Raw genomic sequence first — 115,343 nt, 5'->3', positions numbered from 1 at the left:
GGCCGACCTTGTTCTGCAGGCGGCCGGCGGTGTCGATCATGACGACATCCACTTCCTGCTCAATGCCGGCCTTGACGGCTTCATAGGCGACAGAAGCCGGGTCCGCGCCGTCGACGTGCGACCTGACGGTTGCGACGCCGACACGCTGGCCCCACGTGGCGAGCTGCTCCGCAGCCGCTGCCCGGAAGGTGTCGGCTGCGCCCAGCAGGACGTCCTTGTCTTCGGCGACGAGAACGCGCGCCAGCTTGCCGACGGTGGTGGTCTTGCCGACCCCGTTGACCCCGACGACGATCATGATGGCCGGGTGGGCTCCCTTGCGTTCCACGTTCAGGCTGCGGTCCATCGTGGGGTCCACGAGCTTGATGAGTTCCTCGCGCAGGAGTGCCTTGACGTCCTCTGGACTGCGGGTGCCTTGCACTTTTACCCGTGCACGCAAAGCATCGACCAGCTGCATAGTGGGCTCGGTGCCGAGGTCGGCAAGGAGCAGCGTTTCTTCGACTTCGTCCCAGACGTTTTCGTCGATCTTGTCGCTCGAAAGCAGGGCCAGGAGTCCCTTGCCGAGAATGCTGTTGGATTTGACCAGTCGCGCCCGAAGCCGGTTGAGGCGGCCCTCGACAGGCGCGGGGGTCTCCACCTGGATAAGTTCCAGTCCCGCGGCGTCGTCCGGAACGTCGGTCTCCGGTACAGCAAGCTCGGCGGGTTCGACGACGGGTCCGGGCGCCGTGCGATCCGGCGCGGTCCCGGGGGCGTCGTCGACGATCGTTCCGCCGCCTGCCGGCGCCTTGTCAGCGGGGTCGTTGGCGTCGCGCGTTCCAGCGTAAGTCGAGGAAGACTTCCGCGCCTTGAGCAGGACAGGAATCAGCCCTCCGACCACCACGATGGCAGCGACAATGGACAAGATAATGGGGAGGAGATCGTTCACTCCCCTAGCTTCTCACAAAGCTAGACCTCGGCACCGAGCCTCTGGCTGATGACGGTGGACACGCCGTCGCCCCGCATTGTCACTCCGTAGAGGGCGTCCGCGACTTCCATGGTCCGCTTCTGGTGCGTAATGACAATCAGCTGGCTGGACTCGCGCAGCTCTTCGAAAATCGTGATGAGCCTGCCCAGGTTCGTATCGTCCAGTGCGGCTTCCACTTCATCCATGACGTAGAACGGCGAAGGCCGCGCCTTGAAAATCGCCACGAGCAACGCGACAGCCGTCAGCGACCGTTCGCCACCGGAAAGCAAGGACAACCGCTTGATCTTCTTGCCGGCAGGCCTTGCCTCCACCTCAATGCCGGTGGTCAGCATGTCATCGGGGTCCGTCAGCACCAATTTGCCTTCCCCACCGGGGAAGAGCCGCGCAAAGACGTGGTCGAACTGCTTGGAGGTATCGGCGAAGGCCTCGGCAAAGACCTGCTGGACGCGGTTGTCCACTTCCTTGATGATGTCCAAAAGGTCTTTGCGACTGGATTTGAGGTCTTCCAGCTGCGTGCTCAGGAATTGGTGGCGTTCTTCAAGTGCGGCAAATTCCTCAAGCGCCAAGGGGTTCACTTTGCCAAGGGCTGCGAGATCCCGTTCGGCCTTGCGGAGCCGTTTCTCCTGCTCGGCCCGGACAAAGGGAACACCCTCGACAATGGTGTTTCCGTCCTCGTCCACCGGTGCACGAAGTTCGGCCCACTTGTCCACGGTAGCGGCAGGCACGGGAACGGGCTGCTCCGGACCGAAGTCAGCCACGAGTTGTTCCGCGGACAGGCCGAGCTCCTCGATGGCGCGGGTCTCCAACGCTTCGATCCTGAGCCTTTGCTGGGCTCGCGCGAGTTCGTCGCGGTGGACAGAATCCGTCAGTCCCGCCAGCTCCTGGGCCAATGTCTCGTTACTGCTCCGGACATCGCCGAGTTCCTTTTCGCGCTGCTCCCGGACGGCCTCGGCGAGGTCGCGGGCGCGGGCGGCCAGGTCCACTGACACGTCAACGAAACGCACAGCCTGTTCGACGGCGGAAGCGACGGCGGAGGCCCGCCCGGCTTGGGCTTTGCGTCGCATGGCCCGGCGCACAGCTTCCTCGCGTGCCCGCCGTTCGCTCGCGGCGGCCCGTTCCAGGGATGCGGCCCGGTTAGTGGTTGCGGCGAGCTGTTCCTCGGCACTCCGCAAGCCCAGCCTGACCTCCATCTCACGGGACCGGGCTTCGCTGGCAGCCCTGGCCAAGGCATCGCGGTGCTCCGTGGAAGGCTCTTCCTCCTGGGGGGCTTCTTCTGCCGCGGCCAGCCGTTCCGCCGCAAGCTCAAGGGATTCCTCTGCCACGGCGATGTTCAGTTCGGCCTTGGCCAGGGACTCCGCCATTCGATCGCGTTCCGCGACGGCGCTGCGCAACTGGGAATTCAGGTGGCCAAGCCGTTCCGCGACGGCAGCCAGGCGGGCATCCGAGTCGTGGAGTTTGTCCAGCGCCGCGTTCGCCCGTTCCTGGGCATCGGCCCGGCGTGCTTCGGCTCCAGCCAGGGCGAACTTTCCCCGCTCGAGACGGGTGGTGAGCTCCAGGAGCCGGGTGTCGGCGTCGTCCACTGCGGCTTGGACTTCAAGGAGCGACGGTGCCGTGGCCGATCCGCCGTCCACCGTCAGGGCCCTGAAGACGTCGCCTTCGCGGGTCACCGCGGTAAGCCCCGGGTTGCCGGCAATGAGGCTTGCCGCCGCGTGCAAGTCGTCGACGACGGCGGTGGACGCCAGGAGGGTCCTTGCGCCACCCGCTTCGGGGGCGTCAGTCGCCACCAACTCGGCAGCCCAGCGCGCACCGTCAGGCAGCGTCGGCAACTCCTGCAGGCCAAGCTCCGGACCCGCTGCGGGTACCGCGCCCGCCACCAAAAGCGAGGCGCGTCCGGCGTCGGCGTCCTTCAACAGCTGCATCGCGGCAACGGCCCCGGCACTGTCCGCCACCACGACGGCGTCGGAGGCACTGCCAAGTGCCGCGGCCACGGCCGTCTCATACCCGGGCTCCACCGTCAGGAGGGAAGCAAGCGAACCCAGGACTCCGGGGTGGTCCGAGGACAGAAGCCGCGACGAGCCATCCTTGCGGTTGAGTCCAAGCTGCAAAGCATCGCGGCGGGCGGTGAGCGCATCGCGTTCGCGGACTTCATCGCGTTCGGCAGCTTTCAACGCTTCGATCTCGGCGTTGATCTCGTCAAGAAGGGCGCTGGCGTCCTCGTATTCGGCGTCGAGGCTTTCCTCGCCGTCTTCGACGCCGGCCACTTGTGACTCGAGGGCCGTAAACTCACTTTGCGCGTGTCGGCGGCGTTCCTCACCGGCTGCCAGCGAGTCCCTGAGCCTGCCCCGCTCAGCCTCGGCTGCCTCGGCCCGGGAGCGTGCGGCAGCCAATTGACCTACGAGTTTCGCGAGGCCTTCACGGCGATCGGCGGCTGCCCGCAACACGGCCGTCAGGCGTTTGTCCTCGGCCGCGGCCAGGTTCTCGGCTTCCTGTTTGGCTGCCGTGGACTCGTTGAGCGCGGCTTGCTTCGCCAGGATGTCGTGCTCAAGCTCCGACTGTTCCTGCCGGACCCGGGCGGCCTGCCGGTCCAGATGGTCCGGGTCGCGGCCTGAATCCGGGGCAGCATCGGAGGCACCAAGGAGGCGGCGGCGCTCGGTCGCGAGGGATCCCAGGGCGCGAAGCCGGTCCCTGGTTGCCGACAGCTGGTACCAGTTGTCCCTGGCGGCATTGAGCCTGGGTGTGGCCTCAGCTGCGAGTTGCTCAAGTCGGATCTGGCGTTGACGGCCTGCGCCGAGCTCCGCTTCGACCAGCTCGCGGCGCTCTTTCAACGCGGCTTCGTCGGCGACGTCCTTTTCCAACGCCTGGGTGAGCTGGAGGAGATCATCGGCCAACAGCCTGGACTTGGCGTCACGAACGTCGAACTGCACCGTCTGGGCGCGGCGGGCGACTTCGGCCTGTTTGCCCAGCGGTGTGAGTTGACGACGGATTTCCGCCGTGAGGTCACCAAGGCGTTGCAGGTTCGCCTGCATGGCTTCCAGCTTGCGGACAGTCTTTTCCTTGCGACGCCGGTGCTTGAGGATGCCTGCGGCTTCTTCAATGAATCCCCTGCGGTCCTCGGGGGTGGCGTGCAGGACACGGTCCAACTGTCCCTGCCCCACAATCACGTGCATTTCCCGGCCCAGGCCCGAATCCGAGAGCAATTCCTGAATGTCGAGGAGGCGGCATGGCGAGCCGTTGATGGCATACTCGGATCCGCCGGTCCGAAACAGCGTGCGGGAAATGGTGACTTCGCTGTATTCGATCGGCAGGGCGCCGTCGGCGTTGTCGATCGTCAGGGCAACGTGCGCGCGGCCCAGAGGGGGCCGCCCCGATGTGCCGGCGAAGATGACGTCTTCCATTTTGCCGCCGCGCAGGGTCTTGGCACCTTGTTCGCCCATGACCCAGGCCAGCGCGTCAACCACATTGGACTTGCCCGAACCGTTGGGGCCGACAACGGCGGTGACGCCCGGCTCGAAGTCGAACGTCGTGGCCGACGCGAACGACTTGAATCCCCGGACAGTCAAACTTTTCAGATGCAAGGTGTTTCGGATCTCCTGAGTGGCTGATTTCCCGTTCTCAATCTACTGCCCGACGGCGGAAATCCCCGGATTTGCGGGGCATACCCGCGAATCCGTGCTACCAGCGGCCGTTGCGCGGCTTCGGCTGGCAGATGGGGCAAGTGTACGAGGAGCGGTTCATGAATTGCTCGCGTTTGATCACACCCGGAAGTCCAACAGCGGAACAACGCCTGCACGGCTCGCCCGCCCGGCCATAGGCATCCAAGGACCGGGCGAAGTATCCCGAAGCTCCGTTGACATTGACGTAAAGCGAATCGAAGCTCGTCCCACCGGCCGCGAGGGCGTCGCTCATGACTTCCTTCGCGGCGTCGACGAGCCTCACGGCATCGGCCCGCTTGAGGGTGTCTGTCTGCTTGGCATAGTGGAGTTTGGCCCGCCAGAGGGCTTCATCGGCGTAGATGTTGCCTATCCCGGAGATGACGCCCTGATCCAACAGGGCACGCTTGAGCCCTGTCTTCCGGGCTTTGACCTTGCGGTAGAACTCGTCAAAAGAAAAGTGCGGATCCAGCGGATCGCGGGCGATATGCGAGGCTTCTTCGGCAATTTCCGGAAGGGGCGTCCCGCCCTGGCCGCCGGGACCGCCGTCGGACGTCGGTACAAGGGACGTGACAAACAGTCCGCCGAAGATCCGTTGGTCCACAAACCGCAACTCCTCGGGCATGCCGTCGGAACTGCTGAGGCGGAGACGGACTTTGAGGTGCTTCTCATCGGGAACCCGGGGTCCTGCATGAGGAGCTGTCCGCTCATGCCAAGGTGCGCCATCAGCGCGACGCCGGGCATCGCCTCGGCGGTACCGCCAGTGCTGCGGGTTTCCTCGGTCCGCAAGGGCATCCACAGGAACTTACCCCGGCGGACGACATCCAAAACGGTGGAGTGCTCAAGGTTGCCGATAAAGTCTTCCGTGCCCAACGCGTGGCGGCGGATGGAACGGGCGTCCAGGACCTCCACGGAGGTAATGGTCCGGCCACGCACCCAACGTGCCAGGCCGCGGCGGACCACTTCGACTTCGGGCAGTTCCGGCATGTGGAATCAGGCGCTGTGCGCAGGATCAGCCGGAGAGTCGGCCTTGCTGTTCAGCGTGACCTTGCTGTTAAGGATGCGCCACGCATCCGCGGCGGCTTCCTGCTCGGCTTCCTTTTTGGAGTGGCCCGTGCCTTTGCCGTAGGCGGTGCCGCCGATCTGGAGCACTGCCTCAAAGCTGCGCGCGTGGTCCGGTCCTGAGCCTTCGACGGCATAGTAGATGGACCCGAGCTGCCGGCTCGCGGCAAGCTCCTGCATGCTGGTCTTCCAGTCGGTGCCGGCCCCAAGGGCTGCGGCGTCCTTCAGCAAGGGACCAACGAGCCGCATGACGAGTTGCCGCGCGGTCTCAATGTCATTGGAAAGATAGGTGGCGCCAATAAGCGCTTCCATGGTGTCCGCAAGAATCGAAGACTTGTTCTTACCGTCGGTGAGCCTTTCGCCCTGCCCGAGGTAGATGAACTCGCCGATGCCGAGGTCCCGGCCGATACCCGCCAGTGCGCGGGTGCTGACGACGGCGGAGCGTCGCTTCGCGAGTTCGCCTTCCGGCAGTGCCGGGTTGTCGCGGTAGAGCGGATCGGTCACGGAGAAGCCCAGGATGGAGTCGCCCAGGAATTCGAGGCGCTCATTGGTGGGAATCCCGCCATTTTCATACGCGTATGAACGATGTGTCAGAGCAAGACGAAGCGTCTCGGCGTCAATGGAGACACCGAGACGCTTCAGAAGCTCTTCAGTTGAAGACATCCTTGTCAGCCTTGTGGCGGATTTAGACGTCTGCGACCTTGCGGCCCTTGTATTCAAGGAACAGCGCAGTCCCGGCAGAGTCGGTTACGACCTTTGCCTGGTGCGGCAGGCTGTAAACAACCTGTCCGTTTTCGATGGTCTTGACCAAGTTGGGGGCAGTTGCCTTCCACTGGGCACGGCGGGCGCGTGTATTTGCGCGAGACATTTTCCGCTTGGGAACAGCCACGGCTATCTCATTTCTCTTTTAGTCAACACTTACTAATCAGTTTGCCGGTCGGTCTTAGCCAGTTCAGCTAGGGCAGCCCAGCGAGGATCCAGGTCCTCGTGGTGGTGCCCCGGCTCGTCTTCCAGACGCACTCCGCAGATTGAGCAAAGGCCCTGGCAGTCTTCCCGGCACACCGGCTGGAACGGCAGCATGGTTACAACCGCGTCCCGCAACACCGGTTCAAGATCGATTAGATCGTGCTCGACTCGACGTTGCTCTTCATCGTCTTCTTCGTCCGAAAGCTCGACGCCCTCATAGAAGAAAAGTTCTTGCACATTGACCTCAAGGTCATACGCAAGGGGATCCAGGCATCGTCCGCATTCGCCCTTGACTTCAGCGAATACGGTTCCAGATACCAGAATTCCTTCGTGTACGGCCTCAAGCCTCAGGTCGAGCTCGATATCCGAGCCTTCCTGAACGCCAATGAGTGCCACGCCAAGGTCACTTGGCGCGGGTACATGTTCCGTGAGCGTCCGCATGCTTCCTGGACTACGTCCGAGGTCCTTGACGTCCAGCGTCAAAGGCGAACTTGCATCTCGCTTAATGAGAACTCCTGTAGAACATATGACCGACGTACCATCTTAGCCTGAACGCGCGAGCGGACTCAAACCGGGCAAATTACAACGCGTTCTGCCCGAGGTACCGATCCAGCTTACCCGTTGCGGGGCTACTCCATTGCCGACCCGCCAGCGAGGAGCCTCTTGAGCACCGATTTAGGCACGAAATCGGAGACATCTCCGCCCAGGAGGGAGATTTCCTTGATGAGCGTGGAGGACAAATGCAGGTAGTGGGCCTCCGCCGGAAGAAAGACAGTCTCGACGCCGGACAATTGGCGGTTCATGGTGGCCATGGGAAGTTCGTAGTCAAAATCCGAGGATGAGCGCAGGCCCTTGACGATGGCCGAAATTCCCCGGTGCCTGCAGTATTCGGCCAGCAGTCCCTCGCCCATGGGCTCCACAATGATGCCCCGCAAGGAAGCAAGGGTCTGCCGGGCCATTTCCATGCGTTCTTCGAGGCTGAAGCGGTACTTCTTGGCGTAATTGGTGGACACCGCGACGACGACTTCATCGAACAAGCCGGCGGCCCTTGCGATGACTTCCAGATGTCCGTTGTGGATGGGGTCGAAGGAGCCAGGGCACACTGCGCGTCTCATGGTTCGAACCTACCGCATCCGGGGCCGCGGGCACTATGGCGATACCATGGCTGAAACGGCGGGCCGGACGAGCCGGAAGCCAGCACCCAGGAAGGCAGCCCCACAGTGACGAGCCCGGCCTCTCTCAGCCAGAACACGTCCGTCGCCCCTTGGCAACGGGCCGCCAGCGGAGCCAACCTGCTTTCGGCCGACGGCAGCCTCGGAGTGACCATCTTCGAAGAGATGACCACCCTGGCGATATCCACCGGCGCCATCAACCTGGGCCAAGGATTCCCGGACGAGGACGGCCCGGCGGAAATCAAGGCAGCAGCGCAGGCAGCCATCACGGCGGGAGCCAACCAGTACGCGCCTGGCAAAGGCATCCCCGAACTGCGCGAGGCCATCGCCGCACACCAGGAACGCTTCTACGGACTGACCCCGGACCCGCAGACCGAGGTTATTGTGACTACCGGGGCCACCGAAGCCATCGCCGCCTCATTGCTCGCATTCATCGAACCCGGCGACGAGGTGCTGACCTTCGAGCCCTTCTACGACTCTTATGGCGCCATCATCGGACTCGCCGGGGCCAAGCACGTGACCGCTCCCCTGCTGGCGCCGGACTTCCTTCCGGACGTGGATGCCATGGAATCGGCATTCAGTGAGCGCACGAAGGTTGTGCTCCTCAACAACCCGCACAATCCCACGGGCGCGGTCTTCCCTCGCGAGGTGCTGGAACGCGTCGTCGATCTCGCCCGGAAATACGATGCCGTGATCCTCAGCGATGAAGTCTACGAGCACCTTACCTTCGGTGTGCAGCACCTTCCGGTCGCCAGCATCCCCGGAGCGGCCGAACGAAGTGTCACGATTTCCTCGGCCGGCAAGACGTTCTCGTTCACCGGCTGGAAGATCGGCTGGCTCAGCGGACCGGCCCACCTTGTGGCGGCGATCCGCACAGTCAAACAATTCCTCAGCTACAGTTCCGGCACCCCCTTCCAAAGTGCGATCGCGGTAGGCCTTGCCCTTCCCGATGAGTTCTACACCGGCATCGCGTCCACTCTCCAGCACAAGCGGGACATTCTGGCCGAGGGACTGCGGGCCGCCGGCTTCGGCGTCTACACGCCCCAGGGAACATACTTCATCAACGTGGACACCGCGCCCCTCGGCATCAGCGACTCCGTGGACTTGGCACGAAGGCTGCCGGGGCTCGTGGGAGTGGCTGCCATCCCCGTTCCCGTGTTTTGCCACCCGGAAGGCGCGGAAAGGACGCGCAGCCTTCTCCGATTCGCGTTCTGCAAGAAGACCGAAGTGCTGGAAGAAGCGGCCGCCAGGCTGGCCACCCTGCGGGACAAGCTCTGACTGTGTCAACCGGGCAAAACCACGAGGGACGGCGTTTCCTGCGGACCACCGGCCAACATGCCGCGATCGAAGCCGACACGCTGATTGACGGCGCCTACATCCTCCGCATCGGTGACGCCGAGCAATCCCACGTCAATCTCGCGGAACCCGCGGAAGTCTTCTACGAGTACCTGCGCAGGATCGGCCATGTGGTGGATCTGCTCGCGCCAGGCGGGCAAGCCATCACTGCCCTTCATCTCGGCGCAGGGGCCTTGACCCTGGCCCGCTACATCGAGGCGACAAGGCCCGGTTCGGAACAGCACGCCGTCGAACTCGAACGTGAATTGCTCGACTTCGTGCTGCAGAAGTTGCCCATGCCGGACGGCACCCGCTTGGAGACGCATATCGGCGACGCACGCGAAACCCTCGCCGAGCTGCCCGCGGAACTCGGGTTCGACGTCGTGATCCTGGACATCTTCTCCGGTCCCGAGGCACCGGCACATATCGCCTGCCAGGAGTTCTATGAAGAGGCCGCGGCGCGGCTCCGGCCCGATGGGGTGCTCATCGTCAACGTCGGCGACGAGGCAGCCCTGAGCCTGGTGCGCAGCCAGGTCGCCGCGATGCGCCGGGCGATGCCCGACGTTGCAGCCTTCGCCGAGAGCGGCATGTTCGCCGGCCGCTACCCCGGAAACATCATCCTGGTGGGGACGCGCCGGCCGTGGCCGGCCGAGTGGACGGCGGAACTGCTCGCCCGTGGGCCGCACCCCGCGGCGGTGCTGAGCGGAGTGGAGTTGGACCGCCTATCGGGCTAGCGCCGCAGCTCCGGCCAGGCATGCGCTAGACGGGTTCGGCGAACCAGAGCTTGGTCTCGCCGTACTTCTTGTCGGCAAACCGTTCGAGGGTGTCCGGCCAGTCCGGCTCCGGGGACCTAGAGGAACGCTCGACGACCACCACGGCGCCTTCATCCAGGTGGAAGGCAAGCTTGGCGAGGACGGCCTTCAGGGAAGGCTCATCCAAAGGATAGGGCGGATCCAGGAACACCAGGTCCCAGAGGACGTCATCCGCCGCGCGTTCCAGGAAGGACTCCACCTTGGAACGATTGACAGAGACAATCCTGCGTCCCAGCACCTGGTTGGCCATGTCTGCATTACGCTGGCAGACCTCGGAGGCGCGTGCATCAAATTCCACGAGTTCGGCCGAGCGCGCGCCCCGGCTGGCACTTTCGATGCCGAGCGACCCCGAACCCGCATAAAGATCCAGGACCCGGGCATCGTCGATGGCGTCGAGGGCCTCGAGCCGCGAGAACAAGGCCTCTTTGACGCGGTCCGTCGTGGGCCTGGTGGCGTTTCCGGGGACGCTGACCAGCGGATTGCCGCCGACCACGCCGGCAATGATCCGGCTCACCGGCCAACTCCGGGGGCAGCACAATCAGGCGTGCCTTCGGGCGTGGATTCCTTAGCCGCGTTCAAGGAACGCCTCCTTTTCGGGGTTCAGATATTCGTCAATCGCGGCGGCCAGTGCCTGTTGGCCCTCCAGCCCGGGATCGTCCGCAACGAGCCGCTGGGCATCGGTGCGGGCGCGGGCGATCACGTCCTCATGCTCCAGGACCCGTAACAGCTTAAGGGTGGAACGCCCGCCGGATTGCGAGGCGCCCAGGATATCGCCTTCGCGGCGCAGCTTGAGGTCTTCCTGGGAAAGTTCGAAGCCGTCGGTAGTCGACGCGACGGCGTCAAGGCGCCTGCGGCTGGGATGGCCGGGCTCAAGCGTCGTGACCAGCAGGCACGTGCCTGGAAGACCGCCGCGGCCCACCCTCCCGCGCAGCTGGTGGAGTTGCGAAATGCCGAAACGGTCAGCATCAAGGATCACCATCAGCGTGGCGTTATGGACATCCACACCCACCTCGATCACCGTGGTGGACACCAGCAGCTGGGTCTGGTTGGCAGTGAATGAGGCCATGGTTTCGGACTTGAGTGCCGGATCCTGCCGTCCGTGGAGGGGCTCCACCCGGACGCCGCGGAGGGCGGGCTCCTGGCTGAGCGTTTCGACGACGGCGGTCACCGAAGCGAGCTCGCGTGCGGGGCCCTCCTCCGAAAGTTCGGCGTCGCTTGGTTCCGCTTCGCCCGGGCTGAAGTCGCCGTCGTCGTCGTCTCCGATCTTGGGGCACACGACGTACACCTGGTGGCCGGCGTCGATCTCTTCCCGGGAGCGTTTCCAGATCCTGCCCGCCCAGCCCGGGTTTTCCGCGAGCCCGACGACGTGGGTGGAGATGGGCGCCCGGCCTGCAGGGAGTTCGTCCAACACGGACGTTTCGAGGTCGCCGAAGACGGTCATGGCGACGGTGCGCGGAATCGGAGTAGCGGTCATCACGAGCAGGTGGGGCGGCCGGTTGGCCTTGGCACGCAGGGCGTCGCGCTGTTCCACCCCAAAGCGATGCTGCTCGTCCACCACGATCAGGCCGAGGTCCTGGAACGAGGTTTTGTCACTGAGCAGCGCGTGGGTGCCGATCACAATGCCGGCGTTGCCCGAGGCCGCGTCCAGCATGGCTTGTTTGCGGGCAACCGTCGGCATGGAGCCTGTCAGCAAGGCGACCTGGACCGACCCGGGGCCATTCCCGGGGTCGCTGTCCAACAATCCGGCCCCGCCCAGCATCCCGGCACCTCCGAACAACCCGTCGCGGGCCAGCGGGCCCAGGGTCCTCCGGATGGAATCGAAGTGCTGTGCCGCGAGGACCTCCGTGGGGGCAAGCAGTGCCGCCTGCCCGCCGGCATCCACCACTTGCAGCATGGCCCGCAAGGCCACGATCGTTTTTCCGGAACCAACTTCGCCCTGCAGCAGGCGGTTCATCGGCGAGTCCTGTGCCAGCTCGTGGGAAAGCGTCTTTCCGACGGCGGCCTGGCCGGCAGTCAGCGTGAACGGCAGCTGCCGGTCGAAGGCAGCAAGGAGCCCTTCGGGCACGGGGCGGCGAGCGGTTGCCTCTTCGGCAGCCAGCTGGGCCCGGCGCCGCGCCAGCGCAGTCTGCAGAACCAGTGCCTCCTGGTAGCGGAACCGGTCACGGGCACGCTGCCAGTCCGCCGCCGTTTCGGGCGAATGGATCAGCCGGTACGCTTCCCCGACCCCCGGAAATTTCTCCCGGGACGCAATTTCGGCAGGCAGCGGATCCTCGATGCTGTCCACATCGATGGTATCCAGCAGCGTGGTGATGACCTTGTGGATGGACCAACTGGTGAGCTTCGCGGTGGCCGGATACACGGGAATGGGCATGGCCGCGAGCTTTTCCGGATCGACGGAACCGGCCAGCTCCGGGTCCTCGTCGAGCAGCATGAAGTCCGGATTGGTCATGCCCAAGGATCCGCCGTAGCGGCTGACCTTGCCGGAGAACATCACGCGGCGGCCCGGCTGAAGCTCAGCGCGGGCACGGAAGCCGTTGAAGAAACTGATTTTCAATGTTCCGGGAATCTGCTCACCGCTGGCCTCGTCCGTGACCACGACGTCCGTCAACGATCCCCGCCTTGCACGCATTTGCCGGGTTGAATTGGACAGGACCCTGGCGATGAGGGTGGCCTCTTCATCCAGCGGCAGTTTGCTGATGGGGGTCAGCTCCCCACGGCTCAGGTAACGGCGGGGAAAGTAGTTCAGCAGCTCCCCGACGGTGTCCAGGCCAAGGTGCTTCTCGATGACGGACGCGGAGCGCTTGCCGATCCTCCGCTCGAGGGGAAGGTGAAGCTCAGTATTCATGCCCGTGCTGGCCTGCCGGAAGGCCTGGGTCGCGCGGCATCGAGAGCTGGCTGACGGAGATGTCGGTGGGCTCGCCGAGTGAGCGGATGACTGCCACGGCGGGTTCAGCTTCCGGAACGTGGACATGCACGCGCCAACGGTAGCTGGCTTCTACGGCGTCCCCATCGTCATCGTCGTCCCCGGCATCATCCGGCCCCGACAGGCCGCCCACCTGGCTTGCGCTGCCGACCTGGCTCATGATGACGGAGTCGCCGAGTTCGTCCAATCGCTGACGGAGCGTGGCGGCGGCCAGCGGTGAAAGGCTGATGGTGCACATGACCTCGACGCCGTCGTCGTCCGGCATTCCGGCATGGATGTGCGGATCCTGCAGGTCGTAGCCGTGCAGCCCGTCCAGGAGCTCATCCTGGAGTTCTTCGCCGAGCACAGCCGAACGCAGGCAGTCCAGGATCAACAACATGCCCACCCCGCCCGCGTCCACTACATGGGCGGCGTGCAGCGGGGCGAGTTGGTCCTCGGTTCGCACTACTGCATCCAGCGCGGCATTGACAGCGGCATCGAGGGCCAGTCCCAGCGCCTGGTTGCTGTCATCGCTGTTGTGCGCAGTATCGCATTCGCCCGCTGCCCTGGCGGCGGCTTCGAGAACGGAGAGCATGGTGCCCGGTACCGGCTCGCTCAAGGCCGACCAAGCCCTGATCTGGGCCCGGTTGAGGGCTGCGGCCAGCAGGGGCGCACTGAGGCGCGTGTGCCCGGCCAGCGGCTCAGCCACTGCGCACAAAAAGACGGCAAAAAGCGTTCCGGAGTTACCCGGGCCTGCTCCATGGCCGCCCGTCCTGCCGCGGCCAGAACGGCGCCGACGTCGTTTACCGGCTCGTCCGCCGTGGAACGATCTGCGAATACTGCCGCAGCGGCGCGGACAGTGAGGTAGAGGTTGGTGCCGGTGTCGCCATCTGCCACCGGGAAGATGTTGATGGCGTTGAGGCGGTCGCTGTGGTTCCCGAGCGTCGTCTCCGCTTTGCCCAGCCACCGCTTCATGGCGTGCGTATTGGCGGCAATCTTAGTCTGCAAAGTGATCCCATCCCACGGTGTCAACGGGCATTCCCGCTATCCGGACGCCGCTGTGCTGTCCTTCGGCAACGGCCTGGATCGAGCCTATCGCAGTGAAGCCGGAAGGTCGCTGAACATTGGCTGGAAATGTCGCCAGCAGGCCATGGTCCTCTCCGCCCCCCAGGATCCAGTCCATGGGATCGCGGCCAAGGGGAGCCGAGGCAGCTTCCAGGGGAGTGGCAAGGGCCTTGAGCGCGATGGGGTCGAGGTCGAGTGCGACGCCACTGGCTTCGGCGAGGCGGGCGCCGTCGCGCAAGAGCCCGTCGGAGACATCCATCATGGCCGTTGCTCCTGCCTTGGCACCCTGCGGTCCCGCGGCGAGAGGCGGCTGCGGCCTGCACTGGCTGTCCATGAGTCCGCGCTGGGCAGCGTTCAGCTTGCCTAGGGGTATGGTGCTTTCAAGCAGGGCCAGGCCGGCTGCGGCGCGGCCAACACTTCCAGCAAGGGCCAGGATGTCTCCCGGACGGGCCCCGGAGCGCAACACAGCAGGGAGCCCGTGCATTGTCCCGACGACGGCGACGGTCACCCCGATTTCGCGGCCACGGCCCAGGTCTCCCCCGGCAACCGAACAATCGGCAGCCCCCAAGCCGACGATGCCGGCCGTCAGGCCATCCGCAAAGTCCTCGACCCACTGCACCGGAGTGCCGGGCGGCATGGTCAGGCTGACGACGAGGGACACTGCGGTACCACCCATCGCGTTGATGTCGCTGAGATTCTGCGCTGCCGATTTCCAGCCGACGTCATAGCCCGTCGTCCGGTATCCGTTGTTCCATTCCAGGCGGAAGTCCTGGTCCTGGGTCTGGGTGTCGATGGAAATGAGGGTCCGGCCATCCGGGGCGGCGACGACGGCGGCGTCGTCCCCGGGCCCGAGCAGCACGCTGCTGCTGTGGTTCAGGCGCGGAAAGATGCGCGCGAGCAGCTCGCCTTCGGAGAGTTCCCCGACAGTCTGTTGTTCTATGGACACAGCTCTACGCTATCGCGAACCGCCGACAACAAAGGGCTGTCCCTTGGCGCCAGGGGCTTGCCGCAGCCGCGATAGGCTTGATCAATGCAACAAACGAAAGCCGCTGTGTACGTCCGCGCCCTCTGTTCCTTGACAGCCGCGGCGGTTTCGGTCCTTACCCTTGCAGCCTGCTCTCCCGTCGTCGACGTCAAGCCCGCGGCTGATGCCGCGAATGCTGCCTGCGCGCCCATGATGGTGTCGCTCCCGGACTCTATCGGCGGCGCCGCCCTGCGGAAGACCAACAGCCAGGCCACGGCGGCATGGGGGGATCCGTCTGTGTTGATTCTGCGTTGCGGCGTCAACGTGCCCGGCCCCACCACGGACCGTTGCGTCACCGTCAACGACGTCGACTGGGTCATCAAGGAAGGCGACCCGGTGTGGACCCTGACCACGTACGGGCGCGAGCCCGCCACTGAAATCCTCATGGACCCGAATAAGATCAGTTCCGCCACGGTCCTTGCCGATCTGGCTCCCGCCGCAGCGAAAATCAAGGCCGTTCGCAAGTGCATCGGGCAGCCTGAGCTGCTGCAGAACCTGCCCACGAGCACCCCTGGCAAGTAGCGTACGCAGCGCCGGCCGGTTATCAGCGCAGGCCGGTTATCAGCGCAGGCCCGTTTTCCGGTTGAGGGCCAGGTAGATGAGTTCGTCGATCAACTCGGCGTAGCCCAGCCCGGAAGCCGCCCACATTTGCGGATACATGCTCTTCGGGGTGAATCCGGGCATCGTGTTGATCTCGTTGATGATGAGTTCGCCGACCGGAGTGTAGAAAAAGTCCACGCGGCTGAGGCCTTCTGCACCCACAGCATCGAACGCGGCCGCAGCGAGCTCACGGACGCGCGCAATGGCCTCGTCCGGAATATCGGCCGGGCAGCTAAGGGCGGCGGCGCCGTCCTCCACATATTTGGCGTTGAAATCGTAGAACTCGTGTTCGCCCGGAGCGACGGCGATTTCCCCCGGCATGGAGGTTCGCGGGGCCGCAGTGCCGCGTCCTTCAAGGACCGCACACTCGATTTCACGGCCAACGATGCCGGCCTCGATCACCAGCTTGAGGTCGTGTCGCCGTGCTTCTTCGATGGCGGCATCCAACCCGTCCATGGAATCGACTTTGGAAATCCCCATCGAGGAACCGGCGCGGGCGGGCTTCACGAAGACCGGAAAGCCGAGGCGGTCCACGCGTTTGCGCACGGCTTCGGCGTCGTTGATCCATTCACGGTCAGTGACGGCGACATACGGTCCCACCGTAAGTCCGGCGGCCTCGAAAACGACCTTCATGAAATGCTTGTCCATGCCGACGGCGGATGCGAGGACTCCGGCTCCCACGTAGCGGGTGTCCGAGAGCTCCAAGAGCCCCTGGACAGTGCCGTCTTCGCCCCAAGGGCCGTGCAGGAGCGGAAACACGACGTCCACGGAGCCCAGTTCCTCGGGCACCGCATTCGGTGCTGTGACGATCAATTGGTGGGCTCCACCCACTTCAGCGAGGGTTACAGTCTTTCCCGAAGGCAGGACCTCAGGCAAGGCCGAGGCGCTCAGCGACCACTGGCTGATGTCAGCGGAGGGGATCACCCACTGCCCCGACTTGGCTATCCCGATGGGGACGACGTCGTACTTGCTCTTGTCGATAGCGCCCATGACGCCCGCCGCCGTCACACAGCTGACGGCGTGCTCGCTGGATCGGCCGCCAAAGAGTACGGCGACGCGAGGCCGCCGATGTTCGGCCGGCGTCGCGGACTCGGCAGTTCCGGCAGACAGGGATTCTTCGGTCACAGTTAGTAATCGCCTTCGGACTTCAGGGAGCGGGCCAGGAGTCTGGGCCCAAGTTCATCAACGGATAGTTTGCCTTCGAGGACGGCTACCACGGCCGCGGTGATCGGCATGTCGACACCGAGTTTTCCGGCTAGTTCGTAGACAGCGTACCCGGATTTAATGCCTTCCGCCGTCTGCGTCATACGCTCGGTGACCTGATCCAGGGTCAAACCTTCGCCGAGCAATCGTCCCGCCGTATGGTTCCGGGACAGGGGCGAAGAGCAGGTAGCCACGAGGTCCCCCAGTCCGGCAAGGCCTGCCATCGTGCGCGCGTCGCCACCCAGGGCAAGGGCCAGCCGAGAGGTCTCCGCGAGCCCGCGGGTGATCACCGAGGCCTTGGTGTTGTCGCCCATTTGCTTGCCTTCGCAGATACCGACGGCCAGGGCGATCACGTTTTTCACGATCCCCCCGATTTCGACGCCGACCACATCGTTGCTCGTGTAGGGGCGGAAGTACGGCGCGGTGCAGTAGAGCGCGAATGATACAGCCGTAGCTTCGTCGCTGCAGGCCACCACGGAAGCCGTCGGTTCCTGGCGCGCAATCTCCATCGCCAGGTTGGGTCCCGAAACAACGGCCACCCGCTCCTGCGGAATATCGAGTTCCTCGGAAATGACCTGGCTCATGCGGGAATCCGTACCGAGTTCAAGGCCCTTCATAAGCGAAACGACCACGGCGCCAGGTTCCACCAGTGGTTTCCATTTGCGCAGTTGAAGCCGAAGCGACTGCGCCGGCACGGCCAGAATTACGATTCCGGCGCCCGCAAGGACCTCCGCTACATCTGTTGAGGCCGTGATGGAATCGGGCAGCGCAATGTCCTTCAAGTACTGGGCGTTGCGGTGTTCCGCATTGATCTGGGCAACCACTTCGTCCCGCCGGCCCCAAATGCGGATACTGCGCTCCGCACCGGTGGCAAGTGCAGCATCCGCCAGGACCTTTGCGAACGTCGTGCCCCAGGATCCCGCGCCAAGCACGGCGACAACACCTGTGTCGGCCATGAGTTCTTCCCCGGAGGTCACTTCTGTCCGTCCGTGCCGTCGGTGCCCGAGGTTCCTTCAGTAGCTTGGAACCGACCGTGCTTCGACTGGTTGTGGGCGGCAGGGTCCCAGCGTTCCTTGGGCGGTTCTTCCCCCCGCAATGTAGCAAGAAGCTCCGTGATGGCACCCATGATGATGTCCGTAGCCTCAACCAAGGTGGCCCGGTCGAGTGCCCGGCCCTGGAAAGCGCTGAGGTCCACGGGATCGCCTACCAGGATGCGGGAGGTCTTCCGCGGGAAGACGTGCAGGCGCTTGGCGTACCGGGGGAACACCTCATGGGCACCCCAATGGGCAATGGGTACCACGGGGGCACCGGTCTGGATTGCCAGGCGCGCAGCTCCCGTGTGGCCCTTCATCGGCCACAAATCCGGATCGCGCGTCAGGGTGCCCTCCGGATAGATGATGATGGCGCCGCCGGCATCCACCACTTCCTGGGCGGCTTGCAACGAGCGGTTCGCCCCCGTCGTCGAGCGCTCCACTGGAATCTGGTTCGTGGCGCGCAACAGGCTACCGAGGACGGGGGCCTTGAAGAGGCCCGCTTTCGCGAGAAAATGCGGTGGACGCTTCATGTTGTAGAGCATGTGCCCCACGACGATGGGGTCGATCTCGGTGCAGTGGTTCGGGGCGGCGATGAAGCCACCCGCGGGGAGCTTTTCGGTCCCCTCCCACTTCTTTGCCATGAGGATGTTCATGAGCGGTCGCGCAGCTCCCGCAAGAACAGCGAACATGGCACGGCTCTGGGCCGATTCCTTCAAAGTGTCCCCCGTTACTTGGATTCGGTGAGGTCGAAATCGGCGCCCAGCCCGGCAAGCTTTTCAGTGAAGCGCTCGTAGCCGCGGTTGATGATGTCGATCCCGGTCACCCTGGACGTGCCGGTCGCGGCGAGCGCCGCAATAAGGTGGCTGAATCCGCCACGGAGGTCGGGAATGTCGATGTCGGTGCCCCTCAGCGGAGTGGGTCCTGAGACGACGGCGGAATGCAGGAAATTGCGCTGGCCGAAGCGGCACGGCACGCTCCCAAGGCATTCGCGGTGGACCTGGATGGTTGCGCCCATGCGGGTCAGGGCGTCGGTGAAGCCGAACCGGTTTTCGTACACGGTTTCGTGGACAATCGACACGCCTTCAGCCTGCGTCAAGGCGACCACCAGGGGCTGTTGCCAATCGGTCATGAAGCCCGGGTGCACATCCGTTTCAAGGACGAGCGGGCTCAGCTTTCCGCCGGGGTGGTAGAAGCGGATGCCGTCCTCGCGGATATCCATTCCGCCGCCCACCTTGCGGTAGGTGTTGAGGAAAGTCATCATGTCCCGCTGGGAGGCACCCTCCACGAAGATGTCTCCGCGGGTCACCAGGGCAGCGGAAGCCCACGACGCCGATTCATTGCGGTCTGCCAGCGCGCGGTGGTCGTAGCCACCCAAGTCCCGAACGCCTTCGATCCGGATGGTTCGATCGGTCTGGACGCTGATGATGGCACCCATCTTCTGCAGCACAGCGATGAGGTCGATGATCTCCGGTTCGGTCGCGGCACCGCTGAGTTCGGTGATGCCCTCGGCGCGCGTGGCACTCAGCAGGACTTGCTCCGTGGCTCCCACCGACGGGTACGGGAGTGAGATCTTGGCGCCGTGGAGACCCTTGGGAGCGGAAATGTGGATGCCGCCCGGGCGCTTTTCGACGACGGCACCAAACTGGCGGAGCACGTTCAAGTGGTAATCGATCGGCCGGTCGCCGATCTTGCAGCCGCCGAGATCGGGAATGAATGCTTCACCGATTGCATGGATCAACGGACCGCACAGCAGGATCGGGATGCGGGAGTCCCCGGCATGGGCGTCGATCGCGGTACTGGACGCAGTCTTCGCATTCTTGGGATCCAGGGTGAGATCACCGGTGACGGGATCCTTCTGAACAGTCACGCCATGGAGCTGCAACAGGCTGGTGACTACCTCCACGTCCTTGATTTCCGGGACGTTCCGCAGCACCGAGGGTTCGTTGCCGAGGAGGGAAGCCACCATGGCCTTGGGAACAAGGTTCTTGGCACCTCTGACGGTGACGCGGCCGGTCAAAGGGACGCCGCCGCGGATTGTCAGAACACTACTCATCTATACCGGTTTCCTCACGAGTTGATGCCCCCACACTTACGAAGGCTCAAGCTAAGCATAAAAGCTGGCGTTACCGATTCGAAATGGGGAGGCGTGGCGAAGGCGGGTTTGCTGGTGCAGTTGGTGGCCCGAGCGCGCGCCGGAATCAACTCCGCACCCAGAAAGGACCGGCGCTCCTGGTAGTTCAGGTGCCATGGTCCATAGCTGGTGCAGTTGGTGGCCCGAGCGCGCATTGCGTGGCGCGTTCGTTCCCGTTTTCGCAGGACTTTTCCACATACGACGACGGCGGGCTGGCCGCCGGACGCGGTGCCCCTAAGGCTGGAGGCATGCCACCTTTCCGGCCCGATCCATGGATAACCCCGCATTCCAACCCCAACGATGACCACGGAGGGCGGACGGTTGCAAGAATGGCCCTGCGCAATGAACTAGTACGGATTCGTCGGGGTTTGTACCTTCCGGTCAGCCGATGGATGGAGCTTGAGCCGTGGGAGCAGTTCCGCGTTAAAGTCCAAGCCGTGAACGACGCCGCCCGCAAGCCGCCGGTCTTCTGCGGCCAATCAGCAGCCGTGTTGTGGGGCCTGCCGCTGATCGAGGTGCCTGAGGAAGTCGAGACACTGGTCATGCCGGGACCGGGCGGCGGCAGGTCCCGGAATGGCATAAGGCGCCGCTTGGCCGTCCCGGAGGATTGCGAAGTTGTGATGCTGGACGGCCTGCGGGTTACCTCCATGGACCAGACCATCAGGGACCTCGCCGCCATGTTGCCCCTCACGGGATCGTTGCCGGCCGCGGACCGCGCAGCCTCGTTCTGGAGTCAATCGGGGCGATCCCCGGAGGAATTCGGCGAAAGAGTCCTCTCTCAACTCGGCGGGCTGAGCAAAGTCAAACAACGGCGAGTGCAAAGAGTACTTGCGGCGGCTGATCCCGCGTCCGGTTCGCCGGGCGAATCATTGAGCCGCGCTGTGATGATACTGGCCGGTGTTCCGAAGCCCGAACTGCAGGCAGCGCATCGCGACGCACAAGGGCTGATCGGTTACTCGGACTTCCATTGGCCGGAATACGGCGTCGTGGGCGAATTCGATGGCTGGGCGAAATACAGTCGGGGCGAATATCTGGCCGGACGCAGCCCGGAAGACGTTCTGAAGGCCGAAAAGATCCGGGAGGACCGCCTGAGGGCAACGGGATTGACCCTAGTCCGCTGGATGTGGCCGGAAGCGAAAGACGGCGCCGAACTCTTGTTGAAGCTGCACAACGCCGGGATCAGGCCATGAACACATCCGGCGAAACGCGTCACGCACACGAAAAGGACCGGCGCACCCGTTCCTTCGGGTGCGCCGGTCCTTTCAAGGTGCAGAAGCTAGCCAGGCAGCCGCCCGTCCTCTTCGGCTGATCTACTGGATTCGCGCCGGCAGGGTTTTCGGCTTGAAGGAAGGCCTTGTGGCCTCGTAGGCCGTGATGTCTTCCTCGTGCTGGAGCGTGAGGCCGATGTCATCCAGGCCTTCCAGGAGGCGCCAGCGGGTGTAGTCATCGATCTCGAAGGGTGCCACGACGTTTCCGCACTCAACGGTTTTGGACACGAGGTCCACCTTGACTTCGGTGCCTGGCGCGTTTTCGAGCACCTTCCAGATGAGTTCGATGTCGTCCTGGGCAAGCTCGGCCGCCAGGAGGCCTTGCTTTCCCGAGTTGCCGCGGAAAATATCCGCGAACCGGGAGGAGAGTACGGCTTTGAACCCGTAGTCCTTCAGTGCCCAGACTGCGTGCTCGCGGGATGAACCGGTACCAAAATCGGGTCCCGCCACAAGCACGGAACCGGCGTTGAAGGGTTCCTGGTTCAGGATGAAGGACGGGTCCTTGCGCCACGCTGAGAACAGCGCGTCTTCGAAACCGGTGCGGGTAATCCGCTTCAGGTAGACCGCGGGAATGATCTGGTCCGTGTCCACATTGCTCTGGCGCAGCGGGACACCGATGCCGGTGTGGGTGGTGAACTTTTCCATGGGGCCCTCCTAGGCGGCGTCGGTGGTGGTGGAGGCGGAAACAGAGGCGGGCTCCAGGTCCGAAGGCGAGCTCAGCGTTCCGCGTACTGCCGTGGCTCCTGCGACTACCGGCGAAACCAAGTGGGTGCGGCCACCCTTGCCCTGGCGCCCCTCGAAGTTTCGGTTCGAGGTGGACGCGCAGCGCTCCCCCGGTTCCAGCTGGTCCGGATTCATGCCCAGGCACATGGAGCAGCCGGCAAAGCGCCATTCAGCACCGAATTCCTTGAACACCTTGTCCAGGCCCTCTGCTTCGGCCTCAAGGCGGACGCGTGCCGAGCCGGGAACCACGAGCATCCGGATCTTCGGGTCCTTTTCCCGCCCGCGGATGACATCGGCGGCGGCACGGAGATCCTCGATGCGGGAGTTGGTGCAGGATCCGAGGAAGACCGTGTCCACCCGGATGTCCTTCATGGGCGTGCCGGCTTCGAGGCCCATGTACTGCAGCGCGCGCTCGGCCGCCAGTTTGGCGTTCTCGTCACCGAAGTCCGCGGGGAACGGTACCGCTTCGTTGAGCGAAATGCCCTGGCCCGGGTTGGTCCCCCAGGTCACGAACGGCTCCAAGGTATCGGCGTCGAGGTCCACCTCGACATCGAAAGCGGCGTCGTCGTCGGTGTGCAGCGTGTTCCAGTATTCGACGGCGGCATCCCACTCAGCGCCCTGCGGGGCGTGAGGGCGGCCGTACATGTAGTCGTAGGTCGTCTGGTCCGGAGCCACCAAGCCAGCGCGGGCACCGGCTTCGATGGACATGTTGCAGACGGTCATGCGGGCATCCATCGAGAGCGCCCGGATGGCCGAGCCACGGTACTCCAGGACGTAGCCCTGGCCGCCTCCGGTTCCGATCTTGGCGATGACCGCAAGGATAATGTCCTTCGCCGAAACGCCCGGGCGCAGCGTGCCTTCAACGTTGATGGCCATGGTCTTGAACGGCTTGAGGGACAGCGTCTGCGTGGCCATGACGTGTTCCACCTCGGAAGTGCCGATGCCCATGGCGAGCGCACCGAAGGCGCCGTGGGTTGAGGTGTGGGAATCGCCGCAAACAACCGTCATGCCGGGCTGGGTGAGGCCCAACTGCGGGCCGACAACGTGCACAATGCCCTGTTCGGCGTCGCCGAGCGAGTGCAGGCGGACTCCGAACTCCTTGCAGTTGTTGCGCAGGGTCTGGATCTGCGTGCGGCTGGTCAGATCGGCAATCGGCTTGTCGATGTCCAGCGTCGGCGTGTTGTGGTCTTCCGTCGCGATAGTGAGGTCGGGGCGGCGCAAGGGGCGGCCGGCCAGGCGCAAACCCTCAAAGGCCTGCGGGGAGGTCACCTCGTGCACGAGGTGCAGGTCGATGAACAGAAGATCGGGCTGGGCGTTGGCTCCTTCGCCCTCGCCCTTGCGCACCACGTGCGCATCCCAAACTTTCTCGGCCAGTGTCTTTCCCACGGCCTACTCCCTTCACTGCGGTTGGCTTGACTACTTCCACTGAACATCAGCGATCCGAACTGCGCCAGTGAAACAACTTGCATCTCAGATATTGAGACGGCAATATCATTACATGGACAATTCTAGTGGAGTCGGCGTCATCGATAAAGCGGCCCAAGTGCTCGACGCACTTGAGGCGGGGCCAACCACCTTGGCTCAACTTGTGGCAGCAACAGGGCTGGCCCGCCCCACCGTGCACCGGCTGGCGCTGGCACTCGTCCACCACCGCCTCGTGAGCCGTGACATCCAAGGCCGCTTTGTCCTCGGCAGCCGCCTTGTTGAGCTTGCTTCGGCGGCGGGCGAAGACCGGCTCATCGCTTCTGCCGGCCCGGTCTTGATCCAGTTGCGCGACGCCACCGGGGAGAGCGCCCAAATCTTCCGACGCCAGGGCGACTGGCGCGTCTGCGTTGCCTCGGCCGAACGTCCGATCGGCCTGCGCGACACTATTCCCGTGGGCACCCAGCTTTCCATGAAGGCCGGCTCCGCCGCCCAGATCCTGCTGGCATGGGAAGACCACGACCGTCTCCTGGACGGACTCCAGAACGCCCGGTTCACGCCGACTGTCCTGGCAGGAGTACGACGCCGGGGCTGGGCCCAGAGCCTCGGCGAACGCGAGCCTGGGGTCGCCTCGGTTTCCGCACCCGTCCGTGGTCCTTCCGGCCGGGTCATTGCTGCGGTGTCCATTTCGGGCCCCATCGAGCGCCTGACCCGCCAGCCGGGACGCCTGCATGCCGAAGTCGTCTGCAATGCCGCCCGGGTATTGACCGAAGCCCTGCGGAAGAACAACGACTAACCGCTTCCCATCTGCTTCCCTTAGGCACCCTCCCGTAGACGCGCGCAGGTAGGGTAGGCGCATGAACAGCTTTGCCGTGTTCCTGCGCGGGATCAACGTGGGCGGGATCAACATCAAGATGGCCGACCTCAAGGCAGCCCTCAAGGCGCACCCTTTCACCGACGTCAAGACCCTGCTGGCCAGCGGCAACGTGGTGCTCCGGAGCGAACTCGACGCGGCGGGAGTCAAGAACGAGTTTGAAGAGTGCTTGAGGGAAGCATTTGGTTATGACGCCTGGGTGGTGGTCCTGACTGCTGAAAGGGTTGCCGAATTAGTGGAAGCCTGCCCTTATCCGGCCGACGACAAAACCACGCACAGCTACATCACCCTCGCCTCGGATGCGGCCATGTTGGACGAACTGTTCGACGCCGGCACGGCCCTCGGCGCCCCCGGGCAGGGCGGCGTCGAGCAGGTCCGGCTGGGTCCCGAGGCCTCCGCTTGGCTCGCCCCGGCGGGAGGCACCTTGGACAGCCCCTTCAGCAAGCTCTCCGCAAAGGCCCGCTACAAGGCGAGCACCACCACGCGGAACCTGCGCACGCTCATCAAGGTCAAGGACGCCGCAGAGGCCCTCCAGAAAGAAGAATGAGCGGCCGCCGTACAGTTCTCCCCTCTTTTGAAATGGGAAAGCGCTTGCGACACGGCGAGTCGGGTCACTCCTCGGCTTTCTCGCGGCAAACAGGGGGAGAAAGGTACGGCGTACAAGGGTTCGGGGGTCATACTTGATGCAAAGAAAAATCCCCCGGAACCTGTTGGTTCCGGGGGATTCATTTTGTGACCCCAGCGGGATTCGAACCCGCGTTACCGCCGTGAGAGGGCAGCGTACTAGGCCGCTATACGATGGGGCCTTGCACTTTGATTTCCTGCATTCTGAATACCGCTTCCGGCATTCAAGCTGAATGAGTATTTCATACATTCACCTTTGTTTCAAATCGGCGAACCGCTTTGAAACTCCGAATTCCCACACAAACATGCGGATTATTCAGAGCTGGGATACCAGGACTCGAACCTAGAATGACGGTACCAGAAACCGTAGTGTTGCCAATTACACCATATCCCATTGGCACTTTTAGGCCGGATTCGATGGCGTAAACCTTCGCTCCGTGCCCCTCAGCACGAGTAATTACTTTACCCGAGACTTTCGATGCACACAAATCGAGCGCGCAGGCCCGCGCCCGCCCGGCGCGGACCCTCAGCGATCCGCCGACGTCGATGCCGACATGAAAAAACCCTTGCAATCGACGGTACCTTAGGTTTACTCTCGGTAATTTACCAATCGGTAACCAACGCCACGCACTTGTTTCGTGGCACAGCTGCAGGCCGATTAGCTTGTTAGCTGCGTCACATGGGGGGATCCCTGGCAGCAGCGCCGCTGTCGGGAAGTCATCGAGAGGAATTGCCCATGACATCGAACCCTGCAATTGCCACCAGAACACGAAGCCGTGCCCAGATAATCGCTATTGCCGTGCTCGCTCTCCTGCTCATCGCGCTCCTCGGCTTCTACACCTTGGTCATTGGGAAGATCGCGGCAGGGTCGGCGCAACTCAATGACGGCGCAGGCCAGGCATCCGCCGGCGCCGGCCAGCTCAAGGACGGCGCTGCACGGCTCGCAGGCGGAGCTGCGGAAGCCGGAACAGGTGCTGCCAAGCTCGCGGATGGCGCGTCAAAAGTCCAAAACGGAATCCAAGGCAAGCTGGCTCCGGGAGCCCAGCAGTTGAAGGATGGGGCCGACAAACTCGCTACAGGGGCCGTGAAAATCCAGAATGACGTCAACGCCAAGCTAGCGCCCGGAGTCTACAAGGTGGACGACGGCGCACAGAAGCTCGCGGCCGGGGCCGTGCAGCTTTCCGCGGCGCTGACCCCGACGCCGGGCGGCAACGCTGAAAACAATCTCGGCGACGGCGCAACTCAACTCAACAACGGCGCGAACCAGCTCAACAACGGAGCCGCCCAACTCGACGCCGGTGCCGCCCAACTCGACGCGGGCGCTGCCCGGCTCGCCGCGGGCACCGATCAGCTCAAAGGTTACCCGGGAGCCGGAGACGATCCCACCAAGGGAACGGGCTCCGCAGCGTTGGCCCAAGGGCTCCAGCAACTCGCCGACGCCGCCAACGGCATCCAGGGCGTGGTGCCCCTGGCAGCGTTGAAGGCCCAGATCAATGCGCTCAACGATGGCGCGCACCGCCTTGACGCCGGAGCCTCGCAACTGCGGGCCGGGGCGGGCCAGCTTTCGGCCGGAGCGGCGCAACTGCACGACGGCACCGGACGGCTCGCCGACGGCACCGGGAAGCTCGCGGCAGGGACCGGCAAGCTGACAGCCGGTTTCGCCACCCTCGCCCAGAAGCTCAACAGCCAGGATCCGGCGTCCCCGGGCGTCGTTCTGGGGACCCAAATGCTCGCCGATGGAACCGCAAAGATCCGCGTGGGCATGGACGGCGTACCTGGCGACCCTGAGCATCCGGGGCTCCTCAAGGCCACGGCCGGCATGACGGACGGAACGTCCCGCCTGGCTGCGGGCACGGACACGTTGATGACGGGAATCAAGGGCAGCCCTGCTGACCCCTCCTCCCCCGGTCTCCTGGACGGCTCCACTGCGTTGGCAGCGGGCGCCTCCAAGTTGTCCGATGGAAACGCCAAACTGGCCGCGGGATCGGCCCAGTTGTCCACCGGTGCCGACAAACTCGCGGACGGAAATGCGCGAATCGCGGCGGGCACAGCGGAACTGCATCAGGGAGCTGCGGCGGTATCGCCGTCGAGCATGGCCGAAAAGTCCGATACCGGCACGGCGCTCGGGCTTGTGGGCGTCCTGGGGGCGGGTTCCGTCGGAACGTTCGTTTTCCTGCGGAAGTTCCGGCTGGGCGCGTAGCGGCAGAAGCCTCAGGCGAGCAGTCGCGTCAAGGAGTCTATTTCCCGGACGGAAAAGTCGGAGGCGTGCTCGCCGGTGCGGTTCAGCCAGATGCCCAGCAATCCGGCGGCCGTGGCGCCGTCGGCGTCGAGAAGGCGGTTGTCTCCCACAAAAAGGGTCTCGGCCGGGGTGGTGCCCAAGCGACGGACCCCTTCCAGGTAAATGGCGGGGTCCGGCTTGGGCACGCCTACGGTGTCCGTTCCGACAAGGACCGAGACCCTGGCGAGTCCCGCACTGTCGAGCTTGACCCGCTGGTAGTCATGGACGTTGTTACTCACGGCGCCATAAGGGATGCCCGCGGCGTCCAGTGCATCAAGGACGGGCAGGACATCGCTGAAGGCCCTGACATAACTGGGCTGCAAGCGCGAGTAGTCATTGAGCCACGTGTGGGAGTCCTCGCCTCCCAGTTCCACGCCGAAATGCCCCAGGGCTGCGCGGCCACGCAGGAGGCGCTGCTCGTTGAACGTCAATTCACCGGCGAGATACCGGTCATAGAAATGCGTGGTTTCGTGCGTGAAGATCCGTCCGAACTTCTCCCACCCGGTCTGGTCCAGGCCGGGCAGGAGGTGTTCGCTCACGTCACGCAGGGCCGTGGTCATGGCGTACTCAAGGTCCACCAGGGTGTCGTCAATGTCGAACAGGACACCCCGGATCGTGCCGAATGACTCATGAAGTGCGTTGATCACGGCGTGCCTGAACTAGCCGCGGAACGCGCGCAGGCGGGTGAGCGAGGAATCCTTGCCCAGGATGACCATCGATTCGAACAGCGGCGGCGAGATGCGGCGGCCGGAGATTGCCGTGCGCACTGGGCCGAACGCGAGGCGCGGCTTCATGCCAAGATCTTCCACCAAGGCCTGCTTGAGTGCTGACTGGATGCTTTCTGCTGTCCAGTCGGCGAGGGGTTCGAGCGCAGCCAACGCGGCGTCCAGCACCTCGCCCAGGTTCTCGGGGAGTCCCTTGCGGGCGTCGTCGGCGACGTCGATCGCGTCGTCGTTCTTGAACAGGAAGGCGAGCATCTCGGGAGCCTCGCCCAGCAGGGTGATCCGTTCCTGGACCAGCGGCGCGGACTCGGCGAGGATCTCTTCCTGGCGCGGAGTCAGGATCTCCCCCACGAAGCCGGCGGCACGCAGGTACGGCACGAGCCGCTGACGGAAATCCTCCGGAGTGAGCATGCGCACGTGCGTTCCGTTGATGGCTTCGGCCTTCTTGATATCGAAGCGCGCCGGGTTGCCCAGGACGTCGTGGATGTCGAAGTTGGCCACGAGCTGCTCCACGGTGAAGATGTCCTCGTCGGCGCTCAGGGACCAGCCCAGGAGGGACAAGTAGTTGAGCAATCCTTCGCGGATGAAGCCGCGTTCACGGTGCAGGAACAGGCTGGATTCCGGATCGCGCTTGGAAAGCTTCTTGTTGCCCTGGCCCATGACGTAGGGAAGGTGGCCGAATTCGGGCATGTACTCGGCCACGCCGATGGCGTAGAGGGCGCGGTAGAGGGCGATCTGCCGCGGAGTGGAACTGAGCAGGTCTTCGCCGCGGAGGACGTGCGTGATGCCCATGAGTGCGTCGTCAACCGGGTTCACCAATGTGTACAGCGGAGCTCCGTTGGCACGTACCACGGCGAAGTCGGGCACGGATCCCGCCTTGAACGTGATTTCCCCGCGCACAAGGTCGTTGAAGGTGAGGTCGTCGTCCGGCATGCGCAGGCGCAACACGGCATTGCGGCCCTCGGCCTTGTACTGGGCGAGCTGTTCCTCGGTGACGTGGCGGTCAAAGCCGTCGTAACCGAGCTTCGGATCCCGGCCGGCGGCGCGGTGCCGTGCTTCGATCTCCTCGGGAGTGGAGTACGACTCATAGATGTGACCGCCGGCCTTGAGCTTGGCGATGACGTCCTGGTACATGTCGCTGCGCTGCGACTGGCGGTACGGTTCGTGCGGCCCGCCAACCTCAACGCCCTCGTCCCAGTCGATGCCGAGCCATTTCAAGGCGTCAAGCAGTTGGTGGTAGCTTTCCTCGCTGTCGCGGGCCGAGTCGGTATCCTCGATCCGGAAAATCAGTTTGCCACCGGTGTGCCGTGCGTAGGCCCAGTTGAAGAGAGCCGTACGGATCAACCCAACGTGCGGAGTTCCCGTGGGTGAGGGGCAGAACCGGACGCGGACCGGGGTTTCGGCGTTCACGGCGGGAATGGCGGCAGAGTTCGGCGCGGCAACAGTAGTCATAATGGTTCCAACTTTACCCCGTGGCGGTGGGCGGAATGCCCAGTGACCGTGGGCGGAAGCGGCTGACGGGGTGGCCCGCCAAACCCCTACCGGCGGACTACCGGGTTGGACAAGCGGCCGATGCCTTCGATCTCGATCTCGTATCGGTCGCCCTCGTGGACCAGGCCGACGCCGGCCGGAGTCCCGGTCATGATGACATCACCCGGAAGGAGGGTGAAAGCCTGCGAAACGATCGACACCAGCTCACGGACGCTGCGGATCATCTGGTTGGTGCTGCCGTCCTGGCGGAGTTCACCGTTGAGCCAGCCCTTGATGGCGAGGTCTTCGGGGTCGAGCTCCGTCTCGATCCACGGTCCGAGCGGTGCGGAGGTGTCAAAGCCCTTGGCACGCGCCCATTGCAGGTCCGTCTTCTGGACGTCGCGGGCCGTGAGGTCGTTGCCGCAGGTGTAGCCGAAAATGACATCGTCCACCCGATCTTCGGGCACATCCTTGCAAATGCGGCCAATGACCACACAGAGTTCCGCCTCAAAGGAGACTTCCTCCGAGAACTCGGGCAAGATGATCGGATCGTTGGGGCCAACGACGGCGGTGTTCGGCTTCAGGAACAGCAAGGGGTGCTGCGGGACCTCGTTACCCAGTTCCCGGGCATGCTCCGCGAAGTTCCGTCCGACACCGATGACTTTGCTGCGCGGAATGATCGGTGCCAGCAGTCGCACGTCTTCCAGCTTGTGGCGGACCGAGGTCCGCTCGACGCCGTTGAAGAAGGGGTCGCCATGGATGACAGTGATGACTTCACTGCCGGGCTCACCTTCGACAACGCCGTAGACGGGATCAGAATCAACTACAAACCGGGCGATACGCATGGTTTCTAGGGTACCGTCCGCAGGCGGCCAGTACGCGCGCGCTGTGGAGGTGTCCGCTAGCCGCGCAGATAGTCCAATTGCGCCGCCACCGAGGTTTCAGCTGCCCACCGCACGGAAGGATCGACGTCGGGATAAACCGCATCGGTGACGGCCTGGACCTCGGCTTGGCCCCCGAGCCGCGCCAAGGCTTCGCGGATCTGGTCCAGCCGCATCTCCCTGTGGGCCCGGTACTCGCGGCATACGGCATCGACGGCCGGCAGCACGGGTCCGTGCGCGGGCAACAGCGTTGCCTGACCAAGGCTTTCGAGTGTGTCAAGGCTGGAGAGGTAGTCCCCCAGCCTTCCGTCGGGATAGTCCAGGACGGTGGTTCCGCGTCCCAGGATGGTGTCTCCCGTGAGCACTGAGCCATGCGTTCCGTCGCCCGGAAGGTGGAAGCAGACTGAATCCGAAGTATGGCCCGGCGTGGCAAGCACGCGGATCTCAACGCCTGCAGCCTCGATGACCTCACCGCCCCGCAACGGTTGGCCTCCGTGGCAGTGCGCCGGATCCGCCGCGCGGACGGGCGCGCCGGTGAGTTCGTGGAAGCGGGCAGAGGCCTCGGTATGGTCCTTGTGGCGATGGGTGATGAGAACGAGTTCAACAGTTCCCGTGGCAGCCAGGGCCGCGAGGTGCGTTTCGTCGAGCGGCCCGGGATCGACGACGACAACCCCGGCGACGTCCGGTGCGGCAATGACGTACGAGTTGGTGCCGTCGAGGCTCATCGGACCTGGATTTGGCGCGAGCCGCGAGCGGGTGAGGGGACTGCTGTTCTGGAAAGAGGCGTCACTGACCGGATTCACTTCTCCATCTTGGCACACGCCAAGGGCCGGAGCCGGGAACCGGAAGCCCGATGCCAAGAGGCAAGAGGCAGGCCCGGCACACGACGTAGCATGGTGCCAAGGAACTGGGACGGATACATATGGACAGTTGCGGAGGAGGAGTCGAAGTGTTGCGGAGTCACACCCGACGAAGAGAACTTCTCCGGACGACGACGGCAATCGCCACCGTCTGCCTTTCCGTCCTCGCAGTCCTCAGCGCTTGTTCCTCCGACACCGGACCCCGGTCCGCCCCGGCCCAGCCCACCGTGGTGATCATCGGAGACTCCCTCAGCACAGGTCACGGCACCTCGCCTGACGATGCCTGGCCCAAGCTGGTGGAGAACGATCCCGGCTTTCAACAGTTCCAGGCGACCATCGTCAATGCCGCGCATGATGGCAGCGGCTATGTCAGTGTTGGCGAGGACGGATCGACCTTCGGTTCCCAAGTGGACACAGCGGTAACCGACGAGACCCGCTTGGTGTTGTTCTTTGGTTCCGAAAATGACATGGGCACCGCCCCCGGAGAAACGGAGGCTGCGGCCGCACGGGCGTTCGCCTCAGTCAAGTCCCGCGCTCCCCAAGCGGACATCCTGGTGGTCGGGCCGCCGTCGTACACGAGCTCGCCCGAAGCGGAAAGGCTCGACATCCGCGACCAGGATAAGGCCGCTGCCCTGAAAGCCGGCGCCGACTTCGTCGATCCGATCGACCTCGGCTGGATCATGGACGATGCCGCGGACCTCATTGGTCCCGACGGCGATCACCCGTCCGCGGCGGGCCAGCAGTATCTGCAGGCCAAGATGGAAGCGCTGATCGGGCCGCGGATCCGGCAAGCCAGCCCCGGTAACACCCCGCTCACTGGTTAAACGGCGACGGCGACCCGCCCACCCAAGTGGGAGGCCGCCGTCGGGCGCTCTGCTGAACCTTAGGCCAGGCGGGTGAGCCAGCCGTGCTTGTCCTCGACCGTTCCGGTCTGGATGCCGAGCAACTGCTGGCGGATGGCCATGGTGGTTTCGCCTGCCTTGGCATCCTCGGAGCCGATGAACTCGGTCTTGTCCTTGAGCACGCCGATGGGTGTGATGACAGCCGCGGTTCCGCAAGCGAAGACCTCGGCGATTTCGCCGGAGGCCACGCCGTCGCGCCATTCAGCGAGGGTGATCTTGCGCTCGGAAACCTCGCGGTCCATGTCCTTCGCTACCTGGATGACGGAAGAACGGGTCACACCTTCAAGGATGGTTCCGGTGAGTGCCGGAGTGACCAGTGAGCCGTCCTTCATGACGAAGAAGACGTTCATGCCCCCGAGTTCCTCGACGGCGTCGTCGTTGAAGTGGTCCAGGAAGAGGACCTGCTTGCAGCCGTTCTCCTCGGCTTCCATCTGGGCAATCAGGGATGCCGCATAGTTTCCACCGCACTTGGCGGCACCGGTTCCGCCACGGCCGGCGCGCGCGTATTCACGGGAGATCCAGATGGATACCGGCTTGAGTTCGCCGCCAAAGTAGTTGCCGGCCGGTGAAGCGATGACCCGGAAGGAGACCTCGCGGGCGGCGCGGACACCGAGGAACGCTTCCGTCGCGATCATGAACGGGCGCAAGTACAGGGCTTCGCCGTCGCCGGACGGAACCCATTCCTTGTCCGCCTGCACGAGTTCGCGGATGGCACCGAGGAAGTATTCCTCGGGAAGTTCGGGGAGGGCCAAGCGGCGGGCCGACTTGTTCAGGCGGGCGGCGTTGGCCTCGGGACGGAACGTCCAAATGGAGCCGTCAGCGTGGCGGTATGCCTTGAGGCCTTCGAAGATCTCCTGGCCGTAGTGCAGCACTGCCGCCGAAGGATCAAGGGAAATCGGTCCGTAGGCCTCGACGCGGGCACTGTGCCAGCCGCCCTTGCCCTCTGTGTCCACGCTGTAGTCGACAATGGCAGTGTTGTCGGTGAAGTAGTCGCCAAATCCCGGGTTTGCCAGGATAGCTGCACGCTCCTCAGCAGGCTTCGGGGTCTCCGAGAGCTGCTGGCTGAATTCGACGCCGTGGGCAGTCTGAGTCATGTTTCCTCCAGTCGGCTACCAGGCAGAGCGAACCATCTCTTGGAGGATATGGTTCAGCGACGGACCACGGCAGCAGGTAAATAATTCAAGTAAAGCTTACGCCCGGGCAGTGGTCCTAAAGTGCGGCCGCGATAGCGTCGCCGATGGCCGCGGTGCTGCGGCTGTCGCCATTGCGGCTTTCGATGTCGGCGACGACGGCGGCTTCGATCCTCCGGGCGGCAGTCGTGTAGCCGAGGTGGTCCAGCAACAAGGCCGCGGACAGGATGGCGGCGGTTGGATCCGCTTTCTGCTGTCCGGCGATATCGGGAGCGGAACCGTGGACGGGTTCGAACATGGAGGGCGCAGTGCGGTCCATGTTGATGTTGCCCGAGGCTGCCAGACCGATGCCGCCGGTGATGGCCGCGGCAAGGTCAGTGATGATGTCTCCGAAGAGGTTGTCGGTGACGATCACGTCAAAGCGGGACGGGTCGGTCACCATGAAGATCGTCGCAGCGTCGATGTGCAGGTAGTCGTGAGTGACCTCTGGGAATTCCTTGGCCACGGCTTCAACGGTGCGCTTCCACAAGTGGCCTGCGAAGACCAGGACATTGTGCTTGTGCACAAGGGTGACGTGCTTGCGGGGACGCTCGCTGGCACGGCGGAAGGCGTCCCGGACCACGCGCTCGACGCCGTGGGCCGTGTTGAGCGACACTTCGGTGGCAACCTCGTGCGGGGTCCCGCCACGCAACGTACCGCCGTTGCCGACGTACGGACCCTCGGTGCCTTCGCGGACCACGATGAAATCGATGTTTCCGGGGTTGGCCAGCGGGCTGCCCACCGTGCCATAGAGCCGCGACGGGCGCAGGTTCACAAAGTGGTCCAGGCTGAAGCGGAGCTTAAGCAGCATCTCGCGTTCAATGATCCCGGAAGGAATGCGGGTGTCCCCGGGGCGGCACCTACAGCGCCGAACAGGATGGCATCGCGGGTGCGCAGATCGGCCAGGACCGCGTCCGGGAGGGTTTCACCGGTTTCAAGCCAGTGCTGGGCTCCAAGCTTGTATTCGGTCTGCTCCAAGGTGACGCCCTCTTCGGCGACGACCTTTTCCAGGACCTTGAGGGCTTCGGCAATGACTTCGGGGCCAATGCCGTCGCCGGGAATGACAGCCAGGTTGATCGTTGCGGCGGGTTGCGTTGCGCTCATGTTTTCAGACTGCCAACGCATCCACATGTTGGTCAAAATCGTCTCACCATTTGAGCGCCCGGAGGTCTGTGAGGAGCGCCCTTCGCGAGAAGCTAGTGCCCGGGGACAGGTGAAGCGACCACGGCCACATTTTTGCCCCAGAGATCCTGCGTATAGCAGCTGATCAGGACCAGTCGATTGGGCACCGCTGTCCAGACGGGACTGTCTTTCAAAGTCGATTTTGTGTACGTCGTGACGGAATCGACCTTGTATGTCATCGTTCCCGTTGCCGTGACGACTTTGAACTCATCCCCAGGGGCTGCTGCATAGCTGAGATGGTTGAACGGCGCGTCGAGTCCTTCCCAACTGTGCCCGATCACGTAGGTGGTATTCGTCGAGCCCGCTCCGGGGGTTCCGAACGGACTGAGCCAATATCCATCCATCGTCTCCGGCGGCTCAATGCTCTGCCCGCCAGCGGGGTCCGGTCGCAGCGGGTGAACCACCACATTTAGGCCAACCGCCGGGTACGTAATCTGCAATGGCGCCGACGCCGCAGGCAGACTCGTTCCCCGCCTAGTGGCAGGAGCGTCCACCGCCGCACGGTAAGGCTCGGGCTTGATCGCAGGAGCCGCAGACGAAAGCGCCAGCTGCCCTACGTCCAAAGCGGCCGGATTCCCTGGACCGTATGCGCCATAGACCAGCCAGGACGCAAGCAGCCCCCCGACGCAAATCGCCAACAAGAGAAGATCCCTGGAACTGATCAGCAGGCCACGGATGCCGGCTGCGCGAGGCTGCCGCACGTAACGGTGACTGGCCATGATCACTCCCGGAGACGGCGAAGAAGGTGGATGGGTGCCGAACATCGTATGGCGGCACCCACCGGGGTTTGCCTAGCGGTCGGCCTTCCGGGCCCGCACACCGCTCCTCACGACGACAAACGCGGCCACTGCACTGAAGAGAGCAGTCAGGCCGGAAAGCCAACCGGGGATCCCTGCGTCCGCCTTCCCGCCGACGGCCGTCTGCACGTTGTAGCCCACGTTGGTTATCGAGGGGTCCGGCGCCGCTGCGGCGCCGGCAGCAGCTTCGGCCGCGGCGGGGGTGGCGGCTGCAGGCGCCGGCGCTGCCGGAGTGACGGCTGCAGGCACCGGCGGACTCGTCACCGGCGGACTGACCACCGGATCCACCGCGGGACTCGTCGCCGCCGGGCTCGTCACGGGAGGACTGACCACCGGATCCACCGCCGGGCTCGTCACCGGCGGACTCGTCGCCGGATCCACCGCCGGGCTCGTCACCGGAGGGCTGACCACGGGATCCACCGCCGGACTCGTCGCCGGCGGGCTGACCGCGGGAGGGCTGACCACCGGATCCACCGCCGGGCTGGTCGCCGGCCGGCTCGTCACGGGAGGGCTGACCACCCTGCAGCCGGCGTTAAGGATGGCGATGTTTTGGGGGGTGAGGTTTTGCCCGTTGGGCATAAAGTCGCCTGCGTTTGCAGGAACAATATCGTTGGTGTCGGCGACATGCCCAGACAGTGCCGACAAGCTGATTGTCACTTCTACGTATGGATTCGACGCCGAATGCGTGGCATGGCAGATGGTGATCTTGTCTGAGGGAGCAGCATTCGCCGTCACCGTGGCACCCAGCAATCCCAGGCCCACGACCCCCAGGGTCGCAATAGTTCGTTTCATTTCGGTCCCTCCAACCACATCGGGTTCGAGCTGACCAGACTTTGCGGAGTAACCGTCTTCGAGACCCAGGAAAGACAAGTACAGGAGACCTCAACAAGCGGGATGAATCTTGACAGTTACTCCCCAGAAAGTGTCATCAGTTCGCTTGCTTTTCAGGCTAGGTTTCCGTCTACTAATTAACGCGAGTGGCGGCTACGCGTTTACAGGTAGGAACCGGTCTGCCTTGCCCCGGCCGCTACCTGCCCCGGGTGGAGTTCCACTCGCCGGCGCGAAGGTACCACTTGGAAGTCCAGCGACCCGCCGGACCCGCCTCCGGGCACCGGAGCGGTCGTGGGACGGAAAAGGAACACCCCCTCACCGGTGAGGTGAAGGGGTGTCACGCACCGCCAAAGTGAGCGAGCGTCAGCCCAGAAGGCAACGTAAGTGAGCGGGCGTCCGCGTCAGGCACCATATAAATGAGCGGGCGTTCGCCCAAAGGACGGCATATGTGAGCGGGCGTCTAGGCCTCGGCGGGCTCCTCGTAACGCGGGAAGACCGGGGCCGGGGCCGGGAGCTCCGTGCCGGGGACGATCGGCGTGGCAATGGCCGCGAACTGGCGGGCCTCGCCTTCCGGCTGTCCCAGCACCTCAAGCAGCTTGGCGGCCGACGTCGGCATGACCGGCTGGGCGAGGATCGCCACGATGCGGACAACCTCCAGCGTGACGTACAGGACCGTGTTCATGCGCTCGACATCGGTCTTACGCAGCACCCACGGGGCCTGCTCGGCGAAGTACGCGTTGGTATCACCAAGCACAGCCCAGATTGCCTCAAGGGCACGGCTGAATTCCTGCTTCTCGAAAGCCGCGCGGGCCACGTCCAGCAGTCCGCCGGCCTGGGCCAGCAGCGCGGTGTCCTCGGCCGAGAAATCGCCGGGAACCGGCACCTTGCCTTCGCAGTTCTTGGCCACCATGGACAGCGAACGCTGGGCCAGGTTGCCGAAGTTGTTGGCGAGGTCTGCGTTCATGCGACCCACGATCGCCTCGTGGTTGTAGCTGCCGTCCGCGCCGAAGGGCACTTCGCGGAGGAAGAAGAAGCGTACCTGGTCCAGGCCGTATTGCTCCACAAAATCCTTGGGGGCCACGACGTTGCCGAGGGACTTGGACATCTTGACGCCGTTGTTGGTCAGGAAGCCATGGATCATGACGCGCTTGGGCAGTTCCAGGCCGGCGCTCATCAGGAAGGCGGGCCAGAAGATCGCATGGAACCGTGAGATGTCCTTGCCGATGACGTGGACGTCCGCGGGCCAGAACTTACTGAACGCCTCCGAACCGGCATCCGGGTAGCCGACCCCCGTCAAGTAATTCGTCAGGGCATCAACCCACACGTACATGACGTGCTTGTCGTTCCCCGGCACCGGGACCCCCCAGTCGAAAGTCGTCCGGCTGATGGACAAGTCCTGCAGCCCCTGCTTGACGAAGCTGATGACCTCGTTGAAACGGTACTGGGGGGCGCCGAATTCCGGCTGCTCCTCGTACAAGGCCAACAACCTGTCCTGGTAGGAGGACAAGCGGAAGAAGTAGCTCTCCTCGGCGGTCCACGTCACTTCGGTGTCGGTACCGCGCGAGTAGCGGACGCCGTCGTCCTTCAGTACGGTCTCGTCCTCGGTGTAGTAAGCCTCGTCGCGGACCGAGTACCAGCCCTCGTACTTGGACAGGTAAATGTCCCCCTTGGCTTCCATCTTCTTCCAGATGGCCTGGGAAGCGGCGTAGTGGTCGGCGTCCGTCGTGCGGATGAAGCGGTCGTAGGAGATGCCTAGGGCAGCATGGGCGGCCTTGTAGACTTCGGCATTCCGGTCCACGAGTTCCTTGGGCGCGATGCCTTCCTTCTCCGCAGCCTGGGCAATCTTCATGCCGTGCTCGTCCGTACCGGTCAGGAACATCACGTCATAGCCATCGAGGCGCTTGAACCGGGCCATCGCGTCGGTGGCGATGTACTCGTAGGCATGCCCGATGTGCGGCTCGCCGTTCGGATACGTAATGGCGGTGGTGATGTAGAACGGGGGTTTATCTGGAGACGTCACTCTACGAAGTTACCTTCTCTTGGAGATGGAAAGACCGGACCGGCCGCATGTGACGGCCGGTCCGGAGGCATCGGCTACTAGTTCAATTCAGTCAGCGTATCGCTGAGCCTGACAAGCTCGTGGTCGTGCGACGCCACCAGCACGGCAATCCCGTCTTTGGTGGTGTCCTTCAGGATGCTGATGATGCGGTTTGCCGAGGTACGGTCCAGGCTGGCCGTTGGCTCGTCGACCACCAGGACACGGGTGCCCAGGATCAGGGCCCGGGCGATCGCGACACGCTGGCGCTCACCGCCGGACAGCTGCGCCGGACGGTGGCGCATGCGCCGGCCCAGCCCCACCAGGTCCAGCAGGTCCTTGGCCATTTCGGTGCGCTGTTCCACTTCGCCGTCGGGAACGGCCGGCAACAACACGTTCTCCAAGGCGCTCATGCCATCGATCAAGGCGCCGCCCTGGTCCACGTACCCGATGAGGGCGCGGCGGCGGTCGGCGATTTCGTCGTCGCCCATCTTCTCGAGGGAGTCGCCCTCCCAGAGGACCCGGCCCGACGTCGGAAGCGTGAGTCCCGCTCCCACCGTCAGGATGCTGGTCTTGCCTGAGCCGCTTCGCCCGGCGACGCAGTGCATCTCGCCGGCGTGCAGGGTCAGGTTGAAGTCCTCGACGACGGTGACCGGCTCCGCGCCACCCTTGTCGCCGCCATAACGGATGGTGATGTTGCTCAACTGCAGGGGCATGCCGTGGTCCGCAGCCCGCACGATAGTGTTGGCGCGGGTCTGGAACGACTCGTCGGTGGATTCCGTGGTCGCGGTCAGATCGGGTTGGAGATTGTCAGTCATTTGACCACTTTCGTTGCAATGGGAATCCAGCAAATTACGGCCAACACTCCGGCCAAGGCGGCCCATAGTGCGGCATAAGGAGCGAGCAACAGGCCCAGGCCCAGCGCCCCCAGGACGCCCAGGATCAGGGCCACGGCTCCGACCAAGGCATTTTCGAAGAATCGGACCTGGCCCAGCATGTCCGGGTTCCAGCCCATGGCCCGGAGCGTGCCGAGCTGTTCGCGCCTGGACTGGAGTTCGAACCGACCCGTGACCAAGGTCAGCACGAGGCCCACGAGCACCCCGCAGACTGCCAGGATGACGCTCGGCAGCGCGACGGTGGCGGAGGCGAGCCCGCTGAGGGCGCTGGCTCCAGCTGCGCGCGGGATATCAATGAGCAAGGCGATCAGGGCACCAACGGCCGCCCCGAACACGCCCACCGCCACGGCCAGCGCCACTGAGCTGAAACGGTGGGTGACCAGTTGGCGGTACGCAAACGTCAGCGGTGAATCCACCGCGATCAGGCGTTCATCGTGTTGGGGCTCCTGGTCGACGACGTCCCGGTGCCGCAATTGCTGGGCCGCGATGTAGGCGGCAGCGCAGTAAATGAGCAACACCGACGCGGAAACAATGACCGTAGCCAGGTTCCAGCTCAGAAGGCTCAGCGCAATGCCCGCCACGGCAACGATCCCCGCACCGATGCCGAACTCCTCAAGGACCCAACTTCGGATCTTCCTTTGGGTCCAGCCCATGGCGCGGAGGATCCCCGCCTCACTGCGTCGTTGGCGGATGTAGCTGACTGTGGAAGCGCCGGTCAGGAGGGTGGCTCCGCACAGCGTCAGGAAGAGAAGGGTGATGTTGGTGCCCGTGAGGGAACCGGAAACGGCATCGGCGGCATCCTGCCGAACCCACGACTGCTGGACGGTGCCCAGCGCGGATTCCTTGCCGGCGTCGTCCTTGGAGTAGCCCGGGACGAAGATGTTGGCGTCTTCACGCGCGGAGCCGGCCACCACAGTGGCTTCGAGACCCATGTCGCGGATCTGGGCTGCGAGCTTGTCGACCTCGGGTTGGGCCTGCTTCCAGTTGCCTGGCGCGCTGGCGCGGACCCGGACGGCATCGATCACGTTGGCGTTGGAATCGTAACCGCGCGCGGCGGCAAGTCCGTAGTAGTCGGTAATGGCGCCGGCGGACTGGCTGACCAGCCCCGTGTCGCTCAGCGAGGGCTTGAGGCCCTTTGCTGCGGTGTCATTGCCCGAAGCGTCCTTCTGGAGCGTCATCGGGGCCGGGTCGTAGCCACCCAGCGGCAGCTTGTTGACGTCGCCTGCTGCTTTCTGGATCGCGGCCGGATCAAATGTTCCGTAGACCATCGGCAGTGGCGTAGCGGGCTTCGATCCCGTGGAAAGGTTCTCCCGGTACGAGCGCTCGTCGACCGGCTTGCGCTGGCTCTGGTCCACAATCGCCCCGAAGGCCGACTTCTCGGGCAGCTTGTTGACGGTAACCCAGTCCCCCGGTGTGGCGGACTTGGCGACGGCTCCATTCGCGGAGGTTTCGCCGTCCTTGTACTTGGGTGCGGCGGCGAAGTCCGTGCTCCACTGGGCTGGCTGGTACAGGCCTTGGCTGAAGTTGCCCATGTTGCCCAGCAACTGGCTGTGGTCCGTGGATCCTGGCCATGACAGGGCGAACGGCGACTTTGAGACGAAGGGCAGGTAGTCCTTGTCCAAGGAACGCGAGACAGTGCCGACGTCGTTGACGACCTTGCCCGAATCATCGATTTCCTGGATCTTGACCGAGTACTTCAGGTCCAGTGAGGTTCCCTGGCGGACGATCAAAGGAATGGCCTGCGAAGCATCCGTGATCTGGCCGGAAAGCTTTGCCTGCTGGTACTGCGTCATGAGGGGTGCCCAGTATTTGAGCTTGACACCCATGAAATCCGGGCCTTGTTCGAGTTCCTGCTGAGTAGGGCTCTTGGCGAAGAGTTGTTCGAAGTAGCGGCCGATGGCACCGGCGTTGCGGGTGTCGGCCGGCGGCGCCTTTTGCAGCGGTGCGAGGAAGTCTCCGGCCGAGCCCAAGAGGGCGCGTTCAGCGGTCGGATCGACGGCGACGACCGACTCGGTGACCTGTGGAGCCATGGGCAGCGCCACAGAAAGGTTGAAGAGGTTGTGTTCCGAGCCACCGGCAGGAGCGGGGAACTTAATGCCGGTCTCCCCTGCGGGGCCGGCGATGCGGATGCTCTTGCCCCCGGCAGTCTGCTGCTCTACGACCTGACCCTTGCCGAGCGTGCCTTCAGCACTGGTCTGGAAGAGGGTTTGCTGGGACACTCCGTCGGAGCTCACGGCAGTCGCGGTGAGGCGGTACTTCTTGGGCTGCGCGGGAAGCACGGATTCCGGCGCGGGCCAGCTCTTGGAGTCCGTTCCGGTCGGATCTCCGGCGGTGGCTCCTCCCGCCAACCCCGCGTTGTAGCCGAGGTAGTCCATTGCATCGAGCCGCGGGGTTTCCAGGTTCTGCGTCACCCTTGAAACAAGGCTGATGGGCGCCGCGACGGACGCACCGCTCAGCCCACGGATCTTCTCGAGTTGCGGGAAGCTGATGCCGCCCTGGCCGTTCGCGATGTCCGGCTGGAGGAGTGCCCCGCCGTCCTTGGTATTCGCGGACTTGGCCTGGACCAGGATGTCGTACAGTCCGCGTGAGTTCTCATCCACCGTCCGGTTCAGCGCGGCCTGCGACTGGCTCTGGATGAATACGGACAAACACATGGCGACGATCAAAATGGCCGCGGTCAACAGAAGCACACGGCTTCGGATGAACCTCTGGACGGCGTTCATAGGGCTCCCTGAGTCCTGGATTGCGGGTGTGCACACTGCTGTCCCTGGAACCATGCCGAGGCAATGGGAATCCACCGGGTGCGTGCAGAAGTTATTGGCCGGCCTGCCGCCGGTTCCGAATTTCGGACCAAGCCATTGTAGGCAGACCGGCCAATAATATGTGGCCGGTGTGAACTGCGGCACACTTTTCTAGCTCAAACGGTGAGGATGCTAGTCCTCCAGATCCACTTCACGGACCATGTCGGCGCCGATGCCGGCCTTGATGGCTTCAAGGACCTGCTGCGGCACGGAAGTGTCGATCGTCAGCAGCGCCAAGACCTGGCCACCTTCGCTCTGGCGGGCCACCTGCATGCCACCGATGTTGATGTTGTTCATACCCAGGATGTGGCCGATGGTGCCGATGACACCGGGACGGTCCGCGTAGGAAACAACCACCAGGTGCTCGCTGATCGGGATTTCGACGTCGTAGCCATTGACGCCCACGAGCTTCTGGACCTGCTTGGGCCCGGTGAGCGTGCCGGCCACGGAGATCTGGGAGCCGTCGCTCAGTGCCCCGCGGATGGTCAGGACGTTGCGGTAGTCCTCGGCTTCCGGCGTCGTGATCAGGCGGGTGTTGATGCCGCGCTGCTCGGCGATGACGGGCGCGTTGACGTAGGAGACCTGCTCGGTCACGACGTCGGCGAACACGCCCTTGAGCGCTGCCAGCTCGAGGACCTTCACGTCCAGGCTGGCGATTTCGCCCGCGACCTCGACGTCGATCTGCGTCAGGGATGCGTGGGTCAGGGCCGTGAAGATCCGGCCGAGCTTTTCGATCAGCGGGATTCCGGGGCGAACGTCGGAAGCGATCACGCCACCGGCAACGTTGACAGCATCCGGGACGAGTTCGCCGGCGAGGGCGAGGCGCACGGACTTCGCCACGGAGACGCCGGCTTTTTCCTGGGCTTCATCGGTGGAGGCGCCAAGGTGAGGCGTCACGATGACGTTGTCCATGCCGAAGAAGGGAAGGTCGGTGCTCGGCTCCTTGACGAACACGTCGACGGCGGCGCCGGCGATCTGGCCGTCTTCCAAAGCCTCGTGGAGGGCTTCCTCGTCGATCAGGCCGCCACGGGCGACATTGACAACGTAGGCCGTTTCCTTCATCTTCTTGAAGGCATCGGCGCCCAGCATACCCACGGTTTCCGGGGTCTTCGGCATATGGATGGTGATGAAGTCCGACTTCTCGAGCAGCTCGTCCAGGGTGACGAGCTTGACGCCGAGTTGCGCCGCGCGTGCCGAAGTGATGTAGGGGTCGTAGGCCAGGATCTCAGTCTCGAAGCCCTGCAGACGGGCAGCCACGAGCGCTCCGATGCGTCCGAGGCCGATGATGCCGATCTTCTTCTCGAAGAGTTCGATGCCCGTGTACTTGGAGCGCTTCCACTCGCCCCCCTTCAGTGCGGAGCTGGCCTGCGGGATGTGGCGGGCGAGGCTGAGGATGTGGCCGACCGTAAGCTCGGCAGCGGACACAATGTTCGACGTCGGGGCGTTGACCACCATGACGCCGGCCTGGGTGGCGGCCTTGATGTCGACGTTGTCCAGGCCGACACCGGCACGCGCGATGATCTTGAGGTTCTTGGCTGCGGCAATTGCCTCGGCGTCCACCTGGGTGGCTGAACGCACGAGGATGGCGTCGACGTCGACGATTGCGGAGAGCAGCTGGGAGCGGTCCGCGCCGTCGGTTTGGCGGATCTCGAAGTCCGGACCAAGGGCTTCGATCGTGGCGGGCGAAAGTTCCTCAGCGAGGAGTACTACTGGCTTGGTGCTAGTCACCGGTGACCTCTTTAGCTCTCTTTTTCAGGTGGGGTTTTGGTGAAACGATTCTTTGACGACGAAGGCCGGACCCGGTATACCGGGTCCGGCCTCCATGCCGGGCGGCTTCATTTCGAGCCTATCCCGAACGGCGTTCTGTGTTGAATTGCTACGGCTCCTGCCGCGGCTTCAACGGGTGCCTTGACTAGCGGGCTGCGGAGCCTTCGACGTAGTCCTCGTCCTGCTGCTGCCAGGAGAACAGGGAACGCAGCTCGCGGCCGACACCCTCGATCGGGTGCCGCTCTGCCTTGGCCCGCAGTTCCTTGAACTCGACTGCGCCGTTGTCCTGGTCGTCGATGAAACGCTTGGCGAAGGCACCGGACTGGATGTCGGCGAGGACGCCGGCCATGTTTTCCTTGACCCGGGGGTCGATGACGCGCGGGCCGGAGACGTAGTCGCCGTACTCCGCGGTGTCGGAAACGCTCCAGCGCTGCTTGGCGATGCCGCCCTCCCACATGAGGTCAACGATGAGCTTGAGCTCGTGAAGAACCTCGAAGTAGGCGATCTGCGGCTGGTAGCCGGCTTCGGTCAGGGTCTCGAAGCCGTACTGGATCAGCTGGGAGACACCGCCGCACAGGACAGCCTGCTCGCCGAAGAGGTCGGTTTCGGTTTCTTCGGTGAAGGTGGTCTTGATGACGCCGGCGCGGGTGCCGCCGATTGCCTTCGCGTAGGACTTGGCCAGTTCCCAAGCGGAACCGGAAGCGTCCTGCTCGACGGCGATGATGTCCGGGATACCGCGGCCGGCTTCGAACTCGCGGCGCACGGTGTGTCCGGGAGCCTTCGGGGCGATCAGGATGACGTCAACGCCCTCGGGCGCCTCGATGTAGCCGAAGCGGATGTTGAAGCCGTGGGCGAAGGCAAGGGCCTTGCCGGCGGTCAGCTTGTCCTTGATGGAGTCGTTGTAGATCGCGCGCTGGTGCTGGTCCGGTGCCAGGATCATGATGACGTCGGCCCATTCGGCTGCGTCGGCAACGTTCTTGACCGTGAAGCCTGCGTCCTCGGCCTTGGCGATCGACTTCGAGCCTTCCTTGAGCGCGATGACAACCTCGACGCCGGAGTCGCGCAGGTTCAGCGCGTGGGCGTGGCCCTGGGAACCGTAGCCGACAATGGCAACTTTGCGACCCTGGATGATCGACAGGTCTGCGTCGTCGTCGTAGAACATTTCAGTCACTTGCGTAACTCCTCTTGAGTGGTTTTGTAGATATTGTCTGTGGTTCGGTATCGGGCTACTACGCAGTACCTAGGACAGTGCCTAAGCGCTGCGCAAAGCCCTGTCACTCATGGAGCGGGATCCCCGCCCAACGGCCAAGGTGCCGGACTGCACTATTTCGCGGATGCCGAACGGCTCAAGCACTGAAAGCAGCGCTGCGAGCTTTTCCGGGGTACCGGTTGCCTCAATGACCACCGAGTCTGTGGAAACGTCAACCACTGAGGCACGGAACAAGTCTGCAGCTTGGGTGACCTGCAGGCGTGTCGCGGCATCCGCACGTACCTTGACCAGGATGTGGTCACGTTGCACGGAAGATTCTGAAGTCAGCTCGACAATCTTGATCACGTTGATCAGTTTGTTGAGCTGTTTGGTGACCTGTTCGATGAGGTCGCCATCGGCGTCGACGACGACGGTCATCCGGGAAATCCCGGAGACCTCGGTGGGGCCGACGGCCAGGGAGTTGATGTTGAAGGCCCGCCGGGCGAAGAGGCTGGCCACGCGGGTCAGCACGCCGGGCTTGTCTTCGACCAGAACGGACAGTGTGTGGCGGCTCATGGCTAGTCCTCCTCTTCCCATTCCGGGGTCATGTTGCGGGCAACCTGGATCTGGTCATTCGAGACTCCGGAGGGGACCATCGGCCACACCATGGAGTTCGGGCTGACCACGAAGTCGATGACCACGGGACGGTCATTGATTTCCAAGGCCTTCTGGATGGTTGCGTCGATGTCCTCGTCCCGCTCGCAGCGGAACGCGGCACAGCCGTAAGCGTCTGCCAGCTTGACGAAGTCCGGGATACGGACGGTGTCGTGGCCGGTGTTCAGGTCGGTGTTGGAGTAGCGGCCTTCATAGAAGAGGGTCTGCCACTGGCGCACCATGCCCAGCGAGGAGTTGTTGATGATGGCAACCTTGATGGGAATTTTGTTGATGGCGCAGGTGGCCAGTTCCTGGTTGGTCATCTGGAAGCAGCCGTCGCCGTCGATCGCCCAGACCACGCGGTCGGGTTCGCCGACCTTGGCGCCCATGGCTGCCGGCACGGCATAACCCATGGTGCCGGCGCCGCCGGAGTTGAGCCAGGCATGGGGACGCTCGTACTTGATGAACTGGGCGGCCCACATCTGGTGCTGGCCAACGCCTGCAACGTAGATGCCTTCCGGACCCGTGAGCGCACCAATGCGTTCAATGACCCGCTGGGGGGCACTGAGTCCGTCTTCCGGTTCGGTCCAACCCAGGGGGTAGGTATCGCGGAGGTTGTTGAGGAACGCCCACCAACCGTCGAGGTCCGGGGTGCCGGATAGTTCGAAAGCGGCCCTGACGGCTTCGCTGAGTTCCGGAATGATCTCCTTGACGGAGCCCACGATCGGAACGTCAGCGGTGCGGTTCTTGGAAATCTCCGCGGGGTCGATGTCCGCGTGGATGATCTTGGCGTGCGGAGCGAAGGTGCTGAGGACGCCCGTCACCCGGTCATCGAAGCGCGCACCAAGGGTGATCAGCAGATCGGACTGCTGCAGTGCGGTGACCGCGGAAACCGTGCCGTGCATGCCCGGCATGCCGACGTGCTGCGGGTGGGAATCCGGGAAGGCGCCGCGGGCCATGAGGGTGGTCACCACGGGTGCGCCGGTCAGCTCTGCGAGTTCGCGCAGTTCGGCCGAAGCGTGCGCCTTGACCACACCGCCACCGACATACAGGACGGGCTTGCTTGCCGCAGCGATCAGCCGGGCAGCCTCGCGCACCTGCTTGTTGTGGCCACGGACCACCGGCCGATAGCCAGGCAAATCGATCTTGGGCGGCCAGGAGAAAGTCATGGTGCCCTGCTGGGCGTTCTTGGCAATGTCCACCAGTACCGGACCGGGACGCCCGGTGCTGGCAAGGTAGAAAGCTTCGGCCATGACATGCGGAATGTCATTGGGATCCGTCACCAGGAAGGAATGCTTGGTGATCGGCATGGTGATGCCGACGATGTCTGCTTCCTGGAAGGCATCCGTGCCAATAACAGATGCTGATACCTGGCCGGTAATGGCCACGAGGGGCACGGAGTCCATGTGGGCATCCATGATGGCGGTAACGAGGTTGGTGGCACCGGGGCCCGAGGTGGCGATGCAGACGCCAACCCGTCCGGTAACCATGGCGTAGCCTTGGGCTGCGTGGCCGGCTCCCTGTTCGTGACGGACCAGGATGTGATTCATCTTGGAGGCCATCAAAGGGTCATAGGTGGGGAGGATCGCGCCACCGGGCAAACCAAAAATATCGTCCACGCCGAGTTCTTCGAGCGAGCGGACAATAGCTTCCGAGCCGGTCATCACCGTTGGGGGTACAACGTTGTTCGGCCCGAGTACAGGAGAGGGAGTTGCAGCATTGTCGACGACGGCGTCAGCCGGACGGTCGACCTTTTCCGGAGCTTTGGGGGCTCCAGCGGACTTTGCAGCCATCAGCGAGGGGCTGATCGGCGATCCTTTGCTCATCGGACTCTTCCTTTGGGGATCTTCAATTAGTGAAAGTTACTGCGTGGGTACTGCGTTCATGCGGGTTCTTGCTTAATGCGCCGTCCCTTGCGGGAAATAAAAAAACCCCTCAGCCTTGCGGCTCTTCGAGGGGTTGCGCGTGACGGTTCGTTACCAGTCGGGCTAGGAGGCCACGCGCTTGGTAAGTACGACAGTGCCCACGGTGGCGCCGACAGTAACGAATGCGATCATGCGTTCAGTGTTCCCTCTTAGTGAGATAGGTGTCAAACGATGAAGATGTCATCTCACTATATGGACCCCATTGTCCACGGACTGGTCCTACCCCAGACGCCCAACTGACTCGCAGTTGTTGTCGTTATGAGGCGTCAAAACGACAACGAGTGCGAGCCAGTTGGGCCGGAACCCGGAACTAGCCGCAGTAGGCGCCCGTGGAGGCGCTGTGCACCAGCTTGGCGTACTTGGCGAGGACGCCCTTGGTGAACTTGGCCGGGAGGGGCTCCCAGCCGACCTTGCGGGACTCGAGTTCGGCTTCGTCCACCAGGAGGTCGAACGAACGGGCGGCGATGTCCACGCGGATCTTGTCGCCGTCCTTGACGAAGGCGATGGGTCCGCCGTCGACGGCTTCAGGCGCAACGTGCCCGATGCAGAGACCGGTGGTACCGCCCGAGAAGCGACCATCGGTCAGCAGGAGCACATCCTTGCCGAGGCCCGCACCCTTGATGGCGCCGGTGATGGCGAGCATCTCACGCATGCCCGGGCCGCCCTTGGGTCCTTCGTAACGGATCACGACGACGTCCCCGGCCTTGATCTCTCCCTTGTCCAAAGCGTCGAGGGCGCCCTGCTCGCGCTCGAACACGCGGGCGGTTCCTTCGAAGACATCGGCGTCGAAGCCGGCGCTCTTCACGACGGCACCTTCCGGCGCCATGGAACCGTGCAGGATGGTGATGCCGCCGGTCTTGTGGATCGGGTTGTCCAGGGCACGCAGGATCTTGCCATCGAGGTCCGGCGGGTTGATGGAGGCCAGGTTCTCGGCCAGGGTCTTGCCCGTGACCGTCAGGCAGTCGCCGTGCAGCAAGCCGGCGTCGAGCAGCGCCTTCATGATGACCGGCACGCCGCCGATCCTGTCGACGTCGGTCATGACGTAGCGGCCGAAGGGCTTAAGGTCACCCAGGTGCGGGATCTTGTCGCCGATGCGGTTGAAGTCGTCGAGGGTCAGTTCGACCTCGGCTTCCCGGGCGATCGCGAGCAGGTGCAGGACGGCGTTGGTGGAACCGCCGAAGGCCATCGTGACGGCGATGGCGTTCTCGAACGCCTTCTTGGTCATGATGTCCCGGGCGGTGATGCCGAGGCGGAGCAGGTTGACCACTGCCTCGCCGGACTTGCGGGCAAAGTCATCACGACGGCGGTCTGCCGAGGGCGGGGCAGCCGAGCCCGGCAGGGACATGCCGAGGGCTTCGCCGATGCACGCCATGGTGTTGGCCGTGTACATGCCGCCGCAGGCGCCTTCACCAGGACAGATGGCGCGTTCGATGCGGTCCAGGTCTCCGCGACTCATCTTGCCGGCGGCGCACGCGCCCACGGCTTCGAAGGCGTCAATGAGGGTGACTTCCTTTTCCGAGCCATCCTCGAGCTTGACCCAGCCCGGCATGATGGAACCGGCGTAAAGGAAGACGCTGGCGAGATCCAGGCGGGCGGCTGCCATCAGCATGCCCGGGAGGGATTTGTCGCAGCCGGCGAGCAAAACGGAGCCGTCAATGCGCTCGGCCTGCATGACGGTTTCAACGGAGTCGGCAATGACTTCACGCGAAACAAGGGAGAAGTGCATGCCCTCGTGGCCCATGGAAATGCCGTCCGAAACGGAAATGGTGCCGAACTGCATGGGGAAACCACCGCCGGCGTGAACGCCTTCCTTGGCGCCCTGGGCGAGTCGGTTCAGCGAGAGGTTGCACGGCGTAATTTCGTTCCACGAGCTCGCGACACCGATTTGGGGCTTGGCGAAGTCGTCATCGCCCATGCCTACGGCCCGGAACATGCCTCGCGCGGGGGCGGCATGGATGCCGTCCGTTACGACCCGGCTGCGTGGCTTGATGTCCGGCTGGTTGTCTGTCGCAATTGGGGTGTGGTCACTCATGGGCACGAGTCTATGACTCTTGGGCTGTGGCCAACGAACATGATCGGCGGGTTAAGGCGAATTTAGCGCTATTTCATTCAATATTTCATTCAAATAATGGACAGTCGTCTCGATATGTGAGACATCGGTCTCATTGTCGGCCGCGGTTCCATCCGACAGGATCGCGGGCGCGCTGAAGGCCGCGAATCGATTGACTAACCTAGACAGCCCCGTGACACGGACGTAACGTCAAATCACGACCACTGCGCCACTCGAACAGACAGAAGGGCTCTTCCCATGGATTGGTTGATCTGGGTCATCGTCATCGTGTTGATCGTCGCGATTGTTTGGTGGATACTGAGCCGCAATAGCGCGAAGTCCTCCCCGGGCGCCATGGCCCCGGCCTCACCCTCGCCGACCGCCTCGTCACCGCAAATGGACGTCTCTTCCGCCGCTCTGACAGGCTCCGCCCCTTTGGTCGCGGCGACCGCGACCGCCGATCAAGACTTAGCCGAGTCGCGCGCGGCCGCACCCGAGGCCGAACCCGAGCCGGAGCCCGAAACGGCAACCGAGGCGGGCGGCGTCGACGTCGACGACTGGGAGCGCCCTGTCCCTCCCCTCGAAGCCGGATTGGCTGCCCCGGAGGAGTCCCCAGCGTCCGGAACCCCTGTGGAGGAGCCGGTGTTCGAGGAGCCCACGCTTTCGGAACCCGTGCTGTCCGAGGACGCAGTTTCCGAGGCCGCGGTTTCCGAAGCTGCGCTTTCTGAAGCTGTGGTTTCCGAGGCCGTGGTTTCCGAGGCCACCGGGCCGGTTGCTGCCGAGCCCGAACTTGAAGGGGGCGTGACGGCCGACGACGTCACAGCGGCCGACGCCGCCGAGTGGGAAGCCACCTGGAGCGAAGGCGGCGCGCCCGCGGCCCCCGCTCCGATCCACCACCGCGAGTACACGGACGCCCATGCACCGACGCTACCGGGTGCGGAATCCGCCGCCGCGGAGGCAGCCGACGCTGCTGCGGAAGGGGTGCAGGAAGACCGGGCTGAAACTTCCGATGCGGTCCCCGCGGCTGTTGAGTCAACCACCCTGGCCCAGGATTCCACCGGCGCGTCGCCGCTGGGCGGGCATCTCGCCGCCGAGCAGCCGTACGGTGAAGGCTCGGCTGCGGCCGGCGCTGACGGGAGCGGCCCCGCGGGCTACACAGTCAAAGGCAACGCGGACAGCATGACCTACCTCGATGAAGACAGCCCGTCCTACGACGAGGTCAAGGCCGAGGTCTGGTTTATTTCGAGCGCCCACGCCGAGGCAGCCGGTTTCCGGCCGCCTCGCAGGAACCGCCGCTGAGAGCCCCAAGGACCTGAGGACCCAGGGCGGCAAGCGGCCCTGCAACCAGGACAACTAATGAACCAGGCAAAGGCGGGTTCCGGGAGCGTTTTCCGGTCCCGCCTTGCGCTTGTCCGGGCTCCGATTGTAGTGGCCTGCCTCATGGCTTTGCTGCTGAGCGCGTGCACAGGGAGTTCCCCCGGTCCGGGGCCTACCCACGGCAACGGACCGGAGTTGCTTCGAAAGCTTGACCTCAACCTGACACTCCCGTGGTCCATCGTGTTCCTCGGCGACGGTACTGCCATCATCTCCGAACGCGACACCAAGCTGATCAAATCGGTCCGGAACGATCGGGCCACGACGGTAGGCGAGTTTCCCGGCGTCGTACCCGGTGGCGAAGGCGGACTGCTGGGGCTGGCACTCTCCCCGACATTCGCCAGCGACCGCCTGCTCTACGCCTATTTCACCGCTGAATCGGACAACAGGATTTCGCGCACCCGCCTGGAGCGGGCCGCGGACGGGCGGTTGAGCCTCGGCACACCAGAAGTCATCTTCTCCGGCATTCCCAAGGCCCCGACCCACAACGGCGGGCGCATCCGGTTCGGCCCCGACGGGTTCCTCTACGTCGGCACGGGAGATGCGCAGCATCCGGAGCGGGCACAGGACCGCAATGCGCTTGGCGGGAAGATCCTGCGGCTTACCGCCGAGGGGAAAGCCGCGCCGGGCAACCCGTTCGCCAACCCCGTTTACAGCTACGGACATCGCAATGTGCAGGGTCTGGCCTGGGACAGCTCCGGCAGGCTGTGGGCAAGCGAATTCGGACCCGACGTCAACGACGAACTCAACCTCATCGAAGCGGGCGGCAATTACGGTTGGCCGCAAGTGACCGGGGCGCCCGGCCGCGCCGGCTACATCGACGCCAAGGTGGTCTGGCCGTCGACGGCGGATGCCTCGCCGAGCGGGCTGGAAATCGTGAACGGAACGGCGTTCACGTGCGCGCTGCGCGGGCAGCGTTTGTGGACGGTACCGCTGAACGGGGAAACGACGGGGAATCCCGTGGCATACCTCACAGCTGGCTACGGACGACTGCGGGACGTTTCGCTCGCGCCGGACGGCACACTTTGGGTCCTCAGCAACAACCAAAACCCTGACTTTGCACTGGTCCTGAAGCCTCCCCGCCAGTGACGCGCGGAGGGCCCGTGCCGATTTCACACTTCGGCAAGTGTCGTGTAGAGTTACATGTCGTTGCGGAGATCAACGAGGGAAGAAAAGCCCTCATCTGATCGAAATCGACAAATGCACCTCTAGCTCAATTGGCAGAGCAATTGACTCTTAATCAATGGGTTCCGGGTTCAAGTCCCGGGGGGTGCACCAAAGGGAAGGACCCTTGAGCGGCAGCAGCCGCTCAAGGGTTATTTCTTTGCGTTGCGAGCAACAAACAATTGCACCTCTAGCTCAATTGGCAGAGCAATTGACTCTTAATCAATGGGTTCCGGGTTCAAGTCCCGGGGGGTGCACCAAAGGGAAGATCCCTGGATGGCTGAATGGCCGTCCAGGGATCTTTTGCTTTTCGGCCTGCTTCAGCCGGACCGGGCTGAGGAAGCTTAGTGGGAGGCTTCGCCCGGCGCCGCGACTGAATCCGCAGCGGCCACAATGTCGTTTACGACTGCCGAAGAATGATTGTTCGCCAGTTCGCGTACCAGCGACTGGAGCTCCCGCCGCAGTTTGGCGGTGTCCACGGGCACAGGTGCAAGCACTTCGCGTTCCAGCTGCGTGGCTAGCCCGAGGGTGTGCTCCCCCGCCTCGGTCAAACTGACCACTTGGCTCCGGCGGTCGGACACGCTGCGTGCGCGGCTGACGTGGCCGTGGGCCTCCAGCCTGGTGAGCGTCTTCCCCATTGTCTGCGCCTGAACCCGGACGATCTGCGCGAGCATCGACTGGGTGGTCGGTCCGTTGACGGCGAGTACTTCCATAACAATGACCCCGGCATGGGTCAGGTCCATACCGCGCAGTTTCTCGTTCCAGGCATGCTCCACGAGTCGCGCGGCCGTGGAGAGCAGGCGCCCGGTGGGCCACCGTTCCATATCAGGCATAAGGGCCAGTATATAGACCGCTGCGCGCGGATCAGGACCGGGGTTCAATTCGTGAAGCGGTCGGCCCATCACTAAGCTGAGTGATCGCGAACGCTAGCAAGGAGCACAACATGGCCGAACGACTCATTCCAGGCGACACTGCCCCGGATTTCACCCTCAAGGACCACACGGGTCGCGAGGTCAGCCTGGCCTCGCACCGCGGCCGCAAAACAGTCATCTACTTCTACCCCGCGGCTTCCACGCCGGCATGTGCCAAGCAGGCCTGCGACTTCCGCGATTCCCTCGCAACCCTCCAGGCTGCCGGTTACGACGTCCTTGGAATCTCTCCGGACACGGTGAAGGACCTGGAAAAGTTCGTGGCCGAAGAATCACTGACCTTTCCGCTGCTGTCCGACGAAGGGCACCACGTGGCTGAGGCCTATGCGGCTTGGGGCGAAAAGAAGAACTACGGGCGCACCTACCAAGGGCTGATCCGCTCAACGATCGTGGTTGATCCCGACGGCAAGGTGGCCCTGGCCCAGTACAACGTGCGCGCCACTGGCCACGTCGCCAAACTCCGCAGGGACCTCAAACTCGACAGGTAGCCGCCGACTGGCCATATAGGCTCGGGGCCGCATAGGCGAGGCTGGAACAGCTGGCGCAAAACCGCGGGTACAATGGAGGCCGGTATATGACCGGAGCGGGAATCCCTGAATCCCGCTCCGGGTACCAGCACCAGCGCGAGTGGTGAAATTGGCAGACACGCAGGATTTAGGTTCCTGTGCCTTCGGGCGTGGGGGTTCAAGTCCCCCCTTGCGCACATTCAGGAAGTGCCCCGGTCCTTGGCCGGGGCACTTCCCGTTTCCAGCCGGGACTCAGGGCCCTGAACTAGACTGGACTGCGGTCCGGCTGCCGCGGGCCCCAGCCCGTCCGACTGCCTTGAGGGGACAAGAGTGGTAAGCAGCAAGCTACGCGGAGTCACGCTACAAATCGGCGCAGGCCTTCTGGCCGTGGCCTTGACCTCGTGCACGGTAAGCCCTGGACCGGCACCGTCAACATCGGCCGCGGACGGCGCTTCGGCAGAGCCGAGCAAGACCTTCAACTTTGGCACCCCGTCGATGCCGCTTGGGCTCGATCCCGCCGTGACGAACGACTCCGAGTCGTATCGAGTCACCCGGCAAGTGATGGAAGGCCTCGTGGGGGTCGACGCGTCCACCGGCCAACCAACTCCCCTGCTTGCCACCTCTTGGTCCCAAGGGAATGACGGACTCAGCTACGACTTCAAGTTGCGGTCAAAAGTCACCTTCCACGATGGAACCGTCTTTGACGCCGCCGCCGTCTGCAGCAACTTCAACCGTTGGTTCAACTTCCCGGCTACCGTGCGCCAGCAGGCACCGGGCATCGCATTCAAGAGCGTCTTCAAATCCTTCTCGGACGACGCTTCGCTTTCGCTCTTCAAGAACTGCAAGGTTGTCTCTGCCGACCACGTCCAAATCAACCTGGCCAAGCCCTTCACGGGCTTCCTGCAGGCGTTGACGCTGCCGGCGTTCGCGATGTCATCCCCGAAAGCGATGGCCGACGGCAAGGCCGACGTCCTGGACAAGAAACTGTCAGGACAGCCGGCGTCGGCCTACGCCTCGCACCCCGTGGGCACCGGCCCTTACGTTTTCTCGTCATGGACCCAGAACGGCATCACTCTCACGAGCTACAAGGGCTACTGGGGCGACCGCGGAGAGATAGCCACGGTCAACTTCATTCCGTTCGACTATCCACAGGCCCGGCTCCAGGCCTTGCTCGCAGGAACCATCGACGGGTACGACCTTGTGACCGCCGGCACCTTCGACCAACTGGTCAAGAAGGGCATGCAAATCGTCCAACGGGATCCGTTCTCCGTGATGTACCTGGGCATGAACGAGTCCGTGGCGCCCCTCCAGAATCTTGGGGTGCGCCAGGCAATCGAGATGGCCATCGACAAAGACACCCTTATCCACAAGTTCTTCATCGACAACACCTCACCGGCCACCCAGTTCGTTCCCCCCAAACTGAGCGGCTTCAACAACAACGCACCGTCCTTGGGATACGACCCGGACAAAGCCAAGCAACTGCTTGCCAAGTCCGGTTACAAAGGCGAGGAACTCAAGTTCTACTACCCGCTCAATGTCACGCGCGCCTACCTTCCCACTCCGGAGAAGATCTATGCGGAGATCAGCGCGGAACTTACCGCCATCGGGCTGAACATCAAGCCGGTACCCGTGAACTGGGACGACGGCTACCTCCAGAAGGTCCAGTCCCCCGGTGACCATGCGCTCCATTTGCTCGGCTGGAATGGCGCCTACTCGGACCCGGACAACTTCGTGGGCACGCTCTTCGGTGAGAACAACGGCGAGTTCGGCTACAGCGATCCACAGGTGTTCTCAAAGATCGACAGGGCCCGGGGACTCCCCGACGGCGCTGACCGCAACTCCCAGTACCAGACCATCAATGCCCAGATCGCTGCCACCGTCCCGGCAGTACCCATCGCCTTCCCCATCTCGGCTTTGGCCCTTTCGGACCGCGTCGAGAAGTACCCCGCGTCGCCTGTCTTAAACGAAGTTTTTACAAACGTTCGGCTGAAGTCTTGACGTCCCGCCGCAATTTCAGTTATGCGCCCACGCGGGGATATTCTGTGACAGCCAGTGCCGCCGCTATCGGAGATTGATCGTGACCTTCATTTCCAAGACACACCACGCTGACGTCGTCCTTATTGGGGGCGGGATCATGAGCGCAACCCTGGGTGCGTTCATCAAGCAACTCGAACCCAGCTGGACCATCTCCCTCTTTGAGCGACTCGACGAAGCCGGCCTGGAAAGCTCCGGACCGTGGAACAACGCGGGAACCGGGCACGCAGCGCTCTGTGAGCTTAATTACTCGCCTGCAGCGAAGGACGGCTCCGTTGACCCGTCCAAGGCCCTCCACATCAACGAGCAATTCCAGCTCTCCCGGCAGTTCTGGTCCCACCTCGTGGACAACAAGTTGATCGGCTCCCCCAAGGGCTTCATCAACACCGTTCCGCATATGAGCTTCGTCATCGGCGACAAGCACGCTGACTTCCTCAAGACCCGCTACGAGGCACTCAAGCCCAACACTCTCTTCCGCAGCATGGAATACACGGAAGACCAGGCACAGATCGCCAAGTGGGCTCCGCTCATCGTCAAGGGCCGCGACGCCAAGCAGCGCGTTGCCGCCACCCGCGCAGCGGAAGGCACCGACGTCGACTTCGGCGCCCTGACCCGCGAACTGACCGGTTACCTCGCTGCCAACGGCGTTGAAGTCAACTATGGCCACGGTGTCACCAATGTGAGCAAAGCCTCCGACGGCGGCTGGGACCTTTCGCTCAAGCACCCCGCTTCCGGCGAACACGGCCAGATCCACGCCAAGTTCGTCTTTGTCGGCGCCGGCGGCGGAGCACTCCACCTGCTCCAGGCATCGGGCATCCCGGAAAGCAAGGGCTACGGCGGTTTCCCGGTATCCGGGCAGTTCTTCCGCTGCACCGACGCGGCCATTGCCGGCCAGCACAGCGCCAAGGTATACGGCCAGGCCTCCGTCGGCGCACCGCCAATGTCCGTGCCGCACCTTGATACCCGCTACGTTGACGGCAAGCGTTCCCTGCTTTTCGGCCCGTACGCCGGTTTCTCCACCAACTTCCTCAAGACGAGCAGCTACCTTGACCTACCGCTGTCCATCCGCCCGGGCAACATCATCCCGATGCTGGCCGTGGCCAAGGACAACATGGACCTGACTGCGTACCTGATCAAGGAAGTCGCCAAGCGCCACGACGCCAAGGTGGAGTCCCTCCGCGAGTACTACCCCCAGGCCGACGGCGGCAACTGGGAGCTCATCACCGCAGGCCAGCGGGTGCAGATCATTAAGAAGGATTCCAAGAAGGGCGGAGTGCTGCAGTTCGGCACCGAAGTCATCACGGCTCGTGACGGCTCCATCGGAGCGCTGCTTGGCGCCTCCCCCGGAGCCTCCACCGCTGTCCCCATCATGATCGAGATGCTCCAGCGGTCCTTCCCGAAGAACTTCAAGGGCTGGCAGTCCAAGCTCAAGGAAATGATGCCAGGCTACGGCGTCAAACTGAACGACAATCCGGACCTTGCGGCCGAGTTGGAAGCGAGCACTGCCCATTCGCTCCAACTTGAGCCTGCTGACGCCGTTCAGCACTAGCAACCGTCCGGGCTGCGGCCGGTTCGAGACAAGAAACAGACCGTAGATCCCAGGAGACAGTGCAATGTTCCGTCTGGCAAAGCTTTCACTGGCGAACAGGGCACTGATCGCGCTGATCACCGTCTTCGCGGCGGTGTTCGGCGTGATCACCATGTCTTCCCTCAAACAGGAACTCATTCCCTCGATCGAGTTCCCGCAGATCTCGGTGATCACGGCCATGCCGGGCGCGTCCCCGGAAGTTGTCGACAAGCAACTCAGCCGCCCGCTCGAAACAGCGCTGAACAGCGTCGAGGGCCTGGAATCGACCACGTCGACGTCGCGGAACGGTGTTTCGCAGATCACCATGGTGTTCACGTACGGTTCGAACCTGGACCGCGCGCGCAACCAGATCGATCGCGCCATCTCCAACGCCAAGCGTGTCCTGCCGGCCGACGTCGAGCCCCGGTCTTTTGCAGGCAGCATCAGCGACTTCCCGATCGTGTATCTGGCGGTGTCTTCGGACAAGCCTCTCAGCGAGCTGAACACGGACCTGCAGCGCTTGAGCGTTCCCCGGCTCCAGAAACTGGACGGGGTCCGCAGCGCTGACGTGACGGGTGGGGCCACCCAGCACATCCTGATCCAGCCCAAAGCCCAGGCCATGGCCGCGAACGGCGCCACGGTCCAGTCGCTCACGAGTGCCCTCAAGAACAACGGGACGCTGGTCCCGGCCGGAACCATCGAGGATCAGGGCAAGACGCTCTCCCTGCAGATCGGCAGCCCGGTGGACTCCCTCGACGTCATCAAGGGCTTGCCGCTCACCGGCGCCAAGGGCGGAACCACGATCGGCACCGTAGCCGACGTGAGCATCAAAGACGACGCCGCAACCTCCATTACCCGGACCAATGGGAAGCCGACGCTGGCCCTGTCCATCACGAAGAAGCCCGACGGCGATACCGTCGCCATTTCGCACGCTGTCAAGGACTCCATTCCCCAGATGGAAGCCGAACTCGGCTCCAATGCGCACTTCACCCCGGTGTTCGACCAGGCCCCGTACATCGAAAAATCCATCAAGGACCTCACCACGGAAGGCCTTCTCGGACTTGGCTTCGCGGTGGCAGTCATTCTCTTGTTCCTGATGTCCGTACGGTCCACGCTCGTGACGGCGGTATCCATTCCGTTGTCGCTCCTGATTACGTTCATCGGAATATCGGCGACCCACTACTCGCTCAACATCCTCACGCTTGGCGCATTGACCATCGCGATCGGCCGTGTGGTGGACGACTCGATCGTGGTGATCGAGAACATCAAACGGCACCTCAGCTACGGCGAGCACAAGCTCGCTGCCATCCTCAATTCGATCCGGGAAGTTGCCGGTGCCATCACGGCGTCCACCCTCACCACGGTTGCCGTGTTCCTGCCGATCGCCTTCGTGGGCAACCTGGCGGGCGAACTGTTCCGGCCCTTCGCCCTGACGGTGACCATCGCCCTGTTGTCCTCGTTGCTCGTGTCCCTCACCATCGTTCCGGTGCTGGCGTACTGGTTCCTCAAGTCGCCGGCCGCGGCCGGGGACGCCCTTGCCGCCGAGCGCGCCGTTGCCGCGGCGCACGAGGCAGAGCGGCGGAGCCTGCTGCAGCGCGGCTATTTGCCCATCCTGGTCAAAACCCAGAAGCACCCGATCGTGACCATCGTCGCCGCGGTCCTGGTGTTGGGTGGAACTGCAGCCATGTCCCCGCTGCTGGCGACAGACCTGCTGGGCAACTCCGGCCAGAACAGCATGACCGTGCGCCAGGTTCTTCCCGCCGGTACAAGCCTGGAACAGACCGGGGCCGCTGCTGCCCAAGTGGAATCGGTCCTTCGCGGGATCGACGGGATCAAGGACGTACAGGTCACTTCAGGCAATGCCCAGACAGGTTTCGCCGCGCTCACGTCAACAGGTTCGTCGAACTCGACCTTCACCGTGGTAACGGATGATAAGGCTGACCAGCAGAAACTGCAGGACACGGTCCGGTCCCGGCTCGCCACCGCCGCGGCCGCAGGAAAGGTCACTGTGGGGGCCCAACAGGGTGGCCTGGGCACGTCTTCCAGCGTGGACATCACCATCAACGCCGCCAACTCGGCGGATCTCAAGACCGCAAGCGACGCCGTAGCGAAGGCCATGGACGGCGTGCCCGGGAGTGCCGAGGTAGCCACCAACCTGGATGCCAGCCAGTCGGTGGTCCAGGTAAAGGTTGATCGTGCCAAGGCCGTCGCCGCCGGGCTGAACGAAGAACAAGTCGCCGGCGTCCTGGCGTCCACGGTCAGTCCCATCCCCGCTGGCACTGTCCGTATCGACACCACGGACTTCCCGGTACAGATCGGCGAAGGCACGCACTTCAGCAGCATCGCCGATGTCAGGGGCATCAACCTCCCGACGCCGGCCGGGCCCGTTCCGCTGTCGAGCATCGCTTCCGTAGACCAAGTAGACACCCCGGTCTCCATCACCAGCAGCAACGGCCAGCGAAGCGCGAGGGTGACCGTCACGCCGTCGGGCTCCAACCTTGGTGCCGTCAGCACGGCAGTCAGTGACCGGCTGGCCTTGGTGCAGCTTCCGGCAGGCGTTACCGCCACGATCGGCGGCGCCACGACGCAGCAGGCGGACTCCTTCCGCCAGCTCGGCCTCGCGCTCCTGGCCGCAGTCGCCATTGTCTATGTCATCATGGTGGCTGCGTTCAAGTCCCTCATCCAGCCCCTCATCCTGTTGGTGTCCGTGCCTTTTGCGGCGACGGGTGCCATCGCTTTGCTCCTGGTCACCGGTGTTCCGCTCGGACTGCCTTCCCTGATCGGCATGCTGATGCTGGTGGGAATCGTCGTGACCAACGCGATCGTGCTGATCGACCTGATCAACCAGTACCGCAAACCACACGATGGCAGCCCCGGAATGAGCGTGGCGGATGCCATCACGCACGGCGCCAGGCAGCGACTTCGTCCCATCCTCATGACGGCACTTGCTACCGTGTTCGCCCTGACACCCATGGCTCTGGGCCTCACGGGAGGCGGCGGGTTCATTTCGCGGCCGCTCGCAATTGTGGTCATCGGCGGCCTTGTTTCGTCCACGGCTTTGACGCTCGTCCTCGTGCCCGTCCTCTACAAACTGGTCGAAGGCCGGCGGGAGAAGAAGACGCTGCTCAAGGCACTCACGCAACTCCCCGACGTCGCGAAGGATGGCATCGCGGGCCACGGCGAGGGCGACCACCTGGACTGGACCACCGGAATGATTCCCAAAGTCACCGGCCGCCGATCCGCTCCCGGCCCGGCCGAGTAGGGCTATACACCGGGAACAAAATGATGCCGTACCCTGTTGCAGGCAGTGATACATGCAAATGCATCTATCTTGGGATAGACTGTTGGCAGAGCCCGCACACCAATCGGGCAGGCAGAAAGGCACATCATGGAGATCGGCGTATTCAGCGTCAGCGACATCACCACTGACCCCACCACGGGCCACACCCCCACGGAGAACGAGCGCATCAAGGCCGCCGTGGCGATCGCCAAGAAGGTCGAAGAGATCGGCATGGACGTCTATGCGATCGGCGAGCACCACAACCGCCCCTTCTTCTCATCGTCCCCCACCACCACCCTGGCGTACATCGCAGCGCAGACTGAACGCATCACGCTGTCAACGTCCACCACGCTGATCACCACGAACGATCCCGTCAAGATCGCCGAAGACTTCGCGATGCTCCAGCACTTGGCGGATGGCCGCGTGGACCTCATCATGGGTCGCGGCAACACCGCCCCCGTCTACCCCTGGTTCGGCAAGAACATCCAGGACGGGATCGAACTCGCGGTGGAGAACTACTCCCTGCTCCGCCGGCTCTGGGATGAGGACACCGTCAATTGGAGCGGCAAGTACCGCACCCCGCTGCAGAACTTCACCTCCACGCCCCGCCCGCTCGACGGCGTCGCGCCCTTCGTCTGGCACGGCTCCATCCGCAGCCCGCAGATCGCGGAACTCGCCGCGTACTACGGCGACGGCTTCTTCGCCAACAACATCTTCTGGCCCAAGGAGCACTACCAGCAGCTGATCGGCCTGTACCGCGAACGCTATGAGCACTACGGCCACGGCAATGCAGACCAAGCCATCGTGGGCCTCGGCGGGCAGTTCTTCATGCGCAAGAACTCCCAGGACGCAGTGAAGGAGTTCCGCCCCTACTTCGACAATGCACCGGTGTACGGCCACGGACCCTCGCTCGAGGACTTCACGTCCCAGACGCCCCTGACCGTTGGCAGTCCGCAGGAAGTCATCGAAAAGACCCTGACTTTCCGCGAGTACTTCGGCGACTACCAGCGCCAACTGTTCCTGGTGGACCACGCCGGCCTGCCGCTCAAGACCGTCCTGGAGCAACTGGACCTCTTCGGAGAAGAAGTCCTGCCGGTCCTGCGGAAGGAATTCGAGGACCGCAAGCCGGCCCATGTGCCTGACGCACCCACCCATGCATCCCGGGTGGCAGCGTCCGTGATCGCCTCGGCCAGGGACGACGCAGCCGATGCTGTCAGTGACGGCGTGGGGTGACCCCGTGACCACGACAGCGCCCACCTCGTCCGCCGTGCGCCTCGCCGCCGAAACCTGGGAGTCCTTGTTCCGCTCCCAGGTGGCGGTGATGCGCCGCCTCCAGGCCGGGCAGGCGTTCAAGAAGCTGCCCATCAAGGAGTACGACGTCCTGTTCACTCTTTCCCGTTGCCCGACGGGCAAGCTGCGGCTGAACGAGATCAACGATCACGTCCTGCTCAGCCAATCCAGCCTGAGCCGGCTGGTTGACAGGTTGGAGAAGCGCGGGCTCGTGGAGCGCAGCATCGCCCCCGACGACGGACGCGGGATCCTGCTGGGGCTCACCGCGGCCGGGCAGGAACTTCAGAAAGAGATCGGCCGCGAGCACATCCGCGACATCGCCGAACTTGTGGCTCCGGCCCTGACAGCCGAGGAGCAGCGTGAGCTTCTCCGCCTGACGGAAAAGCTGCAAGCGTTCGTCGCACACAAGCAGCCGCGCGAAAGCTAGCCCGAAGTTACGTCCGTGATGACGTGCGAAATCCCCGCCTCGGCGGGGATTTCGCTGTTTTCGGGGGCTGGGGTTCTGTCTACTTGATGTGGATGGGGATGGGCTCTCCGATGAGGTCGAAGGCTTGGCGTTGGATGGGGGTCGGGATCGCGAGGGTTGGAATGACCGGGAGGTCCTGGGCGGTGCCGTAGCGGATGTCGTTTCGGGTCAGTGTTCCGAGGTGCTCGAGCAGAGCGCGGAAGCTGTAGGCAGGGTGTCCGTCGCTGGATGTGCGGGTGGATGCTTTCTTGTCCGCCGCTTCCGAGCGGTTGGCCGGGGCGACGGGGTCAGCCGGTGCCGGGCGGTCTTCGTCGGTGAAGGTCAGGGGCGCCCAGGCCCGGCGCAGGTGCCAGACGAGGTAGGCGGCGAGCATGCAGATGAACACGTGGGCGCGGACCCTGGTTTCGGTCCAGTGGTGGATCGGGCGCAGGGACAGGTCGATGGACTTGATCGAGCGGAAGTCGCGTTCGACGCCGGCCAGCGACTTGTAGGTCGCCACGACCCTTGCCGCGTCCATTGCGGCAGCGCCGACGGACGTGCGGATGATGTAGATCCCGTCCAGGGCGGCCTCGGCTCTGATCTGCTCCTCGTTGCGGGCATAGCCGAAGGCGTTGTCCTCGATGGTGAGGGTGTGGTGCTTTTCCATGTTGTACTTGCCGATGACCTTGCCCGCCCTGACCCCGATTTTCCCGGCTCCGCGGATCCGGCCGGCCTCGGCAGCGGCGGCGATTTTCGCCAGCTCGGCGTCGGTGGCCTCGAGCAGCTCGCGGCGTTTGCGGGTTCGTTCGGCGGCCAGGGCCGGGTTGCGGCAGGCGATGAGCCGTTCGCCGGGATAGTCCGGGTGGGTGATCTCGGCCAGGTTCGTTTCATCGAACAGGGACATCTGCAGGGGCCCGTCATCGGCGGCCAGGGCCTTGATAGACGGGGCCCGCAGCGCCGTGACCCAGCCGAGGCCGCCGAGTTCCTTCAGCGCGGCGATACGGGCCGAGGTGATCATTCCGCGGTCCCCGACCATGACCATTTCCTGAAGCCCGAAGGTCGTCTTCATTTCCTGGGCGATAGCTTCGAACGCGGCCGGGTCCGCGGTGTTCCCGGCCACGACCCGGACCGCGACGGGCCGGCCGTCCGGCTCGGTGAGCAGCCCGTATTCGATCTGCGGCAGGCCCTTCTTCCCGTCGCGGGAATAGCCCCGGGCGGCCAGCTCGCAGTGGTGCCCGGTGACCCAGGAGGAGGACAGGTCGAACAACGCCAGCTTCTTCGGGTTCGCCTCCGGGGACAGGTGCCTGGTGGCCAGGGTCTTTTCGATGCCCTGCTGCCGGGCCGCCAGCCAGTCCATCGCCGCGTAGACCTCGTCCGTGCCGGCACCGTCCACCCCGAGGTCCTGGGCCAATGTCGTGTCCGCCCACCACCGGGTCGTGGCCAGCTTCGAACCAGGACGGCACACCCTGGCGATGATCAGGGCCAGGGCCAGGTCCCGCTGCTTCGAGGCCGGGCCCAGCAGTCCCGGGAACCCCAGCGCCCCGGCCTGCGCGGCCACCGCGGCGACGTGCCCGTGCGGCAGGGACCGTGTCACCGTGGCAGCGCTGCCGGCCGGAACGAGCTGTTCGCCCTTGAGCCCGGCCTCGATCAGATCGACCACGTGCTCGGGCAGGGCAGAGAGGTTGGCCACGGTCTCATTGCGGACCTTGCCTTCCTGGCGGAAGGTCCGGCGCAGGTAGGCCGACCGGTAGTCACGGACCTGGCCGTGCTTGTCCGTGTGGGACTTCCGAACTCTGACTACGTGAACAGGCATGTCTCGCTGAGTCATACCAAGACAATAGCGTGATTTTCCTCAAGTATCGGGTATGACTCGCCCAATATTCTGTCTACACATTCCGGCAGAAAAGAGGCCTTCCGCCCGGAAACACAACAAATCCGGGCAGAAGGCCTTCGTAACTTCGGGCTAGCGGAGGACGACGAGCTTTGCCGGATCTTCATTCGGCAGCTCGTCGGCCACCACCGCGGTGACCTTCAAGCTCTTCAACGACAGGCTGCCCCCTACGGTCGACAGGAACGCGGTGTCCGAGGAATCGCGTCCGGCCGTGATGCGCAGCATGGACTCACGCGGAGCCAGACCGGTGGCATCGATAACGTACCAGGCTCCGTCGATGTGAGCCTCAGCCACGGCATGGAAGTCCATGGGGCTCAGCCCGGGCGCATACACCGCGGCGAGCCGGGCCGGGATGTCCTTGGAACGCAGGAGGGCAATGGCAAGGTGGGCGAAGTCCCGGCAAACACCTTTGCGGTGCAGGAGCGTTTCCACCGCTCCATCCGTCCCCCGCGAGGAACCACTGACGTACCGGAGTTCGTCGTGGACCCAGTTCCGGACGGCCTGCAACAGTTCTACGCCGTGCAGCCCGCCGAACTCGGCATACGACGTCGGAAGGAGCCGATCGGACTCGGCATAGCGGCTGGGCCGCACGTAGCGGATGAGCTCCATCCAGGAGGATTCATCGGGGACACCCAAGCCCTCCACCGAGGCGCGGTAATCAACAGTTACCTCGCTGGGTTCGGCGAATTCCATGTACTGGAAACGTCCACCGTGATGGTCCGCCAGCTCGGTGAGCGGAACAGCTTCGCCTTCCACCGTGACTGACAGCTCTTCGGTCAACGATTCATAGCCAGGATTGCTGGCCACGGCTATTGCCATGGCCACCTTGGTGTTGGCTACGGTCTTGAAAACGAGCTGGGCAGCAACGTTGCGTTCCATGGATCTCCGGAGTGTTGCGGCTGGACAACCCACTAATTATGCAGAGTTGGCGCCGACGAGTTTCTGTCAATCGTGGTTCTACAGATTGACCTTCAGAGACAATAGCATCCGCTGGACGTTGGCGAATTCCGAACTCTGGTCAACGTATTTGGCGGCTTGGTCCAAGGTGTCAAAGGACTTCGCGGGAGCAACTACTTCGTCCGTGGCGAAGGCATGCACGGTGGGCATGTCCCCGAAGTAGTAGTTGCCCTTTCCTGCGGGCCCCACTACAAGGTTCCGCAGCTGGCAGGCCTGGCCATCAGATCCGGCCATCAAGTTGGTGATGCCATACGAACCGAAGAATTTGTACCCCTGGATGACCCGGAACACCACGTGCGGGGGGATCATGGAATCACCGTCCGCATGGGGCAGGTCAATGGGCACGCTGCTGACCACCGTGTAGGGGCGCTTGGCGGCTGGATTGCAGTCGGCCGGACTCGCCGAGGGAAGTCCCGTGTGAAGGGTCGCAAGATACCCTCCCTTGGCGTCTTTGACCTCGATCTTCAGGGCGCCCGGCATGGAACCGGCGTCGGGCGTGACCGATTGCGCAATCCAGTCACTTGGAAGATCAAAGCTGACCTTCTTGGCCGCATCCGAGTACGTCTTCCACGCCGAGGCGGTCGCCCCCGCCGTCGCGGTGCTTGCTGCGGAGGGGCTTCCCGAAGCGGTGGAACCTCCCGAGGGCGGGGCCGTTCTGGAGCCCGACGGCGTCGCGCTCCCGGGTGCCGCACTGTTGGACCCGGCTGTCCAGACGGGTCCGCCCTTGCCCTCGGAACTGCAGCCAGCCGTGGCGACCACGATGAGCGCACCGAGGACGGCGACTGAAAACTTCAACGGGATCCGCTTTGCTCTCATGCGCACCAGCCTAGCGGCGCCGGGACGCCGTCTGCCCTTCCGGATCGGCGTTTCGCTCGTTCAAACCCAGCCGATGCACGCCGGGCAGCTTCGGCCTGCGGCGTAGGACTAGGCTGGACGCATGGCTCCCGATCAGCTTGATGAGGACGAAAACAATGTGGCGGACATCTCCGCACTGGACATCGCGGACTGGCGATTGCGGACGTTTGCCTTGTACGACGACGTCCGCAAGATCGCGATGGACGATCCCTTCCAGGCCCATGTCTACTGGCGCCAGGAACGGGACCGCATGTTCGGAACCCACCCGGCCTCGGCACTGACTCCCGCCAGCAAGCAGGCTTTCTCGGGCCTGCGCACTGCGGACTACGACTCCCGGTTTCGCCGCTACGCCTCCCTTTCTCCGGAAGGCGCGGGCCAGGAAATGAACGTCGAGACCGGAACCGACGGCGTGGTGCCGTTTGTCCGCCTCGGCACCTTCGACCTCGACGAGCTTGGCTCGCTGGCCGTGTGGCGCCTGCGCAGCTACGGCGGCGGCATCTTCGTGCCCTTCCGCGACGCCACAGCCGGCAAACCCGGCGGAAGCTACGGAGCCGGCCGCTACCTGCTGGATACCATCAAGGGCGCCTTCCATGGCCTTCGCGGATCCGGGCAACAAGAGTTCGTGCTCGACTTCAATTTCGCCTACAACCCGTCCTGCGCCTACAACGAGGCCTGGGCCTGTCCCTTGGCCGGGCCCGCGAATCGCCTGGCCGCGGATGTCCCCGTGGGGGAGCTCTACCTGCCCGTCTAAGCGAGAGCCTCTTCAAGCATTGAGGACGTAGGATGTCTTAATGACTTCCTCACCTGCACGCCGGATCGCCCGGGTCCGCCCGCTCTCCCCCACCTCACCGGACGAACACTTCTTCGTGGCGAACGACGCCGTCGACTTCGCTTCCGCAGAAGGCCGGAGCTGGACCGTGGTGGACAGCCCGTTCCCAGGCTCGCCGGCGAATGGCAGCGGTGCCGGCCGTCCGGGGTGGGTTAGGGGCACCGAAGTTTCCGAGGACGCGTTCACGTTCCTGGCGCCGTCTGTTCCCGCGAACGTCTTCGGCATGGCGCACAACACAGGCCAGCCGGGCCGCGACCTGCCTGCACAGGCGTTCCACAAAGCCGCCACAAGTGTCATCGGACCCGGCGACGCCATCGAACTCGCCTCGGACGTGGGGTACGTGGACCCTGAAGCGGAACTGACCGTCGTCGTCGGACGCAAAGTCCGCGGGCTCACGCTCGATAACGCGCGTGACGCGATCCTCGGGTTCACGATCGGCAACGACGTCTCGGCGCGGGACCTTCAGAAGACCGACGATCTGTGGATCAGCGCGAAAAGCCAGGACACATTCACTCCTGCGGGACCGTGGATCGTCACGGACCTCAATGAAAGCGATCTTTCGATCGGCATAGTGCACAACGGCAGGGAATTGCGCACGGCCAGCACCTCCGACCTCGGATGGAAGGTGGACGAGATCCTTGTCTACCTCACCTCATTCATGACCTTGCACCCCGGCGACCTGGTCCTCACCGGCTTCCCGGCCGAGTGCGCCAGGATCGAGCCGGGGGACATCGTGACCTGCCGCGTTGAGGGCATTGGCGAGCTCAGCAACCCCGTCATAGCAGCATCTTGGGAGAATATTCCCAGCTAGATATGACAGGCTTGAGCCATGGAGCCTTCTGCCGTGCCGGCAACCGAGACGCGGCAGACGTCCCTTTTCAGGCCAACTACAAGCAAGCGCCGCAAGGGCCTGCTGCGCTATCCGGTGGTCAGGCAGCTCATCCGTTTCACCGGCGTCGGAATCATCTGTACTGTCACCTCGCTGGCGTTGTACGCGCTGTTCCGGCCGTGGATCGGACCCCAACCTGCCAACGCCGCAGCACTGATCATCACCTCGCTCATGAACACTGCCCTGAACCGGCGGCTGACCTTCAAGATCAGCGGCAACCGGAAACGAACCCGGGACCACCTGAACGGGCTGATCGTGATCGCCGTGGCGCTGGTCATCACGGGCGGGAGCCTGGGCGTACTGCACGCGTTACGTCCCGAAGCCACCCTCGCCGAGGACCTCTGGACCACCACGCTGTCCGGATTCGTCGCGACGGCCGTGCGCTTCACGATGCTGCGCCACTGGATTTTCCGCCGGGCCCGCCACGTTTGATTGACTGCCGGATTCCCAACTAACTAGCAGTAGGTGTCGTTTTGAAGGCTCAAAACGACAATAAATGCGAGCTAGTTGGGGTGGGACGGTCAGCGGCGACCGAGCCCCTGCACGCTCCCGACGGCGGCAGCCACGGCTTCCGCGGCTTGCTCCAGTTCCGCTGACGTCACCGTGGAGTCGAAGCTGAAGCGGACAGCGGTGTGGGCCACCTCGGGCTCGATTCCCAAGGCCAGCAGGACCGGCGACGGAGCGTCGGATCCTGCAGCGCAGGCCGATCCGCTCGAGCACACCACGCCAAGCCGCTCAAGCTCAAGCAAGACCGACTCCCCACTCGTGCCGGGGAAGCAGAAGGACGCGACCGACGGCAAGCGCTGCGAGGGGTGGCCGGTCAGCATGGCACCGGGCACAGCTTCAAGGACAGTGCGGATGAAGGCATCCCGCAACTCCGAGACACAGCCGGCGAGCTCGGACTGCCCAGCGTGGGCGAGGGTCAGCGCAGTGGCAAGGGCGACGGCACCTGCCACGTTTTCGGTCCCGGAGCGCCTGCCCCGCTCCTGGCCGCCGCCATGGACCAGCGGTTCAAAGCGCAACCGGCCCTTGGCATAGAGCACGCCGCTGCCCTTGGGCGCGCCGAGCTTGTGGCCCGAGATACTCAGGGCGTCTACTCCCAGTTCCTTGACGCCTATGGGTAGCCAGCCCGCGGCCTGGACGGCGTCCGTATGGAACGGCACGCCAAGTTCCGCGGCCACCTCCGCGAGTTGCCGCACGGGTTGCACGGTCCCGATCTCGTTGTTGGCATACATGATGCTGACGAGGGCTGTCGCTGAACTCAGCACAGCCCGGAGCGCCTCGGCCGTCACCACACCGTGCCGGTCCACGGGGACCACGTCCACCTCGAACCCATGGACGCGTTGCAGGTAGAGCGCGGATTCCTCGACAGCGGGGTGCTCTATGGCGCTGATGACAACGCGGTTCAGGGCAGGGTCCGCCGCACGTCTCGCGAGGGCGATTCCTTTCACTGCCAGGTTGTCCGCCTCGGTACCGCCGGAAGTGAAGGTGATCTCGCCGGGCCGGCAGCCCAGAGCCTTCGCTACCGCCGCGCGGGCTCCTGACAACGCGTTAGCAGCTGCTTCGCCGAGGCTGTGATGGCTTGAGGGATTGCCGAACTCCCCCGTCAGATACGGCCACATCGCTTCGAGGACTTCCCTGCGGACGGGCGTCGTCGCCGCGGCGTCGAGGAAGATCATGGCGTCAGCCGAGACCCTGGTACGGGTCCGGTGTGACGTCGAGCGTCACGTCCAGGCCCAGGTCCAGCGCGTTGACGCTGTGCGTGAGTCCGCCGATGGAAATCACATCAACTCCCGCGGCGGCGATGTCCGCCACAGTGTTGACGTTGACGTTGCCGCTCGCCTCGACGACGGCGCGGCCAGCCACCTGCTTCACGCCGGCACGGAGCTCCTCAAGGGAAAAGTTGTCCAGCATGATTGTGTCCACGCCGGCCGCGAGTACGGGTTCGATCTGCTCGGCACTGTCCACTTCCACTTCGAAGTGCGTGGTGTGGCCCAGCTGGGCTTTGGCGGCCTTGAGCAGTGCGGTGAGCTTGGCGGAATCGCCACCGGTCATCACGGCCAAGTGGTTGTCCTTGGCCAGGACGGCATCGGACAGGCTGTAGCGGTGGTTGGCTCCCCCGCCGCAGCGCACGGCGTAGCGTTCCAATACCCGCAGCCCGGGGGTTGTTTTCCGCGTGTCCGTGATGCGGGCCTTTGTGCCGTCGACCAGCTTGACGAACTCCGCCGTCTTGGTGGCAATGGCGCTCATGCGCTGGGCAAGGTTGAGCCCGACGCGTTCGGCAAGCAGCACCGAGCGGGCGCGGCCGCTGACCCGCGCCAAGTGCGTTCCTGCGTCGAACGCTTCACCGTCCGCGAGCAACAGCTCCACTTCGGTGTCGGGGTCGATGAGCAGCATGGCGTCACGGAACACCGTTCCGCCGCTGAACACCCCCGGAACCCGGGCATTGAGCACGGCGGTGGCGCGGGCTTCGGCGGGAATGAGCAGCTGCGAGGTGATGTCGCCGCTCGGCGCGTCCTCCGCGAATGCCCGCTCCAGAATGTCCCGGACGGGTGCTGCGGGGAGGGTCAGGCTAGTCATTGACGAGGCTCGCTTTCCGGCGGATCGTGTATCTCTGAACAATTTCTTCGCGTTGGGTTTCGACGGCGTCACTCCGGTAATGCGCCCCCAGCGACCCCCGCCGCGCCCCCGCAGCCTGCACCAACAGCTGCGCAGCCAGGAGCAAATTAGCATCCTCGTGCACGCGCGGATCCGCAGAGTCAGGCACATTCTCAGGAAGCACGACGTCGGCCCAAGCGCCGAGTGCCTCAGCGGCCTCCCGCAGCAACCCCCCGGTCCGAAGCACCCCGGCCTTAGCAGTCATAAGCCGCCGAAGCGCGGTGCGGCCGAAGGGTTCGGGGACAAGCTCAGGTTGCCACGCGAGTACTCCGGCCGGCTCGGTGGTTCCCGACGGGCCAAGTATGAGTGTGGCGTCGAGCTGCCGTCCAGCGTAGGTGCGCTGAGCGCCGTCGTGCGGTATCCCGGAAGCGTGCGTCAAGGGGAGGCCGCCCGCGGCCGAGACAGCACGCGGAGGGGTGCCGTTCGGCGGCGCCCACCCAAGGAACCCCTCGCCAAGGAACCCCTCAACAGCCCGCCGCCCGAACACGAGCCCTTCGAGCAAGGAGTTGCTGGCCAAACGGTTCGCACCCTGGACCCCGGTGCAAGCAACTTCGCCGGCCGCAAGCAAGCCAGGAACGGAGGTACGGCCGAACAGATCGGTGACAACGCCGCCCATCCAGTAGTGCGCGGCAGGGGCAACCGGAACGGGCTCAAGGGCCCAGTCGATGCCGGCTTCGCGGGTCCGGGCGCTGAGCGTCGGGAAGCGCTTCTCAAGGAAGCCCGCCCCGTTTTTCGCTTCGACGACCCGGGCGTCAAGGAAGACGTGGCCGTTCGGATCACCAAGTGAAGCAAGGTGGAGGGCGATGCTGCGGGAGACGACGTCGCGCGGCGCCAGTTCGGCGTCGGGGTGGTAGCCAGGCATGAACCGCTCGCCGCTCGCATCCACCAGGATGGCGCCTTCGCCGCGGACCGCTTCGGAAATGAGGAGCGGATCGGCGCCGAGGGGAGCCGGTTTTCCGGCAGCGGAGAGGACCATGCTCGTGGGGTGGAACTGGAAGAACTCCAAGTCTGCGAGCTCGGCGCCCGCCCGCCATGCGAGCGCGAGTCCGTCGGCCGTTGCGACCGAGGGGTTGGTGGTCTGGGCAAACAGCTGCCCCGCCCCGCCGGTGGCGAGCAGCACGGCATCGCCGAATACGCTCTCGAGGCGGCCGTTGCGCAGGAATTCAACGCCTGTCACACGCCCCTCGGACTGGATCAGGGAAGTCGCCTGGGCATGTCCCAGCACCTGGATTTTCCCGGCGTCCTGCGCGTCAAGGACCGCCAGGATGAGTGCGTTCGCGACCCCGGCACCGGTGGCGTCTCCGCCGGTGTGCAGGATCCTCGGCGCGGAGTGGGCGGCTTCGAGCCCCAAGGCGGGATCGCCGTCGTCGTCCGCGTCGAAACGGACACCGAAACGCTCAAGCCCCATGATGTCGAGGCGCGCTTCGGTGCACAGCACCCGCACGGCCTCCTCATTGCAGTGGCCCGCGCCGGCTTTGAGGGTGTCCGTGATGTGCGCGGCGACGGTATCGCCGGGGGCGGGCGCGTCCAGCACAGCCGAAATCCCGCCCTGGGCGAAGAAGGTGTTGCTGTCCGCGAGCGCGCCTTTGCTGAGCAGGACGACGTCCGCACCGGCCTCGGCGGCCAGCAACGCGGAGTAGAGGCCGGCGATGCCGCTTCCGACGACGACGAGCCGCCGCCGCGCGTGAGCGCCGGGAATGCGTTCTGCAGTCATGTGAGGCTCGATTCGACTGGTTGGTACGGGGTGTGGCCTAGACCGGCCGTGCTGCGAGCATGCGTTCGAGGGCGATCTTGGCGTTGTCCTTGACGGAGTCGTCCACCGTGATGCGGTTGACCAGGCGGCCTTCCACCAGTTCCTCGAGTACCCAGGCGAGGTAGCCGGGGTGGATGCGGTACATCGTGGAGCAAGGGCAGATCACCGGGTCAAGGCAGAAGATGGTGTGCTGCGGGTTCTCGGCTGCCAAGCGGTTCACCATGTTGATCTCGGTACCGATCGCGAAGGTGGTGGGTTCGGTTGCGGCGGCGATGGCCTTCTTGATGAAGTCGGTGGAGCCTGCGCCGTCTGCCGCGTCGACAACCTCCATGGGGCACTCGGGGTGCACAATGACGGTCACGCCCGGGAATTCGGCGCGGGCCTTCTCGATCTGGCCCACGTTGAAGCGCTTGTGCACGGAGCAGAAGCCGTGCCAGAGGATGACGCGGGAATCCAACAGGGTCTGTTCGTCGTTTCCGCCGAACTCCTTGCGCGGGTTCCACATGGGCATCTGGTCCAGCGGCACGCCGAGGGCCTTGGCGGTGTTGCGGCCCAGGTGCTGGTCGGGAAAGAAGAGGACCCGCTGGCCACGTTCGAATGCCCATTCGAGCACCGTCTTTGCGTTGGAGGACGTGCAGACGATGCCGCCGTTGCGTCCGCAGAAGGCTTTCAATGCGGCCGAGGAATTCATGTAGGTAACCGGGATGACCGGGGCACGGCCTTCGGAATCGGGGGCGGTCCCGAAGAGCTCCTCGAGCTGTTCCCAGCATTCCTCCACCGAGTCCTCGTCCGCCATGTCCGCCATGGAGCAGCCGGCGGCCAGGTTCGGCAGGATCACGGCCTGGTCCTCGCTGGACAGGATGTCGGCAGTCTCGGCCATGAAGTGCACGCCACAGAAGATGATGGCCTCGGCGTCGGGCTTGGTCAGGGCAGCGTTGGCGAGCTGGAAGGAGTCGCCCACGAAATCCGCGTACTGGACAACTTCGTCGCGCTGGTAGAAGTGGCCCAGGATGACGGCCCGGTCCCCTAGCGTCTCCTTGGCGGCGCGGATCCGGACGTCGAGCTCGGCGTCACTGGCCAGCTTGTACTCTTCGGGCAACTGGCCTTGACGGGGCGTGGCCTTCGGGGCGTCGTCGGAGCTGGAAGCGCCGGGACCGTAAGCCGGGATGCCGGCGAGGTCTTCAGCGAGGTCGTACTCCCACGGGCCGCTGGCCAGATCGGGGCTGCACGTTGAGCCGGCCGCGGAACGGCCGCTTTCGGCTTCTTCCCGCGTGATCAGCTGGATAGCTGTGTTGACGCTGCTCATGGTGTACTCCTGTTGTCTGGCCCGAGTCCGGGCGTGCCGGTGAAGCGGTAGAGGCGGGGCGGGCGGTGTTTTCCGCCCTGGAGGTATTCACCGGTTTCCTCGATTTCCGGTGTTCCCTTGATTTGCCGGCGAAAGTTCGCCGGATCCAGCTGGCGGTCCAGGACAGCCTCGTAGACTTCGCGGACCTGTGCCAGGGTGAAGAATTCTCCCAGCAAGTGATAGGCGATGGACCCGTAGGCCATCTTGTTGCGCAGCCGCCACAGGGCGTAGTCCACAATCGCGTTGTGGTCGAAGGCCAATTCCGCGAGCCGGTCTGCCCGGAACCAACGGACATTCTCGGATTCGTCGGCCAGGGCGGCTTCCGTGGGCTGCACCAAGGCCCAGTAGACGATTGAGACGACCCTCTGGGCAGGCGAGCGGTGCACGCCGCCGAAGGCGTAGAGCTGCTCGAGGTATTGGGGAGCCAGCCCCGTGGTCTCGCGCAGGTTCCGGGACGCGGCATCTTGGAGTGATTCGTCGTGCTGCAGCGGGCCTCCGGGCAGTGCCCACATGTCCTTGAAAGGTTCGCGGATGCGGCACACCAGCGGCAGCCACAGCGTGGGGCGGCCGGAGCTTTCACTCGGGCGGAGGGCGAAGATCACCGTTGATATGGCCAACGACGGCGGCGCGAGCCTGCGCTCTGCGACATTGGCGGAGGTGGCGTACACGGTGTTCACCCCGCTTCTTTGCCGTTGGGACCAGAAAGTTAGTTATAGTCAAAATGACTAGAACTAATGGTACGACTGTCAGTGGACAGTGTCCAAATGTTTCAGCCCGCATTCTCCTTGGCCGCAGCTTCCAGGAGGGGCAAGGTGCGCCCTTGGAAATGCGTATTCAGCACTATCACCGACGACGAACGGAGCACGGTCTTGGTGGCGATGAGCTTGTCCAGCACGCGTTGCAGGTCCGAGTTCGACTTACCCACCACGCGCACCATGAGATCCGAACTGCCGGAGACGGTGTGGACCTCAATGAGCTCGGGAATGGCGGCCAGAGCTTCGACGACGGCGTCGTGCCCCAGGTCCTGGTTGATGGTCAGGGAGCAGAAGGCGACCACGGGATAGCCGAAGCCGGAGGGATCGGGCTGCGGAACCCAGGGAGCCACAACCCCGCGCTCGGCCATCCGGTCCAGCCGGGACTGGACGGTGGCGCGGGCGACCTTCAAGACCCTGGATGCCTCGAGTACAGACGCCCGCGGGGAGTCGGTGAAAAATCGGACAATCTTGGCATCCAACTCGTCGACAACCATCAGTTTTTCCTACTTCCGCCCATGAGCTGTACAAATCGGCACTCCATGCCGAGATGTCACACCAGCTTGTAACCATCCTCTCACGAGTGTTTTTCGCCACTTTCGTTCGGAAGCGGTAAATTCGATAAGTCCTACAAGGACCAGCTGACAAACCATCCACAAGAAGGCAAACACGAATGACAACGAAGTCCACCGCTGTTCGACCCTCCATTCCTTCGCAAGGCCTCGGCCACTCGATGAAGCCGCGCCAGCTCACCATGATGGGCCTGGGCAGCGCGATCGGAGCGGGACTCTTTCTGGGATCGGGTGCCGGAATCCACGCGGCCGGCCCGGCAGTACTCATCTCCTACCTCGTGGCGGGCACCCTGATCATCGTGGTGATGTGGGCGCTGGGCGAGATGGCAGCCGCCAACCCCAACAGCGGCGCCTTCTCGGTCTACGCGGAGAAGGCCATGGGCAAGACGGCCGGATCCACGGTTGGCTGGCTTTGGTGGCTGCAGCTGGTAGTGGTCATCGCCGCGGAGGCACTCGGCGCCGCAGGGCTGCTGTTCTCCGTCTGGCCGGTCATTCCTGTGTGGGCTCTGGCCCTGGTGTTCATGGTGGCCTTTACCGCGATCAACCTCGCCGGAGTCCGGAACTTCGGTGAGTTCGAATTCTGGTTCGCCATCCTGAAGGTCGCGGCCATTGTCGCCTTCCTCGTCATCGGCGCGGCCTTGCTGTTCGGCTGGTTGCCCGGCGTAGCTTCCCCCGGCCTCGGAAACCTGACCGGCAATTTTGCACCGTCCGGATGGTCTGGAATTGCAGCGGCGCTCTTCGTCGTGATTTTCGCCTTCGGCGGCACCGAAATCGTGAGCGTGGCTGCTGCGGAGACGCAAAACCCCGCACACAGCGTCGGTAAAGCCATCCGCACGGTGGTGTGGCGCATCCTGGTTTTCTACATCGGTTCGGTCTTCGTCATTGCAGCAGTGCTGCCCTCCGACTCCGAAGGCTTGAAGTCGCCGTTCGCCGGTGTCCTCAACCTTGCCGGTATCCCGGGAGCCGGCACAGCCATCACCCTCGTTGCCGTCGTGGCCCTGCTTTCCGCACTCAACGCCAACCTCTACGGCGCCTCGCGCATGGTCTTTTCCCTGTCTGAGCGCGGCGAAGCGCCGGCTTTCCTGTCGCGACTGCGCGGCGCCCAGGTGCCCATGGCCGCCGTCGGGGTTTCCGTTGCTTTCGGTTTCATCGCCACTGTCCTGGAACTGCTCTTCCCCGACCATGTGCTTCCCGCCTTGCTCAACCTCGTAGGCTCCACTTGCCTCGTGGTCTGGGGAACGGCACTCGTGTCCCAGTTCATCCTGCGCCGCCGCGCCGACCGCGAAGGAACCGAACTGCCGCTTCGCATGAAGGGATTCCCCTTCCTCACGGTATTCGGCCTGGCGCTGCTTGCCCTGATCTTCGTGGTGGGCTTCTCGAATGCCGAGAGCGCAGGCCAGCTGATCGGCACGTTCCTGTTGATCGCGTGCATCGCCGTGGCCTGCAGGATCGGCGCGAAGGTCAAGTCCGCACGAGGCGCCTAAACAAACCCAACTGTCCCCACCGCCACCCTCGCCTCGCAAGCTCGGCCAGGGAACCCTGGCGGCGTGGGCCCCAGCAGTTGTTGTCGTTTTGAGCCCTCATAACGACAACAACTGCGAGTCACTTGGGAGGTGCACAAACTGCTAGGTATTTCCACAAGAAGACTGGCAGTCCATGGCAGTTTGACTAGGTCTAAATAGGCGGATTGCCTATGATCCAAACAGTGACTACGGTCACGTCCATGGACTCACTTCTTCCCGCCGTGGCCGCAGCCGACGCCGCGCCCCTGTCCCCCGGACAGCTCAGGGAGCTCTATTCCCTGATGGCCGCCGTCCGATACCTGGATACCTCGGCCGTCGCCTGGCAGCGCCAGGGAATCATCCCCGGCTACGCTCCGGAACTCGGCCAGGAAGCCGCCCAGGTCGGCAGCGCCTACGCCCTCGACACTGCACGCGACTTCGCCTTTCCGACGTACCGCGAAATGGGCGTCGCCAGGACCATGGGCGTGGACATGGTGGCGTACATGTCCACCCACAAGGCAACGTGGCATGGCGGCATGTACGATCCCCTGGCAAGCCGCCTCGCGCCCATCCAGGCCGTCGTGGCAGGCTCAGTGCTCCATGCCGTCGGCTGGGCCCACGGCCAGACCCTGAGCGGTGGGCAAGGAGTGGCCCTCAGCTACTTCGGCGACGGCGCTTCCTCCCAAGGGGACGTGCACGAAGCCATGAACTTTGCCGCCGTGATGAAAGCACCTGTCGTCTTCTTCGTCCAGAACAACGGCTGGGCGATTTCCGTGCCCACAGAGCGGCAGGTGGCCGGCGGCTCGGTAGCCGCACGAGCCGCGGGCTATGGGATCCCGGGCATTCAGGTAGACGGCAACGATGTGGTCGCCGTGTATGAGGCCACCCGCAACGCCTTCGCCCACTGCCGCGCAGGAAACGGTCCGGTTGTTGTCGAGGCGATGACCTACCGCCGCGGGCCGCATTCCACGGCCGACGACCCCGGCCGGTACCGGAGCCTCGACGACGAGCGCATCGACGCCGGCGAGGACCCGCTGGAACGCCTCCGCGAGCGTTTGCTTGCCGAAGGCGTAGCCGACGAGGCATTCTTCACCGCTGCCGACCTGGCAGCCTGGGCAGAGGAAGAAGGCATCCGCACCGGAATCGAAGCCCTCGGCCCCCGGCCCGGCAACGAAATGTTCGATTTCGTCTTCCAGGAAACCACCCCCGCCCTTGAAAACCAGGCCACCCGTTGGCGCGAGGAGTCCGAACATGTCTGAGAGCACCACCGCCATTCTTGAAGCCGGGGCACGGAACGAACAATCCGTAAAGCTTTCCATGCAGCAGGCCCTCAACCGCGCGTTGGACGAAATCCTCTCCACGGATCCAAAGACGGTGGTCTTCGGGGAGGACTGCGGCCAGTTGGGCGGAGTCTTCCGCATCACCGACGGACTGCAGGCCAAGCACGGAGAATCCCGGGTCTTTGACACCCCGCTCGCAGAATCGGGCATCCTGGGCATGTCAGTGGGTCTGGCCATGGCCGGCTTCCACCCGATTCCGGAAGTACAGTTCGATGGCTTCGCGTATCCCGCGATCAACCAGATCGTGTGCCAGATCGCCCGGATGAACTACCGGAGCCGCGGCACCTTGCCGATGCCGATCACGCTCCGGGTGCCCAGCTTCGGCGGTATCCGCGCCCCCGAACACCACGGCGAAAGCCTCGAGGCACTCTTCGCGCACGTTCCAGGGCTCAAGGTTGTTTCGCCGTCGGACCCGCGCGATGCCTACCACCTGCTCAAGTACGCGGCTTCGCGGCCTGACCCGGTGATCTTCATGGAACCGAAGTCCCGGTACTGGCAAAAGGGCGACGTCGACACAGCCGACGGCGGTACCCTCACCGGCGCCCGCATTGTCCGGCCGGGCCGCCACCTGACCCTCGTGGCCTGGGGTGCCATGGTGGCCAGGTGCCTGCAGGTTGCCGAACTCGCCGCGGAGGACGGAATCGACGTCGAGGTCCTTGATCTGCGCTGGCTCAAGCCGATCGACGCCGAAGCGCTGGCGACTTCCGTCGGAAAGACGCGGCGCGCCGTCGTCGTGCATGAAGCCCCGCTGACCTCCGGGCTGGGGGCCGAAGTGGCCCAACTCATCACGCAAAGCTGCTTCGACACGCTCAAGGCGCCCGTCGAACGGGTCACCGGCTTCGACGTGCCGTATCCCTCCGGCGACCTGGAGGACGAATACATTCCGAACATTGACCGCATCCTCCTGGGGATCCAACGAGTACTGGAGTATCGACGTGGCTGAAATCAGCTTCCCCCTGCCCGATCTTGGCGAAGGCCTCATCGAGGCGACTGTGTTGGACTGGCTCGTCTCCCCCGGCGACCAGGTGGAACGGAACCAGCCGCTCGTGGAGCTGGAGACGAGTAAATCCGCCCTCGAGTTGCCGAGTCCGCAGGCGGGTAAAGTGATCCGTATCCACGGCGCGCCGGGCGAGACCATCAACGTCGGTGAGCCGCTGGTGGTGTTCGAGGTGCCGGACAATACTGCCGGCATCGTGGGCACCGTTCCCAAGGATGACGCACCGAAGCGCCGGGTCCGCCTGAGCGCTGTACTTGATGAGGACTGACACCATGAGCGGCAGGCACACGGAAGAGCACATCCACACGGTGGAGGGAACAGATCCGCATCTGTTCGTGGAAGTCCATGAGCCTGCCGAAGGCACCGACGCGGGGCTGCGCCCTGTCCTGCTGCTGCACGGCTTCTCTTCGTCCACCAAACTCAATTGGGGCGACACCGGCTGGATTTCCACGCTCAAGTCCGCAGGCCGGCGTGTCATCACGGTGGATCTTCCAGGACATGGCCAGAGCAGTTCGCCGGAGGACCTGGACTCCTACTCCCCGAGCCGGATCCGTGCGGACCTGCTCCAGATAGTCGCCGACGCCGGTGCGCGCCCTGTGCGCGCCGGTGACCCTACCAGCGGGCTCGACGTCATCGGCTATTCTTTGGGCTCCCGGCTCGCCTGGGAATTCGGGGCAACCCAGCCCGAACTCGTCCACCGGCTGGTGTTGGGCGGCCCGAACAAGGAAGACCCCCTGGCGTCCTTCGATCTCGCTGCAGCACAGCGCTACCTCGCGGACGGCACGCCCATCGAAGACGAGTCCACCGCAGGGTTGCTCAAGATGGCACAGCTCTTGCCGAGCAACGATCTTTTTGCGCTCTTGTCTCTCATCGAGGCCATCAAGGGCGAACCATTCGATCCTGCCGAAGCCGTGCCCCATATGCCGATGCTCCTGGTGGCCGGAGAGAAGGACGAGCGCGCCGTCACCATGCCGGAGCTCGCTTCGATCGCTGCCCACGCCGGCGGCATGGTTGAACAGTTGCTCGTCCCGGGGCGGAACCACAGCAACGCGGTGACCAGCCGGGTTTTCAAGGACGCTGCGCTGGCGTTCCTCGGCGTCTAAGTGGTGGCCGAGCGGCGGCGTTAGCCCGCCAGCCGCTCCGCGTTGAGCGTCATACGCTCCAGCACGCTGACGGCCATGGCGTATTCGTCGATACCGATCCCCATCGAGAGGTCCCGGCGGGAGTCTTCAACGAGCCTTTGGGCTTCCTCGTGTTTTGCGTGGCCCAGTTCGCTGAGGCTGATGCGATCGTCCACCATGATGATCATGCCGCGGCCTACGAGCGCGGCGAGTTCACTTTCGCGACGTCGCGTGTCGCCGCCCCAAAAAGGGCTGAGTATTCCGTCAAGATCCTCGGGGCCGAGGGGTGTCTCGGCCAGGACATTGAGGGTCTGCCACTGCCTCCGGCTGAGTTTCAACCTCGCCAAAGTGCTGTCCAGATGTGCCTCCAATGCGGCATCCAGCCGTTTGGTCCAGTAACCGATGGGCTTGTTCACATGGCCCATCGTGGCAGCGCAGAGCGGTCCCGGCAAGAAAGGTAGGCTTGATTCAGCGCTGGATTACGTGGAAGTGAGACGGATGGGCATGCGCTTCAAAGACCGTGCGGACGCCGGACGCCGCGTCGCAGCAGGGCTTCCGCAGCTCCGGCAACGGCCGGACACCATCTTGTTGGGCCTCGCCCGCGGTGGGGTCCCCGTGGCGGCCGCTGCCGCCGTCGAGCTCTACCAGCCTTACGGCGCCATTCTGGTGCGCAAACTCGGCATTCCGGGGCGTGAAGAAACAGCGTTCGGCGCCCTGGCCTGGTCCAACGGCAGGATCGTCCGCATACTCAACCGGCCCCTCGCCGAACGCATGCTGCGGCACGGAATCACGCAGGCTTCTCTTGATGCGGTGGAGGTACGCGAGCGGGGAGAACTCCTGCGGCGCGTGAAGACCTATCCGGGTATCCGCTTCGATCTCTCGGGCAAGACCGTGGTCCTTGTCGACGACGGACTCGCCACGGGCGCAACGATGCGTGCGGCCGTCGAGGCCGTCCGCGCGGGTGGGGCCGCGACTGTAGTGGCCGCCGTCCCCGTGTCATCCCTCGAAGCCCAAGCGTCCATCAGCCGGGTGTGCGATTTCATGATGTGCCTGCACACGCCGGGCAAGTTCCACGCCGTGGGCGCCTTCTACGAGCACTTCGAACAACTGACCGATGACGACGCGGTGCGGCTTTTGGAGCAGGCGGGGTAGTTCCCAAGCCGCTTGTCCGATCCCACCTAGCTCACTTGCATGCGCCGCCGTACATCGGCACGGATACATTGGATGTCGCCCCTGCCACGGGGTCGCTGACCCTTATAACAACGCAGGCGGGTCCACGGACAAGAATCATGCCCGGAAACTCTGTTCTGCGGCTCTGGCACCCTTTGACGGAATAGGATCGGTGAAGAACCACGTCCCCCTCCCGCAAGGAAGGATTGGTTCCCCAATCCTTGCTGGAGACAACCATCAGAGCAGCGTCGTCCGGCCCTTCAATGCTCACAACGCGCTCACCGATGCCCGGCTCCAGGGTCAGAGGCGCTTTCCATCCGCCGTATTGAATGCCCGCGATGGTGACCGCAAAGCCGCTTAGATTGTCCTTGATCGGCCACCCATAACCCGGCGGGCTGCCGGACCAAGATCTCGCCGATACTCCTAGCGCTCGGGGCGTGTCTGGTGCAGGAGGTTCCGGCTCGTGATCCGCGTCTGCGCTAAACGCATCGGGACAGTCGAGGTTCGACGCCAATGTGAGCGTCTTAGGCGAAGCTTCCGTCGGTGGCGATGTGTTTGAGCCCTCGCACGCGGAGAGCCCCAACATCGCGGATAGCGCGAGCATCATCCCTTGACCCGATTTCACGCGATTTATCTCCCTCATCGGCGGGCGGCGAACGGTCTCTACATCAAGATCAGCACACCGGTCGCTGCGCCCGCAATGCCTTCGACATTTGAAACGGTGACCTGGGTTCAGTCCTTCCGCTCGAGGAACTCCCGCACCCGGGCGCGGGCCGGCTCGCGGTCGTAGCTGTTGACGAGGGCGGCTGCCATGCGGACAGGGTCACCGAAGAAGAAGTACTCATACAGGGCCTGGCGCCCGGCGAACGCTGAAATGCTGGCATCGAAAGCGAGCTTGAAGAGGCGCACGCGCTCCGGCCCGGTCAGCGTCTTCGCCTGCAGGTAGAGCTCGATGTCCGGCAGTGCCTCACTGGCCACGTCTGCTTCACCCGGCAAAGCCATGAGTCCGGACGCCGAGAACTTCCGGATGATGGCCGGGAAACGCTGGGCAACCTTGGGGTACCAGTTGCGTGCCGCATTCAGGGTGGGCCAGTGGGGCAAGAACACGCCGTCCGGGCTTGGAGCCGCCTGGGCTTCCGCCGCCACCATGAGGGCTTTGCCGATTTCAACGGTTTCAATCAGCTCCGCGAGGTCTTCCTGGATGTGCTGGAAACCGTCAATCCCGATCGACGCCGCAATCTCCGAGGCCAGGCCAAGGAAGAACTCGCTCTTCGCGATGGTCCGTGTGACCACCTGGTGGGTCATGAGGGCCCCGGCGCCGGTCTCGGAGTAGAAGGCATTGCACAGTTCAGGATGGCCGAGCATGAAGATGCGCTCGTTGGGAACGAATACATGGTCGAAAACGACGACGGCGTCCATCTCCTCGAAGCGGCTGGCGAGCGGCTCGTCGTGGGTGCCTCCGCCGTTGTAGAGCGAGGTCCGGCATAGGTAGCGCATGCCGGGCGCATCATTCGGAAGGGCGAACGCGTAGGAGTACGGAGCATCTTCCGGCGTCGAGCGCAGGAGCGTCGACGGGAACACGAGAAGCTCGTCCGCGATCGGTGCGATCGTGGCGAGCATGCGCGCGCCGTGGACCACGATTCCGTCTTCGCGTTCTTCCACGACCCTCGCCGAGAGTTGGCCGCCGAGCTGTTCGGAACCTGACACCGAACGGTTAACCTGCGGGGGGATCAGTGTGTGCGTAGCCAGGAGATCGTTCTCGCGGCAATGCTCGTAGTATTTGCGGATGTTTTCGCCGAACATCGGATCGGCCTGGGCAAACCATTTTTCTGCGGCCGCGAGCGCCGTGAGGGCACCGTTCATGTAGTCACCCGTGCGGCCCAGGAATCCAAGGGAGTACTCGGCCCAGGTGCGGATGGCCGCACGCCGATGTTCGAGGTCTTCTTTGCTGCGCGGTACCAGGAACGAGGCACTTACCCGGTCACCCGTCGTCGGGGACTCGTAGGTGAGGGCGTCCGCATACTTCGGATCATGCTGCATGTCGAAGAGCTTCGCGTACGTGCGGGCCACGTTCCTGAAGGACGGGTGGTCGGCGATCTTCTCGGTGACGATTTCGCCGTCGATCAGGACGTGGGGGTTCATCGAGTTGAGCTTGTCCAGGTACTGCTGTCCGGTCCGGATTCCCATGGTTGTCTCCAATGATGGTTGAGCTGAAACGGCATTGCGTGGTGGATGCGACGTCGACGGGCGCCGCGGCAACTACAGAAGATCCTCCATTCCCAATTGGCTTTCCGGGATGGTGGTGAAGGAGCTGTTGGCGAAGGCGAGCGCGTCGCCGCTGCGGTAGTTGAAGTCCACCACTTCACCCAGGTAGAGGGTGTGGTCGCCGCCGTCGTAGGCCGCCCACGGCGTGCATTCGAAATAGGCGAGGACGTTGGATAGCCGGGGCGCAGTGTCGCCTTCGACCCACCGGGGCTCGGGTCCGGGACGGCCCGCGAAATGCAGGGCGAGCTGCTTCTGTTCGGCGCCCAGGATATTGACGCTGAAGGGGCGCCCGGCGAGCTCGTCGTGGGCTTTGGTGTTGCGGGCAATGCTGACCAGGACCAGGGGCGGTTCCATGGACACAGACGTGAAGGAATTGACGGTGATGCCATGCCGCTTGGTGGCGCCGTCGAACGTCACGATGGCAACGCCAGTGGCAAAGCGGCCCAGGCTGCCGCGGAAATGATGTGCCCGCGGCCGCGAAGTGCGGCCCAGGGGTCCCTGCTCCGCGTTCTGGCTGGACTTGGCAATCATCGTCGATTCCTGCTTGGAGATTGTTCCATGTGTGAATTTGTTCTATATTTGAACAACAAATTCTCATACAGAACCATAGTCTTTTGTGTGCCACAGCACAAGACGGCGGGTCAGCCGCGTTAGACCCCAACATAGGATGGAGCGCATGATGTCTCCCAGCGCCGCGAAAAGTCTGCAGGAAACGACGGCGACGGTCTCGCCCTCGCAGACCCTCTCCCGCGGAATCCAAGCCTTGGAAATCCTGGCGGCTGCCGAGCGCCCCCTGACCATTGCAGAACTCGCCGGTGCCCTGGGCGTTCATCGCTCGGTGGCTTACCGGATCCTTCGCACGCTCGAGGATCATTCCTTGCTGGTGCGCGACGACGCCGGACGTGTTCAGCCCGGTCCGGGCCTTGCGGTGCTGGCCCGGGGAGTCTCCCGCGACCTCCAGACAGCCGCCCTCCCGGAGCTGACCCAGCTTGCCAACACCCTGAACATGACGGCCTTCGTGGCGGTCTGGGACCATCAGGACTGCGTCACACTGGTCACCGTCGAGCCCCGACACTCGGCCGCGACCCTGGCACAGCATCCTGGCACGCGCCATCCCGTGAACACCGGGGCACCTGGAATCGCGATCCAGTCCACCATGAGCGAGGAAGATTGGGCCGCCCGCGCCCCGGGCCTGCCGTATCGCCCGGAAGCGGCCGAAGCGCGGCGACTCGGCTACTCGGCAAGCCACGACGAAGTCATCGCGGGCCTGTCATCCTTGGCCGCTCCCATCCAGGTGCCCGGAGGGCGGCCCGCGGCGATCGCCGTCGTCTACATCCGCCGCGAACAGGACCAGGCCGCCGTCGGGGAAGCACTGGCAGCGAGCGCGGCCCGTATAGAGTCCCAACTGGCGTAAGGACCCTGCGTTTCACCCTTGATGCGTGCAGTCGTCCTGCTTCTTCCAACGCTCGCTCACTTTTAAGGCCAAAACCGGGAACGCTCTTTCAGATGATCTGAGCGAGGGTTACCAAAAAGTGGCCCATAAGTGAGCGAGCGTTGTTATTGTTGGGTGCTTGGCCTGCGCCGGAGGACCAGTCCTGCAACGATGCCGAGCACCAGAAGTGCACCCGAAGCGGCCGTGGACACCACAAATGCCGCCGCGGGACCTTGGGTTTGGGCCAACTGGCCGGCAAGGTAGGCGCCCAACGCCGTGCCCGCGACGATGCCGCTAGCCAGGGCGGTCATCACGGTGGCCATACGACCGGCCGGCGCCACGACTCCCCCGATGCTGAAGACCGTCACCATCACGGGTCCCACGGGAATTCCGAGCACCAAAAGAACGATGACCATCGCCCAGATCCCGGCCGGAAGGAACAACAGGAGAGAAAACGCCGCCATCGCTGCCGCGGCGAGCACCCAACGGATCGCAAGCCCGAAGCGCTGCGGCCAATAGGCAACAGACAGCGCAGCGACGGCCGAGCTCAGGCCCATGACGGAATACATCAGCCCCGCAATTTCCGCCGTGGCGAACTGGGCGGAGAAAGCGCTCAACGCATTCTGCGTCGCACCAAAGAATGTTCCCATGCAGACCATGGCCAGCACCGGAACAGCGACCTTCAGCCAGGCCAACGATCGGACACTTGACTTCTGCTCCGCAGGGACGCTCCCGACGCCGGTGCGCGCCTTGCGCTTAGCCGGCACCACAGCCAATTGTGAAGGATGCACCGCGAAAGCCGGGACGAGGGTGGCCGTAAGGACGGCCGCCAACGCGAGCGGAAGCCAAGGGGCTACGAGGCTCGCGAGAATTCCGACCAGCGCGGGACCGAGGACGAACGTGACTTCGTCCGCGGTTCCCTCGTATGACAACGCGGTATCAAGGTCTGCGCGGCAGGACGCCACACTTCCAGTAGCGGCGGCATTTTCCCCGGCGCCGGGCTTCGAATTCCGGGTGTTCAGGTTCCGGGTAGTCAGGGCCATCCAACGGACACGGGCCATGGGCCCCACCTGCGGGCAACTCGCTCCGGCGAGGAAAGCCGTCACCAAAATGGCGATCGCGTCCGTGGGGGCGTTGAAATCGGGAGTCAGGTACGCGGCAACGAGCAATGCTATGACGGTCACTGCGTTGACAGCCGCGGCTACGAGCAGGACAGGGCGCTGGCCTGAACGGTCAGCGAGCGAGCCGAGTACCGGCGCTCCCAAGGCCGATCCGATGCCGACGGCTCCGGCAGCGAGGCCGCCGATGGCATAAGAATGGCTCACAGCTGTGACCAGGGTGAGGGTGCCGACGGTCAGCATGGCGAGGGGCAGCCTCGCGAAGAGTCCCAGCGGCAGGAAGTTGCGGCCGGCGAGCTCGGGCAAGCGGGCGAAGCGTCCAGGTAGACGCGAACGGCGTGGCGCGGCCGACGGGGGCGCAGAAGGAAATGAAGGGGCAGCCTGGAGCGCGGTGTTCGCCGCGGAGTTCTGTGGGGAGGAGTTCATGATTCCGGGTTCGCTGAATGGTGCGCATCGTCCCTCCTCCCGATGCGCGCAACCCGGTGTAACCCTCCAAGTCTACCGGACGGGCCGCCCTAGGCTGCCGCGGCGTCGACGATTCGCACGGTGGAGCCGTTCCGGTTCTTGATTACCTGCAGCTGGCTGCTGATTCTCTGCTTCATCTCTGCAACGTGGCTGACCAGCCCCACTACCCTGCCGCCGTCGCGCAGTCCCTCCAGTGCATCCATGACCTGCTCGAGGGATTGCTCGTCAAGGCTCCCGAAGCCCTCATCCACGAACAAGGTTTCGATGTCTACACCGCCCGCCTCCTGTTGAACCACATCCGCGAGCCCCAGGGCCAACGCGAGCGAAGCCATGAACGACTCCCCTCCGGACAGTGTGGCAGTGTCCCGCCGCTGGCCTGTCCACTCATCCACGACTTCCAGGCCCAAGCCGGATTTCGCGCCCCGGGCTGCCTTGGCGTCCGTGTGCTCCAGCGTGTACCGGCCATCGCTCATGGCGATAAGCCGCTCCGACGCCGCTGCCGCGACTTGTTCGAGCCGGGCAGCCAGGACATAGCTGTTGAGGCTCATCTTGTAGCCGTTATCGCCTGCCCCTCTGGCAGTTTCGGCGAGCTCGTTGAGTACCCGGGCGCGTTCGCGGGGGCCGCGCCCGGAGGCCGCAGCTTCTTCGTACTGCGAGCGGATCACAGCCAGGCTGGTCACCGTCCGGGCAGCGAGTCCCGCAGCAAGATCCAGGCGGCGGGCCGTTTCTCCAGCCTGTCCGGCCTCCTGTTCGAGGGCGGCGAGCCCGACGGCGGTCAGGGGCACCTCCCCGATCTGCACTTCCTTGGCAGCGAGCACAAGATCCTCGGACTCAAAGAGTTCCGCGAGCCGGGCGCTCTCGGTCTCCGCGGACCTGATCGTTTCGTCGAGCCGGGCGGCGATCTGCTCGTCGAGGATTTCGAGCCGCGCAGCCTCCGCGGTGTCGAATCCGTGCGCTGAAAGGGCGCTTTCCAAGGCCGTGGACGCATCGTCCAAAGCCTCCCGGGCACGTTCCAGCTGCACGCCTGCAGCCACAGCGGACTGCAGTAGCTCGCGGTGCCTGGTCAGGGCCTCAATCCGGCCGTGCAGCGTGTCGAAGCCATCACGCAGCCCGCGAAGCAAGGTCTCCAGGGACTCACGTTGTTCGCCTAGCAGGACCATGGTGGACCCGGCCTGCGCCGCAGCAGTGTCCTCCTGAAGTTGTTCTTCCTCCAAGCGGGCAATTCGCTCCGTCATGCGGGCGAGGTCTGCCTTGCCCCGTTTGAGCCCGTCGACGGCGGAACGCGCCGAGGCCAGGGCGTCTTTGGCCAAGGCCTCCGCCGAAGCGGCTTCCTTTGGATCGATGTTTCCGCCCTGGGCGGCGAGCACGGCAACTTCCTGCTCGGCCGACGCTAGCTCGCCTGCCGCTTGGAGAAGTTCATGCTCGCTCTCGTCATAGCGTTCGTGGGCGGATTGCTCTTCCTCGGCAAGGGCCAGGGCGGTTAACCCGGCTGGCGCCGGAGAAGGGTGCTCGGAGCTTCCGCAGACAGGGCATGCTTCGCCGTCATGCAGCTTTGCGGCGAGCTCGGCGGCGGCATTGGCCAAGCGGGTTTCTCGGAGATCCAGCCAGAGTTGTCGGAGGTCCTGGGAAAGCGCCCGGGCAAAGGCGTGGCGCTTCACTGCCGCGGACAGGGAATCAAGGGCGCCTGCGTAGCGGGCTACGGTCATGACGGCGTTCCGCGCTGCCGCGGCTCCGCTTTCGCGGAGGGGCAGCTCCAAAGCCGCCACTTCCAGCGGGCCCAGCTCGCCTTCCAAGGCAACCGCCTCCGAGCGAAGCCCGGCCAAAGCAAGGGACCGCGCCGCTTTGGCCGACTCCCGCTGCCGTGCAGCGAGGTCGAGCGCATCAAGCCTTGCGGTGATGTCCTCGAGCTTTTGTTCGTCCCCGGCCCTGGCCTCCACAACAGCCATCGTCTCGTGAATCCTGGCCAGCGAGGTGCCAGGGTCGCTCACGTCAAGAGAGGCGGCAAGCAGCTTCGCCGTCGCCGACTCCGCCTTCGAGCCCGCCAGGTCGAGGGCCATCGCGGCGCGATCTACGGCGTCGAGCTGTCCGCCGAGGACGGCGGCTTTCCGGTGGCGTCCAAGTCGCTCGCGGAATTCCTGCACTTCTGCCGCCCGTGCGGAGAGCGATTCGTGCCGGCGCGCGGCGGCGTCGAGCTTCGCGTGCCGTTGAACCCGTTCCCGAGCAGAGTTGAGCTTGTCGGCCAACTGAAGCCGGACGGCATCCGCGGAGCCGGCAGCTTGCTGCCGCTCAAGAGATTCGGCCCGGGCCCGGGCCTCGAGCTTCCCGAGCGAAAGTTCAGGCGTGGACTCACTGGATCCGGAGTCATCGAGATCCGGGTCGGCTGCCTCTTCGATGCCCAGCTGCGCGTACTCCGCCTCCGCCCGCTGCACGAGCAACTGAAGTGCGTTCTGGTTGTCCTGCACTTTTGCGCGCGCGGCGTTTGCTTGGAGTGCCAACTGCTGCTCGATCGCTTCAAAACGCTGGGTTCCGAAGAGCTTCTGCAGAAGATCCAGCCGGTCGGACGCCTTGGAACGCAGGAAAGCCGCGAAGTCTCCCTGCGGGAGCATGACCACTCTGGTGAACTGTTCCCGGTCCATCCCCAGGACGTCACCGATTTCCATGCCGGCTTCGTCGTTGCGGGAGGTCTTTTCTTCCCACGAGCCATTGACCCGTTCGCGCAGAAGCGTTTTGGCCTGCTGGGTGGTGAAGCCCTTGCGCCCACGGGCACTTGGCCTGTCCCACGCCGGGGAGCGGGTGACCTCGAAGCGCCTTCCGCGCGCCGAGAATTCGCAGACGACCCGCGGCTCCGCTGCCGGTTCCGCGTGGTCGCTCCGCAAGCGTTTTCCGTCCTGGCGGGCTCCCGGCACCGAGCCATACAGCGCAAAGCAGATAGCGTCGAGCACACTCGTCTTTCCCGCGCCGGTGGCACCGTTCAAGAGGAACAGTCCCTGGGCCCCCAGCTGATCGAAATCGATCGATTGAACTCCGGCAAACGGCCCGAAAGCCTCAATTTCAAGGCGGTGGATCCTCACAGCTCTGCCCCTTCCAACCGGACCGCTTCCAAGGCTTCACGAAGGGCGGAAAGTTCAGCCTCGTCAGCCGGCCTTCCACGCACATGGTCAAGGAAGCCGCAGCAAACACCCAGATCGTCCTCGGCCTCTGCGAGCCTGCTGCTATAGCTGGCTTTGACCTTTCCCGCGGCGTCTTCAGGATCAAAGCCCAGCACCAGTGTGTCCGGGAACCGGGCACGCAGCTGTTCCATGGCCTGCGCCGGCCGCGCGGAGTCCGTGAGGGTGACCTGGCAATACGCAGTCTCGGCCCAGGAATACTCCCCTGATTCCAAAAGCTCAGCGAGCCTCCCGCGGAGAATCGCCAGCTCCCGTGGTGCTTTCCACAGAATTTCCTCGACGCCCTCAACACCGTCGTCGCCGACGTCAATCAGCCATGCACCCTTGCGATGCTTGGCCTCGGAGAACGAATAGGCCAGCGGCGAACCCGAATACCGGACGTGCTCCGAAAGTTCCTGCCTCCCGTGCAGATGTCCAAGTGCCGTGTAGCCGAAGCCATCGAAGAGATCCAGGGGCACTGCCCCTAAACCTCCGATGCTCAAATCGCGTTCGCTGTCCGAGGTGATGCCGCCGCTCGCGAAGGTGTGTGCCAGCACAACGGAGTGCACCGGTCCGGTCTCGCTTCTCCGGGCAATATCCTCACGGATGAGCTGCACCGCGGCCTGCGTGACGTCAAAGTGGCTCGCAGTTTGGGTACCGAGCCGTTCGGCGACAAGCCTCGGTTCAAGGTACGGAATACCGTAGACGGCAAGCACCGGGGCGCCCGTCCGGGCTGCACGGTCATTGCTATCCAGTGGAAACAGGACAGGGGAATCGAGATCCTCTACGCGGGTCCGCAGATGGACTCCCCCGCGCTCCAGCAGGCGTGAAGCGAAACCAAGGCGGATCGCGGAATCGTGGTTGCCGCTTGTCAGCACCACTTTGGCTCCAGCGTCCGTAATCCGCACGAGGGCGTCGTCAAGAAGCTTCACGACATCCAGGCCGGGAAGGGCTCGGTCGTAGACGTCCCCCGCGATCAGGACGACGTCCACCGACTGTTCCCGGATGACCGCCAGCAATTGCTCAATGAAGTTGCGCTGGGCGTCAAGCATCCCCACGCCATGGAACGAGCGTCCCAGATGCCAATCCGAAGTGTGCAAAAGCCTCATGTTTTCAAGCTAACTGGAGGCACGGACATTATTGGCGCGGCGCGGCGGCACCGGCCGTAACAGGGCCTTCCGGACAGCTGAATTCCTGCGTCAGCCCCGCTTGCCGTCGAAGAAGTCACGGGCGGGGTCGACGTCGGGCTTCACTTCGGCGGGAGCCGCGGCGGGCGCCGCAGCCGGCGTGGAAACCTCGGCCGCACCTTCCGGGACAGCCGCTTCAGCGTCGTCGTCGGACTTTTCGTCCCAGCCGTCGGCCGGCAAGGGTTCTTCGACCTCTGCCACGACTGCCGGAGCAGTTTCGCCGAAACCACGGAAGATGAGGCCTGCGATCGCCGCGCCCACCAGCGGCGCGACCCAGAAGAGCCAGAGCTGCTCCACTGCCCAGCTGGAGCTGAAGATGGCGGACGCAGTGGCACGGGCCGGGTTGAAGGCAAGGTTGCCGGTGGATTGGCCCAACTGGAGCAGGACTGCGACGGTCAGGCCGACGGCGAACGGTGCCGCGATCTTGCTGGGATTGCGCCGGGCGGTGACGCCGAGGAAGACACCCACGAGGAGCGCAGCGCCGAGGACCTCAATGAGCATCACGCCGGTCACGGGAACCTGGAAGCTCGAATGCGTACCGAAGCCGGAGGTTGCCGTGTCAAAGACGGTGCGGCTGTCAGTGATCCCGGGGACCGTTCGCACGACGGCGAAAATCGCCAGTGCGCCCAGCAAACCGCCCACAATCTGGGCCCCAAGGTACGCGGCCCCATCCACAAGCTTCATCCGGCCGGCAACCAAGTGACCAACCGTGATGGCCGGGTTGAAGTGTCCGCCCGACAGGTACCCGAAGGCAAGCATCGCAGCCGTAACGGTCAGGCCACTGGCCAGCGACGCCGGCATCGGAACCGCCTGGGGGTTGATGAAGATCAGCACACCCAGGCCAATAACCACAAGGAACAGCGTCCCCAGAGCTTCAGCGGAAGCCCGGGCAAGGAGCCCGGTACCGCGGGAGGAGGGAGTGGACACAGTTGTAGTCATCTCGAGGGATTCCTTAGTTCGAAGTTCGGGTGGTCTGTTACGGAGGCGAACGCTCCAGGCACGGCGACAAGAAAGCCATGCAGCGGACCGCGGTCTTGCCCTGCAGCATCCTGTCAGCCGAGTCTGGACGCTTCCTGAATCCGAGCCTAGCCGCCCAACGCGATTGCGGCGACCGCAGCGCAGGCGAGCGAGATGATGGACACGGCGCTTGCAAGCATCAAGACAGCCGACGCTTCTTCCGCGCCGTGGTGCAACTGATGTGACCTGACCCAGACAACGCAGCCCAGGACGATCGTCGCTGCGGCGGCAGTCAGGGCGCAGATGCCTTGGTAGTCGAGCCCCGGTATCCCGGTGGGCAGTTGCCCCGCGCCGGACTTGGCCGTCAACCACCTGCGCCAGATGAAGAGGTCCACCACCAGAAGCGAAATCAGGGTCCGGCGCCAAGCGAGCGTGGTGCGCTCCGGTTGCAGCCCCTGGTCCCTGGCGTCAACGGTCAACGCGCCACCAGGATCAGCACGGCAAAGGTGAAGGCTGCCACGGCAACCACGATGGTCATGAGCAGCATGACCCGTGAGAACGGCAGGGCCTGGTCGTTGCGCATGGCTGCCTCCATCTGCGCCCACCGCCGGTAGGCAAGGGTCGCGAGGCCCGCACCGATCATGGAAAGCACGACGCACAGGACAATGCGCACGGGCTGTGGCGCGATGTTCGGGGCAAGCTGATCGATGGCGACGGCACCAGCCAGCAGCGCCAACGACGTACGGATCCACGCAAGGAAAGTCCGCTCGTTTGCGAGGGAGAATCTGTAGTCCGGGGTCTTCCCGGTTTTCCGCCACGCGGGTTCACGCATCACTGCCTCCTGGTTCACGAGCCACCGTATCAGTGGGCAGGTGAAGGCCGGCGATGCAGCCACGGTAAATTACCACTATGAGTGCTGAACCGTCTCCCTCCGCCGCGCCATCCTTCGAGTCCCGGGTCCACGGCTGCCTCCTGGGAGGCGCCTTGGGCGATTCGCTCGGCTACGCCGTCGAGTTCGACGACGTAGCCACCATCCGTTCCCGCTTCGGCACCGCGGGCCTCACCTCTTTCGGCCAGCTCGACGGCGGCAGCCACTTTTCGGACGACACCCAGATGACGCTGTACACCGTCGACGGCCTCGTGGAAGCCCTCGAGTGGGCCAACGACGGCGTAGCGGCGGATGAAACGGCATGTCTATGGCTCGCCTACTTGCGATGGCTCGCTACCCAGGGCGTCGCTTTGCCGTCGTCGGCCCCCGTTCCCCAACCGCGTTGGATCGACAGCCAGGAGGTACTCCGGCACCGCAGGCATCCGGGCAAGGCGTGCCTGAGCGGACTCGCCACGGGCCAGATGGGGACCAAGTTTCGCCCCGTCAATCCGGAGTCCAAAGGCTGCGGCACGGTGATGCGGTCCGCTCCCTTTGGCCTGGTCCCGCATATTTCCGAAGCCACGGTCTACAAGCTGAGCACCGATGCCGCATCCTTGACCCACGGACACCCTTCGGCGCGGCAAAGCGCGGGTGCCTTCAGCGTGCTGGTGCACAAACTGACCGCGGGCTCGGATGTACGGACCGCCGCTGAGCATGCCCTGAGCGTGGTGTCAGCACTGCCGGATCCAGCTCCCGAGCTCCTGGACCGCCTCCGCCAGGCGCTGGAATTGTCTTCCGCCGGCACGTTGCTCAGCCCGGAAGAACTCACGGAGCAACTGGGCGAAGGCTGGGTCGCGGAGGAGGCACTCGCCGTCGGGCTGTATGCGGTGCTGGCGACCTCGGCGGCAGCCGAGGCACAGCGCGATCCGGCCGCCCATTTCCGCCAGGCCATAGCCGTGGCGCTGAACCACAGCGGTGACAGTGACTCCACCGCCTCGATCGCGGGCAACATCCTCGGGGCACTCCATGGGGAAGAGGCCCTGCCCTCGGAGTGGCTTGAAGCCCTCGAAGCTCCTGACGTCATCCGCGGGATGGCGCAGCGGCTGATCGCCGTCACAGTCGGCTAGGAAGCAAGCGGCTCAAAGCCTGCGAAGCGCGATGTTGTTGCACGCTTCGCAGACGCCCTCGGGGATGAGGCCGTGCCTCTGCAGGAATCCAAAAATGGCGCAGCCAAGGCAGAATCCCGCAAACGACTCAAGGGACGCCGCGACAATCAGCAAGGCGAGCAGGATCCAGGCACCTACAGCAAACCCGGCGAAGAACAGGACCACGGCCGCTGTGCTGAGCGCGGCACCGATTCCCTGTGCGAAACGCTTGGGCGGCCCCGGGACAAGTTTGGCGGGACCCACCCTGGGTGCCAGGACCTTGACGGATAGCAAGGCAAACGGCGAGATCCTCGGCCCGAACAATACCCGCAGCCAGAAGCCGGCCGCGATCAGCACGAGTCCCCAGCCAAGGCCGCTCACGAGGGTGGCCAGCGCCGCAAGAACCACCAGCCCTGCCGTGATCCTCGCGGCGTACTCATTGACCGGATTCGGGAAAGCGAAGACGGCGCGCCAACCCGTGGCTGCCGGAGTCGGCGTCCCTGCGGTGAATCCTGCAGTGTCAGCCTGTTTTCCCTGTGTCATGGCTCAAGGCTAGGAGCGCCGCGACACAACGGGAAGCTTTGTTGCTCCGTGTGAATTTTGGCGCGGCTAGCGCCCGCCAACCATCTGCAGGAACTCCCCCTCGGACAGAACTTCGATCTGCTGGCCGCGGCTGTGCAATTCCAGGACCCGCTTGGCTTTGCCCGTGAGGCGCCCGTTCCGGAGATCGCCGGCCACAAAGCCGTCGCCCACCACGAGCACCGTAGTCCTTCCGGTCACGCGGCTCTCCGGACGCGCGCCCATCTCCGCTGCCCGCTGTTTCGCTTCCGGCCGGGCAATCGCAAGCTCACCAGTGAAGACGACGGTCTGCCCGAACAAGGGGTGGCCCGGCTCCGCTGCGGGGTTGGGCGCCGGGTTGGTGCCTTCTTCCGGCCAATTGCTCCAGGCCCGTCCAAGCTGGCCGGGGCCATTCCCGACGCCGGGTCGGCCAGAGACCGCGTCGCGCCCTCCGCCGACGGTCGCGAGCGCAGCGAGGGTCTGCTTGGACAGGCCGTCTCCGGGCTGGAAGGCCTGCTGTTTGGGAATGGCCAGGCCGAGGGACAAGTAGAGCTCGGCGATGCTGTTGGCGTTATTCCGGTGCGCGATGTCCACCAGGATTCCGGCACAGGCCCGGGCGTCCTCGGCGGCGTCGTGATGGTTCACGAGTGGCACGCCCGCCTCCTCCGCGGCATAGGGCAAGGAATTGGATACCAGCGAGTAGCAGCGCCGGGACAACATCACCGTGCAGACGTACTCGTAGGCGGGGCCCGGCAGGCCGGAAACTTCGAGCCCGGAACGGATGACGCCGAGATCGAACGCCGCATTGTGGGCGGCAAGGATATCCCGGCCGATGAAAGCCCCGATTTCAGGGAAGAGTTCGCCAAAGCGTGGTGCGCCCGCGACGTCCTCGGCGCGGATGCCGTGGATCCGGGTGTTGTGGTACTCGAAGTGGTCATGGTTTTCCGGCGGCCGCATAAGCCAGGAGGCTTCCTCCACCACGACGCCGCCACGGACTTTGCTGAGGCCGACCGAGCACGGTGAACCCCTGAAGCCGTTCGCAGTTTCAAAGTCGATCGCCGTAAAGTCCAATGCCACTGGTCAAGGTTACAGGTGGAAAAGGGTCCCGCTAGCGCTGGTGATGGCCGCCACCTGCCACGGACCGGCTTTCAGACCTCGTCCGCCGTCTCCTGCAGCTTGGTCAACGCCTTCTTGGTTGCCCTTTGGGTCAGGACATGGATGACCGCCCCCGCGGCGCCCCGGCGAAGGCAAACAAGACCACGCCCGGTAAGGAGTCCTCCAGATTGCTCGCATCCTTAGGTGCGGGCTTCCCGGTGGACTTGCTCCAGACGGCCTCCAGGGCCTTGTTCGCCGCAATTCCGGCGCCCATGCCCACAACAAGCCCAAGTAGTTTGATCAGGACGTTCATCTCGTTCCTCCGATTGTGGCCAGACATGTGGTCCAGGTGCCTAACCACAAGATTATCAGCATGCTTATCTTCTCTTCCCCGATGAGGGCCGCGCCCGCAATGTCTCGCGCAGCACGTGTGGGACTTACCGGGTTCCCTTGGGTTTCGCCTCCCGCGGACCGGCGGGGTAACCGCCGCGGCGGCTGGCCAGGATGATTGCGAGCGCTGCCGCCGTCGGGACGGCCGCGGCCAACGGCACCCACAGGGCGCCGACAGTGGTCAGGGCCAGAGCGCCATATCCGGCGCCGACGGCGATGCCGAGTTGAATGGTCACCACGGTCAGGCCATTCGCGGCGTCTCTGTGCTCTCCGCCGGCGCGAAGGATTGCTGCCTGGTTGTAGATCCCTATGGCCCCAAAGGCGGTTCCCCAGATGGTCACCAATACGATTTCGCCCACCCATGTGCCGCCAAGCCGCGGCAAGAGGGCGAAGGCGAGCACGAGCAGGGCGACCGCGGAAAGCAGGGAACGCCGCGGATGGGAATCGGCAGTGAGGCCGGCGATCCAGATCCCCACGAGGCTGGCGGCCCCCACCGCGGACAGGGAAATGCTCGTGAAGGCATCCGGCAGTCCGGAGACGTGGAGGAACGGCGCGATGTAGGTGAAGAGGGTGAAGTGGCCCAAAAGCAAGAGCGGCCAGGCTGTGGCCACCGCGATCACGCCGGGCAGCTTCAGTGCTCCGCGGAGGGTCGGCGTCGTATTGCTGTCCTCGTCGGGGGCGGCGGGGAGCACCCAAACGGCCAGCAGAGCGAGAACCGCACCGACTCCGGCCAGGATAAGGAAAGAGGCGCGCCAGGTGAGCACCGAGCCCATGAGTGTGCCGATCGGAGCGCCGACCGCCAGAGCGATGCTGTTACCGCTGAAGACCATGGCCATTGCTTTTCCGACGGAGTGCGCTGGAACGATCCTGGCAACGTAGGGGGCCATGCTTGACCACAGCATCCCGTGGGCCACGCCCCCGAGGAGCCTTGCCGCAACCGCCAATCCGAGGCTCGGGCTGGACGCCAGCAGCACGTTGCTGAGTGCGAACGCGAGCACGGTGGCGATCAGCAACGCCTTGCGGGGGACTCGTCCCCCGAGCAGCCTGGACAAGGGAAGCGCCGTGAAGACGATGACTGCTGCATAGGCGGCCGTCAGGGAACCTACAGCCGATTCGTCAACTCCCAGGTCCCGGCTGATCTGGGGCAGCAGCCCGGACGGGAGGAGCTCGGTAGTGACGGCAGTGAAGCCTGCTGCTGCGAGGATCAGAAGACCTCCCCATGGAAACCCCGGGGCTGACTCAGCAGCGACCGTCGCCGGTGTGCTGGATATGGCTACGTCTCGCTTCAAAAGTTCTTCCTCGTCAATCATGTTCAGTTAGCTGCGGACGCAGAAGTTTTCGTCTCTTCTCTCCACGTCCACCACGCTACGCACGTCGGGCGACTCGTGGCAGTGTCTGTCAGACACCCCCAGCGGATGTCTCAAGGCCCGACGGCGGTTGTCCCGTACCCTTGAAGGGTGACCCTTTCTGCGATGAACGACTTTGCCGTATCCGCTTTGGTGGGTGCAGGACCGGTGCAGCCGCACATGTCCTCGCTCCTCCCCGACTGGTTGAACCCCCAGATCTTCCTGGCCGACCCCGCATTGGCACCATGGGTAGTCCTGCTCGTGTGCGGCATTGTGTTCGCCGAGACGGGACTCCTGGTGGGCTTCTTCCTGCCTGGCGACTCGATGCTCTTCACCGCAGGGCTCCTCGTCGCCACGGATACCATCAAGTTCAACATCTGGGCACTCGCAGCCCTCATCGTCGTGTCTGCGATCATCGGCAACCAGAGCGGCTACCTCATCGGTTCCAAAGCCGGACCGGCCATCTTCAACAAGCCTGATTCCAAGCTGTTCAAGCGGGAAAACGTCGAGAGCGCGCACGCCTTCTTCGAAAAGCACGGCGGCAAGGCCCTGATCCTGGCCCGCTTCGTTCCGATCATCCGCACTTTCGTTCCGGTGATTGTCGGCGTCGCGCAGATGGACAAGCGCCAGTTCTTCATTTTCAACGTCATCGGGGCCGTGCTCTGGGGCGGTGGCGTCACGTTGCTCGGCTACCTGCTCGGCGACAAGGTTCCGTGGGTCCGGGACAACCTCGACATCATCTTCGTGGTCATCGTGCTGCTCTCGGTGGTCCCCGTGGCCGTGGAGGTCATCCGCGGCTTGCTCGCCAAGCGCAAGGCCACTGACCGCGGCGCTGAACCCGCCGAAGAGTTCGTCGACGGACGCGAAGCCGGAAAGCACGGCGAGCGCTAAACGCACTGGCTTAAAGAAAGTGGCGCCCCGCAGTTCGTTTGCGGGGTGCCTCGTTCTTTAGCGCTTGACCGATATTGCCCCGCGGATCCCGGCGCCGGGGGGCCATGACCAGATCCAAGTCGACGGGAGTTCGACAATCTATGGACACCGTCGGATTCTGCTGGATCATTCTCTTCGACGAGGCCGCCGGTCCCGTGATTCCGCGGGCCTGGAATTTGTCCATTCGAATGATTGAGCAGAATCCGACCTCCGAGCGAAGACGATCCCGGGACGGACATGACGCGCCCGCGATTTACACCCGTTTTGTCGCCTAAGCCAGTTTCAGCGCAGGGCGTCCACGATGGCCGGGAGCAGCGCCCTGAACGCCTTGCCGCGGTGGCTGATGGCGTTCTTCTCCTCGGAACTCAGTTCGGCGCAACTGCGGTCAAGCCCCTCGGGCTGGAGCACGGGGTCGTAACCGAATCCACCCGCGCCGCGGGGTTCGCGCAAGAGGGTGCCTTCGAGCTGGCCGTACTCGACCACCTCGCGCGCCCCGCCGTCGACGGCGGCCGGTACAGCGAGTGCCGCCGCGCAGACAAACGCGGCTCCCCGGTGCGCGTCGGGGACGTCGGAGAGTTGCGCCAGCAAGAGCTGGAGGTTGGCGGCGTCGTCACCGTGCCGGCCGGCCCAGCGGGCCGAGAAGATGCCCGGAGCTCCGCCCAACACGTCCACGGCCAATCCCGAGTCATCGGCAATCGCCACCATTCCCGTGGCCTCAGCCACGGCCCGTGCTTTGAGCAGGGAGTTCTCGGCAAACGTCACGCCGGTCTCGGCAACATCGGGAGCTCCGGCCGCGGCCGCGTCAATCACTTGGGTATCGACGTCGAGTCCTGGCACCTGCCCCCGGAGGAGTTCCCTGAGTTCGCGCAGTTTTCCCTTGTTGTGGGTGGCAAGAACGAGCCGCGGCGCAGTGTCGATGCTCACGGGGCCTCGGCCAGGGTCTCGCGCTGGATTGCTGCCAACTCCCCCGTGCCGATGAGGGCAAGATCCAGCAAGGCATTCAGTTCATCGCGGTCGAAGGGGGCTCCTTCGGCGGTGCCCTGGACTTCCACGAACTTGCCGGAGCCCGTGACCACCACGTTCATGTCGGTTTCCGCGCGCACGTCCTCGACGTAGGGCAAGTCCAGCATCGGGATACCGTCGATGATTCCCACGGAGACGGCAGCAATGGTGTCGATCAGCGGCTGCGCGTTCTTGGCGATCATCTTGTTCTCGCGGGCGAAGCGGATCGCTTCGGCGAGCGCCACGTAGGCGCCGGTGATCGCGGCGGTGCGGGTGCCGCCGTCGGCCTGCAGGACGTCGCAGTCCAGGACGATAGTATTCTCGCCCAGGGCCTTGGTGTCGATAATGGAACGCAGCGAGCGGCCGATCAGGCGCGAAATTTCGTGGGTACGTCCGCCGATCCTGCCTTTGACGGACTCACGGTCGGAACGGGTGTTCGTGGCCCGCGGGAGCATGGCGTATTCGGCCGTGACCCAGCCCCGGCCTTCGCCTTTGAGCCAGCGCGGAACGCCCTCGGTCAGGGAAGCCGTGCACAGCACCCGGGTGTTGCCGAATTCGATCAGGGCCGAACCTTCGGCCTGCTTGGACCAGCCGCGGGTGATGCTGATGGGACGGAGTTGATCGGGCGTACGGCCGTCGGCACGGATGACGGGGACAGATGTGGCTTCGGAAGTCATACTGCAAGCTTAGCGATCCGGTGGCCCTCGCCGGACTACGCAGTTGGACTGAGCCGTCGGACTCCGGGTTCAGACGGTGTAGTGGACTCCGGCAACCGCGACGGCGACATCGCCGGCGAACTCGGGCCGGGCCTCGGCCATGACTTTGGTCTGCGATGTCCAGACCGGGATGTGGGTCAGCAGGAGGCGTCGGGCTCCGGCGGCTGTCGCTGCCTGGCCCGCGCGCTTGCCGGTCAAGTGCACATCCTTGATATCGTCGTCGCGCCCTTCTTCAAAGGCGGCCTCGCACAGGAAGAGATCGGCGTTGCGGGCGGCGTCCTCCAGGCCCTGGCACGAGTCGGTGTCTCCCGAGTACGTGAGGATCCTGCTCACCGCTTTGCCTTCCTTGTCCGGTTCGGTGACCTCGACTCGCAAGGCGTAGGCCTCCTCCACCGGGTGGTTCACGGCATACGGTGTCACGGTGAACGGTCCAAGCTGCACGGACTGGCTTTCGCTCCAGTTGCTGAAGTCGAATTCCTCATGCATTCCGGGGTCCAGCTCCAAGCCGTAGGCGGTGGCCATGCGGTCGGCTGTCGCGGCGGGACCCCAGACGGGGATCCTGTCCCGTCCCCAGCCGCCCGGCTTCCAGCGGACGGCCACATGCAGCCCGCAAAGGTCCATGCAATGGTCCGGGTGCAGGTGGGTCAGGAAGATGGCGTCGATGTCTTCGAGGTCCGTGTAGCGCTGGATGGCTCCAAGGGCACCGCTGCCGAGGTCCATGACGATCTTCCACTGGCGTTCACCGTCGTGCGCGGTCAGCAGATAGCACGACGCCGGAGAGCTCGGACCGGGGAAGGAGCCCGTGCAGCCAACAATGGTCAGTTTCACTGGATGCGGCCCCCGCGGGCCGCGCCGAATTCGTTCACAGTGAACGCTGCCGGATCAACGAAATTGGACGTCCTCGCATGATGGCCTCCCGCACGGGCGGCCTCCAACATTTCCGGGGTGATGCGGGCGAGGCTTCCGGTCGGGTATTGGGCAGCCACATGGTCCACGTGGCGTACGGACAGGACCTCCGGGCCGAGGAAACGGCGCGCCAGGGTTTCGAACTGGACGGGGTCGCCGGTGGCCATGAAGTCGTGCCGGGGCAGGCCGGGATCGGTCCGCTGGATCCCGTGGGTGGCCAAGGCGCGGTAAACGTCTTTGGCGGTCTCCTCGGCGCTCGACACGAGAGTGACGTCTTCCCCCATGACGAAGGAGATCACGCCGGTGAGCAAGGGATAGTGCGTGCAGCCCAGCACAACGGTGTCCACACCGGCGTCCCTGAGCGGTTCCAGGTATTCGTGGGCCGCGGCCAGCAGCTCGGGACCGGTGGTGATGCCGGCCTCCACGAAGCTCACGAATTCCGGACAGGCCACCGAGGTGATGGTCAGGTCCGGGGCAGCGGCAAAGGTGTCCTCGTAGGCGCGGGAACCTACTGTAGCCGACGTCCCGATCACGCCGATCCGGCCGGATCTCGTCGCGGACACCGCCCGGCGGACTGCGGGTTGGATGACCTCGATGACGGGAATCCCGTAGCGGGCCGTATAGCGTTCGCGGGCATCGCGCAAGACCGCGGCCGAGGCCGAGTTGCAGGCGATGGTCAGCAGCTTGACGCCGGAGTCCACGAGTTCGTCCATGACGCCGAGGGCATTGGCCCGGACTTCTGCGATGGGCAGCGGCCCGTACGGCCCGTTGGCGGTGTCCCCTACGTAGATGATTGACTCGTTGGGCAATTGGTCGATGATGGACCGTGCCACGGTGAGTCCGCCGACTCCGGAATCGAAGACACCGATGGGGCGCGATCCCAGCAAGGGGTTGTGTGCTTTGCTGTTCAGTGTTTCCGGCCTGCGCTGGGATTCCGGCGCCGCTGCGGCGCTCTCCCCATCCGATACCGCGTCCGATGCTGAGTTCATGATTCTTAGAGAATAAGCCAAGGCATGTGCCGCAGCCATGACATGTGGCGGGGGCCTCGTGTCTGTTTTGTCACACGGACGGCCAAAAGCCCCGGCAATTCCACTCAGGACTTCCGGTCCATCGAGGCCATCATGGCCTGGACCAACGATTCCTGGAGCCACGTGGTGAAGTTGTAGACGAGCGCCAGGTAGCTCTCTACGTCTTCGGCCTGGGACCAGTCCTGCATGGCGTGGACATGGTCCGCGTCCGCTTCGTCCCGGATATCGAGGCGCTCGGCCAGCACCAAACGAACATCATTGAGGGCCATGGACCAGAGCTTCGCCTCCTCCGGGGTGAGGACGAGCTCGTTTCGGTCCAGGCCCATCGCGGCGGCCCGGAGCGCGCCGATTTTTCCTTCCCGCAGCGAGCGCTCGGTGAGCTGGCGGAACTCGAGGGAGGCGGCGTCGTCGTTCTTCATGACGTTGGGCAAGAGCCGCAAAAGGGCGCGATCGGACGGTTCCTTGACGTTCATGTCCAGGCCGATCAGGGCCGTCAGGGGATCTTCGTTGCTGGACAGCTGCGGTTCCAGCATTGAAATGACATCGTCCAGGAGTCCGCGCAGGAGTTCGCGCTCGGCGGGCTCAAGGTAGCCGGTGATGCCCTTGAGTCCGTACTTGAAAGCCTTAGCCACGTGCGCCACCCTTGCGTCCCCGGCCGTCGCCGCTGCTGCTTGCCTTTTCAACCGTTGCCCACAAACCATAGCCGTGCATGGCAACCGCGTGCTGCTCCACTTGTTCCTTGCCTCCGTGCGCCACGATGGAACGGCCCTTCTTGTGGACCTCGAGCATGAGTTTGTTGGATTTGGCCTCGGAATAGCCGAAATAGCTCTGGAACACGTAGCTCACATAGCTCATGAGATTGACGGGATCATTCCAGACCACTAGGTTCCAAGGGATGTCAGCAGCGCTGAGGACGTCGGTGGACGAACGCTCCGAGATGTCCGTCCGTTCCTCTCCCTTTAAGCCTGCATCTGTCACTGTGCAGGTGGCTGTATAGGTGCCGGGGGCTGTGCCGGGGCCGACGGTAGTGGTCATCTGTCCATTCTAATGGTGATGGATGGGCGAGCTAATGGCGTTCGAGCGAAGCGAGACCTGGGAGCCGGTGGGTGGGCCCACGCCGGCGAGGGGCCCCGGTCGAGCGAAGCGAGACCTGGGAGCCGGTGGGTGGGCCCACGCCGGCGAGGGGCCCCGGTCGAGCGAAGCGAGACCTGGGAGCCGGTGGGTGGGCCCACGCCGGCGAGGGGCCCCGGTCGAGCGAAGCGAGACCTGGGAGCCGGTGGGTGGGCCCACGCCGGCGAGGGGCCCCGGTCGAGCGAAGCGAGACCTGGGAGCCGGTGGGTGGGCCCACGCCGGCGAGGGGCCCCGGTCGAGCGAAGCGAGACCTGGGAGCCGGTGGGGACTAGAGTGAATTCGTGAGTAGATCCGTCGCCTGGGACCACCCCCGCACGTCGTTGTACACCGATCACTATGAGCTGACCATGCTGGAAGCTGCCCTCCATTCGGGCGCGGCGCACCGGCGCTCCGTCTTCGAGGCCTTCGCCCGCCGCCTCCCTGACGGCCGCCGCTACGGCATCGTCGCCGGCACCGGCCGGCTGCTTGAGGGAATCAAGGACTTCCGTTTCGGCGACGCCGAGCTCGCGTTTCTCGATCAGCACAAAATAGTTGACAGGCAGACACTGGATTTCCTCGCCGACTACAGGTTTTCCGGCGACATCTGGGGCTATCCGGAGGGCGAGGCCTACTTCCCCGGCTCCCCGATCCTGATCGTCGAATCTACGTTCGCGGAAGCGTGCATCCTGGAAACGTACATCTTGTCGGTACTCAACCATGACACCGCGATTGCTTCGGCTGCCTCCCGGATGACCAGCGCGGCCGGCAACCGGCCGTGCATCGAGATGGGCTCCCGACGCACCCAGGAGGAATCCGCGACGGCGGCAGCCCGCGCCGCGGTCATCGCCGGTTTCGGCAGTACCTCCAACCTTGAGGCCGGCCGCCGTTACGGCATCAAGACCGTGGGCACGGCCGCCCACTCGTTCACGCTCCTGCACGACACCGAGCGCGAGGCCTTCGAAGCGCAGATCGCCGCCTTCGGACCGGGAACGACGCTCCTGGTGGACACGTACGACGTCGAGGTCGGGGTACGCACCGCGGTGGAACTCGCGGGTGACGGGCTCGGGGCAGTCCGCCTCGACTCCGGAGACCTCGTGGCCCAGGCCCAGTGGGTCCGCGAGTTGCTGGACAACCTCGGCAACACCAACACCCGGATCGTCGTCACCTCGGATCTCGATGAATACGCCATCGCGGCCCTGCAATCGGCGCCGGTGGATGTGTACGGCGTAGGTACCTCCCTGGTCACAGGATCGGGAGCCCCGACGGCCGGCATGGTCTACAAGCTCGTCAGCCGGACCAACGATGCCGGGGAATTCGTTCCCGTGGCGAAGGTAGCCAAAAACAAGGCAAGCGTGGGCGGCCGCAAATACGCCCTGCGCAAACTCAACGAACTCGGCATCGCCACCCAGGAGATCGTGGGCATCGGACACCGCCCGGAAGACGACGGCAACGACCGTCCGCTGCTCCAGCGGTTCATCAAAAACGGAGAACTGCTCCCGGGATGGACAGGACACGAGGGCGTGGTCCGGGCACAGGAACGCCATGCTGCGACCATGGCCGAACTCCCCCCGGTAGTCCGGAGGCTGCAGCGCGGCGAGCCGGCAATCCCCACCGTCTATGAGGAGGACTGAATGTCCCGCGCCCTGATTATCGTGGACGTCCAGAACGATTTCTGCGAGGGCGGGTCCCTCGCCGTGGACGGTGGCGCCGCCACGGCTGCCGCCATCAGCGAATACCTTGACGCGAACCACCAGCACTTCGACCACGTCGTGGCCACGCAGGACTGGCACGTGGACCCGGGCAGCCATTTTTCGGATACACCGGACTTCGTGGACAGTTGGCCGGCGCATTGCCGCGCCGGGAGCAAGGGCGCCGAACTCCACCGGGATCTCGACGCCGAGTACATCCAGGCCTACTTCCGCAAGGGGCAATACACCGCGGCCTATTCAGGGTTCGAAGGAGTCCTGGCGCCCGAAGACGAAGTTCCCATGGGCGAACTCGCGCCCGGCGCCGTCCCCTCCGTCGAGCTGGACGAGGACGCCCTCGGGCTCGACGACTGGCTGCAGAGCCACGGAGTGGAGGAAGTGGTGGTGGTGGGTATCGCCACGGACTACTGCGTCAAGGCCACCGCCCTGGACGCCGTGCAGGCGGGCTACTCCGTGACGGTGATCGGTGACCTCACCGCCGGAATCGCGGAAGATCTTGACGAGACCTACGCCGAGCTGGAAGAAAACGGCGTCGAACTGGGGCAGCGCTAAGGGCAGGAGCCCTGCCAAGCAGTTCTACTTCCTTCCGATGAACCAATCCTGGAGCTTGCGCAGCCGCGACTGCAATTGCTCCTCGTTTGCCTGCGCGACTGCCGGTCCGCCACACACCTCGCGCAACTTGTTGTGGACGACGCCGTGCGGGGTACCGGTGCGGGCCGACCAGGCCGCGACATTTTTGGCGAGCTCATTGCGCAGGTCCATCAGCATGCGGTGGTCCGGAACCGCGGGTGACGCGGCGGCAGCCAACGGAGATTGGCGCTTCTTCCTCGACTGCTGATCATGCTGCCGCTGCCGGAGCAACGTTCCCACCTGTTCGGCGTCGAGCAGCCCGGGGATTCCGAGGAAATCTAGTTCGTCCTCGGATCCGATATCGGCTCCCGTGCCGAATTCGCCGCCGTCGAACAGCACCCTGTCAAAGGACGCCTGCGAATCGAGGGCCTCGAATTTGCCTTTCTCCAGGGAGTCCGAGGCCTTCTCGTCGCGGTTGGCCTCGGCCATCAGGTTCTCTTCGGGGTTGAAGAGGCCGTCCGGGTCTTCCTTCTCGGGCCTGTCCAGCGCGTGGTCCCGCTCGGCTTCCATGGAGTTGGCCAAGGCCATGAGGGGCGGCACGGACGGCAAAAAGACCGACGCCGTTTCCCCACGTTTGCGGGCACGGACGAAGCGGCCCACGGCCTGGGCGAAGAACAGCGGCGTGGACGTGGACGTCGCGTAGACGCCCACCGAAAGCCGGGGGACGTCAACGCCTTCGGACACCATGCGGACGGCCACCATCCAGCGCTTGTCGCTGGCGGTGAACTCCTCGATTTTGTGCGAAGCCTTGGAATCATCAGACAGGATCACCGTGGGCGACTGACCCGTGATTTTCTTGAGCTGACCGGCATAGGCGCGGGCGTCGTCGTGATCCGTGGCAATCACCAGGCCGCCGGCGTCGGGCACGGTACGCCGCACCTCACCGAGGCGCTTGTCGGCGGCGGCAAGAACCGCGGGGATCCATTCGCCGCCGGGGTTCAGCGCGGTCCGCCATGCCTGGGAGGTGATGTCCTTGGTCACGGCAGCCTCGCCGAGGGACGCCGCCATTTCGTCTCCCGCGCTGGTGCGCCAACGCATCTGGCCCGAATACGCCATGAACAGCACGGGACGGACAACGTGGTCCCTCAAGGCATTGCCGTAACCGTAGGTGTAGTCCGCCTTCGAGCGGCGGATGCCATCGCGGTCTTCGGCGTATTCCACGAAAGGGATGGGTGATGTATCGGAACGGAAAGGCGTGCCCGTGAGGGCCAGGCGCCGCGCAGCGGGATCGAAGGCCTCGCGCAATCCGTCGCCCCAGGACAACGCTTCGCCACCGTGGTGGATTTCATCGAGGATGACCAGCGTGCGGGCGGCCTCGGTCTTGGCCCGGTGGAGCATGGGCTTGCTGGCCACTTGCGCATAGGTCACCGCAACGCCGACGAAGCCCCTGCCGTGCTGGCCGTCGGAATTCTTGAAGTTCGGATCGATGGCAATGCCCACCCTGGCGGCGGCGTCCGCCCACTGCCGTTTCAAGTGGTCGGTAGGAGCGACGATCGTCACTCGGTTCACGGTTCCGCTGTCGAGGAGTATCGATGCAATCCGCAGGGCGAAGGTGGTCTTGCCTGCGCCCGGCGTTGCCACGGCGAGAAAATCGCGCGGACTGGCGTTCAGGTACAGGTCCAGCGCTTCCTGCTGCCAGGCGCGCAGCTTGGGGGCGGTTCCCCAGGCTGCGCGTTCCGGATATGCGGGAGGCAGCGCGGGGCCGCCGAAGAGTGTTTCAGTCACGCGGATTCCCCTCGACCAGCAACCATTCCAAGCAAGGCCGCTGCAGCCAGCGAAACCCAAATAACCACAAAAAACACCAATCTGTTCCGGATGCGCCGAATCACGCAGGGCAGCAAACAGGCAGGGGAAAGCGCTCCCCCGCCTACTACCAGGAATTACCCGACTACTGGGGCTTACTCGCTACTTGGAGTTGCCCGAGCCGCCTTTGTCTCCGCCGTCGTTTCCGGGGCGAAGTCCTTCATAGATTTCTTTGCACTCGGGGCAGACCGGGAACTTCTGCGGGTCCCGGCCAGGGGTCCACACTTTGCCGCACAGAGCAATCACGGGTTCGCCTGTCAGTGCGGACTCCATGATCTTTTCCTTGCGGACATAGTGCGAGAAACGCTCCCGGTCACCGGGTTCCACTTCCTGGCGCACTTCTTCGCGCTCAATGGTTGAAGTGGAAGTTCCGGCTCCGGAAAGCTCGCGCATGGGATCGTTTTCGAATGGGTCCGGAGGCAGCGTCGTCATGCCATCCATCTTAGCCGCTGCAGCTTGGCGATCAGATGCACCGTGTCAGATGCTCTGCCATTTCGGCTTGTTGTCATAGGTGTGGCGATAGTAGTCGGCCAGCTTGAGCGAGGACGCCGCAGCCTCATCGATCAGGATGGTGGCGTGCTGGTGCATCTGCAGCACCGATGCCGCGCAGATGGCCGCCACCGGACCCTCGACAAAGTCCCTGACGGTCTGGGCTTTCTGCGCCCCCGTGGCAATCAGGACAACATGCCGGGCATCCATGATGGTTCCGAGCCCTTGGGTCACCACGTGGTGCGGGACGTCGTCGATGCTCTTGAAGAATCGCGCGTTGTCCTTGCGGGTCTGCTCGATCAGCGTCTTGATCCGGGTCCGCGAAGCGAGCGAGGAGCCGGGCTCGTTGAACCCGATGTGGCCGTCCGTGCCGACGCCAAGGATCTGCAGGTCAACGCCGCCGAGTGCCCGCATGGAGTCCTCGTACGCTTGGCAGGCCGCAGGAAGGTCGGCCGCGGTACCGTCCGGGCTGTGGACATTGGCGGGGTCGATATTGACCCGGTCCGTGAATTCACGGCGGATGACTTCACGGTACGACTCCGGATGCCCAGGTTCGAGACCGACGTATTCATCAAGGGCGAAGGCGTGTGCCTGGCTGAAATCGAGACCTCTTTCCTGATGGCGGCGCGTCAGTTCGTCATAGACAGGGAGCGGAGATGACCCTGTGGCCAGGCCCAGGACGGCGTTCGGCTTTCGGAGGAGCAGCGCCTCAATGGCATCCGCGGCAAGCGCCCCGATCTGCTTGCTTCCCGGAAGGATGACAACTTCCATCGTCCACGACCTTTCTAGCTGTGTTTCCCGGATCGACTGATTCAAACTCGAGGTTATCCCATGTCCCATAACTTGTCATTGTTGCTCATGGAATCAACGGTTGACGCTCAATTGCGCGAAAAGCTCCGGCCCGCGCCGGTCAAGCCAGCGTCCGCCGATCCGGACACCCGACACGAACAAGGCCACCCCAAGAACCGTACCAATTGCGAGATTGATCCATCCCCACAGCGGATCGCCCGTGACCGACTGGACAATCACCATGACAAGTTCAGGAAGGACCAGGAGGAACAGAACCGCCATTCCCCCGAACTGGACCGCCAGCGTCTGGGCAACGTTTCCCGGCGGTTTCTTGAAAGGGCTGTCACCGGGCAGCGGCACGCTGGACGTGTACCGCGCCGACACGATGGAGGCCAAGCCCAGGCCTGTGAACAGCACGCCCAGGGAAAGACCCAGGACACCGGGCAACCAGCCCCATTCTCCCGTCAGGAAAAAGGGCCCGACGGCGAAGATCAACACCACCGGGAGGGCGAATACCAGGCAGGCCAAGGCCCTGCCGAGCCGGTCATGGATGCCGCGGACCGCGGTGGCCAGATGCAAGGCAAATGCGGTGTTGTCGTAGGAAACATCCGCGGCAATGGACCATGCGAGGACAAAGGCAGCCATTGGCCCCAGAATCACCAGCATGGAGTAGCTTCCGGACTGCCCGGACTGGAACAGGAAAATCACGGGCAACAACGGGACCACGATCAGCGAGGCTGCGTAGCGCGGATCGCGGATCCAGTAGCTGAGGGCCCGTGCGGCAATGGCCCCGGTGGGAGTTGCCGGCAGCAATCCGAACAAGCCAAGTTTCCCGCCGCGTTTTCTCGATCCACCGGAATATGGCGGAGTGACCAGCGCCCGCTTGAGCAGCGCATTCCAGGCGGCAAACAACACGAGGAGAGTGGCGAGGGCGATCAACGACTTCAGGCCTGCGGCAGCAACATCTCCGGACGCCAGATCGCCGCCAAGCGACCAGGAAGCTCCGAGCGGAGTCCAGGAGACCGTCCGGGCAAGTTCGGGGAGATAGCCGGTGGAACCGGACACTCCCCTGAAGACGCCGGCCACGATCGGTCCCATCAGCACGAGCGGCACAAAGACCACAATGCTGCTCACATCCTTGAAACGGCGGGAGGCTGCGAGGCTGGCGGTCGCCGTCGTGATGACTTTCGACAAGACCACGCAGCTGAGCGCTCCCAGCACGGCACCCAGCAGGGCTCCGAGCACCGCCGGCACGCTACGCCACCATGTTGCCGCGGTGAATAACGCCACGAGCATCGTGGACAAGCCCGGCACTCCGATGAATCCGGCGAGGGCAAGCCCGGTCAGCAGTTGGCGCATGGGGATCGCCGACGTCGTGAAGCGGGAAGGGTCAAGCGTCATGTCCGCGGCCGAGGCCATCAAGGGCACCACAGCCCAGGCCAGGATCGCGGCGGCGCCACCGAGGACGACGGCGGTGTGGGCCGTCTCGGGGTCGGCCCACCGCAGGGCGATGAGAGTCCCTACGAGGGTCGCGACGACTCCCAGCGCATAGAGCCCACCGATCGCGATTCCCACAAGCTGGCCCGGGCTGCGTCGGAAGCCGTTCAGCAGGAGCCGCCACTTCAGGCTCAGGAGGTGCGCAACCATTCGAGGCCTCCCGCCTGGTTTCCGCCGCCCACCAGCTGCACAAAACGGTCCTCGAGCGTGGCGCCGTCGCGGACCTCGTCGACGGTTCCGGCGGCGAGGACCCTGCCTGCAGCCACAACGGCCACGTGGTCGCACATGCGCTGCACGAGGTCCATGACGTGGCTCGAGACGATGACCGTCCCTCCCGAGCCCACGTAGTTGTCAAGAATTCCCCGGATGTTGGCTGCCGATACAGGATCCACGGACTCAAAGGGCTCGTCCAGCACGAGCAGCCTGGGGGCATGAATGAGCGCCGAGGCGAGGGCAATCTTCTTGGTCATGCCGGCGGAGTAGTCCACCACGAGGGTGCCGGCGTCGCCGCTCAGGTCGAGCGCGGCCATCAGCTCTCCCACCCTGTGGGCAACGACGTCCCTGTCCATGCCCCGAAGCAAGCCGGCGTAAGTGACGAGCTGTTCACCCGTCAAGCGGTCGAAGAGGCGGACGCCGTCGGGCAATATCCCCATCAGCTTCTTGGCGTCGAGCGGTTTCGCCCACACGTCCACGCCGTGGATGTAGGCCGTCCCGAAATCCGGCCGCAGGAGTCCGGTGGCCATGGACAACGTAGTGGTCTTGCCCGCCCCGTTGGGACCAACGACCCCGTAGAAGGAGCCAGCCGGGACATCCAGGCTGATGCCATCGACGGCGATCTTGCCGCCGAAGCGCTTCGCCAGTCCGCGCAGGGCCAAGGCAGGCACCGGGGAGGTGGGAGGGGAACCGGGAAGCTGGACAGTCATGCAGCCAGCCTAGCCCCGGCGACGCTTCCGGGGGTCGTCCCCGAGGGGGAACTACTGAGCCGCTTTCCGGAGCCGCCTCATCCCAAAGGACTAGCTCGCCAAAACGGTTCGCATCCGAAAGGAGCAGCTCTTAGAAGCTGTGCCGTGGAACCGCGCGCTGATACTGCGGCGCCCAATCCAAGGGGAAGCCGAGTTCGAAAGCCGCGCGAAGCCACCAGTGCGGATCGCGGAGGGCTGCCCGTGCCATGAATACGCCGTCGGCCTGGCCCGTGGCCACCGTGTGTTCGGCCTGTCCCGAGGATGTCAGGAAGCCGACTGCTCCGGTGGGAACCCCCGCTTCGCGCCGGATCTGTTCCGAGAATCCCGTCTGGTATCCAGGGCCGGCCTTGATCCGCTGGTGGGCCACTGCGCCTCCGCTGGAGACATCCACCAAGTCCACGCCGTGCTCGGACGCCGCCCGCGCGAGGCGCACGGAGGCGTCAATGTCTACGCCACCCTCGGCCCAATCACTGGCGGAAATCCGCAGCAACAAGGGCATCGAATCGGGGATGACAGCACGGACTGCGTCGATGACCTCAAGCATCAAGCGGTTTCGACCGGCCTCGCTGCCTCCCCAGGAATCGTCGCGCTTGTTGATCAGGGGGCTTTGGAATTCGTGCAGGAGGTAACCATGCGCGCCGTGGATCTCCACCGTGTCGAACCCGGCGTCCACCGCCCGTGAGGCTGCCGCCGCGAAATCCGAAATCACCGCGTGGATGTCCTCTTCGCTCATGGCAAGAGGACGTGCAAGCCCGGCAAACGCCTCGTTACCCGGACCCCGCGCAACCCACCCGCCGTCGGACTCCGCTACGGATCCGCTCTCTTCGGCGAAAGGCCAGTAGGTGGAAGCCTTGCGGCCGGCGTGCGCCAGTTGGACGCCGATCTTGCCGCCCACGGCACTGTTGCGGTGGACGAAGTCCACAATCCGCTCCCAAGCGCCCGCTTGCTCGTCCGTGTACAGTCCGGCGTCCCGCGGGCTGATCCTTCCCTCGGGGCTGACGGCCGAGGCCTCCGTGAGGATGAGGGCCGCGCCGCCCGTGGCAAACGCACCAAGATGCACCAGGTGCCAATCGTTGGGCACGCCGCCCCCGCCGTCGGGCGAGCAACTGTACTGGCACATCGGCGAAACCCAGCCACGATGCGGCAACGCCAACGAGCGCAATTGAAGCGGGCTGAACAACGCCGGCTGCGTCATTAGAAGAGGACCCGTGCCAGACCTTGCCGGGCCTTGGCCACACGTTGGTCCGAAATGCCGACGACGTCGAACAGTTCCAGCAGTCGCACGCGCGCCGTCTCACGCTCGGGACCGAAGTTGCGGCCAATGAACGCAATGATGCGGTTCAACGCGTCCTCGATGTGTCCACCCGAGATGTCGAGGTCGGCCACCGTGAGCTGTACTTCGATGTTGTCCGGCTCCTCCGCCGCCCGCTGGCGCACGGCTTCGGCTTCCGTTGCCGTCAGGAGCTCAAGCCTGCCCATCAGTTCCACCTGGGCCAGCCCGGCCTTCGCCTCGGCATCAGCCGGTTTCTCAGCGAGCGCCTGGCGGTAGGCGGTGGCCGCAGCGGCGTAATCTCCGGCTTCAATGGCATCGAAGGCTGCCTGGTGCAGCGGAGGCAAGGGACGGGCCTCCGCGCCAGCGGCGCCCGCGCCGATACTGCCCGTTACTCCGTTGGCTTCGGCCACCTTGAGGAGTTCATCGATGAGGGTGCGGATTTCCTGGTCCGAAGCGGGCCCCTCGAAGAGCGGCACGGGCTGGCCCTTCAGGACCGCGACAGCGGTGGGGATGGCCTGGACCTGGAATGCCTGCGCAAGCTGCGGGAACGCATCAACATCCGCGGCAGCCAGCACGACTTTGCCGGCGTAGCCTTCGACGACACCTTCGAGGCTATGGAGGAGGGTCGAAGCCTCCAAGGAGCGGTTGGACCACAAAAGGAAAAGGACCGGAATCTGCGCGGACAGCTGGACGAGGTCCTGGAAATTGGCCTCGGTGGCATCTACGCGAAGGGGTTGGCTGCTTCCGGGGCTTGCGCCGGATACAGCCGGGGCACCGCTCGGTGCCGCCGGCGCCGGGCGCCGCAATGCAGAGAGGTCGACGGCGCCGCGCAGGTTGAGCTGGCTGGCAGCGGCTGGAGGGACGGGACGGGATCCTGGCGAACTCATACCGTCCACTCTAGCCGCTGCTCCACCACCATTTGCCTACTGGAAGCTGGCCCCCACCAGACCGCGGACCGCGGCAACGAGCTTCATGGGAGCCGTCGAGCCTGCCGGTGGAATGTAAATAGCTACCGCCTCCGAGAAGGTCTGCACGAGGCCGACTTTCGTGGAATCCCCGCCCGCGAGCACGGCCGCGGCTTTGTCCACGGTCAGCGTGTCGCCATCGGCCTTGGGCTTGCTGGTGAAATCGAAGTTCAGCTTTCCCACCACCACGGCGCCGCCGTCGGACGTCCGGAACACTGCCGTATCCGCCGGAGAGGGCGTGTGCGTGAAGGTGAAATTGCCGTTGGCGCCGGACTTGACGGTGCTCGCCTGGTAGTCCAGGACATCGGCAATGTAGGGCGAATTGGTGCCTTCCACGAGCTTGTCCTTGAACGCCGAATCGGCCTTGGTCAAGCGATCGCCCAGGGCTGCCATCGCCTCGGTCCCGCTGTACTGCAGCCCGGACTTGTCACCGGCCGCCAACTGCGCGGTTCCGCCCAAGGGAATCGCGGGGAAGGACGTTCCGGGCTGAAGCGGGGAAGTGCTCTTCAGCTTGTAGTTCTCCCGCGGCGAGGCCTGCACGAGGGTCAGGACCTGGGGAACCACGTTGCCATCGCCTTGGGTCAAGGCGATCACGGTGCGTGGCCAGGTTCGCTGCGTGGAGATGACGCTGCCCAGCAATTTGCTGGACCGGACGGGCATCCGTGCCTCGTGCGTGGCAACCTGCGACCGGATCTTGTAGTTCTGTGTGCGGACCTGCAGCTCCGTGCCGTCAACCCTGGGGGCGAGTTTGGAGGCATCACGTGCTGCATCCCCGGCGGCCACTGCGCCTGCGACCTGGTCCAGGATGCGCTTGAGCTGCGCGTCCACCAAGACGGGGACGGTCTGCGCACCAGCGGTCCCCGCGGGGCTCGCCGTCGCGGATCCGGAGGGAGAAGGAGTCTCGGCCGCTTGGGCGCCTGCCGCGGTGCCGCCGGCGAGGGCCGTCACAACCGCTGCAGCTACAAGCGAAATACGAAGTGCTGGACCGCCGCTTTTGCCCTTGTTGGTGTCCTCGGCAGGTGCGTCCTCGCCGATGACGTCCTTGTCGGTTTCCTTGGCGGTGTCTTCGCCGGCGGTCTCCGGGTCGGTTTCCGTGTTCCCGCCGCCCCGCGGACCGTTCGGGCGGGAGCCCCGGCCCCTGGTGAACTTGCTGACGAACGGCAACGCCGCGCCCGCGACGATGAGGATCGCGCCAATGACAATGAGCGGGACCGCCCACGGCATGGTGGCATCGTTGGCGAACGTTATGGAGACCGACGACGGCGCCGGCTTGGTTCCGTCGCTAGCCACGAGGAGCGACCAGTTGCCACTCGCGGGCGGGGTGAAGGTGTAGTCCAGCTGTCCGCTGGCGTTCTCCGTTTGCACCCACAGATCCGATCCGGCGGGCGACGGAGCGCTTGCTTCGCCATCGGTGCCGGCAACCTGCAGGGACTTGCCGTCCTCGGAGACGCCGATGATGCTGTTGTGCGCGGTCTTGCCTACCCACGCATCGACGTCATCCGGACGTCCGACAGCCAACACGAACTTGCCATCGCCCTTGATGCTGATTTGCCTGGGGCCACCCTTGTGGGCCAACACGTCTTGGGTGATCACGGTCAGCGGAGCGGCTTTGGAGTCGCCGGGGGCGGACGCGGTTACGGTCTCGGCCGGGGCCCAAAAGGTCAGCTGGCCAATGCCGGCCAACAGTGTCAGCAGGCCAAGCAGCACCAGCGAAACTGCAGTCTTCAATCGCACAGGAATACCAATCATCAGCGGTCGTTGAACTTCAAGGGTAACGGTTTTGTTACCAAGGAGTCAGTTCGGGGCCCTCCCGAAGGGCTTCCCGCCGCACGGCTCAACCCCTAGAATTCGCCAATTCCGGCCTGCTGATAGTGTGGCGAACAACATGACATCGGGCACTCCTGGAGCCTGACCGCGGAACGAAAAGGCAGCTGAAGCACGTGAAAGAGCGCAAGGATCCCACCCCCGCCGAACAAGGATCGGGGATCAGCCCGGATGGCTTGGCTGATGGGTCTAACCGGGACGGCAAGGATCACGGCGAGGGACTGATGGCGTCCTTCGTGCGCCGCCTCCGCCAGCCCATTCCCGGCGCCCAACCGCGGGTCCGCTTCGAAATGCCTCCCGAACTTGAGCACGATGCAACAACCGAGCCCGCCCAGGATGAATCCGACGGTGCGCGCTTCGGTTCCCCCGGCCCGAGGATGTCCGCGCAACATCCGCTGTATGTCGGCTTCATGGGCACGGCCGGCGTCGGCGTCGCCCTCATGCTTTATTACATCGGCACCAGTACCGTCCAACTGTTGTTGTGGATCGTTACGGCCCTATTCATTGCCTTGGGACTTGACCCCGTGGTCCGCTGGCTCGAAGACCGCAAGGTTCCCCGCCCGGCCGGCGTCGTCATCGCCGTCGGAGTTCTCGTTGCCGGAGTGGCGGCGTTTTTCGCCACCCTTATCCCCACCATCGTGGAACAGGTCTCGCAGATCGTGCGGCAGGCTCCCGACTGGATCCGGGGCTTCGTGGATTCGGATTTCTTCCGCTCCCTTGACAGCCAATTCGGCGTCCGCGACAAGATCAGCCAGGAACTCGACAAGTTCGTCAAGAACCCCGACGCCATGGGCGGCATCTTCGGCGGCGTCGTCGGTTTCGGATCCACGGTGGCCAACGGGGTCTTCGGGACGCTGATCGTCCTGGTTCTCAGCCTCTACTTCCTCGGTGCCCTGCCCGCCATGAAGAGATGGGGGTACCGGCTCGCACCACGGTCACGCAGGCCCCGGGTGGAGGCTCTGTCCGAGGAGATCACGCGCTCGGTGGGCAACTATGTGATCGGCCAGGTTTGTGTTGCCTTGCTCAACGCGTTGTTCGCATTCATCGTCATGAGCATCCTGGGCATTCCGTTCAGCGTCCTGCTGGCTTTCGTGGTTGCCCTGCTTGCGTTCATCCCCTTGGTAGGCGGCATGATTGCCGCTGTGGTGGTCATTCTGGTCGCTCTGACCGCCGGCTGGCAGACCGCCGTGATCTACGCCATCTGCTACTTCGCCTATCTGCAGTTCGAGGCGTACTTCATCTCTCCGCGCATCATGCAGAAGGCCGTTGCCGTTCCGGGTGCTG

Annotated in this window: 98 protein-coding genes, 5 tRNA genes and 3 pseudogenes (2 of these 106 running past the window's edge); 34 read left to right on the top strand and 72 right to left on the bottom strand. The window is 64.4% G+C overall.

Annotation, left to right across the window (positions count from 1 at the left end; all coding sequences use genetic code 11):
- The 7 genes and pseudogenes from ftsY to coaD form a co-directional block, all read right to left on the bottom strand.
- On the bottom strand, positions 1-922 hold the 5' portion of the coding sequence (gene ftsY, locus ABD742_RS07255) for a signal recognition particle-docking protein FtsY (protein ID WP_234752024.1). Its footprint begins 302 nt before the window's first position; 922 of the gene's 1,224 nt are visible here — the first part of the coding sequence; the start codon lies at positions 920-922; its stop codon lies beyond the left edge, outside the window.
- Between the two features lie 20 nt (positions 923-942).
- On the bottom strand, positions 943-4,536 hold the full coding sequence (gene smc / locus ABD742_RS07250; RefSeq protein ID WP_234752021.1) for a chromosome segregation protein SMC: 3,594 nt from the start codon (positions 4,534-4,536) through the stop codon (positions 943-945).
- A 97-nt stretch (positions 4,537-4,633) separates the two neighbouring features.
- Positions 4,634-5,598 (bottom strand): annotated as a pseudogene (gene mutM / locus ABD742_RS07245) (bifunctional DNA-formamidopyrimidine glycosylase/DNA-(apurinic or apyrimidinic site) lyase).
- A 6-nt stretch (positions 5,599-5,604) separates the two neighbouring features.
- Complete coding sequence (rnc, locus tag ABD742_RS07240) at positions 5,605-6,336, bottom strand: ribonuclease III (RefSeq protein WP_234752016.1); 732 nt, start codon at positions 6,334-6,336, stop codon at positions 5,605-5,607.
- A 22-nt stretch (positions 6,337-6,358) separates the two neighbouring features.
- Entirely contained in the window at positions 6,359-6,562 is a 204-nt protein-coding gene (gene rpmF / locus ABD742_RS07235) for a 50S ribosomal protein L32 (RefSeq protein ID WP_028264646.1), read from the bottom strand.
- A 32-nt stretch (positions 6,563-6,594) separates the two neighbouring features.
- Positions 6,595-7,122 carry a YceD family protein gene (locus tag ABD742_RS07230; RefSeq protein ID WP_059387665.1) on the bottom strand — a complete coding sequence of 176 codons (528 nt, stop codon included), beginning with the start codon at positions 7,120-7,122 and terminating at the stop codon, positions 6,595-6,597.
- Positions 7,123-7,268: 146 nt separating this feature from the next.
- Positions 7,269-7,754: a pantetheine-phosphate adenylyltransferase gene (coaD, locus tag ABD742_RS07225; RefSeq protein WP_234752013.1), complete on the bottom strand. Its 486-nt coding sequence runs from the start codon at positions 7,752-7,754 to the stop codon at positions 7,269-7,271.
- A gap of 105 nt (positions 7,755-7,859) precedes the next feature.
- On the opposite strand from coaD, the gene ABD742_RS07220 reads away from it, so the two are divergent.
- Positions 7,860-9,089 (top strand): aminotransferase class I/II-fold pyridoxal phosphate-dependent enzyme, encoded by a 1,230-nt coding sequence (locus tag ABD742_RS07220; RefSeq protein ID WP_234752010.1) that lies wholly within the window; start codon positions 7,860-7,862, stop codon positions 9,087-9,089.
- 2 nt (positions 9,090-9,091) lie between these two features.
- Positions 9,092-9,880 (top strand): spermidine synthase, encoded by a 789-nt coding sequence (locus ABD742_RS07215; protein ID WP_234752007.1) that lies wholly within the window; start codon positions 9,092-9,094, stop codon positions 9,878-9,880.
- Positions 9,881-9,905: 25 nt separating this feature from the next.
- Here the strand turns inward: ABD742_RS07215 and rsmD are convergent, their stop codons facing one another.
- From rsmD to thiL, 4 genes and pseudogenes are all read right to left on the bottom strand, one after another.
- Positions 9,906-10,472 (bottom strand): 16S rRNA (guanine(966)-N(2))-methyltransferase RsmD, encoded by a 567-nt coding sequence (gene rsmD / locus ABD742_RS07210; RefSeq protein ID WP_234752004.1) that lies wholly within the window; start codon positions 10,470-10,472, stop codon positions 9,906-9,908.
- A 51-nt stretch (positions 10,473-10,523) separates the two neighbouring features.
- Positions 10,524-12,803: an ATP-dependent DNA helicase RecG gene (locus tag ABD742_RS07205; RefSeq protein WP_234751995.1), complete on the bottom strand. Its 2,280-nt coding sequence runs from the start codon at positions 12,801-12,803 to the stop codon at positions 10,524-10,526.
- Positions 12,793-13,835, bottom strand: a pseudogene (locus ABD742_RS07200) (DAK2 domain-containing protein). Before ABD742_RS07200 ends, ABD742_RS07205 begins: the two are co-directional and overlap by 11 nt.
- Positions 13,836-13,857: 22 nt before the next feature.
- Positions 13,858-14,871 carry a thiamine-phosphate kinase gene (thiL, locus tag ABD742_RS07195; protein WP_234751992.1) on the bottom strand — a complete coding sequence of 338 codons (1,014 nt, stop codon included), beginning with the start codon at positions 14,869-14,871 and terminating at the stop codon, positions 13,858-13,860.
- An 84-nt stretch (positions 14,872-14,955) separates the two neighbouring features.
- On the opposite strand from thiL, the gene ABD742_RS07190 reads away from it, so the two are divergent.
- Positions 14,956-15,471 carry a DUF3515 family protein gene (locus ABD742_RS07190; RefSeq protein WP_234751989.1) on the top strand — a complete coding sequence of 172 codons (516 nt, stop codon included), beginning with the start codon at positions 14,956-14,958 and terminating at the stop codon, positions 15,469-15,471.
- A 39-nt stretch (positions 15,472-15,510) separates the two neighbouring features.
- Here ABD742_RS07190 and ABD742_RS07185 read toward each other — a convergent pair whose 3' ends face one another.
- Genes ABD742_RS07185 through murA form a run of 4 tightly spaced genes read right to left on the bottom strand, consistent with a single transcriptional unit; the run spans position 15,511 to position 19,839 of the window.
- Positions 15,511-16,659, bottom strand: a complete 1,149-nt coding sequence (locus tag ABD742_RS07185) for a D-alanine--D-alanine ligase family protein (RefSeq protein WP_234752290.1) — start codon at positions 16,657-16,659, stop codon at positions 15,511-15,513.
- Positions 16,660-16,676: 17 nt separating this feature from the next.
- The gene (locus tag ABD742_RS07180; RefSeq protein WP_234751986.1) at positions 16,677-17,708 is read right to left on the bottom strand and encodes an NAD(P)H-dependent glycerol-3-phosphate dehydrogenase; all 1,032 of its coding nucleotides are present in this window, start codon (positions 17,706-17,708) and stop codon (positions 16,677-16,679) included.
- 17 nt (positions 17,709-17,725) lie between these two features.
- On the bottom strand, positions 17,726-18,502 hold the full coding sequence (locus ABD742_RS07175; RefSeq protein ID WP_234751982.1) for a lysophospholipid acyltransferase family protein: 777 nt from the start codon (positions 18,500-18,502) through the stop codon (positions 17,726-17,728).
- Positions 18,503-18,513: 11 nt separating this feature from the next.
- Complete coding sequence (gene murA / locus ABD742_RS07170; RefSeq protein ID WP_059387657.1) at positions 18,514-19,839, bottom strand: UDP-N-acetylglucosamine 1-carboxyvinyltransferase; 1,326 nt, start codon at positions 19,837-19,839, stop codon at positions 18,514-18,516.
- Between the two features lie 407 nt (positions 19,840-20,246).
- Here murA and ABD742_RS07165 point away from each other — a divergent pair, with 407 nt between their 5' ends.
- A complete protein-coding gene (locus ABD742_RS07165; protein WP_234751979.1) occupies positions 20,247-21,107 on the top strand; it encodes a hypothetical protein in 861 nt (286 codons plus the stop codon).
- 120 nt (positions 21,108-21,227) lie between these two features.
- On the opposite strand, the gene leuD is transcribed toward ABD742_RS07165, so the two are convergent.
- Entirely contained in the window at positions 21,228-21,830 is a 603-nt protein-coding gene (leuD, locus tag ABD742_RS07160) for a 3-isopropylmalate dehydratase small subunit (RefSeq protein ID WP_078108589.1), read from the bottom strand.
- Positions 21,831-21,839: 9 nt separating this feature from the next.
- On the bottom strand, positions 21,840-23,294 hold the full coding sequence (leuC, locus tag ABD742_RS07155) for a 3-isopropylmalate dehydratase large subunit (protein WP_234751976.1): 1,455 nt from the start codon (positions 23,292-23,294) through the stop codon (positions 21,840-21,842).
- 112 nt (positions 23,295-23,406) lie between these two features.
- Between leuC and ABD742_RS07150 the strand changes: the two genes are divergently transcribed.
- Together ABD742_RS07150 and ABD742_RS07145 are read left to right on the top strand one after the other, a co-directional pair.
- Positions 23,407-24,126, top strand: coding sequence for an IclR family transcriptional regulator (locus ABD742_RS07150; RefSeq protein WP_028264661.1), 720 nt, complete (start codon positions 23,407-23,409; stop codon positions 24,124-24,126).
- Between the two features lie 61 nt (positions 24,127-24,187).
- Entirely contained in the window at positions 24,188-24,751 is a 564-nt protein-coding gene (locus ABD742_RS07145) for a DUF1697 domain-containing protein (protein ID WP_234751973.1), read from the top strand.
- A 186-nt stretch (positions 24,752-24,937) separates the two neighbouring features.
- Here the strand turns inward: ABD742_RS07145 and ABD742_RS07140 are convergent.
- Both ABD742_RS07140 and ABD742_RS07135 read right to left on the bottom strand, forming a co-directional pair.
- Positions 24,938-25,010, bottom strand: a tRNA-Glu gene (locus tag ABD742_RS07140).
- 140 nt (positions 25,011-25,150) lie between these two features.
- A tRNA-Gln gene (locus tag ABD742_RS07135) sits at positions 25,151-25,222 on the bottom strand.
- Positions 25,223-25,564: 342 nt separating this feature from the next.
- On the opposite strand from ABD742_RS07135, the gene ABD742_RS07130 reads away from it, so the two are divergent.
- Positions 25,565-27,028, top strand: a complete 1,464-nt coding sequence (locus tag ABD742_RS07130; RefSeq protein ID WP_234751970.1) for a hypothetical protein — start codon at positions 25,565-25,567, stop codon at positions 27,026-27,028.
- Between the two features lie 11 nt (positions 27,029-27,039).
- Here ABD742_RS07130 and ABD742_RS07125 read toward each other — a convergent pair whose 3' ends face one another.
- The 4 genes from ABD742_RS07125 to ABD742_RS07110 form a co-directional block, all read right to left on the bottom strand.
- On the bottom strand, positions 27,040-27,753 hold the full coding sequence (locus tag ABD742_RS07125) for an HAD family hydrolase (protein ID WP_234751967.1): 714 nt from the start codon (positions 27,751-27,753) through the stop codon (positions 27,040-27,042).
- Between the two features lie 12 nt (positions 27,754-27,765).
- Positions 27,766-29,280, bottom strand: a complete 1,515-nt coding sequence (gene gltX / locus ABD742_RS07120) for a glutamate--tRNA ligase (protein WP_234751964.1) — start codon at positions 29,278-29,280, stop codon at positions 27,766-27,768.
- Positions 29,281-29,366: 86 nt separating this feature from the next.
- Positions 29,367-30,143, bottom strand: a complete 777-nt coding sequence (locus ABD742_RS07115) for a fumarylacetoacetate hydrolase family protein (protein WP_234751962.1) — start codon at positions 30,141-30,143, stop codon at positions 29,367-29,369.
- Between the two features lie 56 nt (positions 30,144-30,199).
- A complete protein-coding gene (locus tag ABD742_RS07110) occupies positions 30,200-30,982 on the bottom strand; it encodes an MBL fold metallo-hydrolase (protein WP_234751959.1) in 783 nt (260 codons plus the stop codon).
- 146 nt (positions 30,983-31,128) lie between these two features.
- On the opposite strand from ABD742_RS07110, the gene ABD742_RS07105 reads away from it, so the two are divergent.
- Positions 31,129-31,863 carry an SGNH/GDSL hydrolase family protein gene (locus tag ABD742_RS07105; RefSeq protein WP_234751956.1) on the top strand — a complete coding sequence of 245 codons (735 nt, stop codon included), beginning with the start codon at positions 31,129-31,131 and terminating at the stop codon, positions 31,861-31,863.
- Between the two features lie 59 nt (positions 31,864-31,922).
- On the opposite strand, the gene ABD742_RS07100 is transcribed toward ABD742_RS07105, so the two are convergent.
- The 12 genes and pseudogenes from ABD742_RS07100 to ilvD form a co-directional block, all read right to left on the bottom strand.
- Positions 31,923-33,035, bottom strand: a complete 1,113-nt coding sequence (locus ABD742_RS07100) for a branched-chain amino acid aminotransferase (protein ID WP_234751954.1) — start codon at positions 33,033-33,035, stop codon at positions 31,923-31,925.
- A gap of 115 nt (positions 33,036-33,150) precedes the next feature.
- Positions 33,151-34,214, bottom strand: a pseudogene (locus ABD742_RS07095) (3-isopropylmalate dehydrogenase).
- 92 nt (positions 34,215-34,306) lie between these two features.
- On the bottom strand, positions 34,307-35,011 hold the full coding sequence (locus ABD742_RS07090; RefSeq protein ID WP_234751951.1) for a class F sortase: 705 nt from the start codon (positions 35,009-35,011) through the stop codon (positions 34,307-34,309).
- A gap of 72 nt (positions 35,012-35,083) precedes the next feature.
- On the bottom strand, positions 35,084-35,881 hold the full coding sequence (locus tag ABD742_RS07085; protein WP_234751948.1) for a hypothetical protein: 798 nt from the start codon (positions 35,879-35,881) through the stop codon (positions 35,084-35,086).
- 499 nt (positions 35,882-36,380) lie between these two features.
- A complete protein-coding gene (gene metG / locus ABD742_RS07080) occupies positions 36,381-37,940 on the bottom strand; it encodes a methionine--tRNA ligase (RefSeq protein WP_234751945.1) in 1,560 nt (519 codons plus the stop codon).
- A gap of 77 nt (positions 37,941-38,017) precedes the next feature.
- On the bottom strand, positions 38,018-38,773 hold the full coding sequence (locus ABD742_RS07075; RefSeq protein ID WP_234751942.1) for an ABC transporter ATP-binding protein: 756 nt from the start codon (positions 38,771-38,773) through the stop codon (positions 38,018-38,020).
- Positions 38,770-41,574, bottom strand: coding sequence for an ABC transporter permease (locus ABD742_RS07070; protein WP_234751939.1), 2,805 nt, complete (start codon positions 41,572-41,574; stop codon positions 38,770-38,772). The genes ABD742_RS07075 and ABD742_RS07070 overlap by 4 nt, the downstream gene beginning before the upstream one ends.
- Before the next feature lie 210 nt (positions 41,575-41,784).
- Positions 41,785-43,380, bottom strand: a complete 1,596-nt coding sequence (gene serA / locus ABD742_RS07065; RefSeq protein WP_234751937.1) for a phosphoglycerate dehydrogenase — start codon at positions 43,378-43,380, stop codon at positions 41,785-41,787.
- 184 nt (positions 43,381-43,564) lie between these two features.
- Entirely contained in the window at positions 43,565-44,590 is a 1,026-nt protein-coding gene (gene ilvC, locus ABD742_RS07060) for a ketol-acid reductoisomerase (RefSeq protein ID WP_234751934.1), read from the bottom strand.
- A gap of 81 nt (positions 44,591-44,671) precedes the next feature.
- Positions 44,672-45,184, bottom strand: coding sequence for an acetolactate synthase small subunit (gene ilvN, locus ABD742_RS07055; RefSeq protein ID WP_028264679.1), 513 nt, complete (start codon positions 45,182-45,184; stop codon positions 44,672-44,674).
- Between the two features lie 2 nt (positions 45,185-45,186).
- Positions 45,187-47,088 (bottom strand): acetolactate synthase large subunit, encoded by a 1,902-nt coding sequence (locus ABD742_RS07050; protein WP_234751932.1) that lies wholly within the window; start codon positions 47,086-47,088, stop codon positions 45,187-45,189.
- A 409-nt stretch (positions 47,089-47,497) separates the two neighbouring features.
- Positions 47,498-49,219 carry a dihydroxy-acid dehydratase gene (ilvD, locus tag ABD742_RS07045; protein ID WP_234751930.1) on the bottom strand — a complete coding sequence of 574 codons (1,722 nt, stop codon included), beginning with the start codon at positions 49,217-49,219 and terminating at the stop codon, positions 47,498-47,500.
- Positions 49,220-49,495: 276 nt separating this feature from the next.
- On the opposite strand from ilvD, the gene ABD742_RS07040 reads away from it, so the two are divergent.
- The 4 genes from ABD742_RS07040 to ABD742_RS07025 all read left to right on the top strand — a co-directional run bounded on the left by ABD742_RS07040 (position 49,496) and on the right by ABD742_RS07025 (position 52,035).
- Positions 49,496-50,536 carry a sunset domain-containing protein gene (locus ABD742_RS07040; RefSeq protein ID WP_234751927.1) on the top strand — a complete coding sequence of 347 codons (1,041 nt, stop codon included), beginning with the start codon at positions 49,496-49,498 and terminating at the stop codon, positions 50,534-50,536.
- A gap of 57 nt (positions 50,537-50,593) precedes the next feature.
- A complete protein-coding gene (locus tag ABD742_RS07035; protein WP_234751924.1) occupies positions 50,594-51,700 on the top strand; it encodes a PQQ-dependent sugar dehydrogenase in 1,107 nt (368 codons plus the stop codon).
- 113 nt (positions 51,701-51,813) lie between these two features.
- A tRNA-Lys gene (locus ABD742_RS07030) sits at positions 51,814-51,889 on the top strand.
- Positions 51,890-51,959: 70 nt separating this feature from the next.
- Positions 51,960-52,035, top strand: a tRNA-Lys gene (locus ABD742_RS07025).
- 84 nt (positions 52,036-52,119) lie between these two features.
- Here ABD742_RS07025 and ABD742_RS07020 read toward each other — a convergent pair.
- Entirely contained in the window at positions 52,120-52,608 is a 489-nt protein-coding gene (locus ABD742_RS07020) for a MarR family winged helix-turn-helix transcriptional regulator (protein WP_234751921.1), read from the bottom strand.
- A gap of 110 nt (positions 52,609-52,718) precedes the next feature.
- On the opposite strand from ABD742_RS07020, the gene bcp reads away from it, so the two are divergent.
- The 7 genes from bcp (at position 52,719) to ABD742_RS06985 (ending at position 61,808) form a co-directional block, all read left to right on the top strand.
- Positions 52,719-53,192 (top strand): thioredoxin-dependent thiol peroxidase, encoded by a 474-nt coding sequence (bcp, locus tag ABD742_RS07015; protein WP_234751918.1) that lies wholly within the window; start codon positions 52,719-52,721, stop codon positions 53,190-53,192.
- A gap of 133 nt (positions 53,193-53,325) precedes the next feature.
- Positions 53,326-53,407 (top strand) — tRNA-Leu (locus tag ABD742_RS07010).
- A 133-nt stretch (positions 53,408-53,540) separates the two neighbouring features.
- Entirely contained in the window at positions 53,541-55,208 is a 1,668-nt protein-coding gene (locus tag ABD742_RS07005; RefSeq protein ID WP_234751917.1) for an ABC transporter substrate-binding protein, read from the top strand.
- Positions 55,209-55,287: 79 nt separating this feature from the next.
- A complete protein-coding gene (locus tag ABD742_RS07000; protein ID WP_234751911.1) occupies positions 55,288-56,793 on the top strand; it encodes a malate:quinone oxidoreductase in 1,506 nt (501 codons plus the stop codon).
- A 64-nt stretch (positions 56,794-56,857) separates the two neighbouring features.
- A complete protein-coding gene (locus ABD742_RS06995) occupies positions 56,858-60,073 on the top strand; it encodes an efflux RND transporter permease subunit (protein ID WP_234751908.1) in 3,216 nt (1,071 codons plus the stop codon).
- A gap of 126 nt (positions 60,074-60,199) precedes the next feature.
- On the top strand, positions 60,200-61,324 hold the full coding sequence (locus ABD742_RS06990) for an LLM class flavin-dependent oxidoreductase (RefSeq protein ID WP_234751906.1): 1,125 nt from the start codon (positions 60,200-60,202) through the stop codon (positions 61,322-61,324).
- Positions 61,299-61,808 (top strand): MarR family winged helix-turn-helix transcriptional regulator, encoded by a 510-nt coding sequence (locus ABD742_RS06985; protein WP_372460943.1) that lies wholly within the window; start codon positions 61,299-61,301, stop codon positions 61,806-61,808. The genes ABD742_RS06990 and ABD742_RS06985 overlap by 26 nt, the downstream gene beginning before the upstream one ends.
- Before the next feature lie 79 nt (positions 61,809-61,887).
- On the opposite strand, the gene ABD742_RS06980 is transcribed toward ABD742_RS06985, so the two are convergent.
- From ABD742_RS06980 to ABD742_RS06970, 3 genes are all read right to left on the bottom strand, one after another.
- Positions 61,888-63,639, bottom strand: a complete 1,752-nt coding sequence (locus tag ABD742_RS06980; RefSeq protein WP_344787511.1) for an IS1634 family transposase — start codon at positions 63,637-63,639, stop codon at positions 61,888-61,890.
- Positions 63,640-63,789: 150 nt separating this feature from the next.
- Complete coding sequence (locus ABD742_RS06975; protein ID WP_234747693.1) at positions 63,790-64,596, bottom strand: transglutaminase-like domain-containing protein; 807 nt, start codon at positions 64,594-64,596, stop codon at positions 63,790-63,792.
- A 78-nt stretch (positions 64,597-64,674) separates the two neighbouring features.
- Positions 64,675-65,490 (bottom strand): hypothetical protein, encoded by an 816-nt coding sequence (locus tag ABD742_RS06970; RefSeq protein ID WP_234747695.1) that lies wholly within the window; start codon positions 65,488-65,490, stop codon positions 64,675-64,677.
- Positions 65,491-65,611: 121 nt separating this feature from the next.
- Between ABD742_RS06970 and ABD742_RS06965 the strand changes: the two genes are divergently transcribed.
- Genes ABD742_RS06965 through ABD742_RS06955 form a run of 3 tightly spaced genes read left to right on the top strand, consistent with a single transcriptional unit; the run spans position 65,612 to position 67,679 of the window.
- A complete protein-coding gene (locus ABD742_RS06965; protein WP_234747697.1) occupies positions 65,612-66,280 on the top strand; it encodes a DUF1684 domain-containing protein in 669 nt (222 codons plus the stop codon).
- A 40-nt stretch (positions 66,281-66,320) separates the two neighbouring features.
- Positions 66,321-67,169 (top strand): fumarylacetoacetate hydrolase family protein, encoded by an 849-nt coding sequence (locus ABD742_RS06960; RefSeq protein ID WP_234747699.1) that lies wholly within the window; start codon positions 66,321-66,323, stop codon positions 67,167-67,169.
- An 18-nt stretch (positions 67,170-67,187) separates the two neighbouring features.
- Positions 67,188-67,679 (top strand): GtrA family protein, encoded by a 492-nt coding sequence (locus ABD742_RS06955; RefSeq protein ID WP_234747701.1) that lies wholly within the window; start codon positions 67,188-67,190, stop codon positions 67,677-67,679.
- Positions 67,680-67,768: 89 nt separating this feature from the next.
- On the opposite strand, the gene ABD742_RS06950 is transcribed toward ABD742_RS06955, so the two are convergent.
- The 6 genes from ABD742_RS06950 to ABD742_RS06925 all read right to left on the bottom strand — a co-directional run bounded on the left by ABD742_RS06950 (position 67,769) and on the right by ABD742_RS06925 (position 74,252).
- Positions 67,769-68,926 carry a cysteine desulfurase family protein gene (locus ABD742_RS06950; protein WP_234747703.1) on the bottom strand — a complete coding sequence of 386 codons (1,158 nt, stop codon included), beginning with the start codon at positions 68,924-68,926 and terminating at the stop codon, positions 67,769-67,771.
- Positions 68,927-68,930: 4 nt separating this feature from the next.
- Positions 68,931-69,827, bottom strand: coding sequence for a carboxylating nicotinate-nucleotide diphosphorylase (gene nadC, locus ABD742_RS06945; RefSeq protein WP_234747706.1), 897 nt, complete (start codon positions 69,825-69,827; stop codon positions 68,931-68,933).
- A complete protein-coding gene (locus tag ABD742_RS06940; protein ID WP_234747711.1) occupies positions 69,820-71,619 on the bottom strand; it encodes an L-aspartate oxidase in 1,800 nt (599 codons plus the stop codon). The genes nadC and ABD742_RS06940 overlap by 8 nt, the downstream gene beginning before the upstream one ends.
- 37 nt (positions 71,620-71,656) lie before the next feature.
- Positions 71,657-72,964, bottom strand: coding sequence for a quinolinate synthase NadA (gene nadA, locus ABD742_RS06935; protein WP_234747714.1), 1,308 nt, complete (start codon positions 72,962-72,964; stop codon positions 71,657-71,659).
- Positions 72,961-73,671, bottom strand: a complete 711-nt coding sequence (locus ABD742_RS06930; RefSeq protein WP_234748619.1) for an NUDIX hydrolase — start codon at positions 73,669-73,671, stop codon at positions 72,961-72,963. Before ABD742_RS06930 ends, nadA begins: the two co-directional genes overlap by 4 nt.
- 101 nt (positions 73,672-73,772) lie before the next feature.
- Positions 73,773-74,252 carry an Lrp/AsnC family transcriptional regulator gene (locus ABD742_RS06925; protein ID WP_234747717.1) on the bottom strand — a complete coding sequence of 160 codons (480 nt, stop codon included), beginning with the start codon at positions 74,250-74,252 and terminating at the stop codon, positions 73,773-73,775.
- A gap of 176 nt (positions 74,253-74,428) precedes the next feature.
- Here ABD742_RS06925 and ABD742_RS06920 point away from each other — a divergent pair, with 176 nt between their 5' ends.
- The 5 genes from ABD742_RS06920 (at position 74,429) to ABD742_RS06900 (ending at position 79,269) form a co-directional block, all read left to right on the top strand.
- Positions 74,429-75,811 carry an amino acid permease gene (locus tag ABD742_RS06920; protein WP_234747720.1) on the top strand — a complete coding sequence of 461 codons (1,383 nt, stop codon included), beginning with the start codon at positions 74,429-74,431 and terminating at the stop codon, positions 75,809-75,811.
- Between the two features lie 239 nt (positions 75,812-76,050).
- Complete coding sequence (locus ABD742_RS06915) at positions 76,051-77,088, top strand: thiamine pyrophosphate-dependent enzyme (RefSeq protein ID WP_234747722.1); 1,038 nt, start codon at positions 76,051-76,053, stop codon at positions 77,086-77,088.
- Positions 77,081-78,112: an alpha-ketoacid dehydrogenase subunit beta gene (locus ABD742_RS06910; RefSeq protein ID WP_234747725.1), complete on the top strand. Its 1,032-nt coding sequence runs from the start codon at positions 77,081-77,083 to the stop codon at positions 78,110-78,112. The genes ABD742_RS06915 and ABD742_RS06910 overlap by 8 nt, the downstream gene beginning before the upstream one ends.
- Positions 78,105-78,434: a biotin/lipoyl-containing protein gene (locus ABD742_RS06905; RefSeq protein WP_234747729.1), complete on the top strand. Its 330-nt coding sequence runs from the start codon at positions 78,105-78,107 to the stop codon at positions 78,432-78,434. The genes ABD742_RS06910 and ABD742_RS06905 overlap by 8 nt, the downstream gene beginning before the upstream one ends.
- A gap of 4 nt (positions 78,435-78,438) precedes the next feature.
- Entirely contained in the window at positions 78,439-79,269 is an 831-nt protein-coding gene (locus ABD742_RS06900) for an alpha/beta fold hydrolase (protein ID WP_234747732.1), read from the top strand.
- 20 nt (positions 79,270-79,289) lie between these two features.
- Here ABD742_RS06900 and ABD742_RS06895 read toward each other — a convergent pair whose 3' ends face one another.
- The gene (locus ABD742_RS06895; protein ID WP_234747735.1) at positions 79,290-79,703 is read right to left on the bottom strand and encodes a MarR family transcriptional regulator; all 414 of its coding nucleotides are present in this window, start codon (positions 79,701-79,703) and stop codon (positions 79,290-79,292) included.
- Positions 79,704-79,785: 82 nt separating this feature from the next.
- Between ABD742_RS06895 and ABD742_RS06890 the strand changes: the two genes are divergently transcribed.
- Positions 79,786-80,439: a phosphoribosyltransferase gene (locus ABD742_RS06890; RefSeq protein WP_234748620.1), complete on the top strand. Its 654-nt coding sequence runs from the start codon at positions 79,786-79,788 to the stop codon at positions 80,437-80,439.
- Between the two features lie 750 nt (positions 80,440-81,189).
- Here the strand turns inward: ABD742_RS06890 and hpaB are convergent.
- The gene (gene hpaB / locus ABD742_RS06885; RefSeq protein WP_234747745.1) at positions 81,190-82,644 is read right to left on the bottom strand and encodes a 4-hydroxyphenylacetate 3-monooxygenase, oxygenase component; all 1,455 of its coding nucleotides are present in this window, start codon (positions 82,642-82,644) and stop codon (positions 81,190-81,192) included.
- Positions 82,645-82,716: 72 nt separating this feature from the next.
- On the bottom strand, positions 82,717-83,253 hold the full coding sequence (locus ABD742_RS06880; protein ID WP_234747748.1) for a flavin reductase family protein: 537 nt from the start codon (positions 83,251-83,253) through the stop codon (positions 82,717-82,719).
- A gap of 148 nt (positions 83,254-83,401) precedes the next feature.
- Here ABD742_RS06880 and ABD742_RS06875 point away from each other — a divergent pair, with 148 nt between their 5' ends.
- Entirely contained in the window at positions 83,402-84,136 is a 735-nt protein-coding gene (locus tag ABD742_RS06875) for an IclR family transcriptional regulator (protein ID WP_234748621.1), read from the top strand.
- A gap of 143 nt (positions 84,137-84,279) precedes the next feature.
- Here the strand turns inward: ABD742_RS06875 and ABD742_RS06870 are convergent, their stop codons facing one another.
- The 6 genes from ABD742_RS06870 to ABD742_RS06845 all read right to left on the bottom strand — a co-directional run bounded on the left by ABD742_RS06870 (position 84,280) and on the right by ABD742_RS06845 (position 91,859).
- Positions 84,280-85,698 (bottom strand): MFS transporter, encoded by a 1,419-nt coding sequence (locus ABD742_RS06870; protein WP_234747751.1) that lies wholly within the window; start codon positions 85,696-85,698, stop codon positions 84,280-84,282.
- A gap of 89 nt (positions 85,699-85,787) precedes the next feature.
- Positions 85,788-88,808, bottom strand: coding sequence for an AAA family ATPase (locus ABD742_RS06865; RefSeq protein WP_234747754.1), 3,021 nt, complete (start codon positions 88,806-88,808; stop codon positions 85,788-85,790).
- Positions 88,805-89,992 (bottom strand): exonuclease SbcCD subunit D, encoded by a 1,188-nt coding sequence (locus tag ABD742_RS06860; protein WP_234747756.1) that lies wholly within the window; start codon positions 89,990-89,992, stop codon positions 88,805-88,807. Before ABD742_RS06860 ends, ABD742_RS06865 begins: the two co-directional genes overlap by 4 nt.
- 90 nt (positions 89,993-90,082) lie before the next feature.
- Positions 90,083-91,009, bottom strand: coding sequence for an MIP/aquaporin family protein (locus ABD742_RS06855; protein ID WP_234747759.1), 927 nt, complete (start codon positions 91,007-91,009; stop codon positions 90,083-90,085).
- A 146-nt stretch (positions 91,010-91,155) separates the two neighbouring features.
- Entirely contained in the window at positions 91,156-91,506 is a 351-nt protein-coding gene (locus tag ABD742_RS06850) for a DUF202 domain-containing protein (protein ID WP_234747761.1), read from the bottom strand.
- Positions 91,503-91,859: a YidH family protein gene (locus ABD742_RS06845; RefSeq protein ID WP_059387628.1), complete on the bottom strand. Its 357-nt coding sequence runs from the start codon at positions 91,857-91,859 to the stop codon at positions 91,503-91,505. The genes ABD742_RS06850 and ABD742_RS06845 overlap by 4 nt, the downstream gene beginning before the upstream one ends.
- Positions 91,860-91,936: 77 nt before the next feature.
- On the opposite strand from ABD742_RS06845, the gene ABD742_RS06840 reads away from it, so the two are divergent.
- Positions 91,937-93,022 carry an ADP-ribosylglycohydrolase family protein gene (locus ABD742_RS06840; RefSeq protein WP_234747764.1) on the top strand — a complete coding sequence of 362 codons (1,086 nt, stop codon included), beginning with the start codon at positions 91,937-91,939 and terminating at the stop codon, positions 93,020-93,022.
- Positions 93,023-93,034: 12 nt separating this feature from the next.
- Here ABD742_RS06840 and ABD742_RS06835 read toward each other — a convergent pair whose 3' ends face one another.
- The 4 genes from ABD742_RS06835 to ABD742_RS06820 all read right to left on the bottom strand — a co-directional run bounded on the left by ABD742_RS06835 (position 93,035) and on the right by ABD742_RS06820 (position 96,354).
- A complete protein-coding gene (locus ABD742_RS06835; protein WP_234747767.1) occupies positions 93,035-93,583 on the bottom strand; it encodes a DUF4395 domain-containing protein in 549 nt (182 codons plus the stop codon).
- Between the two features lie 66 nt (positions 93,584-93,649).
- Positions 93,650-94,675 carry a 3'-5' exonuclease gene (locus tag ABD742_RS06830; protein ID WP_234747780.1) on the bottom strand — a complete coding sequence of 342 codons (1,026 nt, stop codon included), beginning with the start codon at positions 94,673-94,675 and terminating at the stop codon, positions 93,650-93,652.
- Positions 94,676-94,805: 130 nt separating this feature from the next.
- Positions 94,806-95,006 (bottom strand): DUF4235 domain-containing protein, encoded by a 201-nt coding sequence (locus ABD742_RS06825; RefSeq protein WP_344787500.1) that lies wholly within the window; start codon positions 95,004-95,006, stop codon positions 94,806-94,808.
- Positions 95,007-95,130: 124 nt separating this feature from the next.
- Positions 95,131-96,354, bottom strand: a complete 1,224-nt coding sequence (locus tag ABD742_RS06820; protein ID WP_234748622.1) for an MFS transporter — start codon at positions 96,352-96,354, stop codon at positions 95,131-95,133.
- A 201-nt stretch (positions 96,355-96,555) separates the two neighbouring features.
- On the opposite strand from ABD742_RS06820, the gene ABD742_RS06815 reads away from it, so the two are divergent.
- A complete protein-coding gene (locus ABD742_RS06815; protein ID WP_234748623.1) occupies positions 96,556-97,320 on the top strand; it encodes a VTT domain-containing protein in 765 nt (254 codons plus the stop codon).
- A gap of 321 nt (positions 97,321-97,641) precedes the next feature.
- Here ABD742_RS06815 and rdgB read toward each other — a convergent pair whose 3' ends face one another.
- From rdgB to clpS, 6 genes are all read right to left on the bottom strand, one after another.
- Positions 97,642-98,283, bottom strand: a complete 642-nt coding sequence (gene rdgB, locus ABD742_RS06810) for an RdgB/HAM1 family non-canonical purine NTP pyrophosphatase (RefSeq protein ID WP_234747786.1) — start codon at positions 98,281-98,283, stop codon at positions 97,642-97,644.
- On the bottom strand, positions 98,280-99,038 hold the full coding sequence (gene rph / locus ABD742_RS06805; protein ID WP_078108499.1) for a ribonuclease PH: 759 nt from the start codon (positions 99,036-99,038) through the stop codon (positions 98,280-98,282). The genes rdgB and rph overlap by 4 nt, the downstream gene beginning before the upstream one ends.
- A gap of 69 nt (positions 99,039-99,107) precedes the next feature.
- Positions 99,108-99,905 carry an MBL fold metallo-hydrolase gene (locus ABD742_RS06800; protein WP_234747789.1) on the bottom strand — a complete coding sequence of 266 codons (798 nt, stop codon included), beginning with the start codon at positions 99,903-99,905 and terminating at the stop codon, positions 99,108-99,110.
- Complete coding sequence (gene murI / locus ABD742_RS06795) at positions 99,902-100,972, bottom strand: glutamate racemase (RefSeq protein ID WP_234747791.1); 1,071 nt, start codon at positions 100,970-100,972, stop codon at positions 99,902-99,904. The genes ABD742_RS06800 and murI overlap by 4 nt, the downstream gene beginning before the upstream one ends.
- Positions 100,973-101,076: 104 nt before the next feature.
- Positions 101,077-101,643 (bottom strand): DUF2017 domain-containing protein, encoded by a 567-nt coding sequence (locus tag ABD742_RS06790; protein ID WP_234747793.1) that lies wholly within the window; start codon positions 101,641-101,643, stop codon positions 101,077-101,079.
- Complete coding sequence (gene clpS / locus ABD742_RS06785; protein ID WP_234747795.1) at positions 101,636-102,046, bottom strand: ATP-dependent Clp protease adapter ClpS; 411 nt, start codon at positions 102,044-102,046, stop codon at positions 101,636-101,638. The genes ABD742_RS06790 and clpS overlap by 8 nt, the downstream gene beginning before the upstream one ends.
- Positions 102,047-102,423: 377 nt before the next feature.
- Here clpS and ABD742_RS06780 point away from each other — a divergent pair, with 377 nt between their 5' ends.
- On the top strand, positions 102,424-103,752 hold the full coding sequence (locus ABD742_RS06780) for a nicotinate phosphoribosyltransferase (RefSeq protein WP_234747809.1): 1,329 nt from the start codon (positions 102,424-102,426) through the stop codon (positions 103,750-103,752).
- A complete protein-coding gene (locus ABD742_RS06775; protein WP_234747812.1) occupies positions 103,753-104,379 on the top strand; it encodes an isochorismatase family protein in 627 nt (208 codons plus the stop codon). It begins immediately after the preceding gene.
- A 24-nt stretch (positions 104,380-104,403) separates the two neighbouring features.
- Here ABD742_RS06775 and ABD742_RS06770 read toward each other — a convergent pair whose 3' ends face one another.
- The 8 genes from ABD742_RS06770 to ABD742_RS06735 all read right to left on the bottom strand — a co-directional run bounded on the left by ABD742_RS06770 (position 104,404) and on the right by ABD742_RS06735 (position 113,984).
- Positions 104,404-106,182, bottom strand: coding sequence for a DEAD/DEAH box helicase (locus ABD742_RS06770; RefSeq protein WP_234747815.1), 1,779 nt, complete (start codon positions 106,180-106,182; stop codon positions 104,404-104,406).
- A 180-nt stretch (positions 106,183-106,362) separates the two neighbouring features.
- Complete coding sequence (locus tag ABD742_RS06765; RefSeq protein ID WP_234747818.1) at positions 106,363-106,701, bottom strand: DUF3039 domain-containing protein; 339 nt, start codon at positions 106,699-106,701, stop codon at positions 106,363-106,365.
- A gap of 36 nt (positions 106,702-106,737) precedes the next feature.
- On the bottom strand, positions 106,738-107,520 hold the full coding sequence (nagB, locus tag ABD742_RS06760) for a glucosamine-6-phosphate deaminase (protein WP_234747821.1): 783 nt from the start codon (positions 107,518-107,520) through the stop codon (positions 106,738-106,740).
- A gap of 93 nt (positions 107,521-107,613) precedes the next feature.
- Positions 107,614-109,185 carry an ABC transporter permease family protein gene (locus ABD742_RS06755; RefSeq protein WP_234747824.1) on the bottom strand — a complete coding sequence of 524 codons (1,572 nt, stop codon included), beginning with the start codon at positions 109,183-109,185 and terminating at the stop codon, positions 107,614-107,616.
- Complete coding sequence (locus ABD742_RS06750) at positions 109,167-109,958, bottom strand: ABC transporter ATP-binding protein (protein ID WP_234747826.1); 792 nt, start codon at positions 109,956-109,958, stop codon at positions 109,167-109,169. Before ABD742_RS06750 ends, ABD742_RS06755 begins: the two co-directional genes overlap by 19 nt.
- 130 nt (positions 109,959-110,088) lie before the next feature.
- Positions 110,089-111,192, bottom strand: a complete 1,104-nt coding sequence (locus ABD742_RS06745; protein WP_234747829.1) for an NADH:flavin oxidoreductase/NADH oxidase — start codon at positions 111,190-111,192, stop codon at positions 110,089-110,091.
- Positions 111,192-112,157, bottom strand: a complete 966-nt coding sequence (locus ABD742_RS06740) for a tetratricopeptide repeat protein (protein WP_234747832.1) — start codon at positions 112,155-112,157, stop codon at positions 111,192-111,194. The genes ABD742_RS06745 and ABD742_RS06740 overlap by 1 nt, the downstream gene beginning before the upstream one ends.
- 36 nt (positions 112,158-112,193) lie before the next feature.
- Positions 112,194-113,984 (bottom strand): DUF8094 domain-containing protein, encoded by a 1,791-nt coding sequence (locus tag ABD742_RS06735; protein WP_234747835.1) that lies wholly within the window; start codon positions 113,982-113,984, stop codon positions 112,194-112,196.
- A 299-nt stretch (positions 113,985-114,283) separates the two neighbouring features.
- Between ABD742_RS06735 and ABD742_RS06730 the strand changes: the two genes are divergently transcribed.
- Positions 114,284-115,343, top strand: partial view of an AI-2E family transporter gene (locus ABD742_RS06730; RefSeq protein ID WP_234748624.1) — the 5' portion only. 131 nt of this gene lie beyond the right edge of the window; the window shows 1,060 of its 1,191 coding nt (coding positions 1-1,060); the start codon lies at positions 114,284-114,286; its stop codon lies off the right edge, out of view.

It is taken from the genome of Arthrobacter ramosus (assembly GCF_039535095.1).
GTDB lineage: Bacteria > Actinomycetota > Actinomycetes > Actinomycetales > Micrococcaceae > Arthrobacter > Arthrobacter ramosus.
The sequence above is the reverse complement of the archived record's forward strand: the minus strand, read 5'-3'. Positions and strand labels throughout refer to the sequence as shown.

Bases quoted from the DNA above. Each gene is read 5' to 3' on its own strand.
- ABD742_RS07145 (WP_234751973.1), top strand. From the start codon at position 24,188: ATGAACAGCTTTGCCGTGTTCCTGCGCGGGATCAACGTGGGCGGGATC.
- ABD742_RS06765 (WP_234747818.1), bottom strand. From the start codon at position 106,701: ATGGATGGCATGACGACGCTGCCTCCGGACCCATTCGAAAACGATCCC.
- rnc (WP_234752016.1), bottom strand. From the start codon at position 6,336: ATGTCTTCAACTGAAGAGCTTCTGAAGCGTCTCGGTGTCTCCATTGAC.
- ABD742_RS06915 (WP_234747722.1), top strand. From the start codon at position 76,051: ATGGACTCACTTCTTCCCGCCGTGGCCGCAGCCGACGCCGCGCCCCTG.
- ABD742_RS07090 (WP_234751951.1), bottom strand. From the start codon at position 35,011: ATGGCCAGTCACCGTTACGTGCGGCAGCCTCGCGCAGCCGGCATCCGT.
- ABD742_RS06990 (WP_234751906.1), top strand. From the start codon at position 60,200: ATGGAGATCGGCGTATTCAGCGTCAGCGACATCACCACTGACCCCACC.
- ABD742_RS06855 (WP_234747759.1), bottom strand. From the start codon at position 91,009: ATGACTACAACTGTGTCCACTCCCTCCTCCCGCGGTACCGGGCTCCTT.
- ABD742_RS06910 (WP_234747725.1), top strand. From the start codon at position 77,081: ATGTCTGAGAGCACCACCGCCATTCTTGAAGCCGGGGCACGGAACGAA.
- ABD742_RS06740 (WP_234747832.1), bottom strand. From the start codon at position 112,157: ATGAGTTCGCCAGGATCCCGTCCCGTCCCTCCAGCCGCTGCCAGCCAG.
- ABD742_RS06870 (WP_234747751.1), bottom strand. From the start codon at position 85,698: ATGAACTCCTCCCCACAGAACTCCGCGGCGAACACCGCGCTCCAGGCT.
- ilvN (WP_028264679.1), bottom strand. From the start codon at position 45,184: ATGAGCCGCCACACACTGTCCGTTCTGGTCGAAGACAAGCCCGGCGTG.
- ABD742_RS06775 (WP_234747812.1), top strand. From the start codon at position 103,753: ATGTCCCGCGCCCTGATTATCGTGGACGTCCAGAACGATTTCTGCGAG.
- ABD742_RS06755 (WP_234747824.1), bottom strand. From the start codon at position 109,185: ATGGTTGCGCACCTCCTGAGCCTGAAGTGGCGGCTCCTGCTGAACGGC.
- ABD742_RS06890 (WP_234748620.1), top strand. From the start codon at position 79,786: ATGGGCATGCGCTTCAAAGACCGTGCGGACGCCGGACGCCGCGTCGCA.
- ABD742_RS06960 (WP_234747699.1), top strand. From the start codon at position 66,321: ATGACTTCCTCACCTGCACGCCGGATCGCCCGGGTCCGCCCGCTCTCC.
- ABD742_RS07020 (WP_234751921.1), bottom strand. From the start codon at position 52,608: ATGCCTGATATGGAACGGTGGCCCACCGGGCGCCTGCTCTCCACGGCC.
- ABD742_RS06875 (WP_234748621.1), top strand. From the start codon at position 83,402: ATGTCTCCCAGCGCCGCGAAAAGTCTGCAGGAAACGACGGCGACGGTC.
- ABD742_RS07205 (WP_234751995.1), bottom strand. From the start codon at position 12,803: ATGAATACTGAGCTTCACCTTCCCCTCGAGCGGAGGATCGGCAAGCGC.
- ilvD (WP_234751930.1), bottom strand. From the start codon at position 49,219: ATGAGTGACCACACCCCAATTGCGACAGACAACCAGCCGGACATCAAG.
- ABD742_RS06925 (WP_234747717.1), bottom strand. From the start codon at position 74,252: ATGGTTGTCGACGAGTTGGATGCCAAGATTGTCCGATTTTTCACCGAC.
- rph (WP_078108499.1), bottom strand. From the start codon at position 99,038: ATGACTTCCGAAGCCACATCTGTCCCCGTCATCCGTGCCGACGGCCGT.
- nagB (WP_234747821.1), bottom strand. From the start codon at position 107,520: ATGGAAGTTGTCATCCTTCCGGGAAGCAAGCAGATCGGGGCGCTTGCC.
- bcp (WP_234751918.1), top strand. From the start codon at position 52,719: ATGGCCGAACGACTCATTCCAGGCGACACTGCCCCGGATTTCACCCTC.
- ABD742_RS07035 (WP_234751924.1), top strand. From the start codon at position 50,594: ATGAACCAGGCAAAGGCGGGTTCCGGGAGCGTTTTCCGGTCCCGCCTT.
- ABD742_RS06825 (WP_344787500.1), bottom strand. From the start codon at position 95,006: ATGAACGTCCTGATCAAACTACTTGGGCTTGTTGTGGGCATGGGCGCC.
- ABD742_RS06735 (WP_234747835.1), bottom strand. From the start codon at position 113,984: ATGATTGGTATTCCTGTGCGATTGAAGACTGCAGTTTCGCTGGTGCTG.
- ABD742_RS07050 (WP_234751932.1), bottom strand. From the start codon at position 47,088: ATGAGCAAAGGATCGCCGATCAGCCCCTCGCTGATGGCTGCAAAGTCC.
- ABD742_RS06995 (WP_234751908.1), top strand. From the start codon at position 56,858: ATGTTCCGTCTGGCAAAGCTTTCACTGGCGAACAGGGCACTGATCGCG.
- murI (WP_234747791.1), bottom strand. From the start codon at position 100,972: ATGAACTCAGCATCGGACGCGGTATCGGATGGGGAGAGCGCCGCAGCG.
- ABD742_RS07085 (WP_234751948.1), bottom strand. From the start codon at position 35,881: ATGAAACGAACTATTGCGACCCTGGGGGTCGTGGGCCTGGGATTGCTG.
- leuD (WP_078108589.1), bottom strand. From the start codon at position 21,830: ATGGAAAAGTTCACCACCCACACCGGCATCGGTGTCCCGCTGCGCCAG.
- clpS (WP_234747795.1), bottom strand. From the start codon at position 102,046: ATGACCACTACCGTCGGCCCCGGCACAGCCCCCGGCACCTATACAGCC.
- ABD742_RS07190 (WP_234751989.1), top strand. From the start codon at position 14,956: ATGCAACAAACGAAAGCCGCTGTGTACGTCCGCGCCCTCTGTTCCTTG.
- ABD742_RS07130 (WP_234751970.1), top strand. From the start codon at position 25,565: ATGACATCGAACCCTGCAATTGCCACCAGAACACGAAGCCGTGCCCAG.
- ABD742_RS06985 (WP_372460943.1), top strand. From the start codon at position 61,299: ATGCTGTCAGTGACGGCGTGGGGTGACCCCGTGACCACGACAGCGCCC.
- ABD742_RS06980 (WP_344787511.1), bottom strand. From the start codon at position 63,639: ATGCCTGTTCACGTAGTCAGAGTTCGGAAGTCCCACACGGACAAGCAC.
- ABD742_RS07100 (WP_234751954.1), bottom strand. From the start codon at position 33,035: ATGACTCAGACTGCCCACGGCGTCGAATTCAGCCAGCAGCTCTCGGAG.
- ABD742_RS06970 (WP_234747695.1), bottom strand. From the start codon at position 65,490: ATGAGAGCAAAGCGGATCCCGTTGAAGTTTTCAGTCGCCGTCCTCGGT.
- ABD742_RS07075 (WP_234751942.1), bottom strand. From the start codon at position 38,773: ATGACTGACAATCTCCAACCCGATCTGACCGCGACCACGGAATCCACC.
- coaD (WP_234752013.1), bottom strand. From the start codon at position 7,754: ATGAGACGCGCAGTGTGCCCTGGCTCCTTCGACCCCATCCACAACGGA.
- gltX (WP_234751964.1), bottom strand. From the start codon at position 29,280: ATGACTACTGTTGCCGCGCCGAACTCTGCCGCCATTCCCGCCGTGAAC.
- hpaB (WP_234747745.1), bottom strand. From the start codon at position 82,644: ATGGGAATCCGGACCGGACAGCAGTACCTGGACAAGCTCAACTCGATG.
- ABD742_RS06860 (WP_234747756.1), bottom strand. From the start codon at position 89,992: ATGAGGCTTTTGCACACTTCGGATTGGCATCTGGGACGCTCGTTCCAT.
- ABD742_RS07040 (WP_234751927.1), top strand. From the start codon at position 49,496: ATGGATTGGTTGATCTGGGTCATCGTCATCGTGTTGATCGTCGCGATT.
- ABD742_RS06955 (WP_234747701.1), top strand. From the start codon at position 67,188: ATGGAGCCTTCTGCCGTGCCGGCAACCGAGACGCGGCAGACGTCCCTT.
- ABD742_RS07070 (WP_234751939.1), bottom strand. From the start codon at position 41,574: ATGAACGCCGTCCAGAGGTTCATCCGAAGCCGTGTGCTTCTGTTGACC.
- ABD742_RS07165 (WP_234751979.1), top strand. From the start codon at position 20,247: ATGGCCCTGCGCAATGAACTAGTACGGATTCGTCGGGGTTTGTACCTT.
- ABD742_RS06975 (WP_234747693.1), bottom strand. From the start codon at position 64,596: ATGGAACGCAACGTTGCTGCCCAGCTCGTTTTCAAGACCGTAGCCAAC.
- ABD742_RS06745 (WP_234747829.1), bottom strand. From the start codon at position 111,192: ATGACGCAGCCGGCGTTGTTCAGCCCGCTTCAATTGCGCTCGTTGGCG.
- ABD742_RS06840 (WP_234747764.1), top strand. From the start codon at position 91,937: ATGAGTGCTGAACCGTCTCCCTCCGCCGCGCCATCCTTCGAGTCCCGG.
- ABD742_RS06845 (WP_059387628.1), bottom strand. From the start codon at position 91,859: ATGCGTGAACCCGCGTGGCGGAAAACCGGGAAGACCCCGGACTACAGA.
- ABD742_RS06880 (WP_234747748.1), bottom strand. From the start codon at position 83,253: ATGATTGCCAAGTCCAGCCAGAACGCGGAGCAGGGACCCCTGGGCCGC.
- ABD742_RS06750 (WP_234747826.1), bottom strand. From the start codon at position 109,958: ATGACTGTCCAGCTTCCCGGTTCCCCTCCCACCTCCCCGGTGCCTGCC.
- ABD742_RS06920 (WP_234747720.1), top strand. From the start codon at position 74,429: ATGACAACGAAGTCCACCGCTGTTCGACCCTCCATTCCTTCGCAAGGC.
- murA (WP_059387657.1), bottom strand. From the start codon at position 19,839: ATGAGTAGTGTTCTGACAATCCGCGGCGGCGTCCCTTTGACCGGCCGC.
- nadC (WP_234747706.1), bottom strand. From the start codon at position 69,827: ATGACTAGCCTGACCCTCCCCGCAGCACCCGTCCGGGACATTCTGGAG.
- ABD742_RS07150 (WP_028264661.1), top strand. From the start codon at position 23,407: ATGGACAATTCTAGTGGAGTCGGCGTCATCGATAAAGCGGCCCAAGTG.
- ABD742_RS06835 (WP_234747767.1), bottom strand. From the start codon at position 93,583: ATGACACAGGGAAAACAGGCTGACACTGCAGGATTCACCGCAGGGACG.
- ABD742_RS07115 (WP_234751962.1), bottom strand. From the start codon at position 30,143: ATGCGTATCGCCCGGTTTGTAGTTGATTCTGATCCCGTCTACGGCGTT.
- ABD742_RS06900 (WP_234747732.1), top strand. From the start codon at position 78,439: ATGAGCGGCAGGCACACGGAAGAGCACATCCACACGGTGGAGGGAACA.
- nadA (WP_234747714.1), bottom strand. From the start codon at position 72,964: ATGAGCAGCGTCAACACAGCTATCCAGCTGATCACGCGGGAAGAAGCC.
- ABD742_RS06965 (WP_234747697.1), top strand. From the start codon at position 65,612: ATGGCTCCCGATCAGCTTGATGAGGACGAAAACAATGTGGCGGACATC.
- ABD742_RS07180 (WP_234751986.1), bottom strand. From the start codon at position 17,708: ATGGCCGACACAGGTGTTGTCGCCGTGCTTGGCGCGGGATCCTGGGGC.
- ABD742_RS06950 (WP_234747703.1), bottom strand. From the start codon at position 68,926: ATGATCTTCCTCGACGCCGCGGCGACGACGCCCGTCCGCAGGGAAGTC.
- ABD742_RS06815 (WP_234748623.1), top strand. From the start codon at position 96,556: ATGAACGACTTTGCCGTATCCGCTTTGGTGGGTGCAGGACCGGTGCAG.
- ABD742_RS06940 (WP_234747711.1), bottom strand. From the start codon at position 71,619: ATGACTGCAGAACGCATTCCCGGCGCTCACGCGCGGCGGCGGCTCGTC.